Origin of the sequence: Melioribacter sp., from assembly GCF_049325435.1 — a bacterium.
GTDB classification, from domain to species: Bacteria; Bacteroidota; Ignavibacteria; order Ignavibacteriales; family Melioribacteraceae; genus Melioribacter; species Melioribacter roseus.
In genome coordinates, this window is record NZ_JBMOLD010000005.1 from 1 (window position 1) to 108,543 (window position 108,543).

At 41.2% G+C, this 108,543-nt stretch carries 93 protein-coding genes, 2 tRNA genes and 1 pseudogene; 21 read left to right on the top strand and 75 right to left on the bottom strand.

The window, feature by feature from the left end; all coding sequences use genetic code 11:
* Positions 1-215: pseudogene (locus ACOYVE_RS04015) on the top strand (glucose-1-phosphate adenylyltransferase); the annotation flags it as partial.
* Positions 216-278: 63 nt separating this feature from the next.
* Complete coding sequence (uvrC, locus tag ACOYVE_RS04020; RefSeq protein ID WP_422880914.1) at positions 279-2,132, top strand: excinuclease ABC subunit UvrC; 1,854 nt, start codon at positions 279-281, stop codon at positions 2,130-2,132.
* Positions 2,133-2,135: 3 nt separating this feature from the next.
* On the opposite strand, the gene ACOYVE_RS04025 is transcribed toward uvrC, so the two are convergent.
* Positions 2,136-3,167 (bottom strand): LacI family DNA-binding transcriptional regulator, encoded by a 1,032-nt coding sequence (locus ACOYVE_RS04025; RefSeq protein ID WP_014857495.1) that lies wholly within the window; start codon positions 3,165-3,167, stop codon positions 2,136-2,138.
* Positions 3,168-3,398: 231 nt separating this feature from the next.
* On the opposite strand from ACOYVE_RS04025, the gene ACOYVE_RS04030 reads away from it, so the two are divergent.
* The gene (locus ACOYVE_RS04030) at positions 3,399-4,565 is read left to right on the top strand and encodes an iron-containing alcohol dehydrogenase (protein ID WP_014857496.1); all 1,167 of its coding nucleotides are present in this window, start codon (positions 3,399-3,401) and stop codon (positions 4,563-4,565) included.
* Positions 4,566-4,609: 44 nt separating this feature from the next.
* Here ACOYVE_RS04030 and ACOYVE_RS04035 read toward each other — a convergent pair whose 3' ends face one another.
* The 7 genes from ACOYVE_RS04035 to ACOYVE_RS04065 all read right to left on the bottom strand — a co-directional run bounded on the left by ACOYVE_RS04035 (position 4,610) and on the right by ACOYVE_RS04065 (position 19,644).
* A complete protein-coding gene (locus ACOYVE_RS04035; protein ID WP_014857497.1) occupies positions 4,610-7,138 on the bottom strand; it encodes a glycoside hydrolase family 9 protein in 2,529 nt (842 codons plus the stop codon).
* A 20-nt stretch (positions 7,139-7,158) separates the two neighbouring features.
* On the bottom strand, positions 7,159-9,486 hold the full coding sequence (locus tag ACOYVE_RS04040; protein ID WP_422880917.1) for a hypothetical protein: 2,328 nt from the start codon (positions 9,484-9,486) through the stop codon (positions 7,159-7,161).
* Positions 9,483-11,447, bottom strand: coding sequence for a GDSL-type esterase/lipase family protein (locus ACOYVE_RS04045; RefSeq protein ID WP_422880919.1), 1,965 nt, complete (start codon positions 11,445-11,447; stop codon positions 9,483-9,485). The genes ACOYVE_RS04040 and ACOYVE_RS04045 overlap by 4 nt, the downstream gene beginning before the upstream one ends.
* Before the next feature lie 110 nt (positions 11,448-11,557).
* On the bottom strand, positions 11,558-13,288 hold the full coding sequence (locus ACOYVE_RS04050) for a peptidylprolyl isomerase (protein WP_422880921.1): 1,731 nt from the start codon (positions 13,286-13,288) through the stop codon (positions 11,558-11,560).
* A gap of 143 nt (positions 13,289-13,431) precedes the next feature.
* The gene (locus ACOYVE_RS04055; protein WP_014857501.1) at positions 13,432-15,189 is read right to left on the bottom strand and encodes a T9SS type A sorting domain-containing protein; all 1,758 of its coding nucleotides are present in this window, start codon (positions 15,187-15,189) and stop codon (positions 13,432-13,434) included.
* 87 nt (positions 15,190-15,276) lie between these two features.
* Positions 15,277-18,282, bottom strand: coding sequence for a TonB-dependent receptor (locus ACOYVE_RS04060; RefSeq protein ID WP_422880924.1), 3,006 nt, complete (start codon positions 18,280-18,282; stop codon positions 15,277-15,279).
* A gap of 306 nt (positions 18,283-18,588) precedes the next feature.
* On the bottom strand, positions 18,589-19,644 hold the full coding sequence (locus ACOYVE_RS04065) for an aldose epimerase family protein (RefSeq protein WP_422880926.1): 1,056 nt from the start codon (positions 19,642-19,644) through the stop codon (positions 18,589-18,591).
* A gap of 156 nt (positions 19,645-19,800) precedes the next feature.
* Between ACOYVE_RS04065 and ACOYVE_RS04070 the strand changes: the two genes are divergently transcribed.
* Complete coding sequence (locus ACOYVE_RS04070; RefSeq protein WP_422881009.1) at positions 19,801-20,613, top strand: SDR family oxidoreductase; 813 nt, start codon at positions 19,801-19,803, stop codon at positions 20,611-20,613.
* Complete coding sequence (uxuA, locus tag ACOYVE_RS04075) at positions 20,614-21,831, top strand: mannonate dehydratase (RefSeq protein WP_422880928.1); 1,218 nt, start codon at positions 20,614-20,616, stop codon at positions 21,829-21,831. It abuts the gene before it with no gap.
* A gap of 41 nt (positions 21,832-21,872) precedes the next feature.
* Here the strand turns inward: uxuA and pta are convergent, their stop codons facing one another.
* Positions 21,873-22,856, bottom strand: a complete 984-nt coding sequence (gene pta, locus ACOYVE_RS04080) for a phosphate acetyltransferase (protein ID WP_422880930.1) — start codon at positions 22,854-22,856, stop codon at positions 21,873-21,875.
* Between the two features lie 117 nt (positions 22,857-22,973).
* Here pta and ACOYVE_RS04085 point away from each other — a divergent pair, with 117 nt between their 5' ends.
* The 6 genes from ACOYVE_RS04085 (at position 22,974) to mdh (ending at position 29,855) form a co-directional block, all read left to right on the top strand.
* A complete protein-coding gene (locus ACOYVE_RS04085; RefSeq protein WP_422880931.1) occupies positions 22,974-24,026 on the top strand; it encodes an AI-2E family transporter in 1,053 nt (350 codons plus the stop codon).
* Positions 24,027-24,056: 30 nt separating this feature from the next.
* Entirely contained in the window at positions 24,057-25,454 is a 1,398-nt protein-coding gene (locus ACOYVE_RS04090) for an MBL fold metallo-hydrolase RNA specificity domain-containing protein (RefSeq protein WP_014857508.1), read from the top strand.
* A complete protein-coding gene (locus ACOYVE_RS04095; protein ID WP_041356138.1) occupies positions 25,441-26,424 on the top strand; it encodes a hypothetical protein in 984 nt (327 codons plus the stop codon). The genes ACOYVE_RS04090 and ACOYVE_RS04095 overlap by 14 nt, the downstream gene beginning before the upstream one ends.
* 1 nt (position 26,425) lies before the next feature.
* The gene (locus ACOYVE_RS04100) at positions 26,426-28,348 is read left to right on the top strand and encodes a hypothetical protein (RefSeq protein WP_422880932.1); all 1,923 of its coding nucleotides are present in this window, start codon (positions 26,426-26,428) and stop codon (positions 28,346-28,348) included.
* Between the two features lie 57 nt (positions 28,349-28,405).
* Complete coding sequence (locus tag ACOYVE_RS04105; RefSeq protein ID WP_014857511.1) at positions 28,406-28,819, top strand: ATP-binding protein; 414 nt, start codon at positions 28,406-28,408, stop codon at positions 28,817-28,819.
* 70 nt (positions 28,820-28,889) lie between these two features.
* Positions 28,890-29,855 (top strand): malate dehydrogenase, encoded by a 966-nt coding sequence (gene mdh / locus ACOYVE_RS04110; RefSeq protein ID WP_014857512.1) that lies wholly within the window; start codon positions 28,890-28,892, stop codon positions 29,853-29,855.
* 30 nt (positions 29,856-29,885) lie between these two features.
* On the opposite strand, the gene rpmA is transcribed toward mdh, so the two are convergent.
* Both rpmA and rplU read right to left on the bottom strand, forming a co-directional pair.
* Positions 29,886-30,146: a 50S ribosomal protein L27 gene (gene rpmA, locus ACOYVE_RS04115; protein WP_014857513.1), complete on the bottom strand. Its 261-nt coding sequence runs from the start codon at positions 30,144-30,146 to the stop codon at positions 29,886-29,888.
* 13 nt (positions 30,147-30,159) lie between these two features.
* A complete protein-coding gene (gene rplU, locus ACOYVE_RS04120; RefSeq protein WP_014857514.1) occupies positions 30,160-30,468 on the bottom strand; it encodes a 50S ribosomal protein L21 in 309 nt (102 codons plus the stop codon).
* A 540-nt stretch (positions 30,469-31,008) separates the two neighbouring features.
* Here rplU and ACOYVE_RS04125 point away from each other — a divergent pair.
* The 3 genes from ACOYVE_RS04125 to pgl all read left to right on the top strand — a co-directional run bounded on the left by ACOYVE_RS04125 (position 31,009) and on the right by pgl (position 33,446).
* A tRNA-Arg gene (locus ACOYVE_RS04125) sits at positions 31,009-31,082 on the top strand.
* Between the two features lie 118 nt (positions 31,083-31,200).
* Positions 31,201-32,718, top strand: a complete 1,518-nt coding sequence (zwf, locus tag ACOYVE_RS04130; protein WP_422880934.1) for a glucose-6-phosphate dehydrogenase — start codon at positions 31,201-31,203, stop codon at positions 32,716-32,718.
* Positions 32,718-33,446 carry a 6-phosphogluconolactonase gene (gene pgl, locus ACOYVE_RS04135; protein ID WP_422880935.1) on the top strand — a complete coding sequence of 243 codons (729 nt, stop codon included), beginning with the start codon at positions 32,718-32,720 and terminating at the stop codon, positions 33,444-33,446. Before zwf ends, pgl begins: the two co-directional genes overlap by 1 nt.
* Positions 33,447-33,450: 4 nt before the next feature.
* Here pgl and ACOYVE_RS04140 read toward each other — a convergent pair whose 3' ends face one another.
* The 3 genes from ACOYVE_RS04140 to ACOYVE_RS04150 all read right to left on the bottom strand — a co-directional run bounded on the left by ACOYVE_RS04140 (position 33,451) and on the right by ACOYVE_RS04150 (position 37,491).
* The gene (locus ACOYVE_RS04140) at positions 33,451-34,932 is read right to left on the bottom strand and encodes a HAMP domain-containing sensor histidine kinase (protein ID WP_014854684.1); all 1,482 of its coding nucleotides are present in this window, start codon (positions 34,930-34,932) and stop codon (positions 33,451-33,453) included.
* A 3-nt stretch (positions 34,933-34,935) separates the two neighbouring features.
* Positions 34,936-35,436 (bottom strand): YfiR family protein, encoded by a 501-nt coding sequence (locus ACOYVE_RS04145; RefSeq protein WP_014854685.1) that lies wholly within the window; start codon positions 35,434-35,436, stop codon positions 34,936-34,938.
* A 66-nt stretch (positions 35,437-35,502) separates the two neighbouring features.
* Entirely contained in the window at positions 35,503-37,491 is a 1,989-nt protein-coding gene (locus ACOYVE_RS04150) for a TonB-dependent receptor plug domain-containing protein (protein ID WP_422880937.1), read from the bottom strand.
* A 136-nt stretch (positions 37,492-37,627) separates the two neighbouring features.
* On the opposite strand from ACOYVE_RS04150, the gene tadA reads away from it, so the two are divergent.
* A complete protein-coding gene (tadA, locus tag ACOYVE_RS04155) occupies positions 37,628-38,098 on the top strand; it encodes a tRNA adenosine(34) deaminase TadA (protein ID WP_422880939.1) in 471 nt (156 codons plus the stop codon).
* An 80-nt stretch (positions 38,099-38,178) separates the two neighbouring features.
* Positions 38,179-38,826 carry an adenylate kinase gene (locus ACOYVE_RS04160; protein ID WP_422880940.1) on the top strand — a complete coding sequence of 216 codons (648 nt, stop codon included), beginning with the start codon at positions 38,179-38,181 and terminating at the stop codon, positions 38,824-38,826.
* Positions 38,827-38,879: 53 nt separating this feature from the next.
* On the opposite strand, the gene ftsE is transcribed toward ACOYVE_RS04160, so the two are convergent.
* The 11 genes from ftsE to ACOYVE_RS04215 form a co-directional block, all read right to left on the bottom strand.
* Positions 38,880-39,554, bottom strand: a complete 675-nt coding sequence (ftsE, locus tag ACOYVE_RS04165) for a cell division ATP-binding protein FtsE (protein ID WP_014854689.1) — start codon at positions 39,552-39,554, stop codon at positions 38,880-38,882.
* A complete protein-coding gene (locus ACOYVE_RS04170) occupies positions 39,548-40,282 on the bottom strand; it encodes a methyltransferase domain-containing protein (protein WP_422880942.1) in 735 nt (244 codons plus the stop codon). The genes ftsE and ACOYVE_RS04170 overlap by 7 nt, the downstream gene beginning before the upstream one ends.
* Positions 40,272-41,249: a 4-hydroxythreonine-4-phosphate dehydrogenase PdxA gene (gene pdxA, locus ACOYVE_RS04175; RefSeq protein WP_422880944.1), complete on the bottom strand. Its 978-nt coding sequence runs from the start codon at positions 41,247-41,249 to the stop codon at positions 40,272-40,274. Before pdxA ends, ACOYVE_RS04170 begins: the two co-directional genes overlap by 11 nt.
* Entirely contained in the window at positions 41,250-42,479 is a 1,230-nt protein-coding gene (locus ACOYVE_RS04180) for a GWxTD domain-containing protein (protein ID WP_422880946.1), read from the bottom strand. It lies immediately after the preceding gene.
* 4 nt (positions 42,480-42,483) lie between these two features.
* Positions 42,484-43,731 (bottom strand): transcription termination factor Rho, encoded by a 1,248-nt coding sequence (gene rho, locus ACOYVE_RS04185; protein WP_014854693.1) that lies wholly within the window; start codon positions 43,729-43,731, stop codon positions 42,484-42,486.
* A 148-nt stretch (positions 43,732-43,879) separates the two neighbouring features.
* The gene (locus ACOYVE_RS04190; RefSeq protein WP_422880949.1) at positions 43,880-45,151 is read right to left on the bottom strand and encodes a bifunctional folylpolyglutamate synthase/dihydrofolate synthase; all 1,272 of its coding nucleotides are present in this window, start codon (positions 45,149-45,151) and stop codon (positions 43,880-43,882) included.
* Positions 45,141-46,052 carry a dihydroorotate dehydrogenase gene (locus ACOYVE_RS04195; RefSeq protein WP_422880950.1) on the bottom strand — a complete coding sequence of 304 codons (912 nt, stop codon included), beginning with the start codon at positions 46,050-46,052 and terminating at the stop codon, positions 45,141-45,143. Before ACOYVE_RS04195 ends, ACOYVE_RS04190 begins: the two co-directional genes overlap by 11 nt.
* A gap of 1 nt (position 46,053) precedes the next feature.
* Positions 46,054-46,809: a dihydroorotate dehydrogenase electron transfer subunit gene (locus tag ACOYVE_RS04200; RefSeq protein ID WP_422880951.1), complete on the bottom strand. Its 756-nt coding sequence runs from the start codon at positions 46,807-46,809 to the stop codon at positions 46,054-46,056.
* Between the two features lie 64 nt (positions 46,810-46,873).
* The gene (gene rpiB, locus ACOYVE_RS04205; RefSeq protein WP_422880953.1) at positions 46,874-47,497 is read right to left on the bottom strand and encodes a ribose 5-phosphate isomerase B; all 624 of its coding nucleotides are present in this window, start codon (positions 47,495-47,497) and stop codon (positions 46,874-46,876) included.
* Entirely contained in the window at positions 47,494-48,561 is a 1,068-nt protein-coding gene (locus ACOYVE_RS04210) for a mannose-1-phosphate guanylyltransferase (RefSeq protein ID WP_422880955.1), read from the bottom strand. Before ACOYVE_RS04210 ends, rpiB begins: the two co-directional genes overlap by 4 nt.
* Complete coding sequence (locus ACOYVE_RS04215; protein ID WP_422880957.1) at positions 48,561-49,445, bottom strand: hypothetical protein; 885 nt, start codon at positions 49,443-49,445, stop codon at positions 48,561-48,563. Before ACOYVE_RS04215 ends, ACOYVE_RS04210 begins: the two co-directional genes overlap by 1 nt.
* Before the next feature lie 140 nt (positions 49,446-49,585).
* Between ACOYVE_RS04215 and ACOYVE_RS04220 the strand changes: the two genes are divergently transcribed.
* Positions 49,586-49,909 carry a heavy metal-binding domain-containing protein gene (locus ACOYVE_RS04220; protein WP_014854700.1) on the top strand — a complete coding sequence of 108 codons (324 nt, stop codon included), beginning with the start codon at positions 49,586-49,588 and terminating at the stop codon, positions 49,907-49,909.
* Here ACOYVE_RS04220 and ACOYVE_RS04225 read toward each other — a convergent pair.
* From ACOYVE_RS04225 to glgA, 35 genes are all read right to left on the bottom strand, one after another.
* Positions 49,906-51,132: an anion transporter gene (locus tag ACOYVE_RS04225; RefSeq protein ID WP_422880959.1), complete on the bottom strand. Its 1,227-nt coding sequence runs from the start codon at positions 51,130-51,132 to the stop codon at positions 49,906-49,908. The genes ACOYVE_RS04220 and ACOYVE_RS04225 overlap by 4 nt on opposite strands.
* A 5-nt stretch (positions 51,133-51,137) precedes the next feature.
* Positions 51,138-52,520, bottom strand: a complete 1,383-nt coding sequence (locus ACOYVE_RS04230; protein WP_422880961.1) for an MFS transporter — start codon at positions 52,518-52,520, stop codon at positions 51,138-51,140.
* A gap of 20 nt (positions 52,521-52,540) precedes the next feature.
* Positions 52,541-53,551: a UDP-N-acetylmuramate dehydrogenase gene (murB, locus tag ACOYVE_RS04235; protein ID WP_422880963.1), complete on the bottom strand. Its 1,011-nt coding sequence runs from the start codon at positions 53,549-53,551 to the stop codon at positions 52,541-52,543.
* A 49-nt stretch (positions 53,552-53,600) separates the two neighbouring features.
* A complete protein-coding gene (locus tag ACOYVE_RS04240) occupies positions 53,601-56,012 on the bottom strand; it encodes a DNA internalization-related competence protein ComEC/Rec2 (RefSeq protein WP_422880964.1) in 2,412 nt (803 codons plus the stop codon).
* The gene (locus ACOYVE_RS04245; RefSeq protein WP_014854705.1) at positions 56,009-56,911 is read right to left on the bottom strand and encodes a metalloenzyme; all 903 of its coding nucleotides are present in this window, start codon (positions 56,909-56,911) and stop codon (positions 56,009-56,011) included. Before ACOYVE_RS04245 ends, ACOYVE_RS04240 begins: the two co-directional genes overlap by 4 nt.
* Positions 56,908-57,372, bottom strand: coding sequence for a D-aminoacyl-tRNA deacylase (gene dtd / locus ACOYVE_RS04250; protein ID WP_014854706.1), 465 nt, complete (start codon positions 57,370-57,372; stop codon positions 56,908-56,910). Before dtd ends, ACOYVE_RS04245 begins: the two co-directional genes overlap by 4 nt.
* On the bottom strand, positions 57,369-58,223 hold the full coding sequence (gene prmC, locus ACOYVE_RS04255) for a peptide chain release factor N(5)-glutamine methyltransferase (protein ID WP_422880966.1): 855 nt from the start codon (positions 58,221-58,223) through the stop codon (positions 57,369-57,371). Before prmC ends, dtd begins: the two co-directional genes overlap by 4 nt.
* A gap of 1 nt (position 58,224) precedes the next feature.
* The gene (locus tag ACOYVE_RS04260; protein ID WP_422880968.1) at positions 58,225-58,809 is read right to left on the bottom strand and encodes an HAD family hydrolase; all 585 of its coding nucleotides are present in this window, start codon (positions 58,807-58,809) and stop codon (positions 58,225-58,227) included.
* Positions 58,810-58,856: 47 nt separating this feature from the next.
* Positions 58,857-60,353 (bottom strand): L-arabinose isomerase, encoded by a 1,497-nt coding sequence (gene araA / locus ACOYVE_RS04265; RefSeq protein WP_422880970.1) that lies wholly within the window; start codon positions 60,351-60,353, stop codon positions 58,857-58,859.
* Positions 60,350-61,057 (bottom strand): L-ribulose-5-phosphate 4-epimerase, encoded by a 708-nt coding sequence (locus ACOYVE_RS04270; RefSeq protein ID WP_422880972.1) that lies wholly within the window; start codon positions 61,055-61,057, stop codon positions 60,350-60,352. Before ACOYVE_RS04270 ends, araA begins: the two co-directional genes overlap by 4 nt.
* Positions 61,057-62,757, bottom strand: coding sequence for a ribulokinase (locus tag ACOYVE_RS04275; RefSeq protein ID WP_422880973.1), 1,701 nt, complete (start codon positions 62,755-62,757; stop codon positions 61,057-61,059). Before ACOYVE_RS04275 ends, ACOYVE_RS04270 begins: the two co-directional genes overlap by 1 nt.
* A 6-nt stretch (positions 62,758-62,763) precedes the next feature.
* Positions 62,764-64,518: a sodium:solute symporter gene (locus ACOYVE_RS04280; protein ID WP_422880975.1), complete on the bottom strand. Its 1,755-nt coding sequence runs from the start codon at positions 64,516-64,518 to the stop codon at positions 62,764-62,766.
* A 32-nt stretch (positions 64,519-64,550) separates the two neighbouring features.
* Positions 64,551-65,675 (bottom strand): aldose epimerase family protein, encoded by a 1,125-nt coding sequence (locus ACOYVE_RS04285; protein ID WP_422880976.1) that lies wholly within the window; start codon positions 65,673-65,675, stop codon positions 64,551-64,553.
* 181 nt (positions 65,676-65,856) lie between these two features.
* A complete protein-coding gene (locus ACOYVE_RS04290; protein WP_422880978.1) occupies positions 65,857-67,197 on the bottom strand; it encodes a c-type cytochrome in 1,341 nt (446 codons plus the stop codon).
* Positions 67,198-67,207: 10 nt separating this feature from the next.
* Positions 67,208-68,155: a protoheme IX farnesyltransferase gene (locus ACOYVE_RS04295; RefSeq protein WP_422880980.1), complete on the bottom strand. Its 948-nt coding sequence runs from the start codon at positions 68,153-68,155 to the stop codon at positions 67,208-67,210.
* Between the two features lie 3 nt (positions 68,156-68,158).
* Positions 68,159-68,782, bottom strand: a complete 624-nt coding sequence (gene coxB, locus ACOYVE_RS04300) for a cytochrome c oxidase subunit II (protein ID WP_422880982.1) — start codon at positions 68,780-68,782, stop codon at positions 68,159-68,161.
* 9 nt (positions 68,783-68,791) lie between these two features.
* The gene (locus ACOYVE_RS04305; RefSeq protein ID WP_422880984.1) at positions 68,792-69,073 is read right to left on the bottom strand and encodes a cytochrome C oxidase subunit IV family protein; all 282 of its coding nucleotides are present in this window, start codon (positions 69,071-69,073) and stop codon (positions 68,792-68,794) included.
* A 9-nt stretch (positions 69,074-69,082) separates the two neighbouring features.
* Entirely contained in the window at positions 69,083-69,724 is a 642-nt protein-coding gene (locus tag ACOYVE_RS04310) for a cytochrome c oxidase subunit 3 family protein (RefSeq protein WP_422880986.1), read from the bottom strand.
* Entirely contained in the window at positions 69,714-71,354 is a 1,641-nt protein-coding gene (ctaD, locus tag ACOYVE_RS04315; protein ID WP_422880987.1) for a cytochrome c oxidase subunit I, read from the bottom strand. Before ctaD ends, ACOYVE_RS04310 begins: the two co-directional genes overlap by 11 nt.
* 7 nt (positions 71,355-71,361) lie before the next feature.
* Complete coding sequence (locus tag ACOYVE_RS04320) at positions 71,362-72,132, bottom strand: SCO family protein (RefSeq protein WP_014854720.1); 771 nt, start codon at positions 72,130-72,132, stop codon at positions 71,362-71,364.
* Position 72,133: 1 nt separating this feature from the next.
* Positions 72,134-73,063, bottom strand: a complete 930-nt coding sequence (locus ACOYVE_RS04325; protein ID WP_014854721.1) for a c-type cytochrome — start codon at positions 73,061-73,063, stop codon at positions 72,134-72,136.
* Positions 73,064-73,065: 2 nt separating this feature from the next.
* Positions 73,066-74,241, bottom strand: a complete 1,176-nt coding sequence (locus ACOYVE_RS04330) for a quinol:cytochrome C oxidoreductase (protein ID WP_422880989.1) — start codon at positions 74,239-74,241, stop codon at positions 73,066-73,068.
* 22 nt (positions 74,242-74,263) lie between these two features.
* A complete protein-coding gene (locus ACOYVE_RS04335; protein ID WP_014854723.1) occupies positions 74,264-75,403 on the bottom strand; it encodes a quinol:electron acceptor oxidoreductase subunit ActD in 1,140 nt (379 codons plus the stop codon).
* Between the two features lie 3 nt (positions 75,404-75,406).
* On the bottom strand, positions 75,407-76,774 hold the full coding sequence (nrfD, locus tag ACOYVE_RS04340) for an NrfD/PsrC family molybdoenzyme membrane anchor subunit (protein WP_014854724.1): 1,368 nt from the start codon (positions 76,772-76,774) through the stop codon (positions 75,407-75,409).
* Positions 76,771-79,812 carry a TAT-variant-translocated molybdopterin oxidoreductase gene (locus ACOYVE_RS04345; RefSeq protein WP_422880991.1) on the bottom strand — a complete coding sequence of 1,014 codons (3,042 nt, stop codon included), beginning with the start codon at positions 79,810-79,812 and terminating at the stop codon, positions 76,771-76,773. The genes nrfD and ACOYVE_RS04345 overlap by 4 nt, the downstream gene beginning before the upstream one ends.
* A gap of 10 nt (positions 79,813-79,822) precedes the next feature.
* Positions 79,823-79,984: a hypothetical protein gene (locus ACOYVE_RS04350; RefSeq protein ID WP_157867271.1), complete on the bottom strand. Its 162-nt coding sequence runs from the start codon at positions 79,982-79,984 to the stop codon at positions 79,823-79,825.
* Between the two features lie 11 nt (positions 79,985-79,995).
* Entirely contained in the window at positions 79,996-80,565 is a 570-nt protein-coding gene (locus tag ACOYVE_RS04355) for a cytochrome c3 family protein (RefSeq protein WP_422880993.1), read from the bottom strand.
* 111 nt (positions 80,566-80,676) lie between these two features.
* Positions 80,677-81,657 carry a polyprenyl synthetase family protein gene (locus ACOYVE_RS04360; protein WP_422880995.1) on the bottom strand — a complete coding sequence of 327 codons (981 nt, stop codon included), beginning with the start codon at positions 81,655-81,657 and terminating at the stop codon, positions 80,677-80,679.
* Complete coding sequence (gene tatC / locus ACOYVE_RS04365; protein ID WP_014854728.1) at positions 81,654-82,409, bottom strand: twin-arginine translocase subunit TatC; 756 nt, start codon at positions 82,407-82,409, stop codon at positions 81,654-81,656. Before tatC ends, ACOYVE_RS04360 begins: the two co-directional genes overlap by 4 nt.
* Positions 82,410-82,413: 4 nt before the next feature.
* Positions 82,414-83,715, bottom strand: a complete 1,302-nt coding sequence (gene glyA / locus ACOYVE_RS04370) for a serine hydroxymethyltransferase (RefSeq protein WP_014854729.1) — start codon at positions 83,713-83,715, stop codon at positions 82,414-82,416.
* A gap of 160 nt (positions 83,716-83,875) precedes the next feature.
* Positions 83,876-85,111: a tetratricopeptide repeat protein gene (locus tag ACOYVE_RS04375; protein ID WP_014854730.1), complete on the bottom strand. Its 1,236-nt coding sequence runs from the start codon at positions 85,109-85,111 to the stop codon at positions 83,876-83,878.
* A gap of 27 nt (positions 85,112-85,138) precedes the next feature.
* Complete coding sequence (locus ACOYVE_RS04380) at positions 85,139-86,383, bottom strand: hypothetical protein (protein ID WP_014854731.1); 1,245 nt, start codon at positions 86,381-86,383, stop codon at positions 85,139-85,141.
* A gap of 4 nt (positions 86,384-86,387) precedes the next feature.
* Positions 86,388-87,578 carry a hypothetical protein gene (locus ACOYVE_RS04385; protein WP_422880997.1) on the bottom strand — a complete coding sequence of 397 codons (1,191 nt, stop codon included), beginning with the start codon at positions 87,576-87,578 and terminating at the stop codon, positions 86,388-86,390.
* Positions 87,575-88,150: a D-glycero-alpha-D-manno-heptose-1,7-bisphosphate 7-phosphatase gene (locus ACOYVE_RS04390; protein WP_014854733.1), complete on the bottom strand. Its 576-nt coding sequence runs from the start codon at positions 88,148-88,150 to the stop codon at positions 87,575-87,577. The genes ACOYVE_RS04385 and ACOYVE_RS04390 overlap by 4 nt, the downstream gene beginning before the upstream one ends.
* Positions 88,151-88,153: 3 nt before the next feature.
* Positions 88,154-89,641, bottom strand: coding sequence for a glycogen synthase GlgA (gene glgA / locus ACOYVE_RS04395; protein WP_422880999.1), 1,488 nt, complete (start codon positions 89,639-89,641; stop codon positions 88,154-88,156).
* A gap of 125 nt (positions 89,642-89,766) precedes the next feature.
* On the opposite strand from glgA, the gene hutI reads away from it, so the two are divergent.
* The 4 genes from hutI to ACOYVE_RS04415 are packed head-to-tail and all read left to right on the top strand — an operon-like array spanning position 89,767 to position 93,907.
* Complete coding sequence (hutI, locus tag ACOYVE_RS04400; RefSeq protein ID WP_422881011.1) at positions 89,767-91,017, top strand: imidazolonepropionase; 1,251 nt, start codon at positions 89,767-89,769, stop codon at positions 91,015-91,017.
* Positions 91,018-91,019: 2 nt separating this feature from the next.
* Positions 91,020-92,036 carry a glutamate formimidoyltransferase gene (ftcD, locus tag ACOYVE_RS04405; protein WP_014854736.1) on the top strand — a complete coding sequence of 339 codons (1,017 nt, stop codon included), beginning with the start codon at positions 91,020-91,022 and terminating at the stop codon, positions 92,034-92,036.
* Between the two features lie 18 nt (positions 92,037-92,054).
* Positions 92,055-92,684, top strand: coding sequence for a cyclodeaminase/cyclohydrolase family protein (locus tag ACOYVE_RS04410; RefSeq protein ID WP_014854737.1), 630 nt, complete (start codon positions 92,055-92,057; stop codon positions 92,682-92,684).
* The gene (locus ACOYVE_RS04415; protein ID WP_014854738.1) at positions 92,681-93,907 is read left to right on the top strand and encodes an exo-beta-N-acetylmuramidase NamZ family protein; all 1,227 of its coding nucleotides are present in this window, start codon (positions 92,681-92,683) and stop codon (positions 93,905-93,907) included. Before ACOYVE_RS04410 ends, ACOYVE_RS04415 begins: the two co-directional genes overlap by 4 nt.
* Here ACOYVE_RS04415 and ACOYVE_RS04420 read toward each other — a convergent pair whose 3' ends face one another.
* The 15 genes from ACOYVE_RS04420 to ACOYVE_RS04490 form a co-directional block, all read right to left on the bottom strand.
* Positions 93,908-95,572 (bottom strand): Ig-like domain-containing protein, encoded by a 1,665-nt coding sequence (locus ACOYVE_RS04420; protein WP_014854739.1) that lies wholly within the window; start codon positions 95,570-95,572, stop codon positions 93,908-93,910.
* Positions 95,548-96,594 (bottom strand): endolytic transglycosylase MltG, encoded by a 1,047-nt coding sequence (gene mltG, locus ACOYVE_RS04425; protein WP_422881003.1) that lies wholly within the window; start codon positions 96,592-96,594, stop codon positions 95,548-95,550. Before mltG ends, ACOYVE_RS04420 begins: the two co-directional genes overlap by 25 nt.
* A complete protein-coding gene (gene tsaD, locus ACOYVE_RS04430) occupies positions 96,594-97,628 on the bottom strand; it encodes a tRNA (adenosine(37)-N6)-threonylcarbamoyltransferase complex transferase subunit TsaD (RefSeq protein ID WP_014854741.1) in 1,035 nt (344 codons plus the stop codon). The genes mltG and tsaD overlap by 1 nt, the downstream gene beginning before the upstream one ends.
* Positions 97,625-98,536, bottom strand: coding sequence for a proline dehydrogenase family protein (locus tag ACOYVE_RS04435; protein ID WP_014854742.1), 912 nt, complete (start codon positions 98,534-98,536; stop codon positions 97,625-97,627). The genes tsaD and ACOYVE_RS04435 overlap by 4 nt, the downstream gene beginning before the upstream one ends.
* A gap of 10 nt (positions 98,537-98,546) precedes the next feature.
* Positions 98,547-99,149, bottom strand: coding sequence for a dephospho-CoA kinase (coaE, locus tag ACOYVE_RS04440; RefSeq protein ID WP_014854743.1), 603 nt, complete (start codon positions 99,147-99,149; stop codon positions 98,547-98,549).
* Between the two features lie 77 nt (positions 99,150-99,226).
* Positions 99,227-100,792, bottom strand: coding sequence for a ribonuclease Y (gene rny / locus ACOYVE_RS04445; RefSeq protein WP_041356149.1), 1,566 nt, complete (start codon positions 100,790-100,792; stop codon positions 99,227-99,229).
* Positions 100,793-101,036: 244 nt separating this feature from the next.
* Positions 101,037-101,336, bottom strand: a complete 300-nt coding sequence (gene zapA, locus ACOYVE_RS04450) for a cell division protein ZapA (protein ID WP_014854745.1) — start codon at positions 101,334-101,336, stop codon at positions 101,037-101,039.
* A 31-nt stretch (positions 101,337-101,367) separates the two neighbouring features.
* Positions 101,368-101,676, bottom strand: a complete 309-nt coding sequence (locus ACOYVE_RS04455; RefSeq protein ID WP_014854746.1) for a hypothetical protein — start codon at positions 101,674-101,676, stop codon at positions 101,368-101,370.
* Entirely contained in the window at positions 101,676-104,069 is a 2,394-nt protein-coding gene (gene pheT, locus ACOYVE_RS04460; protein ID WP_014854747.1) for a phenylalanine--tRNA ligase subunit beta, read from the bottom strand. Before pheT ends, ACOYVE_RS04455 begins: the two co-directional genes overlap by 1 nt.
* 13 nt (positions 104,070-104,082) lie before the next feature.
* The gene (gene pheS / locus ACOYVE_RS04465) at positions 104,083-105,072 is read right to left on the bottom strand and encodes a phenylalanine--tRNA ligase subunit alpha (protein WP_014854748.1); all 990 of its coding nucleotides are present in this window, start codon (positions 105,070-105,072) and stop codon (positions 104,083-104,085) included.
* 71 nt (positions 105,073-105,143) lie between these two features.
* The gene (gene rplT / locus ACOYVE_RS04470) at positions 105,144-105,491 is read right to left on the bottom strand and encodes a 50S ribosomal protein L20 (protein ID WP_014854749.1); all 348 of its coding nucleotides are present in this window, start codon (positions 105,489-105,491) and stop codon (positions 105,144-105,146) included.
* Between the two features lie 13 nt (positions 105,492-105,504).
* A complete protein-coding gene (gene rpmI / locus ACOYVE_RS04475; protein WP_014854750.1) occupies positions 105,505-105,699 on the bottom strand; it encodes a 50S ribosomal protein L35 in 195 nt (64 codons plus the stop codon).
* Positions 105,700-105,712: 13 nt separating this feature from the next.
* A complete protein-coding gene (gene infC / locus ACOYVE_RS04480) occupies positions 105,713-106,219 on the bottom strand; it encodes a translation initiation factor IF-3 (protein WP_422881007.1) in 507 nt (168 codons plus the stop codon).
* A 32-nt stretch (positions 106,220-106,251) separates the two neighbouring features.
* Positions 106,252-108,189 carry a threonine--tRNA ligase gene (thrS, locus tag ACOYVE_RS04485; RefSeq protein WP_014854752.1) on the bottom strand — a complete coding sequence of 646 codons (1,938 nt, stop codon included), beginning with the start codon at positions 108,187-108,189 and terminating at the stop codon, positions 106,252-106,254.
* 44 nt (positions 108,190-108,233) lie between these two features.
* Positions 108,234-108,307: transfer RNA gene (locus tag ACOYVE_RS04490), tRNA-Val, on the bottom strand.
* Between the last annotated feature and the right edge of the window lie 236 nt (positions 108,308-108,543).

Here is a 108,543-nt window from a genome sequence, read left to right on the forward strand (position 1 = left end):
ACGTAAGGGTCAACAGCTATACTTATATAACCGATTCGATAATAATGGATAATTGCAATATCGGCAGATATTCGAGAATACGACGCGCCATTATCGATAAAAACGTTCACATCCCGGAAGGCACCGAAATCGGGTTCGACCCCGAGGAAGACAAAAAGCGCTTCAAAGTCTCCGAAACCGGCATCGTAATCATACCAAAGAATTACAAATTCTGAGTAATAAGGCAAGGAATAATCCATTCCTTGCCTTGTTATCCTCTTTAGTTTATTTTTCGTCTTATGAAAGAAAACTTACAAAATAAACTCGAAAGTCTGCCCAATTTACCGGGCATCTATCAATTTCTGGATAAAAACGGTAAAGTTATCTACGTAGGCAAAGCGAAGAATCTTCGAAACAGGGTCAGGAGTTATTTCCATAACAATGTCGATTCTCCCAAAACTGCGGCGCTCGTCTCCAAAATAGAAGATATTGAGCTGATTATTACCGATAACGAAATCGAGGCTCTTGTACTCGAAAATAACCTGATTAAACAACTCAAACCGAGATACAACGTTAATCTTAAAGACGACAAATCTTATCCGTATATTAAAATTTCGAATGAACCATTTCCTCAGGTGTACCCTACGCGAAATGTGGTTAACGACGGGTCAAAGTATTTTGGTCCTTATACGGATGTGAAAAGCATGAAGAAATCGCTCAGGCTTATTAATAAAATATTCAAAATACGGAGCTGTAAATTTCATATAACGCAGGAAACAATCGAAAAGAAAAAATACAAATTGTGCCTCGATTATCATATAAAAAAATGCGACGGACCGTGCGAAGGTCTGATTTCCGAAAATGATTACGGGCAACTCGTAAAGCAAGTCATAAAAGTTCTGAAAGGCAAAACCGACGATTTGATCTGCGAACTACAGCAGCAGATGCAGCAAGCCGTTCAAAAATTGGAGTTTGAAAAAGCCGCGGATCTGCGCGACCGCATAGAGCAATTGCAGGTATATTCTTCCAAACAAAAAGTAGTAACTACGGATAAAGAAGACCGAGACATAATTTCCGCCGCTTATGAAGGTAAAGATGCAGCGGCGACGGTATTGAACATCAGGGCTGGTAAGCTTGTCGGCAAACGACAATTAACTCTGACAACTTCGGACGCCGTCTCAAATACGGAAGACCTGAACGATATAAAAACGCTTTACTCCACCATCGTTAAATTTTATTATAACGATTACGTTGAAATACCCAAAGAGATAATATTGGAAGAAGAACCTGACGAGAGCGATACTTTAATTGAGTGGCTGAGCGAAAAAGCCGGTTTTAAATGCCGTTTTATCGTGCCGAAGAAAATGAGCGAGGCAAAGTCGCTATTAATGATGTGCAAACAGAATTCATTGCTTCACCTTAAAGAAATTCAACTGCAAAAGATGAAAAAAGAAGGAAGCGTTCCGTTTGTAATTGCCGCTTTACAAAAAGAATTGGGACTAAAAAATTTACCTCGCAGAATTGAGTGTTTCGACAATTCCAATTTACAGGGCAGCGACCCTGTTGCAAGCATGGTGGTTTTTGTCGACGGGAAGCCAAAAAAAAGTTTATACAGAAAATTTATAATACGAAGCGTTGTAGGCCCCGACGACTTTGCCAGTATGAGAGAAGTAATCGAAAGAAGGTATTCTAAAACTACGGAAGGAAACGAGCCGATGCCCGACTTGATTATGGTCGACGGCGGAAAAGGACAATTGTCGAGCGCGATTGAAGCGCTTGAGAAGTTGGGCGCTAAAAATTATGATATAATCGGACTTGCAAAAAGACTTGAAGAAATTTATTTGCCCGGCGAAAAGGAGCCGCACATAATCGCCAAAACATCGCCCGTTTTGAAATTACTTCAGCATCTCAGAGACGAAGCTCACAGATTTGCAATCACGTTTCATCGCCAGCGCAGAACAAAGCGCACTATTACAACCGAATTACTGAATATTAAAGGCATTGGAAAAAAGTTGGCGGAAAAATTATTGAGCGCAATGACTATTGAGGAAATAAAGCAGGCGGAAATCGAAAAGCTCTCTGAAATAGTGGGACAAGCAAAAGCAAAAATTATCTACGATTATTATCACACCGAGAACGTCGGGAATCAATAACGCTCAGCCGTTCAATACTCTAGTAGATTCTCTTATAATAAGCTCGGTTTCCAATACAACTTTTTCGGGAGGCAACAATACGTTCGATTCAATATTCCTGATTAATATTTCAGCCGCTTTCCTGCCTATTTCATGCTGAGGAGCTCTAATTGTAGTCAACGGTATAGGGTATATACGCGCATAATAAATGTCGTCGTTGCCAACTATCGAAATATCGTCGGGCACTTTTATTCTTAGCTCTTTCAACGCCATAATTACCCCGAGAGCCTGCTGGTCGTTGAAGCAAACAATGGCAGTCGGATACTCTTCTTTCTTCCGGTTCTTAAAATATTCGATTGTTTTACCAAAGCTTTCTTCGAATTGCGAACCTATAGAGACTATCATATCGTCCCTGAAAATCAACGGACTTTCGCTGAATGCTTGTTTGAATCCTTCGATGCGTTCCTGTGTATGTGAAGACTGAGGAGGTCCTGCAAAGTGAACAATTTTAGTATGCCCGCAATCGATCAGATATTTTACGGCTTTTTTTATAGCGTTTTGATTGTCGATAGCGACCACATTAGCCTGAATGCCCTTTACGTCTTCCAAAAGGACGAAGGGATAATTTATCATTTTCAACTTAAAGAGGTGTTCGATTTCGGAACTTCCCTCAACAATCGGGGCAATTATTGCTCCTTTAATATCCTTCGACGAAAACATATGCGAGAATCTGATTTCTGATTCGTGGTCGTTTTCCGAACTGGTAACAACCACGGAATAGCCCTTTGAATTGGCATATTCTTTTACGCCTGAAGCAATCGCCGTATAGAACGGATAATTCAAATCTTTGATTATAATTCCGATAGCCTTATCCTGATTTCCGTTCTTCATATTTCGGGCAACGCCCTTGGGTCTGTAATTAAGCTCTTTCATTATTTGGAGGATGTGGTCGCGCGTCTCGGGTTTAACAGTATTTTTAGCATTTATTACGGCAGAGACAGTGCCCTTGGACACACCCGCTTTCCTGGCAACGTCTACAATAGTAATTTTTTTCATTTAATTTTTCCTGCTTTGGATCTCCCCAAATTAAAACGGTTTAATACCTTTATAAAACATTCAAAAATACTTTTATATCCTTATAAAATCAAATTATTTTTAGCATTAAAATCGGTAAAAAAAGCGATACAAGCATTTTCGGAAAAATTTTAAATAGCCGGACTTATTTTCTGAAGTTTCATTTTTTTATTTTTGCAGGGATAAATTTTAATAAATTCTGGAGGCGCTTGCATGAACAATTTCGTATATCAAAATCCGACAAAAATAATTTTCGGCAAAGAAACTATCGGGAAAATCGGAGAAGAAATAAAAAATCACAATATTAAATCGGTTCTAATTTTATACGGCAAGGGTTCGATCTTTAAAAACGGCGTCTATGATAAAGTCGTTGACTCATTAAAAGCCAACAATATCCAATATATCGAAAAAGGAGGCGTAAAACCGAATCCCGTGCTCAGTTTTGTGCGCGAAACAGTCCGTCTCGTTAAGAGAAATAATATCGAGGCTATATTAGCCGTGGGCGGCGGCAGCGTTATCGATTCGGCAAAAGCAATCGGAGCCGGCGCAGTTTACGACGGAGACATCTGGGATGCGTTCGAAGGCAATGTGAAACTTTCAGATTCCCTTCCGATATTTTCCATTTTAACACTTTCGGCTACAGGTTCGGAAATGAACGGTTATGCTGTCATTACAAATGAAACGGAGAATAAAAAATGGGCTTTTACGGCGGGCTTATCTTCATACCCGAAGGTATCAGTGATTGATCCGACGGTACAATTTACGTTGCCCAAAGAACAAACTGTCTACGGAGCGATCGACGTACTCTCCCACATTTTCGAATTGTATTTCGACGGAACGCCGGAGACCGATTTGCCAGATGAGTTAGCCGAAGGTCTCGTTAGAACGATAATAAAAAGCGTCAAGACATTGATTGACAAACCGGAGGATTATAATGCCCGTGCAAATTTAGCCTGGTCGGCCACCCTGGCATTAAACGGAATAATCGGCGCCGGCAGAAATTACGGCGACTGGGCAACGCATTCAATCGAACATTCGATTTCGGCATTTTACGACGTAGCTCACGGAGCGGGTCTGGCTGTAATTTTCCCCGCCTGGATGTCATATAACATAAATTTGATAAACGATAAATTAATCAGACTCGGAAGGAATGTATTCAGTCATGACATAAATGAAGGCAGCCAAACGATAAAACAACTTGTGGAATTTTATAAGTCGATTGGAGCGCCAGTAAAACTGACAGACTTCGGAATTCAAGAAAACGATCTGAATAAACTTGCAGACAATGCCGCTTTACAAGCTCCCTTAGGCGCCCTTAGAAAATTGGAACGCGACGACATCTATCAAATCTATTCTATAGCTTTCAAAGGCGAATATTAAAAATTATCGGGCTGTCTCCGTCTTAGAAGACAGCCCGATAAATACTATTTGCCGTTCAATAAATCATCTACGGCATTTACAAGAAAGATATACTCGGCGCAGATATCGATTACATATTCGTTTTCACCCCAGAGGAATGGCCAATCTTCTTTGTTCTCAGGGAAATCAGGTTTAAGCATTAACAGGCCCGGCACCACGCCGCCGGCAATAAACGTGTAATCTGCCCTATTGCCTCCATAAGCCACCTTTTTGGAATACACGCCCACGCCCGACACAAAAGAAATGTTAGAGGACGGATGAAGTCCGTAAATATAGCTCAAGCCTCTGAATGTATATTCCGGATTCATAATATCCGGAAAAGCTTTATGAACATGATAATTCGTAATAGCCCAGCTTATTAATTCATGGTTGCCTGCCCACGGACGCCTTCCGATTAATACTCCGTATGGGTTTTCTTTTAAGAATTCGTCGCACTCCGTTTTATATTTTTCTACATAAGGGACTAACCTCTCCTTGAATCGACTGTCGAAATACGGAATCGCTTTAACGGCTCGTTCTATAAAAAGTATACGCGACAAACCGAGAGCGTTCCATATAAGATTTTCAAAGCGTTCTTTATAGTTTTCCTTTTCGGTAGAAATCAACAATTGCAATGCCGCATCGACTTCCCCTCTTATTCTGTAAAGTGCAAATCTGCCGGTGTCCTTTATCTCCCAGCCGGATTCATTGTGTTCTTTAATCCATGCATTCTCTGCTATCGACAAAGCCTCCGAGGCAAGAGAATCGTTGAATCCCTTTAATGCTCTGTAAGCAGCCGCCAATGCCGCCATCGAAGAATAATTCAACGACGGATCTTTCCCGGTAAAAGCCCACCTGTCATCATTGACGCCGCTGTATTTCCCGTCGTTTTCATTGACATCCATCTCCGGATTATAAATCATATTATCTGTCATTGCCGAGGGATCGCCGAGATGATGATACTGATGAAGATTCGGCACTACTATTCCCCTGAATGCATGTCCTACCGATTTATGCTGCGCTACTAGTTGCAACGTGCCGTGTTCGATTTGTTGAAGCAAGTCAGGTTTACCGTCGGGATGATGAATATCCGTATATCTGATTTTTTGATCAATGTATGTTTGGTCCCTGTCGATCTTAAAGTGTTCCCAACTGTCGACAAAACTCATTACTGTTGTGCAATGATGTCCCGTCTGGATATCGAAGTCTCCGGCGTCGAACCAACCTCCGACGTCGAGGCCGGGAATATGTTCTCCTGATTTGTATTTGGTATCGGTGCTCGGACCCATACTATAACCGTCAAAATGAATATGGTTTACCGGAGCCTGACGGGCGTCGTCCCGGCTGGGCAAACCGTGCCATACCCTGTAAGCTTCGTTGACAAACATATGATCCATCTGCACGGGAAACCATACGTCCAGAGTGGCATGCCATGCGGATTTATAGACATCCTCGCTTACAGGGAAAGGCTTGGTCTGAATATCGCCGTACTTAATAGAATATAAGCCGCTTTCTTTTATATCGGAAAAGTCAAACGTAACGTATTTATACCTCAGGAATTCGCCCCAACGTTCTACTTTTCTCTCAAGAACCTTAATCGTATTGCCGTCTTCATCAATTTTAAATAAAGCGGCGGTTTCAAGCGGTTCGTCATTTTTATCCAATTCAATTACGGAAATTTTATTTTGACCGGGATGATATCCCGTCTGAGAATAAGTAATTACCGGCTTGCGTATCCAATCCTTAATTGAATTTGCTTTCAAAAACCATTGTAATACCACTCCCTTTTTTCCGGCCGGTAATAAGGATCTTACAACATACCAACCGTTCTGAGCCAGGTTTCTGCCGTCATACAGCATCAGATTTCCGGTTAACGATTTAATTGTTACAAGACGTTCGGGGTCTTCCGGCGCCAGAGTTAAAACCTTACCTTCTACTATCGGAAGCGGATTAATAAATTCTCCGCGACCTTTATCGTCAAAAGTTGAATGACCTGCAAACTGAGGAATCTTTTCTTCAACCGGTCGGGTTTCAACAGGACCTGTCGGGTACAAAGGAAATATACCCGGTTTTCCGTCGATCAAATAGGTCTTTTCAAAATAAGCCGACGGCAAAAATTCCATATTGAAGCCCGCATGCCCTTCCAATTTTTCGGGCAGAGGTTCGTCAAGTATTACTTGTATTATCGCGCCGTCTTCATATGCCTCAACTTTTACTCTGGAATTAAAATCGAATTCGTTATAACGCAGCAATACCTCTATCGAATTATTCTCCCTGTCAACTTTTCTCTCAACCACCATAGGTATCTGATCCCATTGTTCCGGTGTGGGCTGAAGACGGACTCCTCCGCCGGTCGCAGTGCGAACATCGTGATGAATCAATTCAATACCTGCGGTTTTTTCGTCAAAGAAGTAACCGGTATATTGATTGCTGAACACCAGCAAATTAACGCCGCGTGTTTCAAAATACTCCTTTTCATTGATTTTCAATTCCTGCGCCGATAACGGATAGCGACTTAATATTAGAATCATTAAAAGAATACTTAATTTTTTCATGATACCTCCCCTATATTGATTTATTTACGACGAGCTGCATTCCAAGTAATTACCGTAATTACGGAATAAAAAAACAAGCCGACGAAAAAAGAGAACGTAAATCCTAACGTCATCGAAAAAATAACGGCGAGAACCGAACCAGCGACCGACATAAGACCGTTGACGCCGTATAACCATGGGATATATTTTTCCAGTTTATGCTCTTTTAACAAATTAATTCCTGCGGGAAACGGGACGCCGAGCATAAAAGCCAGAGGCAATAAAAGCATAAATATAATAAAGGCTCGGAACGCGAGATTTAATTCAACCACTCCATCGAGTATCAACGGGTAAGTCGTGAATAGAATAATTCCATAGATAACAATGAAAAGAGTAATAATTCTCAAACGTCCGTAAAATTTCACTTTGATTATTTTTTTGCTGTAAAAGCTGCCCATACCCATTCCTATCAACAAAGACGAAAGCAGCACAGAGAGCGAAACAGTAGGTATGCCCAGATAGAGAATTAATTTTTGAAAAAGAGCAATCTCCATTATCATAAAACCGGCGCCGATACAAACAAACAACAGCAATGTAAAAAAGAGTTCTTTCCTATCTATTTTCTCTTTTTTAATTCGCTTTACATTAAAAGCGGGAATTGCAACTACTAATAATCCGATTATAACAATCGCAATAAACAGTTTTAACAAATCATCCGGCACGCCTCGACTTACCTTATAGAAGAACGGACTGTCGTCTCTCACGGGAGATATGTAGTACTTATCTTTTTTGATCAACTCTTCGATCGATTCGATATTTTCATAGACTGTTGATAAGAATAAATTTTCCGGCGACTTATCCAGTTCATTCCAACTGAACGGTAAATAGGTAACCTGCGGTAAACTTTTCGGAATTTTTCTCAGCGTATTTTTAATGTTGCTTATATCATTCTGGGAGAAAGCCGTTTTCTTAATTACAAGAGTAGGAGCGTAATCCTGTCCGATAACAATAAAATGATTCAAAGCGTCCCGGTTATTTATTCCCGATTCGTCGAACGCATAGATCGCTGTAACCAATAATCGAATTAATTCCCATCTGTTATGGACTGTAAATATCAATCTGCCGTTTTGCGTCAGCCTGTTCAAATAATCTTTAATAGCCTCAACGGTGAGCAAATAATTTTCGTTTGACGCTATGTTGTCGATGTTTTGCAATTGTTCCGTCGATGGCAACGCCATTACAATCAGGTCAAAATATTTATTTGCGCGTTTGATGTAGTTGCGCCCTTCGTCTATCAGTATATTTACATTCGAAAAATCCGTATAAATGCCGCCGTTGAACTCTTTTTGTTCTTTAACGATTCGCACAAAATCGGAATTTACTTCCACACCGTAAATTTCTTTCACTCCCTCAATCAAGCCCACTAAAATTTCTTTGCCTCCGCCCGGTCCGATAACCAGCATTCTGTTTTTTTCATTTTCATTAAGTAATAAAAATGGAATGGAAGTAGAGTGCTGAATTAATAACCTGCCCAGCATACTGCCGGGATTTTTAACGTCCCCGCCGAATCGATACATTTGCGAACCGGCCGACCCGTCAATGAAAAGTTGCTTAACCATGTCCTGATTCTTATACTTCACCAGATCCGAGCGCCCGTTAATACTCCATCGGCTCTCCTCAATCTCTGAAATTTCTTTGGCGTCCGGATAAACGTAATAGAAATCTTTTTCGGGATAATAACCGATCGGAATTTCTCCGATCAATTCATCATCCCCCTTTACGAGTAGAAACCCCATCGATAAAAACATTAGGGAATAAATTAACAGCCTTACCGAACGACGCAATCCGATTGAGAAGGAGTAAATTACGATCGTCAATAACAATAACGAAACAAACAAGACTCCGTTAACGGCGCCGAGATTATTCAGAATCGGAATTGACGCTACGGCTCCGATTGCCGCCCCGGAAAGATCGGACGCATATAAACGGAATCCGTCGAAAGAGAACACTTTATAAATCTGCGAGTATAATATGCCGGCGGTAAAAAACGGTATGGTTTGCAGCGAAAAATAAACATACGGATTTGTAATTTTGAAGAGAACGATCGATAAGATAAAGATTATTAAAGAAACGCTCAAAGCAACGATATACTTTTTCAACACTATGATAATTTCATCAGATTCGATAGCCTTAACTCTATAATGCGCATATATACTTCCCAGCCCTATTCCCAATATTGCCAACGACAGGATTAAAAAGGCATAGTTACTAACGAATATTACCGACGATATGCGAGTCGATATTATTTCAAAACTAATTATCGCAAGAGACAGGGTCAATAAAATCAGGTAAATTCTTTTAACACTCATATTTTCGCGTTTTGTGAAGCGTTTTGTTTTTTTAATTTTTTTCCTATCTCGGTTTTCAATTGTATTGCATCTTTGTCGCCGGGAACGAGAGCCAAACTTCTGTTAAGATAAACATTAGCCGAATCGAGCTCGTTGTTTTTATAAAATGCATATGCCAAATTATACAATAATCCCGCGTCGTCGGGAGCCGACAGATAAGCCTGCCTAAGATATTTGATAGCGTTGCGGTAATTGCCGATATATAAAGCCATCAATCCGTTTCTACGCGGAGTGTAATCATTGAGATTAATTTTATTTTGAGCATAAAAAAATCTCAAAGCTCCGTCGAGGTCCTTAAGAACGGGATACTGATAAATGATGACGTCCATATACTTCAGATAATTTTTTATTTCGTCTCTTCTCAGATGATAAGTAGCGGCTATCAGATGCGCGTCGACCCAGGATACTTTGTTTTCGATTCTGGCCGCGGCAAGCGAATCGATAAAATCTTTGGGATTCAGTATATTCATAAAATCCGATTGATTAAATTTATTTCTTCGCTTTTCGGCAAAAGGCCAATCGGATTTCAGTAATTTTACGTAATAGACGCCCAGCGTCGAATCCAAACGCGTAAATACAAAATTCGCCACTGTTATGCTGTCCTGCTTTTCATAAGGTATCTTCCCTCTTTCGATCGGAGGCAGGTAACCGAATTTATGCATGTAATCGTAATACGACTTACCCATCAGTTGATAACCCTGTAAGTTGGGATGTAAATGGTCAACCATCAGATTGTCCCCGACTATGCCGGAAGGGCTAGCGGCGTTAAATATAGAATCCAGAGGAACTACAGGAGCTCCGTATTTATATCCCAATTCTTCTATTATACTATTCATTGCCTGGGGGGCTCGAAATCTGAGAGCGTCCAAATCTTTAGCCAGTACAAACAGCGAATCTGCTTTTTTCAAATTCCCTTTATTCAGTTCCCTCACGGCATTTTCATATGCCTCAATTGCCGTAATGTAATCCCGAGTTTCGACCGAGGCAAAAGGTTTTTGATCCTTCAGATTGCAAACGAGCTTTCCTAAAATGACCGGCGTTCCCCTTTCTTTAGAAACCCTTAAAATTTCATCCATATTTTCTCTGAATTGTTGAACGCCTTCTGCGAACTCCTCCGAGTTAACAGGAATTAATTTATCTTGGGCAATTTCCGACATAAGCGTGCCGTGCGATTTAATATTTTCACCAGTAAAGAGAGAAGCTATTGAATTAATTGCGTCTCTGGTCAATTGTGTAATTTTATATTTGTTTAAATACAACATCAACTTTATCAAAGCGCGCGATGTTCCGTACGACTCCACCGAACCGACTCCGAGAGCGCCATAATATTCATTGTGACCGGCATAAATCAAAATCAAATCCGGCTCTTTTTCCAACACGCCCGGAAGCAAATCCAAAATCGTGTACGAATTAACCGCTGTCATAGCGACATTCACAATCTCGATATTCGATTCGGGATAAACGAGTTCCAATCTTTTACGTATATACCTTGAAAATGCGCCCATCGGATTAAAAGGATATCCCTGAGCGCTGCTTCCGCCGAGAACAAATACTCTGAAAGCATTCGGCTTTTTATGAAGGTCGAACATATCCTCTATAGTATTGGGCGTAAAATTCCCGCTTGGGAAATATCGCCTTCCTACTTCAGGATTTATAATTAGTTTGCCGTTACCCGCATCGACCCATTGTTCGGTATTATAACCGTAGTCGGTTGCTCTGAGTAATAATTCCAACAACGTTATAAAAATTACCGGCGCTAATACCAGAACTACATAAAACCATTTTGGATATTTACGAGACGATGTTTTCAATATTTCATTTATCTCTTTTACGGAAAGATTATATTTTTTAGACAGTTGTTCAGGCGTGCGCTTTTTACCGTCTGCGAGAATCTTTTTTCTGATGTCTTTATTTCCGTTCAAAATAATCTCAGATTAAATTAATACCTTATTAAGTCGATATTTTCGTATTAAATATCAACCGAAACAACATCTTTCTTCAGTATTACAAAGCGCTTTATTGGACATTACAATTATGAAACGCCCTCTATAAGTTTTTTAAGCGTTTCTTCGTTGATAACAGGTTTATACTTTTTTATTAAATATTCTTCGATTTCTATTTTTATCTTTTCCCTGTGGTAATTTTTATAATCCTCAATAACGGAATCTTTAGCTTCTTCAAAGCTCAGTTGTTTTTCCGGACTTATTTTAAAACACTTTATTACGGCATAGCTTTTATTATCATAATCCTCGAATTCGATTGGTTCGGCGACCTCAGATTCGTTCAGAGCAAAAGCAATATTTCCAAAGACCGGTTTTTCGTCTTTCCCGAATGACTTGATTTCCCCGTTGCGATCTTTTATGTATGTTTTGACTAAATATCTCCCCTTCACTTTTTCAAAAGGAACGCCGCTCTTTATCTTTCCGTATGCGCTATCCGCCTCTTCTTTCGTAGGAAAAACCATTACAAATATATTTCTTTTTTCAAGCTGATAGTATAAATCGTTTTTATGTTCGAGATAGAAACTATAAATCGCATCTTCCGTTGCAGGCGGAATTTTTGATTCTATGACCGCCAGATTGTAGAGGCGAACCAATTGATTTTTCAGCGCAATATCATCCGTAAATGCGTTGAAAATATTTTTCTTTAGATTCAGAGCCTCGGCTTTTTTTACAATTATCTCCGTTCGCAACGCTTCCGTCAAAAAATCCTTTAACGCTTCGGTCGTAATATTTTCCCCGTCTTTCAGAATCAATATATTATCCAGAAGATAGATTAGTTTTTTGTAGTCTACTTTTCCCCCGTCATAAGTTAAAATAATTTTGTTATTCCCCTTATTAATTTCTTCCGATATTAATTGCGAATATTTGTCTTTATAGAAATCCTGTATTTTAGACCATTTAACAATTTGTTCCAGCGCCGCATTATTCCATGACAACTTACTTTCGTCGATAGTTTTCTTCATATCGTTTTCAAATTCCTCGTAAGCTGGCGTATAAAATATATTTTTCAGGTATGTTTTAATTTCATGTTTTACCGACTCAAAAGGCTTAACTCTCACGGGTAGAATATCAACAACTTCAACAATTTTGATTGCGGTCGGAGCGTTCAATATTCTTATATCGCCCTTATTCAATTTAAATACAATATTCGCGACCGGATCCAAAAGCGCCTGTTTCCAATCGACAGGCGGCATAACGCCGTTATTATTCGCTGAATATTTTTTTACAAGTTCGCTAAAATCGCGTCCGTTTTCAATTTCCGATTTTATTTCCAATGCTTTTTGTTCGAGCGAATCGAGTTGCTCCCTCGTTATGTCCTTATCTTTAACCAACTCAATCTGTCTGCAGACGATTTTTCTGTCCATCATACCGTAAACATTTTTCGCCGCCTCTTCCGATGTATATTTACCCAGATATTGAGACTTGAAATATTCCGCCACAAGTTCTTCGTTAATAATACGACTGATGCTTTTGATTAACCCGGTATTCGTATCCAATCCTCTCTCAAAGAAGTCCATTCTTTTAAACTGATTAACGAGCATATCGCGAAGGGCATTGCGATAAATATCTTCTCTGTTACGATATCTCTTATTATACAGCCAGTCAACCACGTACTTATTTAACTCGCCCGCCGTAACGGAATATTCGCCGGCATATCTGGCAACAACCGAGGTATCTTGTTGCGTCGAATGAGCGAATGAATTGGCGCTCAGTATTAAAAACCCAGATACAAATAGAAATAATAATCGGAAATGTTTCATAAAACTTTCTCCCGTTCAGGAAAAGATGTGAACGTTTGATATAAACTTAGCATCAATTTTATTGTATTAAATTAATCCGCTTTGAATAAAAATAAAACCCCGATAATTGGATTATCGGGGTTTTACATTAAATAACTGCGTCGCTATTTGATAAGCATCATTTTCTTGGATACTTTATAATTGTCGCTCTGCAAAGTATAGATATAGACTCCGCTTGCAAGATTGGAAGCGTCAAATGTGACCTGATATTTTTGCGCCGTTTTGAAACCATCCACAAGCGTAGCCACTTCCTGACCCAAGGCGTTATATACTTTTAACGTAACGTTGCCCGGCTCCGGCAGTGTAAATGTAATTACAGTTGTCGGGTTAAACGGATTCGGGTAATTTTGCGACAAATCAAATTGGGTCGGAACTCCGCCAAGTTCTTTAACGGCGGTAACAGTGTGTCCGTTTTCGAGAGCTTCCACTAAATCGCCAAAATACTTATCGTGATTGGCGAGGAAAGTAGCTTTTGCATCGGGGAACCAGTTCAAGTCGCCAACAGGCAATCCGTCCGTACCGCCGACTTTCAAGTCTTCATCGCTGTACGACAAGTCGATAGGAATCGGCCAATCTGAGTAAATGAAGTTTTCGCTACCTAGACTGTTTACTCTCCAATACGGCATAACTGCAGTACTGGTAGTATCGATAGTAGCGAGGCTGAATTCTTTAAGAACGTCTACCTGGTCAGTTAAGAGGTCGGCTGTATTGGCAAAGTTAGGTAATTTTTCGTACCAAACGCCTTCCGTCAGATAAGGATAATTTGTATCATCGTCAAAAAGCGATTTGGTGCGTTCGTTCATTTTCATCGCCTGATTCATCCAGGTTGTAAATCCGTTCACCGCCATGTTGTTTGCTTCAGCTGCCAGGTCAGTCAGTCTGGAATCCCAATAGACCAAATTGGCTTCAACCAGCCATTTTCTGTCGACCTGCTCCATGCTTTCAGGCAAAACGGCAACGTCGATTATACCCTGCGGCAAACCGTCAATTGCCTGCTCGGAAATATCTTCCGTCATATTGGGTCTGAACGGCTGTACGTTACTGTTAACAAAAATGTTGTTTGTTATTATGCTGTTGCTTTGAACGCCCTGTGTTTCGAATATAACATTCGAGCAGTTAATGAAATTATTGTGGTTTACATAGATAAATTTAATCGGGTAATTTCTGAATTTGTAGATGTACCCTTGAGCCATAACGTGCGTATTGTTTTCAACGTAGATTGTATCCGTATTATTGTCTACGTTATCGTATACGCCGCCGTTGCGACGGCAAGCGCGACCGCTCATGTTTACAAAATAGTTGTCTTTAAAAAACAGTCTGTTGCCTGAATGCGCATTTGACTGGACAAATACCCACCAGTTATGCTCCATCATGTTATTTTGAAAAACAATTTTACGGTCGGCTGCGCCGGAATTGAAGAACGCCCAGCCGTAAGTGCCGTCGGGAGCTCCGCAAATAATACTTGTGTTTTTCACCGTTAAATCATGGCTCCAGGTTATGCCGCCGGCGCTTGAGCCTCCCTCGTCTGAATAACCCGAAATAATAGGCGGAGCCGCCTGTCTTTGTACCAGTATATCATCGTCGGCGCCGACAATTACTGTCGGTCTGTCTGCGGGAGTTGTAAGTGTAGCTGACATAGGATACCAACCGGCGGTTTTCAATTCGTATACTCTGCCGGCGGGGGCGTCGGTATCCGCAGCAATGGCGTTACTCAATGAGTTAGCTTCGCCCATATCGTAATAGTCTTTGATTACAAGAGTGTCGCCTCTAATCTCATCTACATAATCCATAAGCCCCTGAGCGAAAGACGACGAGAAAGAGAGCAGCAACAGTGTTAAGAAAAAGGAAAATAATTTCTTCATAGCGTGCCTCCTAAATAATTAGTTAAATGATATAAATAACACATCCCCATGGTATTCAGTTTTTTAACCGAACAGCATTCGGATACATTAGAGAGTGTATCTCAAGTTAAGTTCGAATACCCTTGGCGAATATAACGTGGACGCCTCATTATCAATAATCGGACCGTCCACTGTCCTGCGGAATTTCCTGTAATTCTTAACTGGATTGTGGAAAATGTTTATGCCGCTCAATGATATGCTTAAGCCTTCAACGGGCAGTTGCTGTTTAATGGTAAAATCCCATTTGTAGATATTGCCAGTGAATGTGTCTTCTTCGGGTCTCTGCCCTACGGACGTAATTACGTTACCCTGCATATTGAAAGAAAGACGAGCTGAAAATCCTTTGTAGTCAATACCCAGAGCGATGTTCAATATATCGTCTCCCTGATTAATCAAACGCGCGGTTCTTATAGTGTCGGTAGTAATATATTTTTCCCTGAATTTCCTTCTTCCCGTTATCGGATCGATATATTCTTCACGCTCAACCTGATTAATCAATTGTTGATAGTCCATTTCCGACCATACTCTGGTATAGTTTATATTCAATACAAGCGCATTGAGCGGCTCGGGCAAATACCAGAAGTTCGTTTGCCAATCGAATTCAAGTCCCTTTATGATAGCCGGAGACGGATTGTTTATGTAAGTGTCGATTTTATCCGACCGGGCAGGCGGGGTAATACCCTGCGATACCCAGAATGCGGAATCCGGAAAACTGACGCCGTAATACGAAAGATTTTGATAAAAGATCGTTGTCTGGAAAAATACATTATCAATTTCTTTGTAGAATCCTCCGACCGTAAACAGGCCTATTTCGTTGTTGTAGAACGACATATAAAGGTCGTAATTTGTGGATACTGCAGGTTTCAAATACGGGTTACCCGCACGGTTGGTTAGACCCGGCGAGAAGTAGACGTTAGGAAGAATAGCTCTGAAATCCGGACGCGCAATTGTCTTGGAATAAGCAAGTCGTACGTCAGCCCAATCTGTAAATTTATAACGAATCTGAGCGTTCGGGAAAAAGTTGTTATCGTCCCTGTCAACCGTATTCAAAGTATCGAGTATTCTCCCGTTACCGTCGACGGGGTGTGTGACGTAAAAATTAGTCGCATTGTATTTCATGTTATAATATTCATAACGACCGCCCAATATCATAGAAAGTTTTGTGCCCAGATTAAAAGTGCCCATTAAATATCCCGCCGTAAAAATCTCCGCGCCGTTGAAATCTTCCGATACCGTTCCGTCTTTATGAACCGCCTGTCCCCAACCGGACCGGGCTCGTGTATAAAAGTCGTCGAGCATGCCGATATTGAATGCATAATTGTACGGATGCTCTCCGTTCAGGAAGTACTTGCCCCTTGTATAATCTTTATTTTGGACGTCCGTAAAAAGCAGCTGATTTTGATTGCTCAGAGTTTTACCGGGAATAAAATCTCTTACATTAGAATAGAAATCTTCGTCGCCGGTTCTCTTATACCAGCGATTTAAGTCGTTGGAACGCGTGGTTCTTTTAAATTTACCGCCGACTTTGAATGTCGAGGAAAAATCCGACGTAAACGAAACAGGTATTGTAAAATCGAGCTGCGAATTATAGATATGTTGTTTGAACGCCACCTCGCGAATTACCGCCCAGTCAGAGATATCCGCGCCCTGATAGTCGGCGGGGTCAATTTCTATATTAAGAATTTCCGCGGGCGTAATCGTATTCCTCAAATTTGAATAAGAAATCCTGTTGCCGTTGGCGTCGTAGCCAAAAGGAGCGCCTGCCGCATTTGCAAAGTTAGTATTATCGCCCGGGTCTCCGTACCTGATGTCGGTATTGCGGTCGCTATACGAGTGAGATAATGTCAACTCTCCTTTTATATCCCCGAAGTTGTATTCCATCTGGAATGCATTAGCCAGCAATGTCCTTTTGTATTTATCGCGGTTCAAAGAATAAATTACCCTGTTGTTTTGCAAATCCAGCTGTGTATTGTGAGTTGCATTATCGTTTATTCCTTTAGATATCGTATTTTGAAGCAGTATTTTGCCATCGGGTAATTTATAATCAAGTATTATACTTCCTCCGTATGTGGAAGTAATATTTTGTTGATCTTGATAATTAAAAGTATTCAGTCGGTAAGGTGATTCTCCGTACGGCAAGAATTCGTATCTTTCATACGAAGCCGAAATCTGATCTAAACCGTCGTCAAATCTGTCGGCGTTCCCCTGAATAAAAACGCCGAGTTTATCGTCGAAATATCTGTTGCTTACGCTGGCCCAGAATCTGTAATTATCGTAAGTACGGTCCTGATGATTCAAACTTCCTTGCGAAAGCATATCGAAGTGAAAACCGGAAGGAGCTTCGCGCAGTCTTAAATTAACAACGCCGCCGATTGCATTTGCGTCCATATCCGGAGTGACAACTTTAACTACTTCAATGCCTGAGAGCATGTTGGCGGAAATAAAACCGAGATTTGTAGCGCGCGTGTTGACGTCGGTAGACGGAAGTTGAATTCCGTTAATTAGTATCAAATTTTGTTTTGCCTGAACGCCTCTGATCACCACCTGGTCGCCGTTCATTAGCGAAAGCCCCGGCAGTCTGCTCAAAGCGGTAGCTGCGTCTGCGTCAGGCAGTTCGTGAATTTTTTCTGCGGATACGACATTCTTAATCGTATTGGCAGTCAATTGCTGGTTGATTGCGGCTTTTTGACCTTGCGCCTGAGCTGTAATTATAATTTCCTGCCCTTCGATTGCCTGAGTAGCCAGAGCTACATCAAGCTGAACGGTTCTGTTTGGTAGTACATCAACCGTAAATTCTTTTGTCACATAACCGATATATCGCACCGCTACTTTGTAAGTTCCGGGCTCGATTTGCGCAATTACATATTTGCCTTCTAAATCTGTTGCCGCTCCCAAACTTGTTCCGACCAATAGAACATTTGCGCCAACTAAAGGTTCGTTTGTAGTAGAGTCGATTACAGTCCCTGCTATACGACCTTTACCCTGGGCATGAATCAAAGTTACGGAAATTACTGACAGAAGGATGGTTAATAGAAATTTAGAAATGATCTTCATAACACTCCCCGCTTTTATTTAATTATTTATGGGATAGAGCCCCATTTATTAATAATTTCAATCGGTGTTACTCAGAGTAATCATTGCCCTTAAACGCCCTATAATTTTGAAGCCGAGTCAAATTTAACCAATATTTAATTGTTACAATATTTATTGTACCGTTTCAATATTATGGAAATTAGTTCAAGATGTCAAGGATTTTTTATCAAAATAAGAAAAGAAACTACTTAACTGTTTAAGTAGAATTAATCCCTCATTTAATCAAAAATTTACAGTGGTTTCCAAGTATGAAATTCTTCAAATCCGCTAATCTACAGTGAATCTGTATACTGTAGTCGATTTGAATGTAACTCCCGCAGGCAATATTGCCTGCGGAAAATTCTTTTTGTTGGGCGAGTCGGGGAAGAATTGTGTTTCTAAACATAAGCCGGTTCTGAAATTCATGGGCGTTCCTTTTTTACCTTGCGCTTCAGGATTAAGATGGTTGCCCGAATAGAATTGTAATCCCGGCATATCGGTCATCACTTCCATTTTTCTGCCGCTCTCCGAATCGATTAAAAGAGCGGCCGATTTCAAACTTCCGTCATAACCGTTCAATACCCAGCTGTGATCGTAGCCTTTTCCTATTTTTAATTGAGGATGGTCGGCATTAATATCTTTTCCGATTTCTTTGATTTGCCTGAAATCGAACGGCGTATTTTCCACGGGTGCAATTTCTCCTGTCGTAATCGATTCTTCGTCTACGGGCGTGTAATTCTCGGCATTTATCATTAACAAATGATTTTCAATTTTTTTGGCAAAGTCGCCGCTCAAATTAAAATACGAGTGATGCGTCGGATTGAAAAGCGTTGTTTTATCTGAAATTCCTTCGTAAGTAATTATAAGTTCGTCGTTTTCCGTAAGTGTATAAGTAACCGTTACTTTCAAATTACCCGGGTAACCGGCTTCGCCGTCTTTGCTTAAATATGTAAGCTTTATGCTTTTACCTTTGTTAGATTCAACCGGTTCTGCATTCCATATTTTTTTAAAAAACCCCTCGCTTCCGCCGTGAAGGTGATTTTTTCCTTCGTTTTGCTCCAGCTGATATACAATTCCGTCGAGTTCAAACTTGCCGCCTTTAATCCTGTTAGCATACCTTCCCGCTACCGCGCCTTGAAATGTTTTATCATTTAAATACCCTTCCAAAGTATCGTAACCCAGTACAATATCATCGAACCGATTATTTCTGTCCTTCACAATAATATTTTTTACAATCGCGCCGTAATTAATTATGTTTATCTGCGCTCCGTTGCCGTTTGATAATTTATATTCTTTTATCTCGCTGCCGTCGTTCAAAATACCAAAAAATTTTTCGCCGTCCATTATATTCCTTAGTTGATTTTTAATAAAAAAACAAAATTATTAATTTGTTCTGATTTTGTCTAATTGAAACGGTTTAATTATATTTGAAACTCATTATTTATTCTAAAATTTTGCGAAATATTCACAAATAAAATCGGATAGGGAATCATGAATTACATAAATTCACTTTTTGGCGTCGAAAAAAAAGTTATTGTAATTACGGGAGGCAGCGGAATAATAGCGACTGCCCTGGCGGAAGGCTTCCTTAAAAGCGGCGCGAATGTCATACTTTTAAGCAGAAACGAAGATAAGCTTAAAAAAATTTGTGACTCATTCAAAGAACTCGGAAACATCGACTATTTTAAATGCGACGTATTGAAAGAAGACGAAGTAAACAATTCAAAAGAATGGATACTCCAGAAATACGGAAGGATTGACGTCCTGATTAACGGAGCCGGCGGCAATCTGCCGGAATCCACTTTAAAACCGGAAGAAAATATTTTCGATCTCAGTTTTGAAGGCTTTAAGAAAGCTGTCGATTTGAATTTGCACGGCACAGTATTGCCCACATTGAAATTCGGAGAGCCGATGGCAAAAAACGGCAGCGGTTCTATAATAAATATTTCCTCGATGGCAAGTATAAGGGCAATTACTAGAGTCGTCGGATATTCTGCCGCCAAAGCAGCCGTAGATAATTTTACGCGTTGGATGGCAATGGAACTCGCATTGAAGTTCGGCGACGGTTTGAGAGTAAACGCAATTGCGCCCGGATTTTTACTTACAAATCAAAACCGTAATCTGCTGACCAATGTCGACGGCTCCCTGAGCGACAGAGGAAAATCAATTATTAAAATGACGCCTTTCAGAAGATTCGGTCAGCCCGAAGAATTAGTAGGAACGGTAATCTGGCTGGCCTCCGACGCTTCCAAATTTGTTACCGGCGCTGTAATTCCAGTCGACGGCGGATTCAGTATATTCAGCGGAGTTTAAATGGACTTCAAAGATAAAATCGGATTTATTTACTCGTGGCGGTGGTTCGGTCATAACGACCCGCTGACGTTCGAAGACATCAAAACCGCAGGCGCCTCCGGAATTGTTACGGCGCTGCACCATATTCCCTCAGGAGATGTCTGGCCCGAAGAAGAAATATTAAAAAGAAAAAACGAAATTGAAAAAGCGGGCTTGACTTGGGAAGTCGTCGAAAGCCTTCCCGTACATGAAAACATCAAAAAGAAAAAAGACAACTACAAACAATTAATTGAGAATTACAAAACTTCCCTTATTAACCTTGCCAAATGCAACGTAAAAAGAGTTTGTTATAATTTTATGCCCGTGCTCGATTGGTCGCGTACGAATCTGGATATTCGTGCCGACGACGGTTCTATTGTATCAGGATTCGAAACGCACATTTTTGCCGCATTCGATATTTTTATATTAAAAAGAAAAGGCGCCGAAACCGATTATTCCGAGGATACGGTCAAAAAAGCCGAAAAATATTTTACCCGAATCGGCGAGGATGAAAAACAGCGACTTATCGATACTGTTTTGCTCGGACTGCCCGGTTCTCTCGAAGCCTATACACTCGAAGAATTTCGTAAAGCTCTCGATGAATATAAAGATATCAACGATGCTACGCTCTTAAATAATCTGAAAGAATTCTTGAAGGAAATAACGCCGGTTGCCGAAGAGAATGGAATATTACTGGCAATACATCCCGACGATCCTCCGCGTCCTCTGCTCGGATTGCCCCGCGTGGTAAGCACGTGCGACAATCTTACCGAGATTGTAAAAAGCGTGGAATCGCCTTCGAACGGAATAACTTTATGCACGGGTTCCTTGGGGTCGGGCGTTCATAATAACGTTACCGAAATCGCCGCCCGACTGGCTCGTCATGTGAATTTCGTTCATCTTCGAAATGTTATTATCGACAACGAAGGTAACTTCCGCGAAAATCATCATCTGGAAGGTTCGGTAGATATGTACAACGTGGTTAAAATTCTCTTGCTCGAACAAAAGCGAAGGCTGGAAGAAGGGCTCGGCAATTACCGTATGCCGATGAGACCCGACCACGGTAAAATGACGCATTTCGACAAAGAGATTGAAAAGCTTCGGAACAAAAAGTTTTATCCGGGTTATTCTTTTATCGGAAGGTTAAAAGGTTTATCCGAATTGCAGGGTCTGGAAGTCGGAATAAAATATTCACTGTAAAAAGAGCTGTCCCTTCGAAATAGAAGGGACAGCTTTTATAATTAATCGGCCATCAGGCAGGCAATTGCGGCTGTGTTGACGATATCCTCTACTTTACATCCTCTCGATAAATCAAAGAACGGTCTTTTGACTCCCTGGTTTACAGGGCCTACAGCTTCGGCTCCGCCAAGACGCTGTGCAATTTTATAACCGATATTGCCGGCATTCAAATCGGGGAAAACAAGCACATTGGCTCTGCCTGCGACTTCACTGCCTGGAGCTTTCTTTTTACCCACCGATTCTATTATTGCAGCGTCGAACTGAAGCTCGCCGTCGACTTTCAAATCGGGTCTTTTTTCACGTACCAATTGCGTTGCATTTCTAACTTTGTCGACGAGCGGATGTTCTGCGCTTCCTTTTGTCGAGAACGAAAGCATGGCGATATAAGGTTCTTCACCCGTTAATTTTTTATGATTATCCGCGGTGGAAATGGCAATGTCAGCCAATTGATTGGGATCGGGGTCGGGATTAACGGCGCAATCGGCAAAACTGTATACTTTATCGGGATACGCCATTAAGAAAAAACTCGATAAAATCGATATGCCTTCTTTCAAACCGACGCAAAAGATAGCGGCGCGCGTTACGTCCGCAGTAGTTGCAACCGAACCTGCCACGCTGCCGTGAGCCATACCTTCTCTTACCATCATACCGGCGAAGAAGATATCTCTTTTGACGGTCTCGCGGGCTTGTTCGATCGTAATACCTTTATGTTTTCTGAGATTATAAAAGATATTTGCAAAATCACTCAGTTTATCGGACCTTTCCGGGTCGATGATTCTGATGCCGGTTAAATCGATTTTCAATTCCGCAGCTTGAGCGCGGATTTTTTCTTCGTTACCGAGCGTTATTATCGAGGCAATTCCTTCTTTAGTAAGTATTTCGGCTGCTCTCAATACTCTTTCGTCATGCGATTCCGGCAAAACAATTGTTCTTTTCTTTTGAGAAGCTTTTTCTCTCAAATTTTTCAACAAAGCAATTTCCAACATTTTTTCTCCTAATTTTTTAATTTTTATTCGTAAATATAATTAAAATGGACAATTTAGTTTGAATAATTCCCCTTTTTGACGATATTTTGGGAAAGATAAATCGATTTCCTTATTAAAATGGAAAGCAAGCAAACATATTCCGTCAGGACATTTTTTACATGGCTCGTAACCATATCGGTTGCAATATATATACTCTATGCTTTCTCTGAAATCTGGGCTATGTTGATCATTGCTCTTATGCTCTCGATGATATTCAAACCGATCGTGGACTTTATTGAGGGGCGCGGCGTCAGAAGGACGTTATCAGTATTGATTGTCTTTGTATCGACGGGCTTACTAAGCATATTCGGTATTTCGATAATCCTGCCCAAGTTTATCCGCCAGATGAAACAGATAATCAATTTAATGACCCCGGAAAATCTGGATAACATATTCGGACAAATTGAAGGGGTTATTCATAACGCGCTCCCGTTTTTGAGTCCCATCAATCTTTCGGAAAAAATAAGCGTTTATTTGCAGAGCATGTTCAACATATGGATTAACGACCTTACAAACATTGTGGAAAGTCTCTTCGCTATTATAGCAATTTTAATAATCGTGCCTTTTGTTACCTATTTCCTTTTGAAAGACAGTACGTTATTATTAAAAGGCATAATCAATATAATGCCGAATAAATATTTCGAGGTTTCGTATTGGGTCATACGTAAAATATCAATTCAATTAAGCAGATACGTCCGGAGTTGGATATTAGACGCCATGATAGTGGGAATTTTGAGCGGACTGGGATTGGCGATGCTGGGCATTAATAATTCGGCTTCTATCGGATTTGTAGCAGGCGTCGGACATTTGATTCCGTATTTCGGTCCGATCATCGGCGGATTGCCTGCGATATTGATATCGGTTGTACAATTCGGGGATTTTTCGATGCTGCCGAAAATAATTTTAATGTTTCTGGCCGTTTATGCGCTCGACAACGGATTCATTCAACCCAATTTATTCTCGAAGAGCACGGACATTCATCCATTGGGAATAATCATATTAATTTTGATAGGCAGCAAGATGCTCGGAATAATCGGAATGCTGCTTGCGGTGCCCGCCGCCACGGTGATTAAAACCGCCGCAAAAGAATTTTATTACGGATATAAGAATTACAAAATTATCAGAATGTAACTTCTCACATCTTCAAAGAAAAGGGATATCATGAAAATTCAATTTATAGGAGCCGCTCAGACCGTCACCGGCTCGATGCATTACGTAGAAGCATGCGGAAAAAAATTTCTAATCGACTGCGGATTATATCAGGGCAAAAGAAAACTTGCATTCGAACTCAACCGCACGTTCGAATATTTCAATCCGGAAGAAATCGATTTTGTAATTCTCTCCCACGCCCATATCGACCATTCCGGCAATTTACCTACGCTTGTCAAAAAAGGCTTTAACGGAAAAATATTTGCCACATTTGCCACTCGCGATTTGGCGTCGATTATGCTTTTGGACAGCGCTCACATACAGGAAAAAGACGTCGAATACGTCAATAAAAAAAGGAAAAAGCGAGGACAAAATTTGTTCGAGCCGCTATACACACAAACAGACGCCAGACAGACTCTCGAACTGTTCGTCGGTATTAATTATCACCGCGAATTCGAAATTGCTCCCGGCATCAAATTGACATTTTTCGACGCAGGACACATTCTAGGCTCGGCTTCTCTTTTCCTTACGATAAATGAAAACGGTACATTAAAACATCTCGGTTTTTCGGGCGATCTGGGACGACCGAATTTGCCGATTTTAAGAGACCCCGAAAAAATACCCGACGTTGACTATTACATTTGCGAATCGACTTACGGCAACAAAACGCACGACAATCCGAAAGACACCGAAATAAAATTAGCCGAGGTTATCAATTTAGCCTGGGAAAGAAAATCCAAAATTATCGTTCCGGCTTTCAGCGTGGGGAGAACTCAGGAACTTGTTTATGCCATTCACAGAATATTCGAAAATAAAATGGCGCCTGAAATAAGAATTTATGTCGACAGTCCGCTCTCAGTTAATGCAACAGAAATTTTCAGACTGCATCCCGAATGCTTTGATTTCGAAATCAGCCAATTTTTAGTAAATCATAAAGACCCGTTCGGATTCGATAAATTGACGTATATCAAAGACGTGGAAGATTCAAAAAAATTAAATACTGCCCCGGGTCCTTGCATGATTATTTCTAGTTCCGGCATGTGCGAATCCGGAAGAATTTTGCACCACCTTGCAAACAATATCGAAAATCCCGACAATATAATTTTAATGGTCGGATATACTGCTGAAAATACACTCGGCAGAAAAATAACCGAGAAGCAATCGCCCGTTAAAATCTTCGGCGACGAATATCAACTCAACGCCGAAGTAAGAGTGATGGACTCGTTAAGCGCCCACGCCGACGCAAGAGAATTGTTCGATTACGTATCGCGCTTTGACAAAAGCAGGCTGAGAAAAATATTTCTAGTACACGGCGAATCCGAACAACAAATACCGTTTAAATCAAAGCTCTTAAACGCAGGATTCAAATCAGTAGAAATTCCCGAACGGGGATACAGTGCGGAGTTATAAGCACATATTGATAATTTTTATATTACTGAATATATCATGCAGAAAGAATGATCTGATCGAACCTGCCGATGATTACGTTCCTCCCCTTCCGCCAATAAAATTAGAAGTCTATTCGGCTTTCGACGGTCAGGTAGGTTTATCATGGCGTAAAAATATGGAGCCAGATATTGAAGGATATCTGGTCTATCGCAGCATTAACGATACATCCGATTTTACTTATATAACGTTTACTATTAACAATTATTATATCGACGGAAATCTGGAATACGATTCGACTTATTATTATCGTATTGCGGCTAAAGACTTCGACGGAAACATAAGCGGATTCAGCGATATGGTTTCCGCTAAACCGGTAAATATTTTCCCGCCATACAATCCGGTTTATCTTTACGTCTATGCGCGCAACAATTCCGGTAATCCGGAAATAGAAGTCTCGTGGTCCCCTGCTTACGACAACGATATCAGTCATTATGAAATTTACAGGAGCGCCGTCGTTAATTATACCCTTCAAGATCAATACCTTCTTCTAAAATCAGCCGATAATTATTTTCTAGATACTAACAATATTGAACTATTAAAAAAATATTATTACAGAATCGTAAGCGTTGATAAAGGCGGACTCAAAAGCAGCGGCACGGAACCGGTTTCGGATTATGCGCTCAATGTTCCGGAGCTTTTATATCCGGGAAACAATACGACGATAAACAAAATAGATGAGTTTATTTTCAGAGCGGCATCGGCTCCCGCCTCTTATGAATTAATTATACAGACAAGCGAACACGAAGGAGTAATTCATAACGTCCCCATATTCGACGCAGAACCGGATTCGGTTTACGCTCTTAAAGCTGATAATTTATATCTCAATCCTTATATTAAGTATTACTGGAAAATAGCGGCATACACTAAAGATAGAAAACCTAATTCGGTAAGCAAAACATTTTCATTTTTTTACAATCCCGGACAGAATTGAGTTGTCAATTAAAAATAAAATATTATCCGGACTCGCATATTTACTGATTTTTTTGCTATCGTCGAATATTTCGTCCGTAGCCCAAGTACTAAGGGACAGTTCAATATATTCAGTCGATTCATTTTCCGGCAAGCTTCTCAGAAACACCGTCGATAAACAACTCAACACATACATATTCAACACAAAACTAAATTACAATTACAGATTTTCCGGTTTGTTTATCGGGCTCGACGAAAATTTCAGTTCAACCGTAATCAATTCGACCGAGAAGAATATTAAAGACGAGCAATATTTAAGATTTTTGGCGCAATACAAATTCAATAATTATATCAAGACAGGACTGCTATTTTATAATAATTCATACAAAGACAGCCGCCTGTTTTCCATTAACAAAACAAATGTTACGCAGGCGTCTTTTTATGCAGGTAGTCAACCCTGGGAGGGACTGGAAATTACAGCTTTTGGCGGCAAATCGTCCAACAGTCAAATAGAGGAGACGGACGAAGGAATAATTTACGGAGGCGAGATTAAGCTGGCGCCGACAAACATAAATGAATTTATACTTTCTTCCTTTATGAAATATCAGAATGAAGATATTTCGCCGAGGAAGAATTCGATCAGATACGTTAAATTCGACTTGAATAACGAGCTGGAAAATTTGAAAAATCAAATATCGTTTAACTACTCTGAACAGAGGCGGGATTTTTATTTCAAAGCCGACAGTATTACTTCATACGAATTCGGCGTTAACAATAACATCCAGACTCGCAAGGAATCCGACTATCATATACTCGACAAACTTACTTTCGCTCAGTTAAATTCGCCGTTGAAATTTGAATTGACCGGCAAACTTTCGTGGAAACAGGTGGAAAGATCTACCAGGTACGTAAGTATAGCAAACACATCAAGCAGCTCATTCGACGCCGAAATACAGGAAATGAACCTGGAACTGGGAACTAATATCGACTATACGACCGACAATCTGAAATCAACATTGAGATTCACATACTCCGAACGCGACGAAAACCACAAACCGCGGGAAATTGAAGGGCTGAGTCAGATAATTTTCAATCAAAGGGAAAAGACCGAGTCGTTAAAAAATAATTTTTCGAAAATTGCGCATATTTCTTTTTCCTCTTTATATAAAATTTCCGACAACGATTTGCTGACATTTAATTTATACCACAGAAAACTTCAATACGACACTCCGAGCCCGGATAATTATGACGATCGGGACGAACTCCTAAGCACAGCCTCATTAACCTATCTGAAAAGACTGAGCCGGATTTTTGCGGCGTTTATCAATCTGGAAGGCACTTTCAATAAAACGGTCTATATTTTTTCCCGGCGTAGTTCGAACAATAATGTACAGAGGATACTCAAATTCGGCGCGGGAGGTATAATCGAATCGGGTAAATTCCGCTCCGTTAACACGGCTGAAGTTTCCGCCAATTATACCGTCTTCGATTACGAAAAACTAAATCCGAACTACAAAAGTTTCTCGTATCGGCACCTGATGTTGAAAGATTCCACCTTAACAAACGTCTGGAAGAATCTCGATTTTTTTGTTACAAGCTATATTAAATTTTCTGAACAGGGCGATTTCAACTGGGATAGTTTTTCTGCAAGTCCCGTAAGATTTTTATCTGAATTTTACGCCGAGCCCAAATTGATTTTCAAAATAGAAGGTTTCCATTTAGGACTTGGCATACGATATTTTATACTGGAGACGTATAATTACACAACGGGTCTGGAGAAAAACCTGGCGTCCATATACAAAAGCATCGGTCCCATTGCATCGGCGCGTTATATTATCGGCAGCAAAATAGATTTTACATTCGACGGAACCTATGAATTCATAACTTCATCAAATAACGGCAGAGAACTGATAAATTTCAACATGTATTTAAATTATCGATTATAATTTGCACCAATAAAGAATGTGTTTTATTTTTATAGAGTTATTTATGGAGTGTCTATTTTGACAGAAAAAATATGTTATAAAGAAATTCCGAGCGACAGAAGTCTGCTGCCGGCGCTGGACGAATTTATTATTGGAGTGGCAAAAGATGCGGGTTTGTCGCCCGAAAAGTTTAACAATCTGTCGTTATCTTTTTCAGAAGCTGTTTCCAACAGCATTATTCACGGCAATAAAAACGACCCCGACAAAAGAATAAGAATCACCGTAAAAGTAGACGATTCAAAAATGGTAATTATAATTAAAGACCAGGGCAAAGGATTCGATCTGGGTTCTATTCCCGACCCGACTAAACCTGAAAATCTTCTCAAAGAAAGCGGTCGCGGAATCCACATCATAAAGTCTTTCGTCGACGATTTGAAATATAATTTTACCGGCGATGGCACAGAAACGATTCTTGTTCTGAATTTAAAATAAATCAATATTTTACTTGTCCGGCAAACTTCCTATATTGTGTCCGTAAATCCAATTAATAAAAGGAGCAGCCATGCCCAGAAAAAAAATTGCGCTTATAGGAGGAGGACAAATTGGCGGCGTTCTCACCCAGTTAATAGCTTTAAAAGAATTAGGCGACGTAGTCTTATACGATATCGTTGAAGACCTTCCTCAAGGGAAAACATTGGACGTAGCCGAAGCGTCGCGAGTCGACCAATTCGACGTTTCGATCAAAGGCACGAATGACTACAAAGATATTGCAGGAGCCGACCTCGTAATTATTACCGCAGGATTGCCGAGAAAACCCGGAATGAGCCGCGACGACCTTTTGACAACCAATGCCAAAATAATGAAAACTGTCGCAGAAAACGTAAAAACCTATGCGCCCGATTCGATTGTCATCGTTATTTCGAATCCGCTCGACGCAATGGTAACACTGTTTCAAAAAGTAAGCGGTTTTCCGACTCAAAGAGTGATGGGACAAGCGGGAGTGCTCGATTCTTCCAGGTTTGCCTCGTTTATTGCATGGGAGTTGGGAGTATCCGTTAAAGACGTAAACGCAATGGTGCTGGGCGGCCACGGGGATACAATGGTTCCTCTGGTACGTTACGCCAATGTTAACGGAATTCCCGTTATGGAAATGTTAGAGCGCAAATACAACGATTCGGGCAAAGCCAAGGAAGTTATGGAAGCCATCGTTCAAAGAACGCGTATGGCAGGCGGCGAAGTTGTAAAATTGCTTAAAACCGGTTCGGCATTCTATTCGCCGGCAGCCTCCGCAATAGCAATGGCTAAAGCAATTTTGAACGACGAAAAAAGACTTTTGCCTACATGCGCTTATCTCAACGGCGAGTTCGGCGTTAAAGGTTTCTATGTGGGAGTGCCCGCTATATTAGGCGAAAAAGGGGTGGAAAAAGTCATAGAACTTACTCTGAACGATGAAGAGCAGTCAATGTTTAATAATTCCGTCGAGGCTGTCAAGAAGTTAATAGAAGATATGTCAAGATTGGGCTTTTAACAAAAAACCCTCCTTTAAGGAGGGTTTTTTTTATGAAAGAGATTCGTAAACGCTTACGTATTTTCTGTTGTTTTTCTTGCGCTCAAACTTTACATAACCGTCGATCGTAGCAAAGAGAGAATGGTCGCCTGCCAATTTTACATTCTTGCCGGGATGGAAATTGGTACCCTTCTGGCGAACTAAAATTGAACCGGCTGTTACTCTTTCTCCGCCGAAAGCTTTCACGCCCAAATATTGAGGATTACTGTCGCGACCGTTTCTAGACGAACCCTGTCCTTTTTTATGAGCCATTTATTCCTCCTCCTTATGCTATCTTTGTAATTTCGATTCTAGTTAACTGTTGGCGATGCCCGTTTTTCTTTTTGTACGATTTTCTTCTCTTCTTTTTGAAGACAAGCACTTTATCGTCTTTCACGTGTTCCAGCACTTTGGCATGGACTTTTACGCCTTCCACTTTCGGAGCGCCGACTTTGGTATTTTTATCGTCGTTATACAAAAGAACCGTATCGAATACCACTTCCGAATCGGGTTCATTGCTTAATTTTGGGACATATATTTTTTTGTTCTCCGTTACGACAAACTGTTGCCCAGCGATATCTACAACAGCAAACATTATTCCTCCAAATTATCATTTTTTTTGAACTACTAATATAGTTAAAACATTTTATAGTTGTCAACCAATCGAGGAAGGAAATTTTGTTCGGACTTAAATATCAATGATGCCCGCCCATAAATTGAATATTTACTTTTATCGTATTATATTTGTTGCGCTCTTTTGAAACATTTTGTGTTAACGTGTTTTTCTTCAAAAGTAGCGTAATAAATTGTTAGTATTTATTTTATTTTAATTTCTATCTATTCGGATTTTGATTCTGTTGCTAACGGAGGATAGAGTATCCGACGGATGGTGAAAATTCTTAAAAGTTTTGTGCTCGTATTTTTTTATTAATTGAACGCACCCGTAGCTTATCCGTTGGCTAACGGAGGATAGAGTATCCGACGGATGGTGAAAATTCTTAAAAGTTTTGTGCTCGTATTTTTTTATTAATTGAACGCACCCGTAGCTTATCCGTTGGCTAACGGAGGATAGAGCATCCGACGGATGGTGAAAGTTCTTAAAAGTTTTGTGCTCGTATTTTTTTATTAATTGAACGCACCCGTAGCTTAATTGGATAGAGCATCTGACTACGGATCAGAAGGTTGGAGGTTCGAGTCCTCCCGGGTGTACAAAAAAGCAGACCTTTTGAATGGTCTGCTTTTTTATTATCGGGAGGGATATTAAACCTTTATCATTTTGTTACTTTTTCAAATGAACTGCATCATATTGTTATTTTGTTGAATGACTATGAATAACGATAAGCATATATATACAATATTCGGCGCTTCGGGCGACCTTACAAGACGGAAACTAATTCCTGCCCTCTACTCGCTTTACGTCCAGAATCTTCTGCCGGATAAATTTATAATTCTCGGAGCTGCGCGAAGTCCGTTATCAAACGAAGATTTCCGAAACATAATGAAGGAGTCGATACTCAATTCCAATGAAATTCACGATAAATCGTCGGCGGAAGAATTTCTCAAACATTTGTATTGTATCGGATTGCAGTATGATAATCCTAATGATTACATACAATTAAAGGAATACCTGGAAAAACTCAGATCAAAATTCGATATCCCCGGAAATACTATTTTCTATCTCTCTACCCCGCCTTCATTGTATAAAGTAATTCCTGTCCATTTAGCTGCGGTAGGACTCAATGAAACCGATGACGGCTGGAAAAGATTAATAATCGAAAAACCGTTCGGCTTTGACCTTCAATCCGCGATTGAGTTGAAAGACCTGTTGCTAAAAGACTGGAAAGAAGAACAAATTTACCGCATTGACCACTACCTCGGTAAAGAAACAGTGCAGAACGTACTGGTTACCCGTTTTTCGAACGGTATTTTCGAACCTCTCTGGAACAGGAATTATATACACCACATCGAAGTCACTGCCGCCGAAAATATAGGCATCGAAAACAGAGGCGGGTATTACGACTCTATCGGAGCTCTGAGAGACATGATCCAGAATCATTTACTCCAGGTTGTCGGTTTAATTTCGATGGAACCGCCCTCCTCGCTGGAGCCGCTTTCAATCCGGAACGAAATTTTGAAAGTATTTCAGTCGCTGCGCCCCCTCAGAAGAGAAGAAGTAGCCAAATATGCAGTAAGAGGACAGTATATTTCTTCGGTAATAAACAACGAAACGGTCAAAGGTTATCGGGAAGAAAAGAATATAAAACCTGATTCGAAAACCGAGACGTTTGCGGCTATCAAATTTTATATCGATAACTGGCGGTGGGGCGGAGTCCCCTTTTATATAAGAACAGGCAAAAGACTGCCTACTCGTGTTACTGAAGTTGTTATCCATTTCAAACCGACTCCACATTTTTTATTTACGCGCAAGAATATTCAGGAAGCCTGCAACAAATTAATTCTGAGAATACAACCGGACGAAGGCATGCTTCTCGAAATAGGCATTAAAACCCCGGGGGCAGGTTTTGAAGTCCAAAATATCGATCTCGATTTCAGATATTCGGAACTCGCTCATCAGCGAATACCGGGCGCTTACGAACGTTTGCTGCACGATACCATCAGAGGCGACAATACTCTTTTCGCCCGCACCGGGGAAGTTATTGAAGCGTGGAAGTTTCTTACTCCGATTTTGGAAGAATGGTCGAATAATCCGAATGTTCCTCTCTACGGTTATCCAGCGGGCACATGGGGTCCTAAAGAAGCCGACAATCTGTTCGATGACGAAAATCAAACCTGGCATTTCCCCTGCCGTAACTTGACAAACAGTAATCTTTATTGTGAATTGTAATGGCTAAAGAAAATCTGACAATCATTAATGATATAGCGGAAGTTGCCAAGGAGTCCGTTGATTATATTAATAGTCAACTCGAGAATTTTACGCCCGAAAGATATTTTACCATAGCTCTCGCAGGAGGCAATACCCCGAAAAAATTATTCAGACACATAGCGGAAAACTACGCTACAGCTCTGCCGTGGAACAGGATTAAACTATTTTGGGGCGACGAGAGATGTGTGCCGCCGGACAGCAACGAAAGCAATTTCAAAATGACATACGATAATTTGATAAAATTCATCGACATACCCCCGGAAAATATTTTCAGAATAAAAGGCGAGAACAATCCCGATGAGGAAGCGTTTAATTACTCGATAGCCCTGGGACAAAATTTACGTTCCAGAAACGGACTCCCCTCTTTCGATTTAATAATGTTAGGCTTGGGCGAGGACGGGCATACCGCCTCGATTTTTCCCGGTCGGTTGGATTTATTCGCCTCAGACGAATATTGCGCCACTGCAATTCATCCGGATACAGGGCAAAAAAGAATTACTATAACAGGCAAAATAATCAATAATGCGGCAAAGGTGGCATTTCTTGTAACAGGCGTTAAAAAGGCAAAGGTTGTAAGCGAAATTCTGTATCGCGTGCCGGGAGCCGATAAATACCCCGCTTATTTTGTAAATCCCGTCAACGGTAAATTAAGATGGATTCTTGACGCAGAAGCCGCGAGCGTATTATAAGAGCTTATTCTTCGATCTTTATATCGAGAAATACGATTGTGCCTTCTCCTTTTTTACTCTTAATACTGATGTCAATATTGTTGATTTCACAATAGTTCTTTACCAGAGCCATACCGAGCCCTGTTCCGTCGTAGCTGCGGGTGTATCCCATCTCTTCCTGCGTGAACGGACTAAAAATAATCTTCAGGAATTCTTCCGAAATTCCTATACCCGAATCTTCGACGACCATTGTGATTTTATCTGCTGATTTTTTTAATAAATAAACTTTTACGTATCCTTTATTTGTATACTTAATCGAATTGTCGATCAGATTCGCAAAGACTTGCGTTAAAGAATATTTATCTGCGACAACATATATTTCCGAATCGGAAACGTCGAGTTCCAACGATAAACCCTTTTGTTCGGCTTTTATTTTGAATTCATTAATTAAATTTATCAGGACGTCTCGATAAAGGGCTATCCGCATATATTTTGGTTTATAGTTCCCTGCCTGCAGCTGGGACATGTGGAGTATCGAATCGATTGTATTCAACAGACGCACTACGCCTTTGTCAATCGAATTGAAGAAGCCGGCTACATCTTCATTCCCGCAATCTTTCGAAACAAATTCTTCCTTAATAAGTGACAAATAACTGAGAATGGTTGTAATGGGCGTACGAATTTCGTGCGACATTTGAGCCAGAAAAATCGATTTCATTCTATCGGATTCTTCGGCTGCTTCTTTTGCTTCAACAAGCTCTTTGGTACGTTCCGCTACGATTTTTTCAAGATCTTCGTTAATTTTTTCCAGCTTTTTATTAGTAGTAATTAACTTATCTGTCATTTCGTTAAAAGAAGCGGCAAGCTTGCCAATTTCATCCTTTGTGTCGATCTCCGCCCTTTCGGTATGTTTACCAGCCGCTATATGTTGAGCGACTTCCGAGAGATGCACCATCGGTCTAACCAGTATTCCGCCCATAAGCCAAGCCGCAAAAATACCGATCCCGAAAACGAGCAGGCTGATCATTGCTATATTCCTGCGTACACGAGAGATAGTATTATTAATTTCATCGAAAGAATAACCTAAATAGAGGTCGCCTTCTTTGTAACCCTCGAATAATATTTCTTTTTTGATTTTGAATAGGTTATCTCTATATCCGATTCCTTCGACTCTTAAATAATCATTTTCGCTGGCTATCCGGTAATTATACGCATAATAAACGGAATCGCTCTTTCCCAGATGAATTACAACATAGAGAATATTATTATCCTGTACAATCGGTTCGATTCCTTCTACGAGAGCGTCGTGATCCCTGAATCCTACCGCGGCGCTAATACCGTAAACCGTAATTTCCGCTAATTCATTAGCTTTGTTTTTTAGCGACTTGGTTTGCTCTTCAATTATAACGGAAGGAAAATAAAAATAGATAAACACAGAAATGGCGGCCAGGATTAACGAGAATGTGAGAATAATTTTTTTCCGGAATGTATTGAAAAAGAGCGCCATAGATTACCTTACAATATTAGCTATTTTAAGTAAGTGCGCGCTGAATTGTACGCCTTCTTCCTTTGCAGCTTCCGTATTGATGTTTATTAGCAATTTGTTATTCCTGCTGTCGAATGTAACCGTTACGCCATAATCGTTATAACTTGGGATTCCGCCGATAGTCATCTTTTTATATTCCTTACACAATGAGGCAATCTTGCCGATATCGATTCCTCTCATAGGTGTAAAATAAACTGCGGCTATATCGGGGTCTTTCAAAATATCTTCCAGATTGCTTTCGTAGGATAAATCAACCGGAATTATTTCACTTATTATATCGGAATATTGATACGAATCGGATTCCAAAGAACGAGTCATTTCATTCATAACCCATTCCGAATTTCTCTGTTTGCCGCTATATAATATAACAAGTTTCACATTACGGTTATAATCGTTTCGCAAATTTTTATTCATCAACAAAATTTTGGGTATCACAGACGCCTGGATATCAGCCGGAACGGTCATACTTTGGCACATCACCGCATTTGTTGTCGCCCAAAACAATACGATATATAGAATAAATTTCGTCATTTACTTAATTATATACTCGATTGTAAACAGGTAATTTCTTCCCGGCTGCAAAATTGTATCCTGCCTGAACTGCAATCCGGAAGGGTATCTAATAGACGAATTAAAAAGATTTCTTACAAGCAGTGAGATTCGAAGATTTTCCGTAACCCCGGAATAGAGATTCGCCTGCGCATAATGGACTGAATTTGTTTTGTTGCCGTAGTTAGTAATCCTCGCTGATTCAAACTGGTACTCCAGGGCAATATTGAAGTATCTGTTAATATTTTTTGTAACTCCCGCTTTAAGCAAATGTTCGGGAGAGTTGCTCAACCGTCTTTCATCTTGATCCGTTGTATACTGATAAGAATATCGGATAAAACCGCTCCAGCCCTCAGACAGATTTGCAGAAGTTTCCAATTCCACTCCGAACGTTTCGGCTTCCCCAATATTCCTGTACTGATAATACCCGCCCTCTGCATGATATTCCACATCAACAAGGTTTGTCATGTTGTAATGATAAAGCGTTGCGAGAGATTTTAATTTTCTTGATAATCTTTGTTCCCATGATACTTCGGTTGTATAAATTCTTTCCGCCTTCAAATCCGTATTCTTTTTATAAAGGAAAGGCACTTCTATATACCTTTCGTAAATATTATTTTCCCTGAAAGCAGCGCCGTAGGACAATCTGAAAATATTATCTTCGTCATATGCATAATTTATGCTGAACCTCGGATTTAATACAGTTCTACCGGCATTAAAAAGATCATGAGTGGGATTATATGTGTCTATTCTGAGTCCTGCATAGAAAGATAGCCTGGAAGAATATTGATATTCGTTTTGAATAAAATAGGAGAATTGATCCATAGGATGGTTAATATTCAAAACGGTTACGCCCGGCATACCCATATAAATCTTTTTTTCCAGGTCATGTTTGTATTCAATGCCGGTAATTATTCTGTTGTTCTGCAAGACATCCCATATAAATTGCGCTTCGAAACCAACCGACCTGGCTAAATTCTGCGCCGAACCGAATCCGTTGAAACCGAACAATTTCACATAATAGAGACCGTTGAAATCATACATGTCATAGAATAATCTGGCTCTGATAAATTTATCGTAGGAAAAACTCATTTTATAGCTAAGTTCGAAAAACTGATATTTATCCAGCGTTTCGGATTTTTTATTAAAATCGGAGAAAAAAGAACCGGTAGGATTCCCTTTTCTTCGAAACGAAGCAAAAGCTTTCAATTCCAGATCGGAATAATAGAGGCGCCCATAAATCCCATACGTTCTTTCATAATCCAGGTTTTGAGCGATACCGTAATTAGTTTCTTCCGAATCGAATTCTTCGTAATAAAGGTCTTCGCCCTTCGTGTCGTAGAGAGTTGCATTGACGCTGAATCCGAATTTATCAGTAATTGTTCTGCCTCCATTGAACGACAATTTTTTCGAATCAAAAGAGCCGTAGCGTCCCGTAATTTTTAGATCTTCTCTTTTTTTCGGAATTATGTTAATAATCCCAAGCATTGCATTTGTGCCGTATAATGCAGAACCGGGTCCCCGAATAACTTCCACGCGCTCGATATTGCTCATATCAAACGACAAATCCGACCCCAAAGGGGCGCCGTCGAAAATATTTAATCTGTGCCCGTCGAAGAGTACAAGTATTCTGCTGTTATAATCATTGACCCTGTTGAAACCTCGTATGCCGATTGTAGTATACTGGCGGGAGTAAGTTTCGTAGAAACCGCGCTGAGCTTTCAACAATTCATTGACGGTAGTATAACCGTAGTTTTCTATTTCTTCGGAGCCGACTATAGTAATTGAAGTGGGAGCTTCAAAAGATGGCTGCGAGTATTTTGACGCGGCGTCTACGTTTTCCGTTTCCGGTAAATCGACGGTAAACAAGGTATCTAGCGCCACGCCGGGCGTATCGACCTGAGCGCAAAGTTCAATACTTATAAAAATAAGCGCAATACTGGTATAAAGCGTCAACCTCTGAGCTGGCATAAGGGACTTCCCCCCGCCTTTTATATTGAAAGCTAATATAACTTCTTAAACGTTTTCCGTGTATCGCAAATACGCTATTTTATTGTCGTATTTTTACTACTTTTGTTTAGGTTAAAACAAAATTAAATGGAAAAAAATGATTTTTCCTGAATTCGTTTACAAGAATATGTTTTCCGCACTGCAGGAAGCAGAGAAGGCATTCGAGGATAACGAAGTGCCGGTCGGCGCGGTGGTCGTTTATCAAAATAAAATAATCGGAAGGGGCTACAATCAAACCGAACGGCTCAAAGACCCGACCGCCCACGCAGAAATGATAGCAATAACTTCCGCCGCCAATTATTTAAACGACTGGCGACTGAATGAATGCGACATTTATATTACAGCCGAGCCGTGCATTATGTGCACGGGAGCGCTCCTTCTCTCCAGAATAAAAACAATTTATTTCGGCGCTTACGAACCGAAATTCGGCGCCTGCGGTTCACTCCATAATTTAATCGAGACCGGTAACTATAACCATCAACCCAAAGTTTATTCCGGTATTTACGAAAACGAATCGAGAGCCTTACTGGAAGAATTTTTCAGGAGAAAACGAAACCCGAAAAGCTAAAAGTCAATTTGTTAATTAGGACATTTATAACTAATTTTCGCCGTAAAATTTCTTTTTAATCACAAAATAACGAATTAGCTATGCAGATAATAATTTTCGGAGCCCCCGGAGTGGGCAAAGGAACCCAAGCTAAAATTCTGGCTTCCAAATTAAATCTGGCTCATATTTCTACGGGCGACATTTTACGAGAAGCAATCAAAAACGAAACCGAACTCGGTCTTAAGGCAAAGGAAATTGTCCAGAGCGGCGGACTGGTTCCGGACGAAATTGTCGGCGGCATTGTCAAGGAAACACTACAGCAGGAAAGATGCAAAAACGGATTTATTCTGGACGGATTTCCGAGAACTCTTCCCCAAGCTGAAATACTAACCAGAATTCTTTCCGAATTAAATAACGAAAAATTGTATCTCATAAAACTCGAAGCGGACGACGATGTTATTGTCAGTCGTCTTTCGAACAGGCTTGTATGCAGCAAATGCGGATATATTATCAATAAAGACGCACTGAAAGACAATGCCAAATGCCCTTCGTGCGGAGCCGAAAACAGTTTTGTTAAAAGAAAAGACGACGAGGAAGATGTAATCAAAAACAGACTGAAAGTATACCACGAAACAACCGAACCGGTATTCGAATATTACAAAGACAAAGCCGAAATTATCGAAGTGGACGGCACAAAATCGATCGAAGAAGTAAGCCGGGCAATTCTCGATAAATTAAATAGTAATTGATTTTAATGCGGTCTTATCCGCAAACGATAAATTTTCCGAGGATAAGACCGCTTTTAATTTTCTTTTTTCTTCAAAACCACCTTAACCGCCTTGCCGTTATCCAGCTTTAATATCTTTGCGTTATATGCCCGTATCAATTCGTAATTATGTGTGGCAAATATTACCGAGGTGCCGCGCGAATTAATTTTTTTCAAAATAGATAGAATTTCATCGGCTGTTTCCGGATCTAAATTACCCGTCGGCTCGTCCGCCAAAATCAAAAACGGGTCGTTTATAATGGCTCTTGCAATTGCTACTCTTTGTTTTTCTCCGCCGGATAATTCCTCCGGCATATTCGTCTGTTTGTGAGTTAAACCGACTTCCGAAAGGGCATGAATTATACGCCTTTTAATTTCTTTCCTAGGCGTTCCGGTTACTTCGAGAACGAATGCAAGATTGTCGTACACATTGCGGTCGTTCAATAATTGAAAGTCCTGAAAGATTACGCCGATTTTTCTTCTGAGAAAAGGGATATTTTTCTTTTTAATCGAATCGGAAGAAAACTCGCCCACCTGTACGTAACCTGAATTTGGGAAACAATCCATATAAATCAATTTCAAAAGAGTCGATTTTCCGATGCCGCTTTTGCCTATTAGAAAAACGAATTCGCCCTGCTCCACCTGAAGATTCAAATCCTGAAACACAGGCTGATTGGGATATGAAAAATCGACATGATTAAATATTAACATGGCTTTTTCTTTAAAATAAATTGCGCTCTTTCGGAATCATTCCGCACATCGTCAAATGTAAAAGCGTCGAAACAGTTTTCAACATACAGTCCGCTTTCATCTATGGCTTCCAGATATTCTTCTATGGCATGAATTCTCTGCCGGTGTTCTTCGTAATATTTCGTTCCGTCTTCCATAATAATTTCAAAATTGTTGTAGTGAATTTTCTCTTCTCTGTCATAATAGCTTTTCTGAATATACCTGATTTTACCGACTTTCCCTTTCCTGTTAAGGTATTTTGCATGTTTTACGCTGTTGGGTTCGAGACTAACGTCAAATGTAAAGATGCCGGGAGTATCTAAACATCTCTCTACTTCGGCGAATAATTTTTTTAGTTTATCTTTATTCAAAAGATAATTAATGCTGTCGAAAGTTGAAAAAATAAAATTATATTTATTCTTAAAAGGAAGCGACGTCATATCGCAGCAGACAATTTTGACGGGCGCGTTAATCAACTTCAGCATATTGATTGAATAGTCGGTTGCGACGTAATCGGCAAATTTATTCGATAAAAGACGAGACAATTCCCCGGAGCCCGCGGCCAGTTCTAGCGCTCTGTATTTTTCGGCGCCGAGTCCTGCCGCAATTTCCAATAAATATTCCGCCCAGTCTTTATAATCGATTGAGCGCATCAGATGCCCGTAAATTTTAGCCAATGCGGAATATTGCGGAGCGGTTTTATCGTTCATTCTTTTTTCTGTTCCGTACGATTTTTTCAGCCCATAAAATTGCCTCAATCATACTTCCCGCATTCGCCGCTCCCTTGCCGGCGATATCGAATGCGACGCCATGATCCGGAGAAGTTCTGACGATCGGTAAATTGGCCGTGTAATTCACTCCCCTCTCGAAATAGAGCATCTTAAAGGGAATCAATACCTGATCGTGATACATGCCGATAATACCGTCGTATTTTTTATAGAGCGCCGAACCGAAAAATGCGTCAGCCGGGAATGGCCCTTGAACAAAGCCGTATGAATCGACTACAGGTTTAATTACCAATTTTTCTTCTTTACCGATAAGACCGTTTTCGCCCGCGTGGGGGTTGAGACCCAGTACGGCAATCCTTGGATTATTTATTCCCAACTCTACCGATAGCAGACGGTAAAGTATATCAATATTATTTTTTAAAACTCTTTTATTAATCATTCCGGGCACATCCCTAAGAGGCGCGTGAATGGTCAATAAAGAACAGATCATTTCTCTCGACAAGAAGACCATCGAATAATTTTTGGCGCGCGTTAAATACGCCAGAAGTTCCGTGTGCCCCGGGTAATCGATTCCCGCAAGCGCAAAAGCTTCTTTTGAAATTGGCGCTGTTACTATTGCGTCGCACAAATTATTCTTTACTGCCCGAACGGCTCCGAGAATAGCCCGATATGATATTTCCCCGGATTCTTCGGAAGGTTTGCCCACGGTTAGTCCGGCTTTTCCCAGGTCGCAAATATGGATATTATATTTATCGCTCGCCTGCTCTTCGTCTTTGATTATTTCATACGAGACGCTGACGTTAAACTTTTTTCTGTATCGTTCAAAAACATTTGCAGGAATGTAAATGAAGAATTTACGCTTTTTCGACGCCAGTCCGGCTATTGCTTTCAGAATTATTTCCGGACCGATGCCGTTTATATCTCCGCAGGTGATTGCAAATTTTGACATCTATTTCTCTAATCTGTAATTGCCCAGTCCCTTTTCGTCGATAAATATAAACCGCTTTCCGATATTTTCATAATACCAGAATTCTTTTACAGCGCTGTCGGAATAATCTCTTTCGATTTTATCCGGTTTCCCGTATTTAATATAAATTATGCCTCGGTCTGAAAGAGCTCCTTTTTTATTCGTCATAGTGGAAAAGTTTTCTTCGGCATAATCTGCCCGTCTGTAAAATTCATGCATCAAACCGTTGTAAACTGATTTACCCGACGGGAACCGTTTATTCCAATAATCGACAAGACTGTTGAACAATGTTCCGGAACTATTCTTTTTTATTTCCGCCGAAGCATCCTTTCCCATTACGGCTTCGAGGATATCAATAGCGTATTTTATGTCGCGCAATACGTAAGGCTTATCAATCCATGATATTTCAATGAAAGTCCTGTAGAGCAACGAGTCATTTTTATACACGCTTAATTTTGCTTTGCCTTCGTAGAGTCGGCTGCTGAAACTGTTGACCGTCGCATACCGTCCCTTGTCTCCGTCGCTTAACAGATAGAGATTGCCGCCGCATTCCTTAATTGAAAGCGTACCGTTTTCAATATTTCCAATCACAGTATCGGATATAACGTTAAAATTTTGTTCTATCTTGATTCTTAAATTTTCTGCCGTAAAATCATTACTCAACGGCATTATCAAACCATAATCCTTCGAAGAAAACGGAATCTTATTCCCATAATTGGCGAGCGGATACGTATTTTTTTCTTCAAGGCATTGGTTACCGTTTAACTCAATGATTACCGGCGAAGCGTTACGTACAAATATGGTATCGAGTAGAATCGAATTATTGTTATTCAGAAATGAAATTGAAGGTATTAAATAATATTCTCCTTTGTCAATCTTGAAATACGTAAAAGATTGAGAATAACTTGATTTGCTCTCTGTTTGTTCGTACGATCCGGCGGTTACTTCTTCGCTGATTGTCTTTCTTTCAATAACGCGGTCTTTTTGAAACAGCTCAAACGTTACTGTGTAACCCGACGCATACTTATTTTGCTTTTTCAAAAATATCAGACGATCGTACGGTATTCTTACCGAGAGATAAAGATAATCCGAATCAGCGCCCGGCAATAGATTTTTTTCTATCAATACGCCGGGTCGGCTTTGGGCGGTTGCCCGGTCCGTAATAAAGAATAAATTAATAAACAGAAGCAGAGAAAGAGCTAACCTGGTCATCCGGTTAACTGTTCATACTGGCTAAGAATTCTTTATTATTTCGGGTTCCTTTCATTTTATCCATCAGGAATTCCATTGCCTCCGTGGGATCGAAATCCGAAAGAAGTTTTCGAAGTATCCAAACCTTGTTGAGTTCCTCTTCGGTCATAAGCAATTCTTCTTTACGCGTGCCGGATTTATTAATATCAATAGCGGGGAATATTCTCTTGTCGGCTAATGTGCGGTCGAGAACCAATTCCATATTACCGGTGCCTTTGAATTCTTCGAAAATAACTTCGTCCATTCTGCTGCCCGTGTCGATCAGCGCCGTTGCGATAATAGTAAGGCTGCCTCCGTCTTCGGTATTTCGAGCAGATCCGAAAAATCTTTTCGGTTTATGAAGAGCATTTGCGTCGACGCCGCCCGACAAAATCCTTCCGCTGTGAGGAATAACGGTGTTGTGTGCGCGAGCCAGACGAGTAATACTGTCGAGCAATATAACAACGTCGTCTCCGGCTTCGACCATTCTTTTGGCTTTTTCAATTACCATGTTGGCCACCTGAACGTGACGTTCCGCGGGTTCGTCGAAAGTCGAACTGATAACTTCCGCCTGCACGGAACGTTGCATGTCGGTAACTTCTTCCGGGCGTTCGTCAATCAAAAGCATAATTATTTTTACTTCGGGATGATTTCTCGTAATCGAGTTTGCAATTTTTTGGAGCAGTATTGTTTTACCGGCTTTCGGCGGAGATACAATCAGTCCTCTCTGTCCCTTTCCAATGGGAGCTATCAGGTCGACAATTCTCATCGAATATTCGCCCGGAGCCGATTCGAGTTTTAATCTCTTGGTGGGATAAATAGGAGTAAGATTATCAAATAGCGTACGTTCTCTGATAGCTTCGGGATTTTTACCGTTGACGGCTTCGACTCTTAAAAGAGCAAAGAATCGTTCGCCTTCTTTGGGAGGTCTCACCTGACCGCTTACAAAATCTCCCGTTCTCAAACTGAATCTCTTAATTTGAGAAGGCGATACATAAATATCGTCCGGAGAAGGCAAGTAGTTATAATCCGCCGAACGCAAGAATCCGTAACCGTCGGGCAGTACTTCGAGAACGCCCTTGGAAAAAGTTAATCCGTCTTTTTGAGATTGGGCTTCGAGAATTTTGAAAATTAATTCCTGTTTTCTTAAATCGCTGTAACCGGTAAGTCCGTATTCCTTCGCTATTTTATAGAGGTCAACGATTTTTTTGGATTGAAGTTCTGATATGTCCATTGGCATTTTTATTTTCCTGCAAATTGTGATTAATTATAATGGTATTTTTTACGGGGTTTTTTAGAATCAATTATTTTTCGGTTTAGTTGTAAATAACGCAGAAGTCATCTGAGGTTCATTGGAAAATTAACTCGGCATTCATTCATAGTCAAGTAAATTGATTAATTTTCGATTTTACTTTGCCAAGCAAATAGATGCTTCCGAGAACCGCCAGACATTCGTTTTTCTTATGCATTATAAAATCTTTGATCAATTCAACGGGTTCGTAAAGAGGGATTGCGTTTATTCCCACTCTTTCGGCTGCGTTTTTCAATTCTTCGATAGTCGCGGATCTTTCAAAACCGACGCTAGTTACATATAAAGTATCGAAAGTTTTTCCCAGCTTTTTAATCATGTCCGGTATTTCTTTGTCTTTCATAGCGGCAAAGATTACGCTTCTTTTTTCATAGTTGCCGGCTTCATTCTTAAATTCCCGTAAAAAAGTATCAACCCCCTCGGGGTTATGAGCGGCATCGAAGATAACCTTTGGAGATTCGCTTATTATTTCGTAGCGTCCCTGAATATTTGTGTTTTCAATAACTTTTTCGATACCGGAATCGATTACCAGACCGTCATTAATGTTGAGAGTTTCGTTCAAGGTTTTTAATGCAAGAGCGCAATTAATTAGTTGATGGTAGCCGATTAACGGTGTTTTGTAAATATGAAATTGTTGGTTTTTCAATGACAAATTTACAAAATCTTTTTCTTTTTCTGCAAAATTATTTAGAAAAAATATTGAAGATTTTTTTTCTTGGGCAATCCCGTTTATTACGTCGGCGGCGGCTCCATCGACATTCCCCGCAAAAACAGGTCTTCCCTCTTTAATTATGCCGCCTTTCTCGCGGGCAATTTTCTCGACCGTATCTCCGAGTATGTGAGTATGTTCCAGGCTGATTGAGGTTATTACCGACGCCAAAGGATCGACTAAATTCGTGGCGTCGAGCCGTCCGCCCAATCCCGTTTCAATTACCGCATAGTCGATATCCTTTCGTGCGAAATAATCAAACGCCATTGCAGTCGTAACTTCGAAAAATGTTATCTCGTTTTCTATAATATATTTTTCATACTTGTTATAGAAGCTTGCTATAAATTCATCTTCAATCAAATTACCGTTTATCTGGATTCGTTCGTTAAAGCGGACAAAGTGAGGAGAAGTATACAAACCGGTTTTAAAGCCAGCAGCCATTAGAATACTGGCAATGAAAGAAGCCGTGCTTCCTTTCCCGTTACTGCCGGCAATATGAAATACTTTGAGTTTCTTGTGAGGATTATCGAGCGCCCGGAGAAATTTTTCGATACGTTCCAATCCCAGTTTAATATGGAACTGGCGCATCGAATAGAGTTTGGTCAGAATTGAATTGATATCGTTATCAGATTTCATACGAAGCGGTTAGATCGGCTATTCTGCCGATCGACATTTTCTTACAATATTCAATTAATCCGTCGATAATTTCTTCGCCTGCTTTGGGATTGATAAAATTAACGGTGCCGATTTGGACGGCGGAAGCGCCCACAATCATAAATTCGGCGGCGTCTTTCCAATCCATTATTCCACCGATTCCGATTACCGGGATTTCCACGTTACGACTTATTTCGAGCACTTTGGCAAGGGCTACCGGCTTAATGGCGGGTCCCGACAGTCCGCCCGTGACGTTTTTAATTTTTGGCTTTTTCGTCCAGATGTCGAATGCCGTCCCGACCAAAGTATTTATTGCCGAAACGGCGTCCCCTCCGTTGTCTTTCACCGCTTTAGCAAATTCCGAAATTCTCGACACGTTAGGCGACAGTTTAATAATAACCGGTTTATCAGTGACGGCTTTAACTCTGTTCGTAATTTGGGCAACGGCTTGCAAATTATTCCCGAATTCAAGTCCGCCGTCTTTTACGTTTGGACACGAAACGTTAATTTCAAAGGCTGCGATTGCTTCTTCCTGCGTTAGAATTCGCGTGCACTCAACATATTCTTCTACGGAACTGGCGGCTATATTACAAATAATCGTTGTATTTAATTTTTTAAGAAAAGGAATTTTCTCTTTTATGAATACTTCAACCCCTACGTTTGCCAATCCGATGGCATTCAGCATTCCCGAAGACGTCTCGCATACTCTTTGCGGAGGATTCCCGATTCTCGGTTTAAGAGACAAAGACTTCGTTACTATTCCTCCCAATTTACTCAAATCGGTCAGCTCGGCAATTTCATTTCCGTATCCTACGGTTCCCGAAGCAAGCAGCACCGGATTTTTTAATTTGAGTTTGCCTATTTGTACTGATAAATCGATCATATTATTCAATAATTATTTTGTCGGAATCGAATACCGGTCCGTCTTTACAAACGAGATAATACCCTTCGCCTTGAGATTTTTTAATAGGGCATCCCTGACAAATGCCGAAACCGCAAGCCATTGCGGATTCCATCGATAGCTGGCAATCGTATTTATTTATTGACTCTTTTTGCAACGCTTTCAGCATCGGATTCGGACCGCACCCGAAAATTCTGATTTTCTTTTTTTCTAATTTGTGAACCTCCGATTGAAAACATGCAATTACATTCCCGTTGAAGCCTTCGGAGCCGTCGTCGGTAGCCGTCACAATATTTTTCATTCCCCATTTAATAACATGGTCTGCGCTTCTCGCTCCCACAAAAGTAATGATCTCTTTGCCTTCAAGTTTCCTTGTCAATAATGGAAAAGGCGCAACGCCGATACCTCCGCCGATTAATACCGCCGTATCGTAATCGCCTTCTGTATCGAATCCGTTTCCCAGAGGGCCGAGAATATTCAGCCGATCGCCGGGCTTTTTACCGGCAAGCATCTTAGTGCCTTCGCCATGGATATCGAACATAAAGTAAACGAAGTCCTCTTCGGCATAGCAAACGCTGAAAGGACGTCGCAGCAAAGGATAATTTGTTTCAGATACTTTGATATTGCAAAACTGCCCCGGCTTGATTGATTTCGCAATCTGCGGAGCTTTTACTTTTAACAAATAAGCGTTGCCATTGAGTTTTTCACGCGATTCGACGGTTGATAATTCGGTATACAAATGAGGCTCTTTTTTTAGTCGACAAATTTAAATATGTTCGTCCGAAAAACAAAAAGGAATAAGATTATTTTTTCAGAAACGAATTTTCGATAGCTGTAATTTTATCCAACCGCCTTTGGTGTCGTTCTCCCAGGAATTCCGATTCGAGCCACACGCCCACAATCGACTTAATGGTTTCCTCGCCGAGCGCTCTGGCTCCCAACGCAATTATATTTGCATTATTATGCTCTCGCGAGCTGCGCGCAGAGAACTCGTTATAACAGGTGGCAGCCCTTATACCAGGAAACTTATTGGCGGCAATTGCAGAAGGAATTCCGGTGGCGTCGATTAAAATACCGCAATCGGCTTCCCCCGATTTAACTTTATTTGCAACTTTCAGAGCTATATCGGGATAATCGACCGATTCTTCGCTGAAAGTCCCTACATCCTCAATCGAATATTTATCTTTAAGAAATTCCACAATTATCTTTTTGACCTTCACGCCGGTGTGATCGGATCCGACGGCAATTTTTTCGAAAGATTTTTTTTGCGATAAAGATTGACTGTTGTCGGATAAGATTTCGATTTTTTTCTGCAGAATCAAATCCCTGGCAGCGGGAGTGATAATATAACTCCCGCCGACATTCAGACTGTTTTTGCCGGATTTTATTAAATCCAGAATATCTTTCTCCGTAATGAGTCGTTTCATAAAAGTTCGGACCTTTTATTCATTTTAAGGTAATCGACGACATCCCTTACGTTTTGCGCTTTGTCTCTGCTGCAAACCAACAATGCGTCTTTTGTATTGATAACAATCAGATTTTCCGCGCCGATAAGGGCTGTGAATTTTTTAGGAGAAAAGACATAAGAATTGTACGAATACTCCGAAAAAATATCCCCTATCAACACATTGCCGTCTTCGTCCTTTTCAGAGATTTCATACACAGCTTCCCAGCTGCCGACGTCGTTCCAATAAAATTCCGCTTTTGTAAGGTAAACATTTTTGGATTTTTCCATTACGCCGTAATCGATAGAAATGCTTTTCAGTTGTCCATAAACGTACGTCAACTGTTTAGCAAAATCATCCGAGCCGACTGCTTTTTCGATTTCGAGCAGACCCTCATACAGGTCGGGTAAGTAAGTCTTTATTTCTTCAAGAATAGTATCGACGCGCCATACAAATATGCCCGCATTCCAGAGGAAGTCGCCGCTTTCGATAAATCTCTTTGCGGTGGAGAGATTCGGTTTTTCCGCAAACGTCAATACTTTATAAATGTCCGGGCTTACTTCTTTCTCGTCGAACTGGATATATCCGTAACCGGTTTCCGGGCGCGTCGGTTTAATGCCGATGGTTACAAGTCCTTTGTTCTTATAAGCAAAGTCGGCTCCTGTAGAAAGACATTTTCTGAAGGCATCGTCGTCTTTAATTAAATGGTCGGAAGGCAGAATCAACGTTACGGCTTCAGGATCCCTCTGTTTAATCAGGATAGAGGCGAGTCCTATACAAGCTGCCGTATTCTTACCGAAGGGTTCGTCGATAATATTTTCCTGTGGAATTTGCGGCAGTTGTTCCACAACCCTCATTTTCTGAATCTTGTTAGTAATTACATAAATATTTTCGTTTTTCACCAAACCGTCGAGCCGGTTCACAGTATCCTGGATCATAGTGTTTTCACCGAAAATTCTGAGTAACTGTTTCGGCTTTCTTTCTTTACTTCGGGGCCAGAAACGTGAACCGACACCACCAGCCATTATTACAGCGTATAAATTCATCAGATCACCCTTTTTGTTTGAGAAATCAATTTACCAAAATTTTCCGCTCGATTTAGATAATTTGTTATGTCGACCTCCTTGCCTCTTACAACGGCAACTATAACAATTAGACACGCTCTCAAGGCTTCGATCGCCGTACTGCTCGGAGCTACTTTTTTATTGTGAATCGCTTCCAATCCCTGCACGAAAATAGCGTGCATATTGGAGATTATTTCAAAACCGATTTTCTGCGACAAGTTCCCGTTTTCTTTCATCGTACGGATATAATTATTTATTTCGTTTTCCGTATAGTCATAGCGAGCCACCCTATTCAGAAAGGCGTCTATTTCTTTAATGGGTCTTAAAATACGCGCTTCATATTTTTCGAAATTGAATTCCTCTTCGGTTTCCAGACCGTCGAATATTATTTCCTTTTTAAGATCATCCGTAGTGGTTCGCTTCGGAGTTTCAATTTCGTTTTTAATTTTAGACAACTCGGATTCACGGACAGGTTTTCTTTTAGTAAGATCGATTTCCACGTTTTCATTGTCGGCGATTTTTTCTTTTTGAAGAATTTCTTTCATCTGTTGAGGCGTTACAATATCGAGGAGATTACTGACGTCGCCGATCAGGTTGCCGCTGTGGTTTTTAAATCTTTCGGATAATTTAAGAAAATCGATCTTTCCGTTTTCCGTATAATTATAGATTTCGGTAAGTTTTATACCCAGCTTGGACAATTGCGTTATTTTCTTAAACCGCTCTATCTCTTCGAATATATTTTCGGCTTTTGTCAAATGCTCCCTAAGAATTGCAAGCGACTCAATTTTTTCGGAGCTTAGCCTTAGTTGATTGGCTGCCGTCATGACGCACTGAATAATATAATTTCTTGTAAAATCGAATTTCATCCTTCCCTATAACACAATTTCCTGCAATAATATACGACAAATGTAATCAATTTTAATAATTCAGTCACATAAATAATTATGCGAAATTAGCGGCAGGCTCTCAAATTTGTTATCTTTATTTAACACAATCCGGAGGATAAATGCTAATAACCACGACCAACACAATCGAGGGGAAAAAAATCGTAAAATATCTCGGAATAGTAAGCGGCGAAGCCATAATGGGCGCGAACATCATCAAAGACATTTTTGCCGGAATACGAGATATCGTCGGAGGCAGATCCGCCACTTACGAAAAAGAACTGCGTAACGCCAAAGACCTTGCTCTTAATGAAATGGCGCAGGATGCCGCTATGATGGGAGCCAACGCTGTTATCGCCGTAGATCTGGATTACGAAACTGTGGGACAAGCCGGCAGTATGTTGATGGTTTCGGCAAGCGGCACCGCCGTTGTAGTAGAAGACTAAAATATTAACGTAAACCAGATAATTCCGATTGCTACGGTAATAGCAGTGACAATAATTCCGGATTTTAAATACTCGACGAAAGTAATGGTAATATTGTCTTTTTTGGCGGTCTCAGCTACTATAAGATTTGCCACCGAGCCGATAAGCGTTAAATTACCGGCAAATGTTGACGCCATCCCGAGTATAAGCCACGATTGTTCCGGATTTGGCATTACCGGTATTACCGGTTTCAACAGCAAGACAGCAGGCACATTCGAGATAAGATTGCTGAGAAATACGGTTGCCAATGAAAACGATAAGACACTTTCCGTCAGATAAGGATTTATTGTCTTCGACAGATAATAACTTAATCCGGAAGTATCAATCGATTTTGTCACCACAAAAAGCGCTGAAAAAAACACAAGCAACGACCAATCAATTTCTTTGAATACTCTGGCTGGCTTCAAACGCCTTGTGACAAGCAATAGAGACGCGCACGCAAAAGCGGCAATCGGAATTTCCATTCCTACAAAAAACAACGCGACCATCAGGAACGTCGATATTACACTTTTCATTAACAGCGGTTTGTAAGGTTTAACTTCCTCTCTCTCTATCTGATCGAAGACCGTTCGGTGAAATTCTTTTTTATAAATAAATCTCAATATAATCAGCGCCACCAACAATCCGGATGCCGACGGTATTATCTGATAAACCATATAATCCGCAAAAGAGATGCCCGAAGCAATACCGATTATCATATTTTGCGGATTTCCTATAATCGTCATCGCCGAGCCTATATTTGCGGAGAGCGCAACCGCTATTAAATAAGGTATCGGATTCCTTTTAAGGGACCTTACTACTTCTATGACCAATGGCGTATAAACAATCACGATTGTATCGTTCAGGAAAAAAGCGGATAATATACCGGATGAAAAAATTATCAGAGCCAGAAGTTGAAAAGGCGTCCGCGCAAAATTAACAATCTTATAAGACAAGATTTTAAAAAAGCCGCTCAGCCTCAGATTTCCGTTGATAATCATCATTGAAAAGAGCAAAACAATCGTATCCATGTCGATAGCGCGATAAGCCTCGACGGAATCGATCGCGCCTGCGAGAAGCAGCGCAGCCGCACCCACAAGCGCAATCGAAGCTCTGTTCATTCTGAATTTCGGAATCCTTCCGACTGCAATTCCGTATAGCGTAATCAGAATTATTATCAGACTGACAATCCGAACGCAATCCAAGTAACTTATCCTTCGTGCTTAACTTTAAAACCTTTCATCATCCACTTTTTGGCAAGGAGCAGTCCGAGCGGACTTAATATTGCAATCAGTCCGTAAACGAACCACATTGTTTCAGTATTCATTTGAGAAGGCGGAGTATCAGCCGGGCAATATTTCATGAGGAACCAGCCTGAATAGAGGCTCGTAACAATCTTTGTAAGGAACCAGGGGAACTGACCGATTCCCATATAGATGCCCGTCATATTCTTCGGGGCAATTTCGGCAACCCATTGCAAAAAGCGCGGCTGCCACATCGCTTCGCCGATTGTCATTATAATCAGATATGCCATTAAAGTATTGATATTCGGACCGAGCGCAAGAATAAATGTAGGGAATGCCATTACAAATGTGCCGATTATCATCATGTTATAAGTGTTTCTTTTTGTCGTCAAAGCAGCAACCATGGGCGTTAAGATGAAGATAAGTATCGGATTCAGATTTACAAAAAATTCAAAGTTGTCCTGAACGAATCCTTCGAAAGCTCTGCTTGTATAGAGAGGCAACGTAAGCCAGTTGTGAGCGAACAACGTCTGCACCGGAATCAATATGAAAATAAAATAGAGGAAACGAAAATCGCGCAGAGGGAAATTTTTAACGTAAAATTGCACTTTTTCTTTGAAAGTCATATTCTTCAATTCGTCGTCGTCTTCTTCCTCTTCGTTTTTATTTTGGGAAGCTTCCGCTACGGCTTTCTCGTAAGCATTTTTCGTTATGACGAAATAGACTATAAAAATGCCCACCACGGTCAGCGCCACATAAACCCAGAAGACGCCGAGAATTCCGTAAGCTTTTCTAACGGGAGGCGAGATCAAACCCGGCAGAAAACCGCCCAGGTTCATTAGAGCGTATAACATGGCGTATCCCATAGCGGCTGTTTTTTCGTCGGTCAATTTTTTTACTCCTGCGTAACATGCCGGTTGATAAATTCCATAACCGATGATGATGCCGAGTATTCCGACCATCGAAAGAATATGCGCCGAGCCCCACAATCCTGGCTCTCCCAACGTGGGCGACACCGTTAATATAATTCTGCCGACGAGCATAGCCGAGAGCGCAATCAACAAGGATTTTCTCAATCCGATCCAGTCGACTGTAGCTCCCAGAAATAACATGCTCAGCGTTATGCCGGCTGTCAAAAATCCGACCATGTTTCCCGCTCTTATGTCGTCCAGTCCGATATATTCATTAAAGTAGATTGCAAGCAATCCGACAATTCCGAAATAGGTTAGTCCTTCGAGCATATAGGATAAATTCAATCCGAACAAAGCTCTCGAAGTATGGAGCAGATCTTTGAACGGTTGAGTTATCTCTTTTAATGTGTTTTTCAGTAGATTATTCTCCTGAGACATATAGACCTCATGATTTTGTCTTATATTATATTGACTTCGTATTCCAGTTCAATTCCGAAATTTTCATACACAGCGCCTTTTACAATTTCAGCAAATTCCAGTATCTCCTTACCCGAGGCGTTGCCGTAATTCACAATTACCAGCGCCTGGCTCTTGTGAACTCCCACATTGCCCATGCGTTTTCCTTTCATACCGGATTTCTCAATCAACCATGCAGCCGGTATTTTATAAGTTTTTTCGTCGATCTTATGATACGGAATGTCCTTGTATAAAGATTGTAGAGAATCAAGTCTGTCTATGTTCACGGCGGGATTTTTAAAGAAACTGCCCGCATTCCCCAATTCCGACGGATCCGGTAATTTCGATTTTCTTATGGCAATTACTCCGTTGCGTACGTCTTCTATGTCGATATCGTCAAAACTTTTGTCATGGAAGTATTCTTTTAACGCGCGGTAATCGAGGTTCAATTTTTTTGATTTGCTAAGTTTAATTACGATCGCGCTGATCAAGAATTTGTTTTTCAGTTTTTCTTTAAAAATGCTTGAGCGGTATTCAAAATTACATTTGTCTGCCGGCAGAATTTCCTTTTGCATATCCGATAAATTCAAGCCTTCCACTTCTGTCAAACAATCCTTTAATTCGACTCCATATGCTCCAATATTTTGAATCGGCGCCGCGCCGACGGTTCCCGGAATAAGCGACAGATTTTCAATTCCGTACCATCGATTATGCACCGAAAATTCCACAAGAGCGTCCCATGATTCGCCTGCAGATGCCCGAATCAAGACTTCGTAATCATTTTCAGAAATTACTTCGATTCCCTTTTTATTGTAATGAATTACAGTCCCGTCGAAGTCCCCCGTAAACAGGAGATTGCTGCCGCCTCCTATTATCAAATGTTTTTCAGGAAAGTTATTGCGAAAATAGTCGAGCAGCTCTTCTTCGTTATCGAATTCGATAAATTCTTTGGCTGTAGAATCTACGCCGAAGGTGTTATATTTTTTGAGCGAGAAATTAAGATGGCGTTTCATCCAATAATGTTTCCGTATTTAGAGGTTGACAAATATCCGTAATTCATACTCAAAATATAAGCCCACTTTCGAGTTTTTTCCAATTAATAACTTCAATATTTTCTCCGTCGCTTCTCAACAATAAGGCTCCCTGCTTATCCGTTCTTAGTATCCGCACATTCTCCCTATTCAACAAATCTATAATTTCCGGCGACGGGTGATTAAAATAATTTCCTTCGCCGGCGGAAATGATTGCGTATGAAGGTTTGACGCATTCCAGAAATTTTTCTGATGTGCTTGTTTTGCTACCGTGATGCGCTACTTTTAATACATCCGACCGCAGAAATTCGCCGTAACGATTTATAAGAACGCTTTCAATTTTTTTTGACGCGTCTCCGGTAAAGAGGAACGAAGTGCTCCCATAAACAATTTTCAAAATTCCGCTTCTGTCGTTTGAATTTAGAAGAACGTCGTCTTTATTAACGTTCAAAACATAAATGCGGGATTTCGGATATTTAATAATATTATTTTCATAATACTCATACGGTACTTGTTTACTCATTAAAAGATTTTCCAGTTCAATATCCGACCCGTCGCTCGAATCGATTTCCGGCTTGAAGACATATTTAACTCTGCCCTCTTTTATGAGCGATAGAAATCCGCCGTAGTGATCGTTGTCAACATGAGAAATAAAACCGTAGCGAATCACATCAATTCCCAGATAGTCCATAAGCGGGATGATAGTTCTCTTTCCGTTATCGAAGTAATCCGTTGCGCTGCCCGCGTCTATCAACATATATTCGCCCGATGGCAGTCCTATGAGGAATGAGTCGCCCTGTCCTACATCGATTGCCATTATGGTTAAGTTATCGCGAGGGAAATATTCGTAATTGTCTATTTTCATAAATAAAATCATAACGGCGCCCGAAAGGATTGCAGCCGTAACTCGGAAGGAGATATTTTTGTAACGATACAACAAATATCCAAGAAATATCAATACGATATAAAAAAGTATCAGGTCGTACCAGGAAAACTGATTAATTCTCACATAAGCAAAATCTATCGAGCCGATAAAATCTGTAACCGTTAACATTAAATGGGAAAAAAGGATTGCGGCAGACGCGTATAATTTGCCCAGGAGCGGAAACGCCGCCGAGAACGCCAAAGTTATGATTCCCAGGGATACTATAATTCCAACCAACGGGATTACAATAAGATTCGACAACAACGCTATAAGCGATACTTTGTGAAAATAAATAATCGTAAACGGCAATGTGCCAATTTGAGCGGCAAGAGATACAGTCATAAACAATAAAATATTTTTAAGCCATCTTTTGTTTTTTTGATTAAAATATTCACGTCCGGCTATCACGTTGTTAAAATACGGAGTTAGCGCAAGAATAGAGAGCACGGCGCCGAACGACAACTGAAAACCGGGTTCGAACAATTCGCCGGGATTGATTAATAAAATTACAAACGCGGCTATCGCAAGAGTATTGAACGGCGAAGAATCCCTGCCAAAATATTTGGCTATGAGATAGACCGAAGCCATAATAACCGCTCTCGTAACCGAAGGAGGGGAATTTGTAATAATCATGTAAACAACCAGTCCTGATACCGTAAGCAAATATCTTATCGTTATATTAATACGTTGGAGCAAAACAAAAAATATAAAAGCAATAAAACCTACATGTAGTCCCGATACTGCCAAAATATGAATAACGCCCGCATTTATAAACTTTTCTTTTATTTCGTAATCGATCATATTTCTGTCTGCCAGTAAAAGTCCGCGGAGCAATGACGCCGTGATAAAATCGTGCTGTCTAAATATCATTTTGTCTATCGAGCGCCGTATTTTAAATACAAGATCGGGGAAGAATTTTCTCTCGCTATCCGTCAGTGTAAAATTATCCGAATCATATACATAAAAGAGGGCGCTTATTTTTCTCCTGAAAAGATAGTCCTGATAATCGAACTCGCCGGGATTCCTTTTGTCTCGTGCCTTCATTAATGTCCCCTCCATACGAACCCGGTTGCCCACAGAAATTTCATTATAAATACTTCGCAAGTTTTTATTTGCAGAAATTATGGCGCAGTAAATTTTTACTTTCTTTTTTGAGATGCTTTCGCTCCATTTAACGCTGTCGACGTCAACCGTAAAGTTCAGCCTGTCTTTCCTTATCAAATCGATGTCGGAAATTCTACCGTAGAGCCGGGCATGTCTGTATTTTGGGAGCGCATAAGGATAACTAAATTTTTCGGATTCGGAGAGAGCGTAGTGGAAAGCTCCCGAGGAAATTACCAACAGCATTACAAAAAATGTGTGGTAATTTGATTTGCTTTTCGAAAACAGAATGATCGATAAGATAAGTAGCGTTAAGAGCGCTGGGAAGATTATATTTATTGGAAGTTTGAAGATTGATTCGAGTATTATTCCGCAAATAAAAAAAACTATGAATTTTATAAGCGGATATTCATTCACTCATATAACTCCATTATGGAACTTTTAATGTCGTATAATGATTTAATGCGCGGAGCTATTCTCTCCGCATATTTTCCGTATGCCAAACCGAGAGCGGGATTGAGCGTATGAGTTCTTACGGTAAGGTCCTCGAAGTTTCCGTGGTCGGAACAGATCAAAAGAGTCATTTCATCGGGGAGAATTTTAACAAGGTTATGCAAAAAACCGTCGAGCGTATTAACTGTACGGTCGAATAAATCGAGATTTCTCCCGTGTCCCAGGTGATCGGTATGAAAATATTCAAACAATGTAAAATGATTTCGGGACGCTATGCGAACGAGTCTCCTTGCCGCCAATTCGGGCGATATAACTTTTAATTTATAATTCATCTTATGGACAAATCTGTAATTGTCGATATCCGCGCTCAAGGCTCTGCCTTTATGCAAGTCGTTTATCTTATTCAGTTTTACGCCGCTTAATAAACAGGATAACGTAGTAACGCTCAGCATTCGTCTTCCTTTTTTGACATAATCGAAGAATTGTTTCGGATATGCGTTCACAAAAGCAACTTTCTTTCTTTTGCGTTTCAGTTCGATAAAAATATTTTTTTCTTTAATTATGGGAACCAGGGTCGAATAAGGATACGGCCCGAAATGTTTGCCGATAATTTTCGGAGCGTTGACGCCGCAGAAAATCGCCGTTTGTCCTGTTCCGCTGAGCGGAATATCCGGAACTCCCATCAATGCGTCGATCGGAAAAACAAACGAGTTTTTACCTTCAAGATATCGTTTTTCGAGATGCGGAATTTCGCCGAAAAGTTCTTTGAATATCTTAAAATCGTATTTGAAGAAGGGATTGTTAATATAGTCCTTTTTTCCGATTCCCACCCCGTCAATAAATATCATCAAAACGGATTTCACATATTTCCTTTTTCTTTTGATTCTACGAGTAATGTTACCGGACCGTCATTAAAAATTTTCACAAGCATCATTGCTGCAAAAATACCGTTTTTAACTTTCGCTTCGCCAAGATTAAATTTCATTCTTTCGATAAACTTTTCGTACAAATCATTTGCCGTTTCCGGTTTTGCCGCGTCCGAAAAACTGGGACGATTGCCTCGTCTGGTATCGCCGTATAACGTAAATTGTGAAATTACGAGGGCTTCCCCGTCGATATCTTTAACGGACAAATTCATTTTGCCCTGACCGTCTTCGAATATACGCAAATTGCAGCATTTATCCGCCACAAAGTTTACGTCTTCAATCGTGTCGCCTTCTTTGACGCCAAGCAGAATTACCATACCTTTCCCGATCGAAGCGAAATGTTTCGGCTCTTCAATTGTGACGGAACCTTCCGAAACTCTTTGAACCAACGCTCTCATAATTTTTGCCCGTATATTATTCTGTCGATTTTTTGATAATCCCTGACAATTTCTATATTGTCAAAATCGTACTTCTTCATGATGGCACTAACTTCCGCCGACTGTCCCTGTCCCAATTCGAAAAATAATCTTCCGCCGGGCGATAAAAATTGGTTTGCCAATTCCGCAATTCTTTTATAAAAGCTGTATCCGTCTTTATAATCGGTAACCGCAATACCGGGTTCGTAACGAGCCACTTCTTCCTGCAGTTTATTATATTCATCATGGCTTACATACGGCGGATTAGAGACAATAATATCGAATCGGATATCGGGCAACGGAAATTTTTCAAAAATATCTTTTTTAATAAATTCAATTGAATCCGAAACATCGTGCAAAGTTGCATTGTGCTGCGCAAGTTTAATCGCATCTTCGGATTTGTCGATAGCGACAATTCCGGCGCCATGTAAATTCAGCGCAAGAGATACGGCAATGTTCCCGCTTCCTGTTCCGATGTCAAGAATCTTGAGCGATTCCTCGTCTTTATACATTTCAATAATTTTTTCCACCAGCAGTTCTGTTTCAGGTCTGGGAATAAGCGCGGATTCGTTGACTTCGAATTTCAGACCGTAAAACTCGGTATAACCCAAAATATATTGTAAAGGCTCTCTAGCTCCTCTGCGCCGTATCAATTCCCTGTACCGGTCTATTTCGTCTTCTTTAAGAGGTTGATCGAAGCGCAGATAAAGGTCCATCCTCTTGCATTTAAGAACATCGGCAAGCAACAACTCTGCATTCAAACGCGGCGACTCTACGCCTTTTTTTTCAAGATACTCTGCGGACAAAGTTACGGCATTAAGAACTGTCAACATGTTATTCAACTTCTATGAAATCTCTTACGTCGACAATCATCATTCCGGCTGCTTTCGCCGCTTCCACTCCAAAATCGCCGTCTTCATATACAACGCAATATTCAGGTTCTACGCTCAACTTCTCGGCGGCATAGAGAAAGATATCCGGAACCGGTTTGTGTTTGATATTGTCGTCAGCCGTTACAATCAAATCGAAGTATTTATCGAGTCCCGTAACAATCAGCGACTGCATAACATTATCTTTAGAACCGCCGGAAACTACAGCCATCGGCAGTTTATTGTGGTATTCATAGACAACCGAAGCAACCGGGTCGATCGGTTTTATGGAATCGGCATGTTGTTTGAAAAATTCATTCTTGGCGGCTACTATTTTTTCGGGGTCGGCGTTCGTTCCGAACTGTTTGTTATATAACCGAATGATTTCCTTGGACGGCATCCCCTTCTTCGAGAAGAAAAAATCATAATCGAATTTATAGCCGTAAAAATTTATGGCGTATTCCCACGCTTTCAGATGCAGAGGCATAGTATCTACCAAAGTGCCGTCGCAATCGAACAATAGCGCTCTGGCTTTAGGATCGGGTTGCATTTTCGTACTCCTTTCAGAAATTCTAAAATTTGGAAGTACAAATATACTTATTTCCCCGAATAATAGATTTCATTCCATTTCAATTCTTTTTTAAACTGATTGATCTCTGTCGATTTGTCAATCAATAAGAATTCGACGCCCGCCATTTCGGCAAAGTCGTACAAATATTCCGGAGTGACGGACTGACTGAAACAAGTATGATGAGCGCCGCCCGCATAAATCCAGGCAGTAGCCGCTGTATGAAGGTCGGGTTCCGGTTTCCATAACGCTCGTGCAACGGGCAGTTTGGGAAGTTTATGTTCCGGTTCGACAACTTTAACGTTATTGACTATTAACCGGAAACGGTTGCCCATATCAATCAGAGACGCATTGAGAGCGCTGCCGGGAGCGACGTCAAAAACCAATCGAGGCGGGTCGTCTTTCCCACCGATAGATAAAGGATGAATTTCGAGCGTCGGTTTTTCGGAGGCTATCGATTCGCAGACTTCGAGCATATGAGCGCCGAGCACAAGCGGATTAGAAGGGTCGAATTGATAAGTGTAATCTTCCATAAACGACGTTCCGCCTTTCAAACCGGAAGACATCACTTTAACGGCTCTTACAAGAGCGGCTGTTTTCCAATCCCCTTCCGCGCCAAAACCGTATCCTTCAGCCATCAAACGTTGGACGGCAATGCCGGGAAGCTGGCTCAATCCGTGGAGGTCTTCAAATGTGGTAGTAAAGCCTACGAAGTTTCCCTCTTCCAAAAAACTTCTCATTCCTGCTTCTATTTTTGCCGCTTCGTAAAGACGGCGGTAATTTTCATCGCCTTCTTTGAAAGGCGTATTTATTTTGTATGACTTCTTATAAACATCGATCAATTCTTTAACCGTTGATTCGCTTACTTTATTTACATACGCAACCAAATCGCCGACTCCGAAACCGTAAACCGAATAGCCGAGTTTTATCTGAGCTTCGACTTTATCCCCTTCCGTCACGGCTACATCTCTCATATTGTCTCCGAAGCGCGCAATACGCGCCCCCTGAGAATCAGCCCACGCAATTGCGGCTCTAACCCACACGGAGATTTTATTAATGACATTTGCATTCTGCCAGTGTCCAGTTACAACCTTTCTGTTTAATCCCATTCGCGTACAGATGAACCCGAATTCGCGGTCGCCGTGAGCAGCCTGATTCAAATTCATAAAATCCATATCGATGCTGTCCCACGGAATGTCGCGATTAAATTGAGTGTGGAGATGCAAAAAAGGTTTGTTCAGTAAGTTCAATCCTCTTATCCACATTTTTGCAGGCGAGAATGTATGCATCCAGAAGATTAAGCCGGCGCATTTGGAGTTGCTGTTTGCTTCGATTGCCAGATTTGCAATGGCATACGGCGTTGTTAAAACGTCTTTAAAAACAATTTTAACCGGAATTTCGTTTTTGGCGTTAAACTCATTTACAATTGCAACCGAGTTCTCCTTGACTTTGGTCAAAGTTTCCTGACCATACAAATGCTGGCTTCCGGCGGCAAACCATATTTCATATTTATTAATATCAATCATTTTTCCCCCTGTTGTTTCATTTGTCCGTAATAGGCATTGGGACCGTGTTTTCTCATAAAATGTTTGTTTAATATATAGTCGGGCAGATTTTGAACGTCTTTATTCAACGACAAAGTTTTAAACGCTATTTCCGCAATTTTCTCGAGAATCAAATTTTTTTCGACTGATTCTTCGGGAGTTTTTCCCCAGCAAAAAGGTCCGTGTCCGGCTACCAGCACTCCGGGAACCGATTCGATATTCATCCCCTTCAATCTTTCGATTATAACCAGACCGGTATTTTTTTCATAATCATTTAAAACTTCGTCTTCGGTCAAAAATCTCGTAAGCGGCACAGAACCGTAAAAATTGTCTGCGTGGGTAGTGCCGAGGCACGGAATTTCCATAAGCGCCTGTGCAAAAACCGTTGCATAAGCGCTGTGAGAATGAGTTATGCCGTTAATACCGGGGAAAGCTTTGTAAAGTTCAATATGAGTGGGAGTATCGGAAGAAGGTTTCAGTTCGCCTTCGACAACGTTCCCGTTCATATCGACCACAACCATATCGTCGGCTGTCATTTCGTCGTAGTCGACGCCGCTCGGTTTAATTACGACGAGGTTTTTATCCCTGTCGATGCCGCTTACATTTCCCCAGGTAGAAATAATCAGATTGTATTCCACAAGTCGAAGGTTGGCGTCAAACACATCTCTTTTTAAATTTTCGAGCATTATTCACCGCTCCTGACTTTATCTCTTATATTTAATAAATCCTTCATGACGTTATAAAGATTTTCCTTATAATCTTTTGCGCCGAAAGAATCGTGCAGCTGCGAATAAAGCCGATAAAGTTGTTTATATATTTCGTGATTCTGCGGAATCGGGTTGTATACTTTACTAATACCGGTCATCGATTCTTGGGCGTCAATTATATAATCGTAGCCGCCCGCGGATTTTCCTGCTGCTACCGCCGCAAATATTGCAGCGCCGAGCGCGGGAGTTTGCTCGCTTCGGGATACTTTCATTGTACGATTCGTAATATCGGCGTATATCTGCATCAATAATTTATTTTTAACGGCGAGTCCTCCGCAATTTACTACTTCCTCTACATGAACGCCGTATTCTTCGAGTCTGTCGATAATTTTCAGAGCTCCGAATCCGGTAGCCTCAATTAACGCCCTGTAAATTTCTGGCGCGGTTGTATGGAGCGTCTGACCGATTAACAGACCCGTTAGTCGGACGTCAACGAGAATTGTTCTGTTGCCGTTATTCCAGTCGAGAGCCAGGAGACCGCTTTCGCCCGGTTTTAGTTTATCCGCTTCTTCGCCGAGTATTTTGAATTTATCGTCGATTGTATTGCCGAATTTATCCGGCACGAGATTATTAACAAACCAGAGGAAAATGTCGCCTACACCCGATTGACCCGCTTCGATGCCAAAGTAGTCTTCCATAACAGAGCCGTCGACAATGCCGCAGACCCCTTCGATATCGTTCAAATTTTCGTTACACGGATGAATCATAATATCGCACGTGCTTGTGCCGATAATTTTTACAAGAGTGCCTTTTTTGATACCTGCTCCTACCGCTCCCATATGAGCATCGAACGCGCCTACGGCTATTGAAGTATTAGGACTCAGTCCGAGCTTTTCAGCCCATTCGGGCGAAAGGTTGCCTATTTTAACATTCGAAGGATACGCCTTATCATAAAGCCTGTCTCGTAAATCTTCCAGTCCAGGAGACAGTCTTTTCAAAAATTCTTTATCGGGCAAACCTCCCCACTGTTTGCTGAACATAGCTTTATGACCTGCAGCGCAAACGCTTCTTTTGATTTCTTTCGGATTCGTATTGCCCGCAAGCGCGGCGGGAATCCAGTCGCAAATTTCCACCCAGCTGTACGCGGCTTCGAACACTTCCGGATCGATATTTTTGCAATGGAGTATTTTACTCCAGAACCACTCCGATGAATAAACGCCGCCGATTTTAGCTAAATATTGAGGGCGTATTTCCGAAGCCACTTTTGTTATGAAAGCCGCTTCTTCATAACTGGTATGGTCTTTCCAGAGCCAAACATAAGCGTTGGGATTGTCCTTGAATTTATCGTATCCGCTTAAAGGTTGACCTCTTTCGTCTACGGGCATCGGGCTGCTGCCGGTTGTATCGACGCCGATTCCGATAACGTCTTCGTTTTTAAATTCGGGATTTTTTTCTTTAGCGATACGAAGAGCTTCTTTAATTGTAACTTCAACGCCCTTTAAATAATCGGCAGCGTTTTGTCTTGCCAATTCGGGATTTTTATGATCAACTATTACCCCGTTTTCCCCAGTAGGGTACGGAAAAACAAAGCTGGCTAATTCCGCGCCGTTCCCTAATTCAACAATCAGGGAACGGCAGGAATTCGTACCGAAGTCGAGTCCAATTGTGTATTTTGCCATTATATATTACCCGCTGAAATAGATATAAGCGCCGAGAATCATTAGAACGACTATAATTGAAGCAATTACATCTACGGCATTCCAGCTTGCGCGGGATTCCCTTCTGTGTTCATCCGTAATCGTACCGAAAGTCAGTCCTTTTATTTTTTCGTATTCAGGTTCTTCCGTCGCATAACTTACCGCATACATTACTATAAGACTTACCAAAAAGATCAGAAGGCTGTAATATTGGAAAAAGATATTATTTAATATCCATAAGAGGGAACCCTGTTCGTACTGGAAGCCGGAGACGAGTTTGACCGGAGTGTCGATAGCGAGCCTGAAAATTCCGAGAGCAAAACCGCTGAATAAAGCCGCCAGAGCGCCTTTGGCATTCAGGCGTTTATTAAATATTCCCGCAAAGAAAACGACGAAAATCGGAGGGGCAAGATAAGCCTGAACGCCCTGCAGATAGTCGTACAAACCTTTACCGCCGCGAATTACAGGCAGCCAAAGCAAGCCGATTATGACCATCACGGTTGTAGCCACTCTTCCCACCCAGACAAGTTTTTCTTGCGTTACATGCGGTTTTAATCGCGAGTAAAAATCGATGGTGAAAAGAGTTGAACACGCATTAAATACGCCGGCTAACGAACTCATTAACGCAGCCAGAAGGCCGGCGACAACCAATCCCCTGATACCTACAGGTAAAATATGAGCGACCATCATCGGAAATGCCTGTTGCGCATTGTCGCGAATAACCTGTCCGTCGGGACCGATCAGTTGTTCCTGAAAAGCGGGCACTTTTCCGCTTACTGCCAGGGCATAAAAAATAATGCCGGGAATAATAAAAATGAAAACCGGTAATAATTTAAAGAAAGCCGCTGCAATAGAACCTCTTCTGGCTTCCCTTTCGTTCTGAGCGGACAAAACGCGTTGAACAATGTACTGATCTGTAGTCCAGTACCACAGCCCTATAATCGGAGCGCAAAAGAGCATTCCGATCCAAGGATAATTATCGTTAAAATACCAAGCCATTCTGCCCGCTTCTTTTACCGGCGCCCAGGTAGCTTCGACTCCCGCCGGTACAAGGGGTTTCCACAAGTTGAACATTTCCGAACCCGCGATTGCTTTCAATTCGCTCCAGCCCCCCAGATACTGCAACCCGAAATAAGTAACGAGAATCGAACCGATAATAAGTATTATTGTTTGAAGCGCTTCGGTATAGGCTACTGCAGCCATACCGCCCAATACCGTATAAACACCCGTTATAACAATTACGAGAATGGAACCGATCCAGAAACTGTCGAGTCCGAGGAAATTGATATCCGGCAGAAGGACGGAAAAAACAATTCCTCCGGCGAATACCCCGACTGCAATTTTAGTTAATACGTAAGCTACCAATGAAATTCCGGAAAGCACTGTACGCGCAGTCGGAGAAAATCGTCGTTCCAGAAATTCAGGCATGGTATAAACTCTGGAACGAAGATAGAAAGGCACCATTACCCAGCCCAGTACCAGCAAACACCAGGCGTGGAGTTCATAGTGAGCCATCGCAACGCCGTCGGTAGCTCCCGAACCCGCCAAACCTACAATGTGTTCGGAACCGATATTAGATGCAAAAATAGAAGCTCCTACAATAAACCATCCCAGGTGCCTGCCTGCCAAAAAATAATCGTCGGTGGTTTTTTTCTGTTTCTTGATAACCCACCAGGCAATTCCCAGAATGATGGCAAAATAGCCAAATATTATAATCCAGTCGAGAGTGTAAAGTGTGCTCATAACGGTACCGTCTATTTGTTGTAAAATATCGATTATTTCATAATGCCGAAGTGATATACCGTTTTTTGACGGTAGATATCGCCCGGTTTTAACAGAGGCGAAGCAAAATTGTCTTTGTTCGGAGAATCGGGAAAAAATTGAGGTTCCAGGCATAGAGCCGTTCTGTAATTATATTTTATTCCGCCCTTGCCTGTAATTGTACCGTTCAAAAAATTCCCGGAGTAGAACTGCATACCCGGCTGATCGGTAAATATTTCCAAAACTCTTCCGCTTTTGGGATCGGATAGGGTTACGGCTTTTCTTACATTACCGTCGTATTCATTAAGAGCCCAATTATGGTCGTATCCTTTTCCGTACTTCAGCTGAATGTAGTCCTCGTTAATACGCGCTCCGACCGCCGTCGGTTTTCTGAAATCCATTGGAGTATTTTCAACCGGCGCAATTTCTCCCGTAGGAATTAATTCAGAATCAATAGGCGTAAAATTATCCGCATTAATTGTCAGGATGTGATCTAATATTGTATTTTCAAAATTACCAGAAAGGTTATAATACGCGTGATTGGTAAGGTTTAAAATGGTAGGTTTATCGGTTGTGCCCGCGTATTCAATGAGCAAGTCGTTATTATCATTCAAAGAAAATTTCACTTTCACATCAACGTTACCGGGGTAGCCTTCGTAGCCGTCCGGGCTGTGCAGTTTCATAACCACATATGAGCTCGTATCGTCGGTAACGATTTCCGAATCCCACACCAATTTATGAAATCCTTTAACGCCCCCGTGGAGATGATTGTTGCCGTCATTAATTGTCAGCTGATATTCGCGATCATCGATTTTAAATTTTCCTTTGCCAATTCGGTTGGCATATCTTCCTACGGTAACTCCTATAAAGGAATTGTCGTTAACGTAACCGCTCAAAGAATCGAAGCCGGCGATAATGTCGGCAAAATTACCGTCTTTGTCGGGCGTTACGATCGAAACCAAAGTAGCTCCGTAATTGGTAAGTTTAACGGTCATGCCGTTTGAATTTTTCATTGTGTAGAGAAAGACGGGGGAACCGTCCGGAGCAACGCCGAAATTTTCTTGAATTATTTTGTTCCCGTCGTCCGAATTGCACGATAATATAATAACCGCCAGCAAAATAATTGTTATTCTCCCCATAACAATGCCCTATAAAATTAATAAAAATATTGCCGGATACTTAAAGAAATAATACAATTTAAAATTCTTGAAATGAATAATAAAACTATAATTACTTTTTTCAAAACTTTTTTTTAGAGACTTTGAAGTGAAATCCATGAAATGCTGGGTATCCCGAAATTATAAGGATACCCACAAAAAGTTATTTTTTGTACGTGCTCAACAGATAGTCCGCAACGGCTTCTGCTTCGGCCGGTTTGAGACCCTGGTTCGGCATGGCGGGATAATCGGGATTTATTTTTACCGGATTCAAAATAAATTTGACCAATTCTTCTTTCTTGCCTTCGTATTTGGGGAGCGTTTCGTTATAAGGCGGGCCTACCAATTTCTTGTCGAATTGATGGCATGCGATACATTTCCCATTGTAAATATCCGCGCCGTTTATTACTACTTTCTTCAAGCCGTATTCTTCTTCCAGAGCGGATTTATATTCATCGTAATTTGCAGCGAGGAATGCAAATTGTTTCTTTGTCGCCGTATCCAACGAAGAATATTCCTGCATTACAACGAAGAAGACCGCCAGAACGAATAAATAGACTAACGACGATGCGTATCTTAATTGAGCGTCCCTTATCATAAGATAAAACAGAACGCTTATAAACATTACTACGAAGAGCGCCAAAAGCGTATAGGCAAAAAGATTGTACGACAATGCCTGGTTCGATTTTACCATTATCGACAGGATTATAAATAAAGGCAGTATTATCGAAATAACCAGGCCTGTTTTTAATCCGAAGTTCTTTATAAAGTCGAAGTATTTTTCATCCGATTTAATTGCCTCGGAGGAATATGATCTATAAATTATAAAAGCGGCGGTAAACCCGAATGCGAATAAAATTATCTGTAAGAATCCGACTACGGTTTGTAATGAAAAGATTAAATTAATAAAATAATTACCTGAGTCCCATAGCTCAGGCCGTGTAGTCAAGTTCAACGCCCCTACAAACAAATACACGGAAACTAATAACAAAGCGAGTCCGAAAAAGCCGGATTTCCTCAAAAGCTTATTGGCGCTACTCAGGTAGAAAGACGATTCTTCTTTAATTTCTTCTTTAATATTTTCATTCTCTGTTACCGCTCCCAATATATCTCTCAGATGAAAGCTGTATTTGAACGTATAAATAAATATTATAGCGGCGATATAAAATATGGAAGAAAGCAATATATAGCCTGCTGCCGGTACGTCCGAAAGGTGTAAAAGCTGAGCCACACCGAATGATATGCTCAGTAAGGGCGCCAATCCCAATCCGAGCGCAGACACCTTGTTGAAGGTTGTCAAATCGATAAGGAATTTCGAAAATTTATAATAAACGGCATTATTATTTTTTGCGCTCTTGTTCTTAAAGACAAGAGAAAAAGTCAGCGACCCAATAAGCAAACTGATGTAAGGAATAAAAATCAATAATGCCAGCGCCATCAGATACTTCAGAAGAATCATATGATGCGCAGATTGGGGCAAAACATATTTGTCTAAGAATTCCATATACGAACCATTAAATTTCTGTTAGGAATAATTTACTTATTGAAATTATTACGGTAATTACAAGCACGAACAGATTAACTTTTATAAACGCTTCTTTGAACAACACTCTCTTGACGCGGGCTCCTTTATCGTAAAAGTAGGTCTTAAGAATATTTTTCGTATCGAATATGAGCCAGATACTAAGTAGCAGAAAAGCCATAAAAGAATAGATACTGAAATTGACCGAATAAAACGGAATAAACAAACTGCTTACGGCCAACGCTACTATCCAGACGAAAGTTATTCTGCCTAACTGCGACTCGGAGAAATTCGAAGTAAGCACGGGGAAGCCTGCCTTTTCATAATCCTTGCTATGCAGCAACAGTAGAAGCCAGAAATGGGGTATTTGCCATATAAAGAAAAAGAGAGCCAGCGATAAAATTTGCAAATCGAAAAGACCGCCTCCTGCGGCAGTGTAACCGATAACGGGCGGTATCGCCCCTATCAGCGAACCAGGTATAATTGCAAGCGCATTAATTCTTTTTAACGGCGTATATACAGCATTGTACCAGATCAAAGCTAGAAATGAAAGCGCCAAAGCGGTAATATTGGAGCTGATATAAATTATTAATCCCGCTCCCGCCGTCAAAAGCAGAGCAATTACGCTTGCGCTCTGAACCGAAATTCTGCCCGACGGTATAGGCCTGCCTTTGGTCCTGTCCATTAATTTATCTTTTTCTCTTTCCTGAATTTCGTTTATAACCGATGAACCGCAAGCCATTAAAAAAACGCCGAACGTAACTATCAACATTTGCCAGGTTATGGTTTCAGCATAAAGGATGTACCCTACGGACGTCGACATTGCGACGAAAGCCGTAATTTTGACCTTTGCCAATTCGGAAAATAGCTCCATTGCATTTTTAACACCGGCAATGCCGAAGGTTTTAATATCCGTTAATCCGTAAGATAATCCCGCCATATTCTATTCGCTTTCTTCAACTGTTTTCTTTTGGTTATACAATTTTTCGAAATCGGACTTTTCCATAGCAACCACTTTAGTGTACATCATTGAATGGTTCAAGCCGCAATACTCGGCGCACGCAACGTCGTAGTCTCCCGGCTTAGCCGCCGTAAAAGAGAGAAAGTTTACCTTATTGGGAATTGCATCTTCTTTGATTCTGAAAGCGGGTATATAGAACGAATGATTTACATCCATCGATTTCAATTTCAGTACCACCGGCTTGTTTACGGGCACATAGAGAGTATCTGTTCGCAATCCGTTTTTATAATTAAATTCCCACGACCACATTCTTGCCGTAACGTCCACTTCAAACGCATTTTCGGGAATCTTTCTTATTTCGCTGAATCCAGTATACCCGTAATAGAACATCGACAATACGATTAGCGTGGGAATTGCGATCCAAACTATTTCGAGCCATATATTGCCGTGGATATCAACCGGCCTGTGGCCTTTTTTTCGGTTGTATTTGAAAACGAAATAAATCATTGTAATCGTAATGCCCAGAAGGAGTATAACCGAGATTCCGACTATATAGAGCATTACAAAATCAACTGTTTCCGTATGTACTGACGGTGCAGGCGACATTTTTAAACCTCAACGATAAATAAAATCAAAAAATGTTAATACAAAAATTATCAATAATGTTAATCCGCTGAGAGCCAGGAACACTTTAAAAATCGGCTCGTCGAATTTTATATGCATAAAAATATTAATTACCAACGCCGACTTTATTGCGGCTATAAACATCGCAATAAGTAATGTATAATCTCCCAAATGGATGCCGGCAACGGATACCGTGATTGTAGTTAACGCCAATAACGATAACCAAACAATAATATAAGCGTTGTAACCGATAATATGTTTTTTATTTTCCATTTCGATGCCTCACTGTATAAGATAAAAGAGCGGGAAAAGAAATATCCAGATCAAATCCACAAGATGCCAGTAAAGTCCGGCATTTTCCAGTTTTGTATAATTATCGGGTGTAATATCGTTCTTTATTAAAAAATAGAGCATAAACAAGAGCACAATAACGCCGATAAATACGTGGAGACCATGCAGCCCCGTCATTACATAATAGAGACCAAAGAAGAGGATCTGACCGTTCGGTCTACCCAATAATTCTTCGGAGCCCGGGAAAATGCCATGGTCTATTTTTGTCATCCATTCGAAATATTTATTTACCATGAACATCAGGGCAAACACAACCGTAAGCGAAAGCATTAAAATCGACAAAAATTTATTTTTCTTCTGAATAGCCGCAATTGAAAGAGCGACCGTAAGACTGCTCGTCAGAAGAATTACGGTGTTAAGCGTTCCGATACCGGTATTGAGTTCCATAGCCGCAATACGGAATTGGTCGGGATACTGGTATCTGTAGACGGCATATGCCAGAAACATTCCTCCGAACAAAAGGACTTCGGTAAACAGGAACAGCCACATACCCAATTTAGCTCCCACATCGTCGCGATGCACGTGCGCCGCTGTATGATTATTTTCGTTACCGGCAACGCTGTTATGATTCATTTTTCATCTCCTTGAGCTGGCTGAAATCATATGGTTCATGAGTAATTGTAGGTATTTCTTTGAAATTTTCCATTGGCGGCGGAGAAGGTATATGCCATTCAAGCGTAACGCCTCCCCACGGATTCGGACCCGCTTTCGGACCTTTGCGCAATGAATAGATTAAATTGCCTAACATTATAAATATTGCCAGCGCCAGAATCCACGAACCGACTGTGGATATTTCCTGCAATGTGGCGAACTGCGGCAGATAATCGTAATATCTTCTCGGCATTCCCATATATCCCATAATGAACTTTGTAAAATAGAGCATATTGAATCCGATAAAGAAAAGCAGAACCGCTATATTGGCTGGTTTCTTAAAATACATTCTGCCGAACATTTTCGGGAACCAGTAATGAAGAGCGGCAAAAAAGATTGTGCCTGTTCCTCCAAACATTACATAATGAAAATGCGCCACTACAAAATACGTGTCGTGCAAATGGACGTCCGTCGCCAAAGAACCGAGCACCAAACCAGTCAAACCTCCGATCGAGAAGAGCACTATAAACGCCATCACCCACAAAAACGGAGTCTGCGGATCGATTGAGCCTTTATACATAGTGGCGACCCAGTTGAAAACTTTAACGCCGCTGGGCAAAGCCACAATAAACGTCAGTAGAGAAAATATCCATCTGGCTGTGTCGCTCATCCCGCTTGTAAACATATGATGCGCCCATACAAGATAGCCGACGAATGCAATTGCAAGCGACGACATTGCAATAGCTTTGTAACCGAAAATCGTACGCCTTGCAAATGTCGGAATGATTTCCGAGACTACGCCCATTGCCGGCAGTATCATAATATAGACTGCCGGATGCGAGTAGATCCAGAACAGATGTTGATATAAAATCGGATCGCCGCCCAATGCAGGATCGAAGATTCCCACTCCGAATGCGCGTTCAATAATAACCAACAATATTGTAATACCGATGACCGGCGTTGCAATAATTTGAATCCATGCGGTGGCGTAAGTAGCCCATACGAAAAGCGGCATTTTGAAAAAAGTCATTCCCGGCGCCCGTAAACGATGCACGGTGGTTACAAAATTTATTCCCGTTAATATTGAAGAAAATCCGAGCACAAAAGCCGCGAATATCGCCATCGAAACATTCGTTGAACTGCGTACGCTGTACGGTATGTAAAAAGTCCATCCGGTATCAATCGGTCCGCCCGGCAGGAACAAAGAAATAAAAACAAGAATTGCCCCGGCAACATAAACATAATAAGAGAGCAAATTCAATCTTGGGAATGCCACGTCGCGCGCTCCTATCTGAATAGGCAGGAAGAAGTTTCCGAATATCGCCGGCAAGCCCGGAACAATAAAAAGAAAAATCATTATTACGCCGTGAAGCGTGAACAATGTATTATATGTTTGCGCGTCCATTATCGTCTTGCCGGGCGCAATTAATTCCAGCCTCATCAGAATTCCGATTATAACGCCGACGATAAAGAAAAACGAAATTGTGTATAAATACATCAATCCGATTCTTTTATGGTCGGTCGTCAACAACCAGGACAGTATTCCCGAATATTTATTTGTGCTCTGCTGATAAAAATTCTTTTCTTCTATTGCAACAGCTCCGTTTGCCATTTTTATTTTACTCCGTTGTCTTACTTCTTTTTTTGAATAATAATACGGCTGCAAAGAGTCCTACCCCCAGCAGCATAATAGCGCCGATTATCCTCGTTATATTCAAAGTATAAGAGCGCCCTTCGGGATCGTAACTATAACAAAACTGAAGAACTTTTGAAATAGTCGGATTTTCTTTCCCGGCTTTTGCTTCCAGCATCGCCATTTTAACGTCGAAAGGATTGAACGTTACGCCGAACAGATAACGCGTAATCTTCCCTTCCGGCGAAAGCGCAATAACAGTAGCCGGATGAACATACTGGCTGTCTTTTGTGGGTTTATAGTAAAATCCCGCAGCGTCGGTAACTTTCTTAATGTTTATACTGTCGCCCGTTAAAAATATCCAGTCTTCGGGACTTATTTTCTTTTTAATCGATTCAAGATAATTTTTTTTCCATTTGGCGGCAATCGCCGGTTTTTCCCTGTGATCGAAACTGAGCGAAATAATTTTGTAGTCTCTGCCCGGCGCTAAATCAACTTTATCGATAGTCCACGCCAATTCGTTTAACATAGGACTGCAAATGCCGGGGCATTCATAATAAACCAACGCCAGCAGCGCCGGTTTATCGATCAAACTTTTCAAATTTACGGTGTCGCCGGTCGACGTTACGAACCGGGCGTCGTCGGGAATATATTTGCCCAGTTGCTCGTCTACGCCTACGTCTACGCGCTTTTGTCCGAACGTAAAATTAGTCGTTATTAATAGCGCCAAAAAAGTTGTTATAAATATTTTTTTCATTTTATCTATTTATCGATATTAAATAATCATATATATTTTTCAGGTCGTCTTCTCTAATTTTTTCTATGCCCGGCTTTAACCCTACCGATACCGGATAGTTACCCTTTATTGCTTTGAATTTTTCGTAAGTGATATTTCCGTCCGATAAGAAGGCATAGACCAGTTTGTTCAGGTCAAACGTATATTGAATAATCATATTTGCAGTAGAATTGGAAGTCTTATCATCTTCTATTCTTTTTACAATGCTCGATGTTCTTTCTAACAGCGTTTGATTTTCTTCGGTAAGAATATCAATTGCTTTGCTCACCGGAATTTTATTCGGGATTTCGACGCCTGCGGTTACATTATAGAGCATATCGATATTTTTCAATTCTTCGTCTGTTACCGGGGGGAATTCCGCAAAAGTCCTGATATAATGGATGATTGCAAATCTGTCTTCGGGAGGCAGATATTCGTAAGCCGCCATTCCGTTTTGAATTATTCCTTCCTGCAGCGTTTTGTACATCATGTCGATAGTTCTGCCGTTTGTCCATCCGTCTTGCTGATGAAAGTTTCGAGGTTTGGGATTTAAAGCCGCTCCGGCAGGTCCGTCGCCTCTACCTTCGGAGCCGTGACACGACTGGCAATTTGCGTCGTACAATTCTTTGCCGTGAGCCAGCATTTCCTCCGAAGGAGATTTGACTTTATTAAGATCGACTGCCGGCATAATGCCGCCTTTTGTCTGTACAATTTCTTTTTTTACAATCGAACTGTCTTTAACGCCCACAGGCTGCTCGTTAAAAGAAATCGTTATCAGATTATGACCGAAATAAATGCCCGCCATTAAAAGAATCAATAGAAAATAAGGGAAAAACCATCCGAATAATCGGACGGGATTTTTCAGAAGTTCTCTGAATTTAATTTCGTCTTCTACTTTTATCTTTTTTTCCATAGTTATAATCTGAAATCTATTCCGCGTTTTAGTTTCGGATCGCCAACTGCGACCATGTTGTGTTTATTTGCCATATAACTGAATATTGTCAATAAAATTCCGGCAGCTAAAAGAATAAATCCGATTTCGATCCAGCCAAACACAAAACCTTCTTTTGCAAATGTAGGCATTACCATCCAGTAAAGGTCGTAATAGTGCGCAATCAGAATCACAAACGACATAACAACCAAACGGCGCGGATCTTTTTTGGAGGGCTGCGAAAGCAGTCCGAAATACGGTATAACAAATCTTATAAATATCAATCCTATGCTTACATACTTCCAGCTTCCTTCCCACCTTTCCAGGAACCAGATAGTTTCTTCCGGTAAATTTGCGTACCAAATCAATAAGTACTGAGAAAACGCTATGTAAGCCCAGAAATTTGTAAAAGCAAACAATAGCGCCCCCAAGCTGTAATAGTTGTCGGACGAAATACCTTTGACCAGATAACCGTTTTCAGACAATAATACGATTGCAATTGTAGCGGTTGCTAATCCCGCCAATACCGTACCCGAAAAATAATAGACGCCGAAGATAGTAGAGAACCAGTGCGGTTCAAGGCTCATCAACCAGTCAATTGCCGTAAACGTAATCGTTATTGCAAAAAAAGGCATGAAGACGGCGGAAATCTTAGTATTAATTTTAGTTAATTGCTGGTCTTTAGTTGCATCCTGCTTGAGCGAATTCCGAGTAAGCAAGAAATAGAAGAGCCACCAGACTGCAATAAACGCCGCTACCCGTATAACGAAGAACTCGACATTGAGGTACGGAGCTTTGCTTTTAAGCAATTCATCCATTTCAACCGCTTCCGGATGCATCCAGTGAAATATATGACCCATATTCGCCAGAACGGGCAAAGCTACAAACGGAACCACCAGAACGGATGCGGCAATAAATTCAACTATTCTTCTGAAAGGGACGCTCCATACCGCGCCAGAAAGATATTCCGAGCCAATCAAAAACAAAGCGCCTACGCCAACGCTGATAATAAAAGTCAACAGAATAATATTATTAAACGCGCTTCTTTCGAGATCCGTCATATAACCGAATACCGAGAGAACAATCCCCGCAATCAGGAGAATATATCCGGCGTTAGTAACTTTAGCGGGTATATTTTTTTTCTGGTAAACTATGTCCATATTTATTCCGAATTTTTATTACTCATTTTAAATCGGTTTCCCTGGCGTTCAACGCCCTCTGTAAAGCTCTTACATAATTAACCACCGCCCATCTTTCTTCTTCGTTTAATTGCGTAGAATACGACGGCATGGCGTTTTGTCCTTCGGTTATAACGTGAAAGATACGACCGTCGCTCCAATTTCTTACTTTTTCGGAGTGGAGCGAGGGAGGATTAGGAAACTGACCTCTCAACCTGCTGTCGCCTTCCGCGTGATATCCGTGACAGGGGCTGCAATAAATATCATATTTTTTTTCGCCGAGCTTCAACACTTTCTTCGACATCGGGAGAGGGTTTATCAAATACTTGCCCGCTTCCTCGGGCATATTTTTATAAGGATAAAACTCTTCGCCTCTGGCAACGGTACCTTCTACAGGAGGTCTCATGCCGAAACCGTCTGCAAATATAGAGCTTACGGATTGAGGCGTCAGTTTATCCTGCTCCATCATCCAATTAAACGGAACCATAAACAATAATTTATTGAGCGTAAAATAAGTAGCGCCCGACGTAATAACCGCAGTCGCCAAAAGAAACATTATAAATTTCGGTTCGAGCAGTCGCGGTTTGAATGAAATTTCGTTTTCGTCATAATAAACGGGGGATATTTCTTTAGCGCGTAACGATTCCAAAAATCTCTTTACTTCTTCTTCATTAAACTTATCATCCTCGGCATGAATAAACAAACCGTACTTATCGGACGAGACTTGTTTCATGTAATCTGTGCCGTGCAACGGATGAGCGTTGTTCGGAAGCTTAAAAAAGATAAAGAGCATGGCAAGAACGGTTGCAATCGAAGCCGACAAAACAGTTACTTCGAAAATAACGGGCACGTACGCCGGGAAAGAAAAAAGCGGTTTTCCGCCAATCACTATCGGATAGTCGACTGCGGAAATCCAGTACATCAAGAGCAGAGCAGTCAACGCTCCCGATAGTCCTACTACCAGAGCAACGTAGCCTAATTTCGACGGCGGCAGTTTCATCGCCTCCGGCATTCCGTGTATCGGATACGGCGAATGAACGTCGTACTTTTTATATCCCGCGTCCACCGTCTTTTCGGCGGCTTCAATTATATCATCGGGATTATCGAACAAAGCGGAATAACCGTATAAAATTTTATCTTTCATCTGTCAATGCTCCTTATGAGAAGGTTGAGCCCCGTCTACTACCGCTTTAACTTCGGCAATCGATACGACGGGCAATGCTTTCGTAAAGAGTAAAATCCACGTAAAGAAGAATCCGAAACTCCCGATTAATATCATAAAGTCGACTAAACTCGGCGTAAAATACTGCCAGCTCGAAGGCAAATAATCTCTCGACAATGAAGTAACAACTATTACAAAACGTTCGAACCACATGCCGACATTTACAAACACCGCGATTACAAACATTACGGGGATGGTTCTTCTTATTTTTTTGAACCAGAATAATTGCGGCGCAAGAACGTTACACGAAACCATTATCCAGTAAGCCCACGCATACGGACCGAAAGCGCGATTGATAAACGTAAATTGTTCCGGTTGAACCCCGCTGTACCAGGCAATAAAAAACTCCATCGAATATGCATATCCGACCAACGAGCCCGTCAGTAGAATAATTTTGTTCATCCTTTCGAGCGTATCGACGGTTATAATATGTTCGTAATTGAAAATCTTCCGTACGAAAATCAAAACGTTCTGCACCATCGCAAAGCCCGAGAAAACCGCGCCGGCTACGAAGTATGGCGGAAATATTGTAGTATGCCAGCCGGGCAGTATCGATACGGCAAAATCGAAACTAACTATTGTATGAACAGAAAGGACAAGCGGAGTTGCAAATCCGGCTAAGATCAAATAGACCATTTCATAATGCTGCCAGTGCCTGTTCGAAAATCTCCAGCCGAGACTGAAAATCGAATAGATTACTTTCTTGATTTTGTTCGACGTCTTCTCTCTCAAAGTGGCAAAGTCGGGTATCAATCCCACATACCAGAAAATCAAAGAAACAGTCAGATAGGTCGATACCGCAAATACGTCCCAGAGAAGCGGCGAAGTAAAATTAACCCAGATCGAATGCTGATTGGGATACGGAAAGAGATATCCCGCCAGCCAGGGTCTGCCGGTGTGAATTAGCGGAAATATACCCGCCGTCATCACTGCAAAAATAGTCATGCCCTCGGCAAATCGGGCTATTCCCGTACGCCATTTTTGTCTGAACAAAAATAGGATAGCCGAGATCAAAGTTCCTGCGTGACCGATACCTACCCAGAAGACAAAATTGACAATGCCGAATCCCCATGCCACCGGAATATGATTGCCCCACGTTCCGATACCGTAATAAAAAGTCATAAACAGACCGATGACGAACAACCCGAGCATGGACAACGTAACGGAAAGCGCAATATAAAATTTCTTATCCGGTTTGGTCTCGAGCGGCTTGGAAATTAAATCGTCAAGAGACCTTAACGGCGGTCTGCCTTCTATAACAGAAGCTTCGTGCGTGTAATCGACTGAACTCACTGAATTTCCTCCGTATGGATATTCCTGATTTTAGCTAAATACGAGATATTCGGTTTCACATTCAAAGTTTCCAGTACGTGATATGCAAGGTCGTGTCCTCTTAACTTTGCGATTTCGGAATTCGGGTCGTTCACGTTTCCGAATACAATGGCTTCGGAAGGACAAGCTTGCTGGCAGGCTGTCTGAATTCCGGCGCCTTTAAATTCTTCGCCTCTGGCTATAGCTTCGGAACGGGCTTCCATAATTCTTTGAATGCAGAAAGTACACTTTTCCATAACGCCCCTGGAACGAACTGTAACTTCTGGATTATTTACAAGCGAGGTCAATTCGTTTTCGTAATATGAGTCTTCAAAATGATCCCTGTAATTGTAAAAGTTGAATCTTCTCACTTTATATGGACAGTTATTCGAACAATATCTGGTTCCGACGCAGCGGTTGTACACCATTTGATTCAAGCCGTCGGGGCTGTGATTCGTAGCGTTGACCGGACATACATTTTCGCACGGCGCATTATCGCAATGCTGGCACAACATGGGCTGATTGCTTACTACAGGCTCGTCGGGCGTGCCCGAATAGTACCTGTCTATACGAATCCATTGCATTTCCCTTCCTTTTGCGACCTGATCTTTTCCCACCACAGGCACATTATTCTCAACGTTGCACGACGCCACGCAAGCATTGCATCCCGTACATTTGTTCAGATCTATTGCCATAGCCCATTTTACGCCGTCGTATTTATGCTCGTCGGTGATACTGAAAAGTTCGTGTTTTTCCTCATGCAGAAAATGATGATTTTTTTTGTATTGAGGAAGCGTGCCTTCCTGAATAATTTTTCTGATACGATGAAAGTCTTTTACGAATGTATCGTCAAGCGAATGATGTTCCTGTGTGGAAGCCAGAGTATACTTTCCTTCGGATTTGTTAAGTTTTACGCCTGTCTGAATAAAAGGAGAATAGTCCGAATTTTTTGTTATAAATACGAGAGGATTAAAACCAACGCCTTCGCCCACTACGCCTGCGCTCTTTCTTCCGTATCCCGCTTCTATGTGAAGAGTATCGTCGCTCATTCCGGGCTGGACAAATACAGGCAGTTTAAGACTGACTTCATTATAAGAAACTTCGGCCATATCGTTCATTTCAAGATTCATTTTCTTGGCCGTAGCGGGCGATATCGACAAATAATTATCCCAAGTAACTTTGGTTACCGGATGCGGTAATTCCTGAAGCCAACCGTTATTTGCATATTTTCCGTCGCCTACAAAGTAACTTTCGGTTATCAACAAAGTGTATTCACCCGCGGGAACTTTAGTATTCATAAGTTCTTTCAATGAGCCGGGATTGAAGACAAGCTTTTCAGCGCTTTCATTGAATTCGACGAATCCGTCGTGTAAGGAAGCGTACCAAAAAGCTTTGAAATCCGAGGCGGGTTTTATTTTCTCATAAACCTGCGCTCTGCAAGTTTCGGCTATGAAATCGCGATATCTGCCGTCATTGAATTCATCGTCAATACCTTCCGACCATCTTAACAATATAGCTTCTTTCTGGCGCGTATCGAATAAGGGCGCGATAACAGGCTGTTGCAAGCCATAGACGCCGCTGCGCGCATAATCATCGCCCCAGCTCTCGAATGGCGCGCTTTCCGGAAGCACATACCCGCTCAAGTCCGCGGTTTCGCTTTTTGTACTTGTAATTGTAACTACTGTCGGAACGGATTTAAGCGCATCGGCATATCTGAAATCTGCGGGAAGATGAAAAACGGGATTTGTGTCCAAATGAATAACTACGCCTACATTACCGGTACGCATATTATCACATAAAGTCCGGATATCGTTCATTTCCGATAACGGAAGTAGATCAACAAACGAATATTTCGTGTCGTATAATTCGGTATTGCCAAGAATTTCATTCAGCAAGTTAGCAGCCAGGTGCATTTCTACAGGTAAATTGCTACCTGTATATACTATAGATTTGCCCCTGTTTCCGTCCAGGTCTTCGATCAGAAGTTTTATTTTTTCATCTTCCTGAAATTCCTCGAGATCGAATTTTCCGAGAAACGACTCAAAATCCGAAGGAAGTTTTATTTGGCTTCCTTTTTTATAAAGAGCGTTAGCCAAGCCCATTAATAAATTAAATTGTTTTAAAGGACTGACTCTGAGTCTGTAATCCGCCATCATCCCGGTAACGCTCATCCGGCTTTCGGCTATGTACAATCGGTTTAGTTTACCGTTATTAACAATATCCCGTCCTTGAGAAAATCTTCTTGTATTTTCGATGTAATTTCCTTCGTTGCCCAGGAAGTCGCCTTCGACGCTGAATATTACATCGGCTTGCTCCCATCGAATCGCAGGATATTCACTCGAGCCATAGGAAATTTCCCATGCTTTTTGGCGCGTGCTTTCATTGAAGAGCTGATAAGAATAAATTTTTGTTGTGGGATATTTTTTCTTGAATTGCTCCATTACTCTCAAAGTCGAAGGAGATTTAACGTTTCCCGCAAAGAGCGCGATTTCTTTATTCTCATCAGCCGCTTTTTTCAAAGCGTCGACTATTTCCGAATCGACTCTTTTCCAGTCCGACCTTCTCCCTTTAATAACCGGGTAACGGAGTCTTTCCGGATCATATAAATTATAAATCGAAGCCTGACCTTTTGCGCAAAGTTTACCGCGATTGATCGGATGTTCGGGATTGCCGTCGACTTTAATTGGTCTTCCTTCTCGCGTTTTAATCAATACGCCGCATGCGCTGGTGCAACCCGCGCACGTAGAGGCATAGTAATTTGCTTTACCGGGCAAGAGATGTTCGGGCTTTTTGTTATAAGGAATTATTTCGCCTTTATCGCGGTAATCCGTACATGCCGTAGCTCCTATGGCTGCGGTCGCAGAAACCAGCGCCAGAAATTTCCGGCGCGATAGTTTTGATAATTTATCGGGGTCAAAATCTTCCGTTACCCCTTCCATAAATTCGTTCTCTTTTATTTTACGAATCTCTTCGCTGTCGTTATAGTCTTTCAGGCTTTTCCAGAAATCTTTTTTGTTCATAATTGAAACCTTATTTTACTCTTTTTACGGCGTCTTTATGAATGTTTACTTTTATTTTGTCGTTGCTCTTGAATTTCAAAAATCTTTTGGGCAATAGAGCGGCAATGAATCCCGCCAGAGACAAAACGCCGATTGTTTCAAAAAATTTTCTTCTTTTATAAATTTTTTCCATCTCTTCTCCGGCTATCTGTGACAAGCAAAACAATTTTCAGGACCGTTTTTTACGTCCTTCAGATACGGTAAATTTTCATGCGGACTGCGATGGCAATCGAGACACGCAGCCATCGTAAACTGTCTGACCTGAGAAATTTTTTCCATCTGAGCCACGTCGCCATGACAGCTTTCGCATTGAATGCCTTTATTGACATGGACGCTGTGATTGAAATAAGCGTAGTCGGGCACTTTATGAATTCTCTTCCAGGGTATCGGTTTATTTTCTTCGTAATATTTGGCGAGTTTAATTATTTCGGGACTATCCTTGCGGGCGTAAGTATGACAATTCATACAGATGTTGACAGACGGAATTGCTGCTTGCCTTGACTTTTCGACGCCTACGTGACAATATTGACAATCGATAGCCATATCGCCGGCGTGAAGTTTGTGTGAAAAATTAATCGGTTGTTCAGGCTCGTACCCGAGACCGTCCCGTTCCGGACGAGAAACGTAATAGGTAACGATAAAAGTTGAAATAATGACAAATAATGTCAGAGGCAACCGAATTTTAAGAAGATAATCCAAATAATGTTTTTTCATCAATGGCTCTGAATTAAGATTAATAATAAGATATTATGTACAATTATCTGAATTCAAGATTTAAATATACACAACAACGAGAATCTAACAAAAATTCATTAATAGAAAAAATTATTTTTTTCGTTCAACTACAAAATGAACGAGCCCTGAGAGAGAGTCTTTGGCGTCGCAGTCTTCGAACTGCTCGAGACAAGTCAACGCCTTACGCGCATATTCATTGGCTTTTTCTTCGGCGTAACTTATGCCGTCGTGTTTTTTTACAAACTCAATAACTGTATTAACATCCAGGTTTTTCCCTCCGTTTTTAATTAATTTCAAAACGGATTTGGCTTCGTCATTATCTGCTTTACTCAACGCATAAATCAAAGGCAAAGTAAGCTTTCTTTCCCTTATGTCACCGGCCAGAGGTTTGCCTAAAATACTCGATTTGCCAATGAAGTCGAGTATATCGTCACGAATTTGAAAAGCTATGCCGAGGTTTTCGCCGAACTCCCGCATTGCTTTAATTTTGTTAGAGTCGTTCGTGGCGGCCATAGCTCCGATTTCGCAACAAGTAGACAATAACGAAGCGGTTTTATCCGAAATAATCCTGAAATATGTAGCCTCATCGTTATTTAGTTTTCTCGTTTTTCTTATCTGTAACAGTTCGCCTTCCGACATCCTTTTTACGGTATTCGTAATCACTTTGAGGAAGTCGTGGTCTTCATATTCGACGGCTAACATAAGTCCCTTTGCCAGCAGATAATCGCCCATCAGAACTGCAACTTTATTTTTCCATATTGCATTTATCGACGGGAAATTTCGTCTTGTATCGGCATTGTCAACGACGTCGTCGTGCACTAAAGTGGCAGTATGGAGCAATTCAACGAGTCCGGCTCCCCTGTAGCTTCTTTCGGTAATGCCTCCGGATATTTTACTGGAGAGCAAAACAAGCAGAGGGCGAATTTTTTTCCCTTTCTGCTTTAGAATATACTTAGTGACAAGGTCTACAATGCCTACATTCGACTTTAGCGATTTTTTAAAAACGGCATTGAATTCTTTTAACTCTTTATCGACGCTGTGTGTTATATCGGAAAGCGTATGAATGCTCAATTTTTCTTCTGGAATATTTTTGAAACTAAAATACTTATTTCGTATAAGAAAACCAATGGAACAGCCAGAATAATCTGAGATACCGGATCGGTGCCGGGAGTTAAAATTGCGGCAAGTATCAAAATGGCGACAATTGCATGTCTGCGGTAACGTCTCATTATGCCGGGATTAAGTATCCCGATTTTAGTCAGGAAAAAAGAAAGCATCGGGAGTTCAAATACGAGTCCGGCGCCGATAATTACGCTTAAAATAATCGAGAAATATTCGTCGATTGCAAAGTTATTTTCGATAGCTTCCGAGCCGAATTCAGCCGCAAACTTCAACGTCAAAGGCAGCATTACGAAATAAGCAAATACAACTCCCGCCAAAAAACAAAACGTTGTAAAAATAACTATCGAAGTAATATATTTTTTTTCGTTTTCTTTTAAAGCCGGAGCTATGAATTTCCAGAACTGATAGACGACATTCGGAAAGCTAAAAATCAAACCGACGATAATCGCCACCTGAAAATACAAGAACAATTGTCCGAACGGTCTGAGATTCTGAAGTTTTATATGCGATTGACGCGCCGGCAGCAAAAGGATTCCATCGATAATAAAATCGATGAACACCCAGGCTATAATAGCGCCTATTAAAATTCCGATCAAAGAGTAAATGATTCGCCACCTCAATTCTTCGAGGTGTTCAAGAAAAGTCATTTCGACTTCACCGGACTCGTTTTCTTCATTCAGGAGTTTGGTATCGTCTGCCACTTAATCAACCGTTAATTAATTCGGGATAAAGCGGAAATTTCGAGCAAAGTTCTTTCACTTCCGATTTAATATTATTCAGCTCCTCTTCGTTTTCCACGTTTTTAATGGCTCTGTCGATAAACGAAGCAATTATTTTCATTTCGTTTTCTTTCATGCCGCGTGTAGTAACTGCCGGAGTTCCGATTCTAATACCGCTGGTAACGAACGGGCTTTTCGTATCGAAAGGAATCATGTTTTTATTTACCGTCATACCGGCTGCGCCCAAAGCATTCTCGGCTTTTTTACCGCTAATATTTTTATTGGTTAAATCGATAAGCATCAGATGATTGTCCGTACCGCCCGATACAACTTCGTATCCCAGAGCCATCAATTCGGCCGCTAGAGTTTTTGCATTCGATATCACCTGTTTGGCATAGATTTCAAACGAATCCTGAAGAGCTTCGCCGAATGCAACGGCTTTTGCCATAATTACATGCATCAGCGGTCCGCCCTGTATTCCGGGCATTACCATTCCGTCAAAAATTTCGGACATTAATTTAAGCCTGTCGCCTTTGACGGTTTTAATACCCATCGGATTTTCTTTGTCTTTTCCGATTAAGATCACGCCGCCTCTGGGACCTCTCAATGTTTTATGCGTTGTGGATGTAACCACGTCGCAATAAGGCAGAGGATTGTTCAATAAACCCTTGGCGATTAATCCTGCGGGATGCGCCATATCGCACATTAAAAAAGCGCCTACTTTATCGGCAATTTCACGGAATTTACTGTAATCCCAGTCTCGTGAATACGCGCTTGCGCCGGCGACGATAAGTTTCGGTTTTTCTTTTTTTGCTATATCTTCTATTAAATTATAGTCGAGGAGTTTGGTTTCTTTGCTCAATGTATAAGAGACGGCATTGTATATTTGACCCGAAAAATTCACCGGCGAACCGTGAGTAAGATGTCCGCCCTGATCCAGACTCAACCCCAGAATTTTATCGCCGGGATTCAACAGCGCCATAAAGACCGCCATATTTGCCTGAGACCCGCTGTGAGGCTGAACGTTTACGTACTCGGCTCCGAACAATTTTTTCAATCTTTCGCGAGCCAGCTCCTCGGCCATATCAACATACTCGCAGCCGCCGTAATATCTTTTACCCGGATATCCTTCGGCATATTTATTGGTCAATACGGAACCTGTCGCAGCAAGCACGGCAAGACTCACAAAGTTTTCAGAAGCTATTAATTCGAGGTTGTTAACCTGCCTTCCGATTTCAAGATTCAATATCTTTGAAATTTCAGGGTCGTTAGCCAGATAATTAAGCATAATTTTTTCCTGTGATTTTTTTTAACACACAAATATAAAGTTTTCCTTCCGGTTATTCTAACATTAATTTGCGTTGATAAAAAATGATAATTGTCAGTCGGCAAAAAAAAAGCCGTCCCCGATTAAAGAGACGGCAATTAATCTTAATTACATTAAAATCTTACGGCACTTGAATCGACCTGTCGATCCACGAGTAGCAGGCTCCTTCGATTTTAATGGTATCGCCCGATTTAAGTTTTCTGAAGAAATAATCCTCTTTAGTAGGCACCGAATTTTGCAGAGCTTTAACGCGGTCTGCGGCAACCGTAGCGTATTGCCCGCCCAAAGAAGCGGCTTTTCTGTAGGTATCAACTGCAAGTTGATAAACGCATTTAGCCATAAAATCATAATCGCAGGAACGCGCAGCCTGCTCGTACAATTGCGCTTCAATAAGATACGGATAGTCCCACTGCGGATCGATTTTCATGGCTTTCTGAAGATAAGTTCTAGCAACCGAAAGCTGATCCAATCTTTTATAAATCAACGCGAGATTGACGTAATTTTCTTTTCCGTCGGGCTGGAGTTCGATAACTTTTTTGTAAGCGTTAATTGCTTTGTCTGTTTTGTCGAGCTTATCGTAAGCGCTTGCAAGCTGTTTCCAGTAATTGATTACATCCGGCGCTTTTTGAGTAAGAAATTCAAGCGGCTCTACGGCTTTTTCATAATCCTGAGCTCTCAGACAGGTAGAAGCATATTTCCATGCTTTTTCGAGATTTTCCTTGTCGAGGTCCCACGATTTTTTTGTGATCTCAACCAATTCTTCGATATTCTCGGCAATCGATTCCAATTTTTGTATCCATAACGGATTATCCGGCTCGGCTTCGGATAATTTTGAATAGAGATCGAGCGCCTTTAACTTATACCCGTTTTCTTCGTTGGCGCTTTTGATGTAGAGAATTCCGAGTCTGTCCTTATAAAACGCGGGCAATTCGGGATCTTTGGCCAGAGCTTCTTCGTAAACGGGAATAATTTTCTCGGCGGATTCATCTGCCCATACTTCCATAACGTAAGCTTTACGCGCTAAATAATATCCCGCCAAATCGGGTTCATATTGTATCGCTTTGTCGTAGAAGTAAAGAATGGTGTCGGTAAGCGCTTTCTTTTCGTCGTCGGTAGCGTTCGTACTGTCGTGCAAATACCAGAGCGTTTCTTCCATTTTAGGGAATATTTTGTATTTAATGAATTGCGATGGATCCTCATTGATAACTTTCCATCCGTAAGGAGCCGCGCTGACATAATCTTTATTCTTATGATATTCGTAGAATAAAGAAAAGTTAGCCATCAATTGATTTTGGGCATATAATGAAGAAACGCCTAAAAGATAGGTCATCATCAGCAAATATTTTAAGTGTTTCAATTTGTAAATCCCCTAATTTGTTTTCAATTATCTGTCTTGTCTAATAAACCAGAGTTCTCCGATACTCAAACTTACTGAAAATCTATAAATATTTTCGAGCAATAAATTATTATCTTTAGCGCCGCGTCGACCGTACTGGAACGCAAAGTCGAGTCTGTTTGCTATATCCAGCGGTATCGAGAACCCCGTATAAAAAGAAATCTGGTCTATCCCTTTTCCGTTTATTTTATATTGAGATTCTTCATAGCTTAAACCGAAACGGAGCATTACCAGTTCCCAGAAACTGTTCGAGCGGACATCGGATTTCCTGTACTCGAAACCGATACTGTACTTGTTTATGTCCTGCATCACATCGGATTTAAGATTGTTGTGCGTAAAGTCGCTGAAAGACTGGTGCAGATAATCGGCTATGAAACGATAGTCGTCGTCCAAAAGGAACGAGATACCCGCGCCGTAACGAGCCGGAATTTTTTCCGATACGCTTCCCTGCGACGAAGTAACGGTCCCGATTACTGTTGCAGCCTGGTTCACACTGTCGACTTTGACATTTACCGAATTCGAATAAAAAGCGCCAAGCCTCAAATCGCTTATTTTATCGGATCCCAGTAAACCGGATAAATCTTGTGAAATCGCGCCAACCGTCAGGCCGGCAGCAATGTAACTGTACTCGTCCGAAAAGGAGCCGTCTATCAAACCGTCGCTCGAAATAAATTCGATGGAAGTTTTTCTCGAAATTTTTCCGTTATAATAATCGAGCGAAAATCCTAATGTGGCGCCGAACGGCATTTGATATGTTCCGCCAATCATCACTTTGGAAATTCCGCCTTTGCCTTCGTAATCCGTAGTGTATCCTCCTACTATCGAGGAATCGGTTACGACGCTCAGTTTGTAATCGACGTTAGAATACGGCACAATTCCGGCAACAAGACTGACGCCGTATTTTTGATATACGGGAAAGCCGATCATGAAGCCGGGTATGATCAAATCGGAATGATACACCGACGAACTGTTCGAAGAGATGTTGTTGCCGTGGTAAACCACTCCGGTTTCAAAGCGGGTGAACTTGAGCGCCGACCATCCGGCAGGGTTCATCGAACCGAGATAATCGAAATCCTTCAACGCAATTCCGAGTTCGCCTATCGACATCCTCCGGGCATCGTAACTGAAGAACAGATCGCCAATGCCAAACCGAGAATATACCGAGCCTCCGGATGCATGAGATACAAACGGCAGAACTACTATTATTAAAAATCCGATTAATATTTTCTTCATAAAATTATCTGCTTTTTAAGTATGTTATTTTCAATTTAGGACGTATACCTTCGTTCACCGAACGCGCGCCGTATATCCATATTGTTGCCAACGATTCTTTTTCGTCGGCGAGATACAATTCCAGTCCCTGATTTGTGTAAGAAGTATCCGACACCCATTTTTGAACAATCCAGGCAATGTCTCCCTTGAATTTGTCGCCGTCCCTTGACAAAATTGTTGTAATTGTGCTGTCGGAAGTGTAAGATTTTTCTACGCTGTCGGCCAATACTTTTACTATAATCGAATCCGAGGAGGGTACGCCGTCTATAGTTTTTAATTTGTCTATATATAACTCTAATTCCGCTTTGTTAACTATGATATTCTTAGGTAAATCCGCAAGGTCAAAATAGAGAAAACCTCTGTTAAACAATCCGCCTTGTAGAACCATGTCGTTGTCGGAAATTACCGGATCGCCTTTGATCGCATGCACATCCATATAAGGGAGAGCCGATAGAGTATCCGTAACTTCATTTCGCCCGTACATAATTGTCAAAGCAGGCAGGTCGGTATCCGTAAAAAGCTGATATGCGTTAAAACCCACAATCCGTTGGGTATTATTAGTTGGCTTTATTAGAATGCCATAGTTGGGTTCGGCGGCGTTGGAATCCGCGCTATATTTTATCCAATCGAGCACAATTGAAGGGTCTATCTTAAAAGTAATCGACGTATCGTCGACTGTTTTTTCGTATGCAATATCCCGATAATCATATTGAAGAGCGTCGAGACTGTCTGTGTTGAAACCTGCGGTGCTCCAGTAGCTGGTTATGCGATGGACTGTAAAATCGAACGGCAATGATTTATCTCCCAGGTAGTACTTCAATTTGATATAGATTGAAGCCTCGGAAATATTCAGATTGTTGCCCTGCGCGAGAGTGATTACCGAATCCGGCACAGAAAATTCGTATCTCAACAACGCCTGCGCTTCGTACTTGTCGTTCTTGCCTACTAGTAGTTTGCTCGATATTCCCAGTTGCAAATTGCGCTGATAAGTATACGAATTTGTTTTTACATTAGCCGAGTCCGTATTGAAAAGATGAAACGAAAGAGTGGCGTCGTCTTTAATCAAATCGTATCCAACCGAAGTCGGGTCCTGATTGCATGAAATCAACAAGATTCCGATGAGCACGGGAAATATCAGTTTAAATTTTCTAATCAATTATTTTCCTCCGCGAAAGTTTGAGTAATATATTTGTTGATTTCATAAAAATCAGCGGCTACAAAATTGGGCTTTTTGCCGTCATTAATCAAGTTTTCAATCTCACCGTTTTCCTTCTGTTGTGAAATCAGAATCGTTTTAATATTTGCATTAATACCAGCTTCGATATCGCTTGCTCTGTCGCCAATCATAAAAGATTTCGACAAATCAATATCGTGATCCTTAGCAGCTTGTAAAATCATAAACGGAGAAGGTTTCCGACATTTCGATTTTTCCGGCGGGTCAAAATCGGGGTGATAAGGACAATAATATATATCGTCTATTGCTACGCCGTTTTCTTCAAGTAAATCTTTAACTCTTTTATTAACCGCTTCCACGTCTTCAATAGTCATCAGTCCCTTTGCCACTCCGGCTTGATTCGAAATTATGATCAGTTTGAAATCGAATTTCCTTTTTAAATCTTTCAGATTTTCGGCGACGCCGTCGATCAAACGGACAATCTCAGGGTCTCGAATGTAACCTGGGTCGTGATTGATTGTCCCGTCTCTGTCCAGGAATAATGCAGGTCGCATTAATTAATCGGATAACTTTTTGTAAAGTTCAACATATTTTTTGGCGGAATTGAGCCAGCTGTAATCGCCTTTCATGCCAGTTTTCATCAATTCCGTCCATAATTCTTTATTTTCATTGTAAAGTTTGAGAGCTTTTTTGACAGCTCCGACCAACTCCGTAACTGTATATTTTTCGAAAAGGAAACCGTTTCCCGTCTTCGTTTTTTCATCAAACTGAATAATTGTGTCTGCCAAACCGCCGGTTTTGTGCGCTATCGGTACTGTGCCGTATTTAAGGCTATACAATTGATTGAGACCGCACGGTTCGATTTTCGAGGGCATAAGGAACATATCTGAACCCGCTTCTATCAAATGCGCCAGGTCTTCGTCGAATCCGATAAAACACGAAAATTTACCGGGATATTTCGTCGCCATTTCGCTGAAAAATTTCGTGTATTTCTTGTCGCCGGCGCCGAGCAATACCATTTTAATCTTCAGTTTCATCAACTGATTAAATGCCTTCTGCAAAAGATCCATCCCTTTTTCGTCAGTCAAGCGCGATATAACGCCGATAATCGGAACGTCTTCTTCATATTCAAAACCGAAATTTTCCGACAAGGCTTTTTTATTAACTTTCTTATTGTCGAGTTTTTTTACTGAATATTTTTGAGGTATTTTAGTATCTTTTTCCGGGTCCCAGATTAATCTGTCGATACCGTTAATAATACCGAACAAATCCTTGCTTCTCTTTTTGAGATATTTTTGCAAACCTGCGCTGTAGATTTTCGCGGTTGTCAACTCTTTTGCATACGTTTCGCTCACGGTATTAATTTTATCGGCGAATAGAATTCCGCCTTTTAGGAAATTGATTTTTTTATTGTGGAGCAATCCTTTCTCGGTCGCCAATTCATCTGGCAGATCCGTTTTTTCGAAAGACGACAACGGAAATTCGCCCTGTTGGAATATATTGTGAATTGTAAGCAGTGTTTTTGTCGAAGAAAATTGCGGCTCGTCTTTGTAGATTGTTTTCATATAAACTGGCACCAAGCCGCTCTGCCAATCATTGCAATGAATTACGTCTGGCGTCCATCCGAGTTTTAGCATCAATTCAAAAACGGCTTTGGTAAACAAGATAAACCGTTCGTCGTTGTCGGGAAAATCTTCTCCCGTAATCGGATCGGCATAAAGGCTGTGGCGATTGCCGAAATATTCGGGATTATCGAGGAAATAAATTTGTACTCTTGCTTTTGGTCCTACTAAAAAGGAAGATCTCAGCGAAAAAACGACTTCTTTTCCGGCTATATTAACCGGGATATCCTTTAATCTAACCACCTCGTGTATCTTGAATTTACGTTCGTCGATTGCGCCGTATTTGGGCAATATGATTCGAACATCGTGTCCCATTTCCTGTAAACGCTGCGGCAGCGCTGAAGATACGTCTGCCACGCCGCCTGTTTTTACAAACGGAACTGCTTCGGGGGTAACGAAAAGGATTTTAAACTTTGAAGGCATTTTGGTAAGATCCTTTGTTTTTTATTTTCGAAAAATACGAAATTTTATCCCCTTTAACAAAAAATTAGAAATAGACGACTTTATTCTCTATATTAATTTAAACAAAAAATCAGGTGTTTTTTTTGATGAAAATCCTCCTTAAAAATCCCGATCAAATTGTGACGGTTAATACTTCGGGCAGAAACTTCAAACCGGGCAAGTCGATGAACGACCAGGATATTCTTACAAACCACTCAATCTACATCGAGAACGGAATAATCAAAGATATTTTACCAAATTCATCAGCAAATAGAATTAAAGCCGACGAAATTATCGACGCCGAGAATTTATTGGTTTTGCCCGGATTCGTAGAATGTCATACTCACAGCGCTTTTGCGGGTAACCGTTCGAACGAATTCCTTATGCGGCTTTCAGGCAAATCTTACGAAGAGATTGCCGAAGAAGGAGGCGGCATTATATCGACGGTAAATTCGGTCAGGCAGGCTTCTTACGACGAATTGATCCGACTTCTGGCTCCGCGTATTAAAAATTTTATTTCGCAAGGCATTACTACTCTCGAAATCAAAAGCGGCTACGGATTGAGCTATTACGACGAAATTAAACTATTGCAGGTGATAAATTACTACAAAAAAAATTCACAGATCGATATCATTCCCACTTTCCTCGGAGCGCACACTTATCCGCCCGAATATAAAAACGACCACAAGGAATACTTGAAATTAATCGTAGAAGAACTTCTGCCTTATATCCGCAAAAATAATCTGGCGGAATTTACGGATGTTTTTTGCGAAAAGACCGCTTTCAATCCGGAAGAAACCGATTTGATTTTCACGAAAGCAAAAGAACTCGGATTTAAACTCAGACTTCACACAAATCAATTCCACAGTATCGGAGGAATCGAAGTAGCGCTCAAGCATTCGGCGCATTCGGTCGACCATCTGGAAGTAATTAACGACGGAGAAATCGAAAAAATCGCCAATTCCGAATTAACCGCGGTATTATTGCCGGGCGTATCGTTCTTTCTCGATTATAATTACGCCCCCGCCAGAAAATTAATAGATTTAAACGCCACCGTAGCGCTGTCGACCGATTTTAATCCGGGCAGCTCTCATATAGCCGACTTCCATCTTATGATGAGTCTGGCTGCGTTAAAAATGAAGATGACCGCCGGCGAAATAATTTCCGCAACTACAATCAACGCGGCTAAAGCCGTCGGAATGAATAACATTCTCGGCAGTATTGAAATAGGTAAGCAGGCAGACTTTGCCCTGATGAACGCAAAGGATATCTCGGAAATAATCTATAATATCGGAAATAATCTCAACGTAATGACAATTAAAAAAGGGAAAATAATTTACAAACGCGAAACGGAGTAATCATGAAAATAATCGAATGCGTTCCAAATTTCAGCGAAGGCAAAAACAATGAAACTTTCGAAGCAATCAAATCGGCAATCGATTCGATTGACGGAGTAAAATTATTGAATCTCGAGCCCGACGGGGATTATAATCGCGTAGTAGTGACAATGGCCGGCAGCGACGAAGGGATATTGAACGGAGCCGTCAATGCAAGCCTAGCAGCCGCTGAACATATCGACATGAGAAACCATAAAGGCGAACATCCGAGAATCGGAGCCATCGACGTCGTGCCGTTTATTCCGGTCTCCGGAAGCACGATGGAAGAATGCGTGAAAATTTCGGAAAAGTATGCCGAAATAATTTCCGGTAAATTAAACGTGCCGGTCTATTTATATGAAAATTCGGCTCGCAAACCCGAAAGACAAAATCTTGCAAATATCCGGAAAGGAGAATACGAAGGACTTGAAGAAAAATTAAAAGATCCCGAATGGCAGCCCGACTACGGACCGGCGGTATTTAATCCCAAATTGGGAGCAATTGTAACGGGAGCGCGTTTCTTTCTTATTGCATATAACGTCAATATCGATTCGGCGGATTTGTCGTACGCAAAAAAAATTGCGGAAATTTTGAGAGAAAGCGGTTACCCTAAACGCGACGAAAACGGCAATGTAATTAAAAAAGACGGTAAGACCGTCAGAGTTCCGGGCAGATTAAAATCCGTTAAAGGAATGGGAGTAGCTCTCGAAAAATTTAATCTGACGCAGGTCTCCATGAATCTGACAAACTATAACATCACGCCGATTCACGTTGCCTTCGAAGAAGTTAAAAAGGAAGCCGCTCGTTTGGGCGTCAAGGTAAAAGGGAGCGAGATTGTCGGTCTCGTGCCTAAAGAAGCGCTTTTAATGGCGGGCAGATTTTATACCGACAACAGAATCGAAAACGAAAAGGAATTAATTAACGCGGCAATCGAAAATCTCGGTTTGGATTCTTTAGCTCCATTCAAACCCGAAGAAAAAATCATCGAATACATGATATAATAAAAAAAAGGATTTAATATGGATATCAAAAAAACCGTAGAACAATATCTTAACGAAATTTCGTCGTCGTCCCCTACCCCCGGCGGCGGCAATGTATCGGCATTCTGCGGAGCTTTGGCTTCGAGTCTCGGCATTATGGTATGCAATTTGACCATCGGCAAAAAAAAATACGATGATGTACAAGAGGAAATCGAAGAGGCAAAAGAGAAGCTCCTGACTTACCAGAAAAACTTTTTGATACTCGCCGAAAAAGATAACGAAGCGTTTAACCGTGTTATGAACGCTTTCAAACTACCCAAAGAAAACGAAGAGCAGGCAGAAACGCGTAAGAAAGCGATTCAAGACGCTACTCTCGAAGCGGCGGCAATTCCTATGGAAGTATTGAAAAACTGTTCGGCGGTTTTTATTCACATCAAGACTGCAGCCGAAAAAGGCAACAAGAATTCGATATCCGACGCCGGAGTGGCGGCAACGTTAATTGGCGCCGCGGCTAACGGAGCTTATTTGAATATATTGATCAACGTAAGTTCGCTCGAGAATAAAACCATAGCGCGCGAAATATTGAAAAGCGCCGACGCATTGATCGACGATATCGATCATAACGTTAAATTGATTACAAAAATTATAAAAGACTCGCTTTCTCAATGAAAAAAATATCTCTTCTCGCTTTTCTTTTTTTGTTAAACTTCACATGCCCGGCTCAGAATGTTCTGCCGGGCATTGATGTATTGATCAAATATGATTTTGCGCAATTATCCGGTAAAAACGTGGGACTGATTACTAATCAGACCGGGGTCAACAAAGATTTAATTTCCACTGTGGATATTTTCCTGAATAGCGAAAAGATTAATCTGGTTGCCGTTTTTACACCCGAGCACGGATTACGCGGCAGCAAAAGCGCCGGAGAACCGATCGATTCGGAACGACACAAAAAAATTAAGGTTTATTCTCTCTACGGCGAGACAAAAAAACCCACGAGCGAAATGTTGAAAGGCATCGACGCGCTTGTATACGATATTCAGGATGTCGGTTTGCGTTCGTATACATACATTTCGACGCTCGGATTGGCAATGGAAGCCGCTGCCGAAAACAATAAGGAGTTCGTTATACTCGACCGCCCCAATCCTTTCAACGGCATTAAAACGGAAGGAGCGCCGCTGGACACTCTCTTCAAATCTTTTGTCGGTTATTTCCCGGTACCTTATATCTACGGTCTAACGCCCGGCGAACTGGCGCGTTTTATTAACGGAGAAATCTTAAAGCAGAAAGGGAAAGAATGTAATCTGAAGGTAATTCCGATGGAAGACTGGAACCGGCAAATGAGTTTTGAAGATACGGGATTGCTGTGGACGCCTACGTCCAATCACGTGCCCGATTCGGAAACGCCCTATTATATGGCAGCAACGGGAATACTCGGCGAACTGAACGTAGTTTCTATCGGAGTGGGATACACGCTGCCCTTCAGAACAATAGCCGCCGAATGGATTGACCCCGACCTGCTTGCCGCAAGAATGAACGCTCTCAATTTACGCGGAGTTAAATTTCGTCCTATTACATACAAACCGTACTACGGCAAATGGAAAGATACCGTTCTCAACGGCGTGCAAATTTATATTACAGACAAAGACGCCGCTGAATTATTAACAATACAATTCTATTTTATGGAAGTTCACAATGAACTTTATCCCGGGAAAAAACTTTTTTCTCTCGCCGATTCTTCGCGAATAAAAATGTTCGACCTGGTGACGGGTACGGACAAAATAAGAAAAGCATTTACAAAAAATTACAAAGTAAACGACATAAAAGAATTACTAAACGAAGGGCTCGATAAATACAAAAAGAATATACGGAAATACCTTATCTACAAATAATTATTTACAATACAAATTCACGTCGCCCACAGGCCAGCGAGCTCTCAAATTCAATGTGTCGGGATAGTAATAGAACTTTTCGGCAAATTTATACGGTTTAACGCTGCCGTATGAATAACTACCGTTTCCGTCCTTATCGATAAAATGCCAAATTATGTATTTACCCGGCAACACTTTATTAATAGCGAACTTGTTTGCATCCGTTTTTTCCAGATAATTTTTCCCCGTGTCGATATTTTTAATAACAACATATATATTCGAAGTATCGGAATTGCAAATTACATTGCCGGATACTGCGGAAAATTCAAGGTCGCTTGCAGTCGTAAAATTTACCGTCAGAACAGAATCGACTTTGTTGCCGGCAATGTCGGTTATTTTACCGAGATCGATTTTCATTTCATATTCCGTCGCCTGACGAAGCCTCGATTTTACGATTATGTTAAAAGCCGCATCGTCCGTCTTTTCAATTCTGTAAGAAAAGATATTCCCCTTTTTATCGGAGAGTATCACGAAACTGTCGGGTAAATAAAATCCTTCGTCGAATTTGCATTTTATTACGGGATTCTCATAATCGATTTTATTTTCGGGATAAACTCCTTCAATGCCGATAAATACGGGAGCGGAAGTATCGGCTTTTACAACAGGGGTTATCGGAATAATATCGTAGCTCGTCAGATTGCCTTTCAAATCGGGTATATTTTCCGCTACAAGAAAAATCCTGCCGCTTTCAGGTAAAGTGTCCTGCAACGAAATATAGAATTGATTCTTCTTGCCTCTTCCCTTGTAAAAGAAGCGGGAATAATATTTTTTATTCGTCAGCGAATCGACCAGATAGAAATTACCGGAACCAATATTTGCGCTGTCGACTGCTTCGTTAAATTCGATCAAATACTTGTAACTGTCAATCGCATTGGCATTCGATAATTTGGGAGGTATTGTGTCGCCCCGGGTTAACATAAAATCGAGGTCGTTAATTTCCGTATTCCCGTCGCTTAAGATCACTCTTTTGTATTGAACGCCGTAATAATCGTCGCTAATCTGATATTTCAGGTCGTTCAGTTTATCTTTAAGCGCGATTATTTTATATTCTCCGTTCCCGAGACCGAGCAGAGTGTATCGCCCGTTCTTTCCCACCTGGGAAATATAATCGGGTTTTTCAGCGGATATGTCGACCGTATCAGACGCGTCTTTGTAAGCCAGGATCATTACTCCCGAGGGGTCGTCGTCGTAAACTTTTCCGGCTACTTTTCCTATGTCGATCGTATTGCCCGTTGAAAAAGCAAAAGTAAACGGTTCGAGCATTTTATTCCCTTTATTGTAATCCTCCACCTCGGCGCCGATTGTAATTGTATAAGTTGTATTCCTCTTAAGCGTATCTCTAAGTTCGAGGCGTAAAGTTTTGCCGCTCCAGTCGTATTTAAAAGGATATTTCAAAGGCGGCGAAACAAAAATCGCGTTTCGTACGGAATTTTTATTAATATATTCGCTGAAAGTAATCTCAATAGCATTGTCATTAAAATTTGTAGCGCCGGCAGGGGGATACACTTCAACAACAGAAGGAGGCATTGTATCTTCCGGTCCGCCGCCCGGCGGCAGTTGATTTGCGCAACTTTGCAATATCATCAACGTTATCAGTAATATTAATTGTTTTGACTTCTTCGCCATCGTCTGTATTCCAGTACGTTCTGTTCGTGCTCTCTTTGTGTGGAAGCAAATTTATGCCCGCCGTTGCCGTCGGCGACAAAATAATAAAAATTATGTTTCTCTGGGTAAAGAGCGGCCATTATAGCGTCTTTTCCCGGATTATTGATAGGTCCGGGCGGCAATCCCGGATGTTTATATGTGTTATATTCAGATTCAATTTCCAGATCTTTATAATAAACTTTTTTATTCCTTCTGTGACGGATCAAAAATTGAACGGTAGGATCGGCTTGCAGCAGCATACCCCTTTTCAAACGATTATGATATACGCCCGAAATAGTTTTGAATTCCGAGAAATCGTTCGATTCAGCGTCGATAATCGAAGCGAGCGTAAGAATTTCGTGTTTGTTCATTCCCAATTCTTTCATTCGCTTTTGAATTTCGGGATTGTCGAAAACCGAATCCATTTCCGATTTTAATTTTCTCAATACGGTTTCGGCGTCGCTGTCGGGATAGAAATAGTAAGTCTCCGGCAGAAGGTAACCCTGAAGTGATTCGACCTCGTCTCCGAGACCGAGCGAGCTGAGGAACGACCTGCTTTTGCTAAGTTCCATAACCTTCGCAGAATCGACGCCCAGTTCTCTTTTCAAAAGCGACGCCAGATCTTTCAACCAAATTCCTTCCGGAATTGTAATCTTCACCTGTTCTACCGGACTGCCGTTAATAAAAAGCTCAATCAAGTCGAGATAGCTTAGTCCGTTTGGAATTTTATATTTACCCGCTTTGATTTTTTTGTCCGCCCCGTAGATAAAAGCCGCCGCTTTGATGTTGAATTTTCCTTTTATCACACCTTTCGAATAGAGAGAATCGACAACCTCGTTGAGAGTGGCGCCTCTGGGAATTACCAATTCAACAGGTTCATCCGAATCGAAGTAATTTGGCGAGAAGAATGTAAACACAAGTACGGAAAGCACAAATGCAAATACTCCCGCAATAAGATATAATTCGTTGTTCGAAAAGTATTTCTTCAAATTTATTTTTTGCATTACTCCGCGCTCGAATATTCTTTAAAGAAAGGATTTTCCTTTAAGCCCGGATAGGCATTAAAGTCAAAATTAAAACTGTAACCGCCTTCGTAAAGTTTCATCCCTCTGTATGCAATCATAGCGGCGTTATCGCCGCAAAACTCCAACGCCGGGACAACAAATTTTTTATTGTGTCTTTTTGCCGTTTCTGCCAATTTATTCCTCAAAAATTTGTTTGCTGCGACGCCTCCGACCAGTGAAAGCGACTTAGGATTAAATTCGCCCAAAGCAAGTTCCGTTTTTTCTACAAGAGCTCTTACGGCTGCCTTCTGAAACGAAGCCGCGAGCATCGGGATATCTTTCTCCGGAGCTTTCCCCACCCCGCCGTATTCTTTTTCGAGAAATCTCAGCACAGCGGTTTTCAAGCCGCTGAAAGAAAAATCGTACTTGTTTTTACAGCGCGACACGGGAAAGTCGATTAATTCCCCGTTATAAATTTCAGCATTCTTTTGAATCAACGGTCCCCCCGGATAACCTAAACCGAGCATTTTCGATACTTTGTCGAACGCTTCGCCGGCTGCGTCGTCGACCGTCGTTCCGAGTTTTATTATCTCGAAATCACTTTGTACCAGCAACAATAGAGTATGCCCGCCCGAAACTACAAGACAGAGATAAGGGAAATCGGGTTTTTCTTCCATAAGGAATCCCGAAAAAATGTGACCTTCGATATGATTGACAGGAATAAACGTTTTGCCGAGAGAATATGCCAGTCCTTTCCCGAAATTCAGCCCGACCAACAGGGCTCCGATCAAGCCCGGTCCGGCGGTAGCCGCAATAACATCCATATCTTCGAGCTTAAAGCCTGTTTTATCGAGAGCTTTTTTAATCAATGGCATAATAATCTGCAAATGCGCGCGGCTCGAGAGTTCGGGCACCACTCCGCCGTAATCGGTATGAAAATCTTGCGACGATATTAAATTAGCCTTTAATTTCCCGTCGGTTATAACTGCAACTGAGGTTTCGTCGCACGATGTTTCAATACCCAATACATTCATTTCGATACCGTATTTGGCATAAAGACACTCTTTGTAATATACCAGGCGACCGTCGGATTTTCCTGCAGGCGTCTGATCGAATAATTATACCAGTGTTTACCGAACGGCACGTAAATTCTTATGGCGTCGCCGTTTGAGTTGATCCTGTCTCTCAATTTTTCTTTAACTCCGTAGAGCATCTGAAATTCGTATTTGTCTTTGCCGAGTTTTTTCTCTTTAATCATCTCATAAGCTTTATTTACCAGGAAATCGTCGTGAGTGGCAATTCCAACGTAGTTTCCGTTGTCGAGCAGGTACTCGAGTATTCTCAAAAAGTTTTTACGGATTTCCTCTTTCCCTTTGTAAGCGATTTCTTCCGGTTCGATATAAATTCCTTTGCAAAGCCTGTAATTGGCGTCTTTCATTTCGGGATGTTTAATGTCGTCCATCGTCCTTTTAAGATAAGCCTGAATAACGATGCCGACATTTGAATATTTTTCTTTTAATTTTCTGTAAACATAAAATGTGTCGTCGGTGGTGGAAGAATCTTCCATATCGATTCTTACAAAATTATTATAAAGTTTGGCTCTCTCGGCTAGTTCGGCAATTTGTTCGTAACAAAATTCCCTGTCGATATTAAGTCCCATTTGAGTTGGTTTAACTGAAATATTCGATTTCAATTTGTGTTTTTCGATGGCGTCCAGAACTTCAAGATATTCTTTTTTTGCCTGAACGGATTCATCTTTGTTTGTAACCGATTCACCGAGAACATCCATGGTTGCAATAATCCCTTTGGAGTTGAGTTCTTTGACAACTCTCACTCCGTCCACTAAAGATTCGCCGGCGATATAGCGGTTTGCAAATTTGCGCACTACCGCTTTTGGCAGCAGCTTCACAAATTCTACAATTGCACGATTGATGGGATTCACTTTTTCACCTTTATGATTGTGTCATTGAAATCAAATTAAGTACAAAATCCAATTTTTTATGCAATTCTTCAATTGTCGAGTTGTTCTCGATCACAAAATCGGCTCTCTTTTTCTTCAGCTCGTCTTTCATTTGATTTTCCATTCGTCTGAGCGCGTCTTCTTTCGACAGTCCTCTTTTCATCGCTCTTTCGATACGCAATTTTTCGTGCGAATAAATCAGAATTACAAAGTCGAACAGATCCTCCATACCGGCTTCATACAAAATCGCCGACTCCACGAATACAATATCATGCTTCTTGAAATATTTTTCAGCTAAATTCAAAGTCGCTTCGATTGTAGGCGGATGTACAATCGAATTAACCTTTGACAACAATTCGCTCGAGTTGAAAATTTTTTCCGCCAGAAGTCCCGTATTTAACTCACCCTTAATATAGATGTCGTCGCCGAAGAGTCGGACTAATTTTTTTTTGACAGACGGATCGTTTTTCATTAAATCTTTGGCGAGAGCGTCGGAGAGAATAACCGGATAACCTTTCGATTCAATATATTTGCCGGCTACCGACTTGCCGGCGCCGAGTCCCCCGGTTATGCCAATCAATAATTTTTCTTTCACAAAAATTCCGGTAATAACTGAAACAATAAAGGCTGCCTTATAATCTTACGAATGAGATTATAAAGCAGCCGTAAAATCTATTTCGCGTATGCTATTTTCCTAACCTCTCTTATGACAGTAACTTTTATCTGCCCGGGATATTCCATTTCGTCCTGAATTTTCTGGGCAATTTCGTAGGAAAGTCTGTCGGCGAGAGTATCGTCGACGTGGTCAGGTTCAACAACCACTCTTACTTCCCTGCCCGCCTGAATAGCATAAGTTTTGGCAACGCCTTCGAACGATTTTGCGAGGGCTTCGAGGTTTTCAAGACGTTTGACGTAGCTTTCGAGAGGTTCACGTCGCGCGCCGGGACGAGCGCCGCTAATTGCATCGGCTGCTTGCACCAACGCCGCTATCGGGTGTTCCATTTCAATATCCTCATGGTGACTGCCGACGGCATTTACAACTATCGGGTGTTCCCGGTATTTTTTGGTAAGTTCGTAACCGAGAAGAGCATGAGGACCTTCGACGTCGCGGTCGATTGTTTTACCGATATCGTGAAGCAATCCGGCGCGTTTTGCCAGATTTACGTCGAAACCGAGTTCGGCAGCCATTATGCCCGTCAAATAAGCCACTTCGACACTGTGCTGCAGCAAGTTCTGACCGTAACTCGAACGATATTTCATTTTGCCGACGTGCTTAACGAGCTCGGGGTGCAAACCGTGAAGACCGAGTTGAATAAGCGTATTTTCGCCTTCTTTCTGGATTTCCTCGTCGAGTTCCTGCTCGACTTTGGCGACCACTTCTTCAATACGAGCAGGATGAATTCTGCCGTCTGCAATCAGGCGTTCAAGGGCAATGCGAGCCACTTCGCGTCTAAATTGGTCGAACGCCGACAAGATTACAGCTTCCGGAGTATCGTCGACAATCACATCGACTCCGGTAGCCGCTTCGAAGGCGCGAATATTTCGTCCTTCGCGACCGATAATGCGTCCCTTCATTTCGTCGTTCTGAATTTGAACGACCGAGACCGTCGATTCGACCGAGTGGTCGACGGCAGTCCTTTGAATAGCCTGAATAACAATTTTTTGAGCTTCCTTTTTGGCTTCTACTTTTGCATGGTCTCTAATTTCTTTAATCATCTGAGCCGCGTCGGCTTTGGCTTTGTTTAGCATATTTTCCATCAGCATTTTTTTAGCCTCTTCCGACGTGAGACCCGCAATTTTTTCGAGTCTGGAATTCTGCTCGACCAATAAACGCGAAAGCTCTTCCTGTTTCTTTTCGATTTCTTCTTTTTGAAGCTGAAGTTGTTTTTCTAAATCCTTTAAAGCCTTTTCTCTTTGATTAACGACGTCATATTTTTTTTCGAGATTATCTTCCCGGGATTCGAGTTGTTTTTCGTAATTCTGAAGTTTTTGTCTTTTTGAATTTACTTCGTTGTCGAACTCTTGTTTCTTTTTCAACCACTCGTCTTTGACCTCGAGAAGTTTTTCTCTTTTTATATGCTTGGCTTCTTTTTCAGCTTCTTCGACGATTTTTTGAGCTTTTTCTTTAGCAAGTGCAATATTGTTCTTGCCGATTTTTGAATTAATGAACCAACCGAGCAAGAAAGCCGCCACAAAAACTATTGCACCAATTAACACCATGTACAACTCCAATTGCATAATACCTCCATAAATAAGAATATAATAGCCCGCAGGAGCCGGCGTTGCTTTATAGGAAAAGAACCCTTTCCTAAGCAATGCGGGAAATTGCCCGACGCTTTTTACTTCCACTGTCCCGTCCGAAGACGAGATCCCGATCGAAACCGGGCGAGGCCTGTAATACACGCCGTGAGTCAATAACCCTTTTAGTTATTATTTGTTAGTTCTTTTTTATAAATCCACCGGCTCTGCGGAAAACCTTGGATTATGATGGTGAGGATATAAAATTGGACTCGTCTAAAAGAAGCTTTATTTTCTTTATCTTATCGGTAGCCTGGATACTGAATTCCCGGTATTTATTCCTTTCAACGAATAAATCGTAAGCGATATTTAACGCTGCTATTATTGCTATCGTATCCTTAGGTTGATCGGGCAGTTCTTCCTGTGTTTCTTCCATCATTCTGTTGACATACTCTGCCAGCTCAGCTGCTACTTCCTGATTTTCTACTAATAGAGAATATTCTTTATCAAATATTTTTACTTTAAGCTTCTTTTTTTCGGCCATTTTATATCGTTTCCATCATCATACATTATTTTTAAGAACGCAAATGATAGTCAATCCTTTCTATCAATTCGCTTATTTTATTTTTTAATGCTTCCCTTTCCTCCTTGTTTCCACTTACAATTAATTGAGATTCGTTTTCTGAAATTTTACTCAACTTGCTTTCAATATCGGAAATTTTTTTCTTTAATTCACTATTTTCTCTTTCGAGCAGATTTATTTTTTCGTTTAACAACTTATTGGCTTCTACGAGTTCCTGACCTTTTTGCAAAAAATAGTAAATTTCTTTTTCGAGCGATCCGAGCTCTTCAAGGAACAAATCGTATTTGTTTAATTCGGGCATCAACTGCCTCTTAATTTGGCATTAAATTTTTCTTCGACTGCTTTTATGGCTCGTCGAAACTCTTTGTCTACTTCTTCTTCGGTCAATGTCCTGCTTTTATCGTAATATTCGAGTCTGAAAGCAAGACTCTTTTTGTCCATACCTAAACTTTCACTTTGAAAAATATCAAATAACTTAATATGATGCAACAAGTTACTGCTTGCATTCCTTATAACTTTAATTACTTCGCCCGCTTCAATTTCTTTGTCGAGAACGAATGCAAAATCTCTGTATACTTTTGGGAACTTGAGCAATTCCTTAAATTCCGGCGCTCCGCGTTGAATCGACTTAATTTTGTCGAGGTAGAAAACCGAAGCATACACATCCTGCTCAATTTCGAAAGGTTTCAATAGATCGTCTTTCAATTTACCGCCCAGGGCAATCACTTGGCCGTCAAGAAGGATTTCCATTCCATATTCGAATTTATCCGAATCGAGGCGTTTGACGTCAAATTCGGCGCCCGGTAGAAATTTATTCAGAAATGCGGCAGTAAAACCTTTGAGGTCGTAGAAATCGAATTTTCTCTCTTTTTCGTACCACTCGTCTTCTATAGCGTTTCCCGTCAGTCCGAGGATCAAATGCTCGCTCTCCCGGAAATCCTCGAAAGAGTTAATTACATCGTTGATTTTTTCGAACACTTTCCCGATTTCAAAAAGTTGCAGATTTTTTTCGTTAACTTTGATGTTATTCGAAATTGCCTGCAGCATGCCGGGAATCAACGAAGGTCTCAAATGAGACATCTCGGCGCTCTGAGGATTCAACACGCCGAGCGGATTGCCGTATTCTTTTGCTAGTTCCTCCCTGAGGAGGGAATTTGTCAGTATTTCATAGAAACCGAGGGCATTTAAAAGATTCCGAACCGTGTCGTTGCTTTCGGACTGATCTACTTTTTCTTCGAGCGTAACGGATATTTTTTCGACTTCGGGTATTTTATCGTAACCGTAAATTCTGGCTACTTCTTCGATCAAATCGATTTCCCTTTCGATGTCGTGTCTGTATGAGGGAACTTCAAGCTTCAGAGATTCAGCCGATTCGCTCAATCCGAAACCGAGGTTTATAAATATTTTTTTGACCGTTTCTTTATCGACGTCGTAACCGAGTATTCTTTTTATCCTTTCGTACCGTAATTCCACGTTTTTAGTCGGGAAAGGTTTTGGATAGGCGTCGATTTCGGATTTGCAGGCATTACCTCCCGCCGTCATTGCAATCAACTGAGCCGCGCGCCTTGCAGCCCAAACGGCGATGTTATAGTCGGCTCCGCGTTCAAAGCGATACGAAGCGTCTGTTTGGAGTCCGAGTCTTTTTGCCGTTTTTCTTACAGAAGAAGGATTAAAGAAAGCGCTTTCGATCAAAATATTTTTCGTTTCCGGAGTCACTTCGGAATTTTCGCCGCCCATAACGCCGGCAATTGCAACGGGTCTTTCCGCATCGCAAATCATCAAATCCGCTTCCGAAAGTATTCTCTCTTTAGAATCGAGCGTTACAAATTTTTCGCCTTCGTGAGCTTTTTTAACCACAATTTTTTTACCTGCCAATTTATCGAGATCGAACGCATGGAGCGGCTGCCCTACTTCGTACAAAACAAAATTCGTTACGTCCACTACGTTATTGATCGGACGCAGACCGATACTTTCGATTCTTTTTTTCAACCAATCCGGCGATTCTTTTACTTCAACATTCAAAACAACTTTGGCAACGTAGCGCGGGCAATTTTCAGGATCAATAATTTCCACAGAAGCATATTTAGCGGACTCTTCGCCGGTTTCATCCAATTTGATTTCGGGTAATTTTAATTTCTTGTCGAAGAGAGCCGCTAAATCCCTGGCAATTCCGATATGACTAAGGGCGTCTGCTCTGTTGGGAGTAATTGCAATATCTAAAACAACATCGTCCAGATTCATAACTTTCGAAAACGGCGTACCCGGTTCGAGGGAGGAATCGAGCGCCATTATGCCTTCGTGATTGTCGCTAATTTCGAGCTCTTTTTCAGAACAGATCATTCCCTCGGAAACTTCGCCGCGCAATTTCACTTTCTCGATCTTCAATCCGTTTGAAGGGATGACTGCGCCGATTTTTGCCAACGGCACTTTTTGTCCTTCGGCAACGTTGGGAGCTCCGCAAACTACGCTGTAATCGCGGCTGCCGTCGTTTACTATACAAAGAGATAGCTTGTCGGCATTCGGATGTTTTTTCTTCTCCTTAACATAACCGACGACAATATTTTCATAAATTTTAGCCTGATCGATTACCTCTTCTATTTCCAGTCCTGCAAAAGTAAGTTTATCGACAATCTGTTCAACTGTAATGTCTTCGAGATCAATATAAACTTTAAGCCAGTTTAGAGAAACTTTCATTTAATCACCCTGATTAGAATTGATTTAAAAAGCGTAAATCGCTGTCGAATAAAATTCTAATATCGTCGATGCCGTATTTTCTCATGGCGGTTCTTTCGATCCCCATGCCGAAAGCATAGCCGACGTATTCTTCAGGATCGATGCCTACATTTTTCAAAACATTCGGGTCGACCATTCCGCAGCCGAGAACTTCGAGCCATCTGCCTTCTTTTCCTTTCGGCTGCCACCAAACATCCATTTCCGCGCTCGGTTCCGTAAACGGGAAGAAGCTGGTTCTGAATCTGTATTTAACGTCGTGTCCGAAATACTGTTTAATGAACGAAACGAGGGTGCCTTTCAATTCGGCAAACGTAACGTCTTTATCGACATAGAGACCTTCGACCTGATGAAACAGACAATAGCTTTTGGCGCTTATCGCCTCGTTTCGGAATACTTTACCCGGCATAATCGCCCTAATCGGCGGTTTCTTTTGACTCATCAATCGGATTTGAACAGGGGATGTATGAGTTCTCAAGAGAAATTTATCGTTGATAAAAAACGTGTCCTGCATATCGCGCGCTGGATGGTCTTCGGGAAAATTGAGCGCTTCGAAATTATTGTAGTCCGATTCGACTTCGGGTCCTTCGTAGACAGAAAAACCGAGCCCTTTAAAAATCGATTTGATCTCGTCGAGAGTTTGGGTAATCAAATGCTTGCTGCCGATTTGTCTTACCCTGCCGGGCAGCGTAATATCGACGAAACTTTCGGATTTCTTTTTTTGAGCTTCGAGTTTTTCTTTCAGTTCTTCGAAAACGGACTGCGAATAGATTTTAAATTCGTTGAGAATTTTTCCGACTTTTCTTTTTTCATCCGTCGAAAGTTTTTTGAATTCCTCGAAGAAATTCTGGATAATGCCTTTGCGGCTGAGAAATTTAAGGCGCAGTTCTTCGAGGGATTTGAGGTCGTGGACATTTGAGACGTGCGAGTCGAATTCTTTTCTGGCTTCAGTAATTTTGTCGATCATAGCCTTACCTGAGAATTTAAAAAAATTCCCTTCCGTACAGTCAATGCCCCGATACGGAAGGGATGGTAAAATTAATTAATCGCGAATTTAACTATTTCCGAAAAAGCCTGCGGATTTTCCACAGCCAGATTAGCTAATACTTTGCGATTGATAAGAATTCCTTTTTTGTTCAAAGCATCTATAAGTCGCGAATAAGTAGTACCGTTTTGACGAGCAGCGGCATTAATACGAACTATCCAGAGCGAACGGAATTCTCTCTTTTTGGCTTTACGATCTCTGTAAGCGTACTGCAGACCTTTTTCTACATGGTGCTTGGCGACAGTATAAACTTTACTGCGCGCGCCCCAGTAACCTTTGGCCAACTTAAGAATCTTCTTACGTCTTTGTTTCGACGCAACGTGATTTACTGAGCGTGGCATTTCTTTTCCTCTCCTATTGTTGTATCAAAACTTTAATTCGTTTTGAATCGGCTTTCGAAACCAAAGTCGATTTACGCAAATTTCTTTTTCTTTTTCTCGACTTTGAAGTCAGAATGTGAGACTTATAAGCTTTGTTGCGTTTGATTTTACCGCTTCCTGTAACTCTGAAAGTTTTAGCGGCGCCTCGATTACTTTTCATTTTTGGCATCTTGTCACCTTATCTATTTTTTCTTTTTCCCTTTTTGCGGTGCTAATATGGCATGCATCGCTCTGCCTTCAAACTTGGGTTCCTGCTCTACTTTTGCCACGTCGGACAATTTATCGAGAAATTTTCTGAGCAGTTCTTCGCCAATTTCGGTATATGCTAATTCTCTGCCTTTAAAAATTACGGAAACTTTTACTTTGTTGCCGTCTTCAATAAATTTTGCAGCGTGCCGGGCCTTAAATTCAAAATCGTGCGTATCGGTATTCGGGTGTAAACGAATTTCCTTTAATACGGTAACCTGTTGTTTTTTCTTTTGCATTTTTTCGCGTTTTTGCTGCTCGTAGGCAAATTTACCGTAATCGATTATTTTGCACACCGGCGGTTTTGCCTGCGGCGCTATTTCGACCAAATCCATTCCAGCTTCACGAGCTCTGTTTAATGCTTCTTTGACGGAAACAATTCCGACCTGTTCACCTTTTTCATCGATTAAACGAATTTCGGGCGCTCTGATTTCTTCATTCACCCGGTGTTTTACTTGTGCGATATACTACCTCTTTAATTGTGATTAATTCTGTTTACTATTTCGTTTTGTAATTGCTCGATAAATTCTTCAATTGATTGAGAACCCTGGTCGCCGATTTTATGACGTCTTACGGAAATCGAACCGCTTTCTTTTTCTTTTTCTCCTACGATAACCATATAAGGAACTTTATTGGTTTCCCAATCGCGTATTTTATAACCGATTTTTTCGTTTCTTTCGTCGAGATGCGATATGATACCGGCATCCAGTAATTTTTTATGCACTTCGGCGGCATAGTCGAGATAATTCTGCGAAACCGGAATGATTGCAACCTGAACCGGCGCAAGCCATGTTGGGAATGCGCCCGCATAATGCTCTATCAGAATTCCCATGAATCTTTCGATAGAACCGAGCAGCGCTCTGTGAACCATAAAAGGTCTGTGTTCTTTTCCGTCTTCGCCGATATAACTCATTTCAAAACGTTCCGGCAAATTAAAATCGAACTGGACAGTACTCAATTGCCATTCGCGATTCAGAGCGTCTTTAATTTTAATGTCGATTTTCGGACCGTAAAAAGCTCCGCCGCCTTCGTCTACTTCGTAATCGAGACTTTCTTTTTCGAGAGCATGTTTAAGCGAATTGGAAGCCTTTTCCCAGATTGTATCGTCCCCGATAGCGTCTTCCGGTTTTGTAGAAACATAAAATTTGAGGTCTTCGAATCCGAACGATCGGAGCATGTAAATCGAGAATCTAACTACTTCAATAATTTCGTCTTCTATCTGTTCCTGAGTGCAGAAGATATGCGCGTCGTCCTGAGTAAATCCGCGCACTCTCAATAATCCGTGCAATACGCCGCTTTTTTCGTATCGATAAACCGTACCGAGTTCCGCCCATCTGAGCGGCAAATCTCTGTAGGAACGGAGTTTCGATTTATAAATCATTATATGAAACGGGCAGTTCATCGGTTTAACATAATAATCCTGCTCGTCAATGCTCATTGGCGCATACATATTCTCTTTGTAGAAAGAAAGGTGACCGCTCGTTTCCCATAGCCAGCCCTTGCCCATGTGCGGCGTATACAATAAATCGTATCCGTTTTTAATATGTTCGGCGCGCCAGAAAGTTTCGATTGTATTTCTTATTCGGGCGCCTTTCGGATGCCAATAAATTAATCCTGCGCCTGCTTCTTCGTGAATGCTGAACAAATCTAATTGCTTGCCCAGTTTTCTGTGGTCTCTCTTTCTGGCTTCTTCGAGCAAAGTAAGATGCTCTTCGAGCATTTTCTTTTTCGGAAAGGAAACGCCGTAAATTCTCTGAAGTTGTTTGTTGTTTTCGTCCCCTCGCCAATATGAGCCCGATACGTTAAGAAGCTTAATGTATTTAATTTTTCCGGTGCTCGGCAAATGCGGTCCCGTGCACAAGTCCACGAAATCGCCTTCTTCATAAATACTGATGATATCCTTCGAATCGTCGAGTTCGCTCAAAATTTCGAGTTTATAGTTGTCGCCTTTTTTCTTAAAGAATTCAACAGCTTCGTTTTTACTCAATTCAATTCTTTTAAACGGATTATCCTGTTTGGCGATTTCGAGCATTTTGTTTTCGATTTTCTCGAGGTCCGAATCGCTCAACTTGGAATTGATATCGATATCGTAATAGAATCCGGTTTCTACAGCCGGACCGACACCGAATTTAGCTTCCGGGAAAAGCGATTGAATGGCATGAGCCATCAAATGAGACGTTGAATGCCAATAAGTTTCTCTTCCTTCCGGGTCGTTGAAAGTAAGTATCTGAACTTCGGCGTCGTCGTTTATCCGAGTCGATAAATCTTTTACGTCTCCGTTAATTTTGGCAACGAGAGCCTCCTCGGTAAGCCGTTTGGAGATACTCTCGGCTATCTGCATAACCGTAACGCCTTTCGGGAACTCTTTGACCGAGCCGTCGGGGAATTTAATATTTATTTTATCGTTATTCATAATTTTCCTGAACAAAAAAAAACGGAGCTAACTCCGATAGTTAGTGGGTTCTACAGGACTCGAACCTGTGACCTTCTGCACGTCAAGCAGACGCTCTAGCCAACTGAGCTAAGAACCCATTTAATTTATTTAACTCATAAAACTATTTTCTTTTTTAATAATTAGTTAATTTATCTTGTCAATGTATAATATTATTTCGAACCTGTGACCTACCCGCCAAGGCGGGTCGCTCTAGCCAACTGAGCTAAGAACCCATTTAATTTATTTAACTCATAAAACTATTTTCTTTTTTAATAATTAGTTAATTTATCTTGTCAATGTATAATATTATTTCGAACCTGTGACCTACCCGCC

Coding starts and splice junctions, on each gene's coding strand:
- uvrC (WP_422880914.1), top strand. CDS start 279: ATGAAAGAAAACTTACAAAATAAACTCGAAAGTCTGCCCAATTTACCG.
- ACOYVE_RS04025 (WP_014857495.1), bottom strand. CDS start 3,167: ATGAAAAAAATTACTATTGTAGACGTTGCCAGGAAAGCGGGTGTGTCC.
- ACOYVE_RS04030 (WP_014857496.1), top strand. CDS start 3,399: ATGAACAATTTCGTATATCAAAATCCGACAAAAATAATTTTCGGCAAA.
- ACOYVE_RS04035 (WP_014857497.1), bottom strand. CDS start 7,138: ATGAAAAAATTAAGTATTCTTTTAATGATTCTAATATTAAGTCGCTAT.
- ACOYVE_RS04040 (WP_422880917.1), bottom strand. CDS start 9,486: ATGAGTGTTAAAAGAATTTACCTGATTTTATTGACCCTGTCTCTTGCG.
- ACOYVE_RS04050 (WP_422880921.1), bottom strand. CDS start 13,288: ATGAAACATTTCCGATTATTATTTCTATTTGTATCTGGGTTTTTAATA.
- ACOYVE_RS04055 (WP_014857501.1), bottom strand. CDS start 15,189: ATGAAGAAATTATTTTCCTTTTTCTTAACACTGTTGCTGCTCTCTTTC.
- ACOYVE_RS04060 (WP_422880924.1), bottom strand. CDS start 18,282: ATGAAGATCATTTCTAAATTTCTATTAACCATCCTTCTGTCAGTAATT.
- ACOYVE_RS04065 (WP_422880926.1), bottom strand. CDS start 19,644: ATGGACGGCGAAAAATTTTTTGGTATTTTGAACGACGGCAGCGAGATA.
- uxuA (WP_422880928.1), top strand. CDS start 20,614: ATGGACTTCAAAGATAAAATCGGATTTATTTACTCGTGGCGGTGGTTC.
- pta (WP_422880930.1), bottom strand. CDS start 22,856: ATGTTGGAAATTGCTTTGTTGAAAAATTTGAGAGAAAAAGCTTCTCAA.
- ACOYVE_RS04085 (WP_422880931.1), top strand. CDS start 22,974: ATGGAAAGCAAGCAAACATATTCCGTCAGGACATTTTTTACATGGCTC.
- ACOYVE_RS04090 (WP_014857508.1), top strand. CDS start 24,057: ATGAAAATTCAATTTATAGGAGCCGCTCAGACCGTCACCGGCTCGATG.
- mdh (WP_014857512.1), top strand. CDS start 28,890: ATGCCCAGAAAAAAAATTGCGCTTATAGGAGGAGGACAAATTGGCGGC.
- rpmA (WP_014857513.1), bottom strand. CDS start 30,146: ATGGCTCATAAAAAAGGACAGGGTTCGTCTAGAAACGGTCGCGACAGT.
- rplU (WP_014857514.1), bottom strand. CDS start 30,468: ATGTTTGCTGTTGTAGATATCGCTGGGCAACAGTTTGTCGTAACGGAG.
- zwf (WP_422880934.1), top strand. CDS start 31,201: ATGAATAACGATAAGCATATATATACAATATTCGGCGCTTCGGGCGAC.
- pgl (WP_422880935.1), top strand. CDS start 32,718: ATGGCTAAAGAAAATCTGACAATCATTAATGATATAGCGGAAGTTGCC.
- ACOYVE_RS04140 (WP_014854684.1), bottom strand. CDS start 34,932: ATGGCGCTCTTTTTCAATACATTCCGGAAAAAAATTATTCTCACATTC.
- ACOYVE_RS04145 (WP_014854685.1), bottom strand. CDS start 35,436: ATGACCGTTCCGGCTGATATCCAGGCGTCTGTGATACCCAAAATTTTG.
- ACOYVE_RS04150 (WP_422880937.1), bottom strand. CDS start 37,491: ATGCCAGCTCAGAGGTTGACGCTTTATACCAGTATTGCGCTTATTTTT.
- tadA (WP_422880939.1), top strand. CDS start 37,628: ATGATTTTTCCTGAATTCGTTTACAAGAATATGTTTTCCGCACTGCAG.
- ACOYVE_RS04160 (WP_422880940.1), top strand. CDS start 38,179: ATGCAGATAATAATTTTCGGAGCCCCCGGAGTGGGCAAAGGAACCCAA.
- ftsE (WP_014854689.1), bottom strand. CDS start 39,554: ATGTTAATATTTAATCATGTCGATTTTTCATATCCCAATCAGCCTGTG.
- ACOYVE_RS04170 (WP_422880942.1), bottom strand. CDS start 40,282: ATGAACGATAAAACCGCTCCGCAATATTCCGCATTGGCTAAAATTTAC.
- pdxA (WP_422880944.1), bottom strand. CDS start 41,249: ATGTCAAAATTTGCAATCACCTGCGGAGATATAAACGGCATCGGTCCG.
- ACOYVE_RS04180 (WP_422880946.1), bottom strand. CDS start 42,479: ATGACCAGGTTAGCTCTTTCTCTGCTTCTGTTTATTAATTTATTCTTT.
- rho (WP_014854693.1), bottom strand. CDS start 43,731: ATGGACATATCAGAACTTCAATCCAAAAAAATCGTTGACCTCTATAAA.
- ACOYVE_RS04190 (WP_422880949.1), bottom strand. CDS start 45,151: ATGAAATCTGATAACGATATCAATTCAATTCTGACCAAACTCTATTCG.
- ACOYVE_RS04195 (WP_422880950.1), bottom strand. CDS start 46,052: ATGATCGATTTATCAGTACAAATAGGCAAACTCAAATTAAAAAATCCG.
- rpiB (WP_422880953.1), bottom strand. CDS start 47,497: ATGAAACGACTCATTACGGAGAAAGATATTCTGGATTTAATAAAATCC.
- ACOYVE_RS04210 (WP_422880955.1), bottom strand. CDS start 48,561: ATGAATTTATACGCTGTAATAATGGCTGGTGGTGTCGGTTCACGTTTC.
- ACOYVE_RS04215 (WP_422880957.1), bottom strand. CDS start 49,445: ATGAAATTCGATTTTACAAGAAATTATATTATTCAGTGCGTCATGACG.
- ACOYVE_RS04220 (WP_014854700.1), top strand. CDS start 49,586: ATGCTAATAACCACGACCAACACAATCGAGGGGAAAAAAATCGTAAAA.
- ACOYVE_RS04230 (WP_422880961.1), bottom strand. CDS start 52,520: ATGTCTCAGGAGAATAATCTACTGAAAAACACATTAAAAGAGATAACT.
- murB (WP_422880963.1), bottom strand. CDS start 53,551: ATGAAACGCCATCTTAATTTCTCGCTCAAAAAATATAACACCTTCGGC.
- dtd (WP_014854706.1), bottom strand. CDS start 57,372: ATGAGAGCGTTGGTTCAAAGAGTTTCGGAAGGTTCCGTCACAATTGAA.
- prmC (WP_422880966.1), bottom strand. CDS start 58,223: ATGTTGACAGTTCTTAATGCCGTAACTTTGTCCGCAGAGTATCTTGAA.
- ACOYVE_RS04260 (WP_422880968.1), bottom strand. CDS start 58,809: ATGCAACCCGATCCTAAAGCCAGAGCGCTATTGTTCGATTGCGACGGC.
- araA (WP_422880970.1), bottom strand. CDS start 60,353: ATGATTGATATTAATAAATATGAAATATGGTTTGCCGCCGGAAGCCAG.
- ACOYVE_RS04270 (WP_422880972.1), bottom strand. CDS start 61,057: ATGCTCGAAAATTTAAAAAGAGATGTGTTTGACGCCAACCTTCGACTT.
- ACOYVE_RS04275 (WP_422880973.1), bottom strand. CDS start 62,757: ATGGCAAAATACACAATTGGACTCGACTTCGGTACGAATTCCTGCCGT.
- ACOYVE_RS04280 (WP_422880975.1), bottom strand. CDS start 64,518: ATGAGCACACTTTACACTCTCGACTGGATTATAATATTTGGCTATTTT.
- ACOYVE_RS04285 (WP_422880976.1), bottom strand. CDS start 65,675: ATGGGGAGAATAACAATTATTTTGCTGGCGGTTATTATATTATCGTGC.
- ACOYVE_RS04290 (WP_422880978.1), bottom strand. CDS start 67,197: ATGGAATTCTTAGACAAATATGTTTTGCCCCAATCTGCGCATCATATG.
- ACOYVE_RS04295 (WP_422880980.1), bottom strand. CDS start 68,155: ATGGCGGGATTATCTTACGGATTAACGGATATTAAAACCTTCGGCATT.
- coxB (WP_422880982.1), bottom strand. CDS start 68,782: ATGTCGCCTGCACCGTCAGTACATACGGAAACAGTTGATTTTGTAATG.
- ACOYVE_RS04305 (WP_422880984.1), bottom strand. CDS start 69,073: ATGGAAAATAAAAAACATATTATCGGTTACAACGCTTATATTATTGTT.
- ACOYVE_RS04310 (WP_422880986.1), bottom strand. CDS start 69,724: ATGAATCATAACAGCGTTGCCGGTAACGAAAATAATCATACAGCGGCG.
- ctaD (WP_422880987.1), bottom strand. CDS start 71,354: ATGGCAAACGGAGCTGTTGCAATAGAAGAAAAGAATTTTTATCAGCAG.
- ACOYVE_RS04320 (WP_014854720.1), bottom strand. CDS start 72,132: ATGAAAAAAATATTTATAACAACTTTTTTGGCGCTATTAATAACGACT.
- ACOYVE_RS04325 (WP_014854721.1), bottom strand. CDS start 73,063: ATGGAAAAAAAGATAAAAGTAGAAGACGAAATTAAATTCAGAGAACTT.
- ACOYVE_RS04330 (WP_422880989.1), bottom strand. CDS start 74,241: ATGGACATAGTTTACCAGAAAAAAAATATACCCGCTAAAGTTACTAAC.
- ACOYVE_RS04335 (WP_014854723.1), bottom strand. CDS start 75,403: ATGAAAGATAAAATTTTATACGGTTATTCCGCTTTGTTCGATAATCCC.
- ACOYVE_RS04345 (WP_422880991.1), bottom strand. CDS start 79,812: ATGAACAAAAAAGATTTCTGGAAAAGCCTGAAAGACTATAACGACAGC.
- ACOYVE_RS04350 (WP_157867271.1), bottom strand. CDS start 79,984: ATGGAAAAAATTTATAAAAGAAGAAAATTTTTTGAAACAATCGGCGTT.
- ACOYVE_RS04355 (WP_422880993.1), bottom strand. CDS start 80,565: ATGAAAAAACATTATTTGGATTATCTTCTTAAAATTCGGTTGCCTCTG.
- glyA (WP_014854729.1), bottom strand. CDS start 83,715: ATGCTTAATTATCTGGCTAACGACCCTGAAATTTCAAAGATATTGAAT.
- ACOYVE_RS04380 (WP_014854731.1), bottom strand. CDS start 86,383: ATGAAGAAAATATTAATCGGATTTTTAATAATAGTAGTTCTGCCGTTT.
- ACOYVE_RS04390 (WP_014854733.1), bottom strand. CDS start 88,150: ATGCGACCTGCATTATTCCTGGACAGAGACGGGACAATCAATCACGAC.
- glgA (WP_422880999.1), bottom strand. CDS start 89,641: ATGCCTTCAAAGTTTAAAATCCTTTTCGTTACCCCCGAAGCAGTTCCG.
- hutI (WP_422881011.1), top strand. CDS start 89,767: ATGAAAATCCTCCTTAAAAATCCCGATCAAATTGTGACGGTTAATACT.
- ftcD (WP_014854736.1), top strand. CDS start 91,020: ATGAAAATAATCGAATGCGTTCCAAATTTCAGCGAAGGCAAAAACAAT.
- ACOYVE_RS04410 (WP_014854737.1), top strand. CDS start 92,055: ATGGATATCAAAAAAACCGTAGAACAATATCTTAACGAAATTTCGTCG.
- ACOYVE_RS04415 (WP_014854738.1), top strand. CDS start 92,681: ATGAAAAAAATATCTCTTCTCGCTTTTCTTTTTTTGTTAAACTTCACA.
- ACOYVE_RS04420 (WP_014854739.1), bottom strand. CDS start 95,572: ATGGCGAAGAAGTCAAAACAATTAATATTACTGATAACGTTGATGATA.
- mltG (WP_422881003.1), bottom strand. CDS start 96,594: ATGCAAAAAATAAATTTGAAGAAATACTTTTCGAACAACGAATTATAT.
- tsaD (WP_014854741.1), bottom strand. CDS start 97,628: ATGAATGTATTGGGTATTGAAACATCGTGCGACGAAACCTCAGTTGCA.
- rny (WP_041356149.1), bottom strand. CDS start 100,792: ATGCAATTGGAGTTGTACATGGTGTTAATTGGTGCAATAGTTTTTGTG.
- zapA (WP_014854745.1), bottom strand. CDS start 101,336: ATGGCCGAAAAAAAGAAGCTTAAAGTAAAAATATTTGATAAAGAATAT.
- ACOYVE_RS04455 (WP_014854746.1), bottom strand. CDS start 101,676: ATGCCCGAATTAAACAAATACGATTTGTTCCTTGAAGAGCTCGGATCG.
- pheT (WP_014854747.1), bottom strand. CDS start 104,069: ATGAAAGTTTCTCTAAACTGGCTTAAAGTTTATATTGATCTCGAAGAC.
- pheS (WP_014854748.1), bottom strand. CDS start 105,072: ATGATCGACAAAATTACTGAAGCCAGAAAAGAATTCGACTCGCACGTC.
- rplT (WP_014854749.1), bottom strand. CDS start 105,491: ATGCCACGCTCAGTAAATCACGTTGCGTCGAAACAAAGACGTAAGAAG.
- rpmI (WP_014854750.1), bottom strand. CDS start 105,699: ATGCCAAAAATGAAAAGTAATCGAGGCGCCGCTAAAACTTTCAGAGTT.
- thrS (WP_014854752.1), bottom strand. CDS start 108,189: ATGAATAACGATAAAATAAATATTAAATTCCCCGACGGCTCGGTCAAA.